This is a genomic window from Paraburkholderia caledonica (genome assembly GCF_000383275.1).
GTDB classification, from domain to species: Bacteria; Pseudomonadota; Gammaproteobacteria; order Burkholderiales; family Burkholderiaceae; genus Paraburkholderia; species Paraburkholderia caledonica.
In genome coordinates this window covers 1210575-1315464 of the sequence record NZ_KB911034.1, presented here as the reverse complement: position 1 = coordinate 1315464, position 104890 = coordinate 1210575, and the positions used below count along the sequence as shown (strand labels likewise).

Annotated in this window: 91 protein-coding genes (1 of these 91 running past the window's edge); 51 read left to right on the top strand and 40 right to left on the bottom strand. The window is 63.4% G+C overall.

Annotated elements, in window-relative coordinates; genetic code table 11:
- From ilvA to H281_RS0106065, 3 genes are all read left to right on the top strand, one after another.
- Positions 1 to 846: threonine ammonia-lyase, biosynthetic (ilvA, locus tag H281_RS0106075; RefSeq protein WP_020066189.1), on the top strand; the 846-nt coding region annotated here is incomplete at its 5' end.
- Between the two features lie 252 nt (positions 847 to 1098).
- Entirely contained in the window at positions 1099 to 2277 is a 1179-nt protein-coding gene (locus tag H281_RS0106070) for a 4-hydroxybenzoate 3-monooxygenase (protein ID WP_020066188.1), read from the top strand.
- A 156-nt stretch (positions 2278 to 2433) separates the two neighbouring features.
- Positions 2434 to 2685, top strand: coding sequence for a hypothetical protein (locus tag H281_RS0106065; protein ID WP_020066187.1), 252 nt, complete (start codon positions 2434 to 2436; stop codon positions 2683 to 2685).
- 120 nt (positions 2686 to 2805) lie between these two features.
- Here H281_RS0106065 and H281_RS0106060 read toward each other — a convergent pair whose 3' ends face one another.
- The 3 genes from H281_RS0106060 to H281_RS37475 form a co-directional block, all read right to left on the bottom strand.
- Positions 2806 to 3075, bottom strand: coding sequence for a hypothetical protein (locus H281_RS0106060; RefSeq protein WP_027804338.1), 270 nt, complete (start codon positions 3073 to 3075; stop codon positions 2806 to 2808).
- Between the two features lie 83 nt (positions 3076 to 3158).
- Positions 3159 to 3527, bottom strand: coding sequence for a hypothetical protein (locus H281_RS0106055; protein WP_020066185.1), 369 nt, complete (start codon positions 3525 to 3527; stop codon positions 3159 to 3161).
- A 54-nt stretch (positions 3528 to 3581) separates the two neighbouring features.
- On the bottom strand, positions 3582 to 3704 hold the full coding sequence (locus H281_RS37475; RefSeq protein WP_020066184.1) for a hypothetical protein: 123 nt from the start codon (positions 3702 to 3704) through the stop codon (positions 3582 to 3584).
- Between the two features lie 476 nt (positions 3705 to 4180).
- Between H281_RS37475 and H281_RS0106040 the strand changes: the two genes are divergently transcribed.
- A complete protein-coding gene (locus H281_RS0106040; protein ID WP_020066182.1) occupies positions 4181 to 4735 on the top strand; it encodes a cytochrome b in 555 nt (184 codons plus the stop codon).
- Between the two features lie 266 nt (positions 4736 to 5001).
- Here the strand turns inward: H281_RS0106040 and kdgR are convergent, their stop codons facing one another.
- The 3 genes from kdgR to kduI all read right to left on the bottom strand — a co-directional run bounded on the left by kdgR (position 5002) and on the right by kduI (position 7662).
- Positions 5002 to 5877 (bottom strand): DNA-binding transcriptional regulator KdgR, encoded by an 876-nt coding sequence (kdgR, locus tag H281_RS0106030; protein ID WP_020066180.1) that lies wholly within the window; start codon positions 5875 to 5877, stop codon positions 5002 to 5004.
- 84 nt (positions 5878 to 5961) lie between these two features.
- Positions 5962 to 6762 (bottom strand): 2-dehydro-3-deoxy-D-gluconate 5-dehydrogenase KduD, encoded by an 801-nt coding sequence (gene kduD, locus H281_RS0106025; protein WP_020066179.1) that lies wholly within the window; start codon positions 6760 to 6762, stop codon positions 5962 to 5964.
- Positions 6763 to 6825: 63 nt separating this feature from the next.
- Positions 6826 to 7662 carry a 5-dehydro-4-deoxy-D-glucuronate isomerase gene (gene kduI / locus H281_RS0106020; RefSeq protein ID WP_027804336.1) on the bottom strand — a complete coding sequence of 279 codons (837 nt, stop codon included), beginning with the start codon at positions 7660 to 7662 and terminating at the stop codon, positions 6826 to 6828.
- Between the two features lie 311 nt (positions 7663 to 7973).
- Here kduI and kdgT point away from each other — a divergent pair, with 311 nt between their 5' ends.
- Positions 7974 to 8990 (top strand): 2-keto-3-deoxygluconate transporter, encoded by a 1017-nt coding sequence (gene kdgT, locus H281_RS0106015; protein WP_020066177.1) that lies wholly within the window; start codon positions 7974 to 7976, stop codon positions 8988 to 8990.
- 41 nt (positions 8991 to 9031) lie between these two features.
- On the opposite strand, the gene H281_RS0106010 is transcribed toward kdgT, so the two are convergent.
- Both H281_RS0106010 and H281_RS0106005 read right to left on the bottom strand, forming a co-directional pair.
- On the bottom strand, positions 9032 to 9610 hold the full coding sequence (locus H281_RS0106010) for a GNAT family N-acetyltransferase (RefSeq protein WP_020066176.1): 579 nt from the start codon (positions 9608 to 9610) through the stop codon (positions 9032 to 9034).
- A 108-nt stretch (positions 9611 to 9718) separates the two neighbouring features.
- The gene (locus tag H281_RS0106005) at positions 9719 to 11164 is read right to left on the bottom strand and encodes an NAD-dependent succinate-semialdehyde dehydrogenase (protein ID WP_020066175.1); all 1446 of its coding nucleotides are present in this window, start codon (positions 11162 to 11164) and stop codon (positions 9719 to 9721) included.
- A 325-nt stretch (positions 11165 to 11489) separates the two neighbouring features.
- On the opposite strand from H281_RS0106005, the gene H281_RS0106000 reads away from it, so the two are divergent.
- The 5 genes from H281_RS0106000 to H281_RS0105980 all read left to right on the top strand — a co-directional run bounded on the left by H281_RS0106000 (position 11490) and on the right by H281_RS0105980 (position 16211).
- Positions 11490 to 11693: a cold-shock protein gene (locus tag H281_RS0106000; protein ID WP_006052818.1), complete on the top strand. Its 204-nt coding sequence runs from the start codon at positions 11490 to 11492 to the stop codon at positions 11691 to 11693.
- Positions 11694 to 11804: 111 nt separating this feature from the next.
- The gene (locus H281_RS0105995; protein ID WP_020066174.1) at positions 11805 to 12185 is read left to right on the top strand and encodes a hypothetical protein; all 381 of its coding nucleotides are present in this window, start codon (positions 11805 to 11807) and stop codon (positions 12183 to 12185) included.
- Between the two features lie 227 nt (positions 12186 to 12412).
- Positions 12413 to 13834, top strand: coding sequence for a hopanoid biosynthesis associated radical SAM protein HpnJ (gene hpnJ / locus H281_RS0105990; RefSeq protein WP_020066173.1), 1422 nt, complete (start codon positions 12413 to 12415; stop codon positions 13832 to 13834).
- Entirely contained in the window at positions 13831 to 14997 is a 1167-nt protein-coding gene (hpnI, locus tag H281_RS0105985) for a bacteriohopanetetrol glucosamine biosynthesis glycosyltransferase HpnI (RefSeq protein ID WP_020066172.1), read from the top strand. The genes hpnJ and hpnI (H281_RS0105985) overlap by 4 nt, the downstream gene beginning before the upstream one ends.
- Positions 14998 to 15113: 116 nt before the next feature.
- Positions 15114 to 16211: a lysylphosphatidylglycerol synthase domain-containing protein gene (locus H281_RS0105980; protein ID WP_020066171.1), complete on the top strand. Its 1098-nt coding sequence runs from the start codon at positions 15114 to 15116 to the stop codon at positions 16209 to 16211.
- Here the strand turns inward: H281_RS0105980 and H281_RS0105975 are convergent.
- Together H281_RS0105975 and H281_RS0105970 are read right to left on the bottom strand one after the other, a co-directional pair.
- Positions 16208 to 17716, bottom strand: a complete 1509-nt coding sequence (locus tag H281_RS0105975) for an ATP-binding protein (RefSeq protein ID WP_020066170.1) — start codon at positions 17714 to 17716, stop codon at positions 16208 to 16210. The genes H281_RS0105980 and H281_RS0105975 overlap by 4 nt on opposite strands.
- Complete coding sequence (locus tag H281_RS0105970) at positions 17717 to 18376, bottom strand: response regulator (RefSeq protein ID WP_020066169.1); 660 nt, start codon at positions 18374 to 18376, stop codon at positions 17717 to 17719. It abuts the gene before it with no gap.
- Positions 18377 to 18785: 409 nt separating this feature from the next.
- Here H281_RS0105970 and H281_RS0105960 point away from each other — a divergent pair, with 409 nt between their 5' ends.
- Genes H281_RS0105960 through hpnK form a run of 3 tightly spaced genes read left to right on the top strand, consistent with a single transcriptional unit; the run spans position 18786 to position 21408 of the window.
- On the top strand, positions 18786 to 19136 hold the full coding sequence (locus H281_RS0105960; RefSeq protein WP_027804334.1) for a hypothetical protein: 351 nt from the start codon (positions 18786 to 18788) through the stop codon (positions 19134 to 19136).
- A 12-nt stretch (positions 19137 to 19148) separates the two neighbouring features.
- Complete coding sequence (hpnI, locus tag H281_RS0105955) at positions 19149 to 20522, top strand: bacteriohopanetetrol glucosamine biosynthesis glycosyltransferase HpnI (protein ID WP_020066166.1); 1374 nt, start codon at positions 19149 to 19151, stop codon at positions 20520 to 20522.
- Positions 20512 to 21408, top strand: a complete 897-nt coding sequence (gene hpnK, locus H281_RS0105950) for a hopanoid biosynthesis-associated protein HpnK (RefSeq protein ID WP_020066165.1) — start codon at positions 20512 to 20514, stop codon at positions 21406 to 21408. The genes hpnI (H281_RS0105955) and hpnK overlap by 11 nt, the downstream gene beginning before the upstream one ends.
- 23 nt (positions 21409 to 21431) lie before the next feature.
- On the opposite strand, the gene H281_RS0105945 is transcribed toward hpnK, so the two are convergent.
- Entirely contained in the window at positions 21432 to 22355 is a 924-nt protein-coding gene (locus tag H281_RS0105945) for a LysR family transcriptional regulator (RefSeq protein WP_020066164.1), read from the bottom strand.
- A 325-nt stretch (positions 22356 to 22680) separates the two neighbouring features.
- Between H281_RS0105945 and H281_RS0105940 the strand changes: the two genes are divergently transcribed.
- From H281_RS0105940 to H281_RS0105900, 9 genes are all read left to right on the top strand, one after another.
- The gene (locus tag H281_RS0105940) at positions 22681 to 24165 is read left to right on the top strand and encodes a UbiD family decarboxylase (RefSeq protein ID WP_020066163.1); all 1485 of its coding nucleotides are present in this window, start codon (positions 22681 to 22683) and stop codon (positions 24163 to 24165) included.
- Positions 24158 to 24814, top strand: coding sequence for a UbiX family flavin prenyltransferase (locus tag H281_RS0105935; RefSeq protein WP_020066162.1), 657 nt, complete (start codon positions 24158 to 24160; stop codon positions 24812 to 24814). The genes H281_RS0105940 and H281_RS0105935 overlap by 8 nt, the downstream gene beginning before the upstream one ends.
- Positions 24811 to 27873, top strand: coding sequence for a xanthine dehydrogenase family protein molybdopterin-binding subunit (locus H281_RS0105930; RefSeq protein WP_020066161.1), 3063 nt, complete (start codon positions 24811 to 24813; stop codon positions 27871 to 27873). The genes H281_RS0105935 and H281_RS0105930 overlap by 4 nt, the downstream gene beginning before the upstream one ends.
- Positions 27870 to 28691, top strand: coding sequence for an FAD binding domain-containing protein (locus tag H281_RS0105925; RefSeq protein WP_020066160.1), 822 nt, complete (start codon positions 27870 to 27872; stop codon positions 28689 to 28691). The genes H281_RS0105930 and H281_RS0105925 overlap by 4 nt, the downstream gene beginning before the upstream one ends.
- A gap of 20 nt (positions 28692 to 28711) precedes the next feature.
- Complete coding sequence (locus H281_RS0105920) at positions 28712 to 29257, top strand: (2Fe-2S)-binding protein (RefSeq protein WP_020066159.1); 546 nt, start codon at positions 28712 to 28714, stop codon at positions 29255 to 29257.
- Complete coding sequence (locus tag H281_RS0105915; RefSeq protein ID WP_020066158.1) at positions 29250 to 30866, top strand: AMP-binding protein; 1617 nt, start codon at positions 29250 to 29252, stop codon at positions 30864 to 30866. Before H281_RS0105920 ends, H281_RS0105915 begins: the two co-directional genes overlap by 8 nt.
- 5 nt (positions 30867 to 30871) lie before the next feature.
- On the top strand, positions 30872 to 31678 hold the full coding sequence (locus tag H281_RS0105910; RefSeq protein WP_020066157.1) for an enoyl-CoA hydratase/isomerase family protein: 807 nt from the start codon (positions 30872 to 30874) through the stop codon (positions 31676 to 31678).
- A gap of 47 nt (positions 31679 to 31725) precedes the next feature.
- Positions 31726 to 33474, top strand: a complete 1749-nt coding sequence (locus H281_RS35395; RefSeq protein WP_020066156.1) for a GMC family oxidoreductase — start codon at positions 31726 to 31728, stop codon at positions 33472 to 33474.
- Between the two features lie 79 nt (positions 33475 to 33553).
- Positions 33554 to 34939, top strand: a complete 1386-nt coding sequence (locus H281_RS0105900; RefSeq protein ID WP_020066155.1) for an MFS transporter — start codon at positions 33554 to 33556, stop codon at positions 34937 to 34939.
- A 48-nt stretch (positions 34940 to 34987) separates the two neighbouring features.
- Here the strand turns inward: H281_RS0105900 and H281_RS0105895 are convergent, their stop codons facing one another.
- On the bottom strand, positions 34988 to 35899 hold the full coding sequence (locus tag H281_RS0105895) for a LysR family transcriptional regulator (protein ID WP_027804331.1): 912 nt from the start codon (positions 35897 to 35899) through the stop codon (positions 34988 to 34990).
- A 159-nt stretch (positions 35900 to 36058) separates the two neighbouring features.
- On the opposite strand from H281_RS0105895, the gene H281_RS0105890 reads away from it, so the two are divergent.
- Positions 36059 to 36940 (top strand): ProQ/FinO family protein, encoded by an 882-nt coding sequence (locus H281_RS0105890; protein ID WP_027804330.1) that lies wholly within the window; start codon positions 36059 to 36061, stop codon positions 36938 to 36940.
- Positions 36941 to 36996: 56 nt separating this feature from the next.
- On the opposite strand, the gene H281_RS0105885 is transcribed toward H281_RS0105890, so the two are convergent.
- A complete protein-coding gene (locus tag H281_RS0105885; protein WP_020066152.1) occupies positions 36997 to 38337 on the bottom strand; it encodes a TAXI family TRAP transporter solute-binding subunit in 1341 nt (446 codons plus the stop codon).
- A gap of 530 nt (positions 38338 to 38867) precedes the next feature.
- Between H281_RS0105885 and H281_RS0105875 the strand changes: the two genes are divergently transcribed.
- Positions 38868 to 39614, top strand: coding sequence for a glucose 1-dehydrogenase (locus H281_RS0105875; protein ID WP_027804329.1), 747 nt, complete (start codon positions 38868 to 38870; stop codon positions 39612 to 39614).
- 174 nt (positions 39615 to 39788) lie between these two features.
- Here the strand turns inward: H281_RS0105875 and H281_RS0105870 are convergent, their stop codons facing one another.
- Positions 39789 to 40667 carry a LysR substrate-binding domain-containing protein gene (locus H281_RS0105870; protein WP_020066150.1) on the bottom strand — a complete coding sequence of 293 codons (879 nt, stop codon included), beginning with the start codon at positions 40665 to 40667 and terminating at the stop codon, positions 39789 to 39791.
- A gap of 133 nt (positions 40668 to 40800) precedes the next feature.
- Here H281_RS0105870 and H281_RS0105865 point away from each other — a divergent pair, with 133 nt between their 5' ends.
- On the top strand, positions 40801 to 42051 hold the full coding sequence (locus tag H281_RS0105865) for a 2-aminoethylphosphonate--pyruvate transaminase (protein ID WP_020066149.1): 1251 nt from the start codon (positions 40801 to 40803) through the stop codon (positions 42049 to 42051).
- A gap of 74 nt (positions 42052 to 42125) precedes the next feature.
- Positions 42126 to 42929: a phosphonoacetaldehyde hydrolase gene (gene phnX, locus H281_RS0105860; protein WP_020066148.1), complete on the top strand. Its 804-nt coding sequence runs from the start codon at positions 42126 to 42128 to the stop codon at positions 42927 to 42929.
- Between the two features lie 6 nt (positions 42930 to 42935).
- On the opposite strand, the gene H281_RS0105855 is transcribed toward phnX, so the two are convergent.
- From H281_RS0105855 to H281_RS0105835, 4 genes are all read right to left on the bottom strand, one after another.
- Positions 42936 to 45905: an Hsp70 family protein gene (locus tag H281_RS0105855; RefSeq protein ID WP_020066147.1), complete on the bottom strand. Its 2970-nt coding sequence runs from the start codon at positions 45903 to 45905 to the stop codon at positions 42936 to 42938.
- Positions 45902 to 47761 carry an Hsp70 family protein gene (locus H281_RS0105850; RefSeq protein WP_020066146.1) on the bottom strand — a complete coding sequence of 620 codons (1860 nt, stop codon included), beginning with the start codon at positions 47759 to 47761 and terminating at the stop codon, positions 45902 to 45904. The genes H281_RS0105855 and H281_RS0105850 overlap by 4 nt, the downstream gene beginning before the upstream one ends.
- A complete protein-coding gene (locus H281_RS0105845; RefSeq protein ID WP_020066145.1) occupies positions 47758 to 48321 on the bottom strand; it encodes a DUF2760 domain-containing protein in 564 nt (187 codons plus the stop codon). Before H281_RS0105845 ends, H281_RS0105850 begins: the two co-directional genes overlap by 4 nt.
- 407 nt (positions 48322 to 48728) lie before the next feature.
- Positions 48729 to 49628, bottom strand: coding sequence for a LysR substrate-binding domain-containing protein (locus H281_RS0105835; protein ID WP_020066143.1), 900 nt, complete (start codon positions 49626 to 49628; stop codon positions 48729 to 48731).
- A 136-nt stretch (positions 49629 to 49764) separates the two neighbouring features.
- On the opposite strand from H281_RS0105835, the gene H281_RS0105830 reads away from it, so the two are divergent.
- On the top strand, positions 49765 to 50424 hold the full coding sequence (locus tag H281_RS0105830) for an NADPH-dependent F420 reductase (protein WP_020066142.1): 660 nt from the start codon (positions 49765 to 49767) through the stop codon (positions 50422 to 50424).
- A 120-nt stretch (positions 50425 to 50544) separates the two neighbouring features.
- On the opposite strand, the gene H281_RS0105825 is transcribed toward H281_RS0105830, so the two are convergent.
- From H281_RS0105825 to H281_RS0105815, 3 genes are all read right to left on the bottom strand, one after another.
- Entirely contained in the window at positions 50545 to 51720 is a 1176-nt protein-coding gene (locus tag H281_RS0105825) for a substrate-binding domain-containing protein (RefSeq protein WP_020066141.1), read from the bottom strand.
- A gap of 119 nt (positions 51721 to 51839) precedes the next feature.
- The gene (locus tag H281_RS0105820; protein WP_020066140.1) at positions 51840 to 52841 is read right to left on the bottom strand and encodes an ABC transporter permease; all 1002 of its coding nucleotides are present in this window, start codon (positions 52839 to 52841) and stop codon (positions 51840 to 51842) included.
- Entirely contained in the window at positions 52838 to 54469 is a 1632-nt protein-coding gene (locus H281_RS0105815; RefSeq protein WP_020066139.1) for a sugar ABC transporter ATP-binding protein, read from the bottom strand. Before H281_RS0105815 ends, H281_RS0105820 begins: the two co-directional genes overlap by 4 nt.
- Positions 54470 to 54718: 249 nt before the next feature.
- On the opposite strand from H281_RS0105815, the gene deoC reads away from it, so the two are divergent.
- The 7 genes from deoC (at position 54719) to H281_RS0105775 (ending at position 64165) form a co-directional block, all read left to right on the top strand.
- Positions 54719 to 55732, top strand: a complete 1014-nt coding sequence (deoC, locus tag H281_RS0105810; RefSeq protein ID WP_020066138.1) for a deoxyribose-phosphate aldolase — start codon at positions 54719 to 54721, stop codon at positions 55730 to 55732.
- Positions 55733 to 55744: 12 nt separating this feature from the next.
- Positions 55745 to 58132 carry an aldehyde dehydrogenase family protein gene (locus H281_RS0105805; RefSeq protein WP_020066137.1) on the top strand — a complete coding sequence of 796 codons (2388 nt, stop codon included), beginning with the start codon at positions 55745 to 55747 and terminating at the stop codon, positions 58130 to 58132.
- A 138-nt stretch (positions 58133 to 58270) separates the two neighbouring features.
- Positions 58271 to 59233, top strand: coding sequence for a ribokinase (gene rbsK / locus H281_RS0105795; protein ID WP_020066135.1), 963 nt, complete (start codon positions 58271 to 58273; stop codon positions 59231 to 59233).
- 34 nt (positions 59234 to 59267) lie between these two features.
- Positions 59268 to 60341, top strand: a complete 1074-nt coding sequence (locus H281_RS0105790; protein ID WP_020066134.1) for an ABC transporter permease — start codon at positions 59268 to 59270, stop codon at positions 60339 to 60341.
- 101 nt (positions 60342 to 60442) lie between these two features.
- Entirely contained in the window at positions 60443 to 61447 is a 1005-nt protein-coding gene (locus H281_RS0105785) for an autoinducer 2 ABC transporter substrate-binding protein (RefSeq protein ID WP_020066133.1), read from the top strand.
- Between the two features lie 60 nt (positions 61448 to 61507).
- Entirely contained in the window at positions 61508 to 63055 is a 1548-nt protein-coding gene (locus H281_RS0105780; RefSeq protein WP_020066132.1) for a sugar ABC transporter ATP-binding protein, read from the top strand.
- Positions 63056 to 63130: 75 nt separating this feature from the next.
- Positions 63131 to 64165: an ABC transporter permease gene (locus tag H281_RS0105775; protein WP_087754723.1), complete on the top strand. Its 1035-nt coding sequence runs from the start codon at positions 63131 to 63133 to the stop codon at positions 64163 to 64165.
- A gap of 109 nt (positions 64166 to 64274) precedes the next feature.
- Here H281_RS0105775 and H281_RS0105770 read toward each other — a convergent pair whose 3' ends face one another.
- Positions 64275 to 65000, bottom strand: coding sequence for a DeoR/GlpR family DNA-binding transcription regulator (locus H281_RS0105770; protein WP_020066130.1), 726 nt, complete (start codon positions 64998 to 65000; stop codon positions 64275 to 64277).
- 285 nt (positions 65001 to 65285) lie between these two features.
- Between H281_RS0105770 and H281_RS0105765 the strand changes: the two genes are divergently transcribed.
- The 4 genes from H281_RS0105765 to H281_RS0105750 all read left to right on the top strand — a co-directional run bounded on the left by H281_RS0105765 (position 65286) and on the right by H281_RS0105750 (position 69005).
- Positions 65286 to 65585, top strand: coding sequence for a DUF2934 domain-containing protein (locus H281_RS0105765; protein ID WP_020066129.1), 300 nt, complete (start codon positions 65286 to 65288; stop codon positions 65583 to 65585).
- Positions 65586 to 65619: 34 nt separating this feature from the next.
- Positions 65620 to 65886 carry a hypothetical protein gene (locus H281_RS0105760; protein WP_020066128.1) on the top strand — a complete coding sequence of 89 codons (267 nt, stop codon included), beginning with the start codon at positions 65620 to 65622 and terminating at the stop codon, positions 65884 to 65886.
- A gap of 161 nt (positions 65887 to 66047) precedes the next feature.
- Positions 66048 to 67103, top strand: a complete 1056-nt coding sequence (locus H281_RS0105755) for a glycosyltransferase family 4 protein (RefSeq protein ID WP_020066127.1) — start codon at positions 66048 to 66050, stop codon at positions 67101 to 67103.
- 54 nt (positions 67104 to 67157) lie between these two features.
- Positions 67158 to 69005, top strand: a complete 1848-nt coding sequence (locus H281_RS0105750; protein WP_020066126.1) for an HAD hydrolase family protein — start codon at positions 67158 to 67160, stop codon at positions 69003 to 69005.
- A 49-nt stretch (positions 69006 to 69054) separates the two neighbouring features.
- Here the strand turns inward: H281_RS0105750 and H281_RS0105745 are convergent, their stop codons facing one another.
- From H281_RS0105745 to H281_RS0105725, 4 genes are all read right to left on the bottom strand, one after another.
- Complete coding sequence (locus tag H281_RS0105745) at positions 69055 to 71976, bottom strand: ATP-binding protein (RefSeq protein WP_020066125.1); 2922 nt, start codon at positions 71974 to 71976, stop codon at positions 69055 to 69057.
- A gap of 176 nt (positions 71977 to 72152) precedes the next feature.
- Positions 72153 to 73067: a helix-turn-helix transcriptional regulator gene (locus H281_RS0105740; protein WP_020066124.1), complete on the bottom strand. Its 915-nt coding sequence runs from the start codon at positions 73065 to 73067 to the stop codon at positions 72153 to 72155.
- Positions 73068 to 73508: 441 nt separating this feature from the next.
- The gene (locus tag H281_RS0105735; RefSeq protein WP_020066123.1) at positions 73509 to 74330 is read right to left on the bottom strand and encodes an alpha/beta fold hydrolase; all 822 of its coding nucleotides are present in this window, start codon (positions 74328 to 74330) and stop codon (positions 73509 to 73511) included.
- Between the two features lie 352 nt (positions 74331 to 74682).
- A complete protein-coding gene (locus H281_RS0105725; RefSeq protein WP_020066121.1) occupies positions 74683 to 75201 on the bottom strand; it encodes a Dps family protein in 519 nt (172 codons plus the stop codon).
- A 363-nt stretch (positions 75202 to 75564) separates the two neighbouring features.
- Here H281_RS0105725 and H281_RS0105720 point away from each other — a divergent pair, with 363 nt between their 5' ends.
- From H281_RS0105720 to H281_RS0105675, 10 genes are all read left to right on the top strand, one after another.
- The gene (locus H281_RS0105720) at positions 75565 to 77436 is read left to right on the top strand and encodes an amidohydrolase (protein ID WP_020066120.1); all 1872 of its coding nucleotides are present in this window, start codon (positions 75565 to 75567) and stop codon (positions 77434 to 77436) included.
- A gap of 62 nt (positions 77437 to 77498) precedes the next feature.
- Positions 77499 to 78968: a mechanosensitive ion channel family protein gene (locus H281_RS0105715; protein ID WP_020066119.1), complete on the top strand. Its 1470-nt coding sequence runs from the start codon at positions 77499 to 77501 to the stop codon at positions 78966 to 78968.
- 201 nt (positions 78969 to 79169) lie between these two features.
- Entirely contained in the window at positions 79170 to 79811 is a 642-nt protein-coding gene (locus H281_RS0105710) for a hypothetical protein (protein ID WP_020066118.1), read from the top strand.
- Positions 79812 to 79834: 23 nt separating this feature from the next.
- Entirely contained in the window at positions 79835 to 80140 is a 306-nt protein-coding gene (locus H281_RS34355; RefSeq protein ID WP_020066117.1) for a DUF1427 family protein, read from the top strand.
- A gap of 114 nt (positions 80141 to 80254) precedes the next feature.
- Positions 80255 to 81205 carry a VOC family protein gene (locus tag H281_RS0105700; RefSeq protein WP_020066116.1) on the top strand — a complete coding sequence of 317 codons (951 nt, stop codon included), beginning with the start codon at positions 80255 to 80257 and terminating at the stop codon, positions 81203 to 81205.
- Positions 81206 to 81431: 226 nt separating this feature from the next.
- Positions 81432 to 82817: an alginate export family protein gene (locus H281_RS0105695; RefSeq protein WP_020066115.1), complete on the top strand. Its 1386-nt coding sequence runs from the start codon at positions 81432 to 81434 to the stop codon at positions 82815 to 82817.
- A 65-nt stretch (positions 82818 to 82882) separates the two neighbouring features.
- The gene (locus tag H281_RS0105690) at positions 82883 to 84610 is read left to right on the top strand and encodes an FAD-dependent oxidoreductase (RefSeq protein ID WP_020066114.1); all 1728 of its coding nucleotides are present in this window, start codon (positions 82883 to 82885) and stop codon (positions 84608 to 84610) included.
- 11 nt (positions 84611 to 84621) lie between these two features.
- A complete protein-coding gene (locus H281_RS0105685; protein WP_020066113.1) occupies positions 84622 to 85611 on the top strand; it encodes an MBL fold metallo-hydrolase in 990 nt (329 codons plus the stop codon).
- Positions 85612 to 85683: 72 nt separating this feature from the next.
- Positions 85684 to 86199, top strand: a complete 516-nt coding sequence (locus tag H281_RS0105680; protein WP_020066112.1) for a DUF3331 domain-containing protein — start codon at positions 85684 to 85686, stop codon at positions 86197 to 86199.
- A gap of 113 nt (positions 86200 to 86312) precedes the next feature.
- On the top strand, positions 86313 to 89327 hold the full coding sequence (locus H281_RS0105675) for a winged helix-turn-helix domain-containing protein (protein WP_020066111.1): 3015 nt from the start codon (positions 86313 to 86315) through the stop codon (positions 89325 to 89327).
- Between the two features lie 47 nt (positions 89328 to 89374).
- Here the strand turns inward: H281_RS0105675 and H281_RS0105670 are convergent, their stop codons facing one another.
- Together H281_RS0105670 and H281_RS0105665 are read right to left on the bottom strand one after the other, a co-directional pair.
- Entirely contained in the window at positions 89375 to 90316 is a 942-nt protein-coding gene (locus H281_RS0105670) for a LysR family transcriptional regulator (RefSeq protein WP_027804325.1), read from the bottom strand.
- Between the two features lie 111 nt (positions 90317 to 90427).
- The gene (locus tag H281_RS0105665) at positions 90428 to 91339 is read right to left on the bottom strand and encodes an MBL fold metallo-hydrolase (RefSeq protein WP_020066109.1); all 912 of its coding nucleotides are present in this window, start codon (positions 91337 to 91339) and stop codon (positions 90428 to 90430) included.
- Positions 91340 to 91540: 201 nt separating this feature from the next.
- Between H281_RS0105665 and H281_RS0105660 the strand changes: the two genes are divergently transcribed.
- On the top strand, positions 91541 to 92332 hold the full coding sequence (locus H281_RS0105660) for a phytanoyl-CoA dioxygenase family protein (protein ID WP_020066108.1): 792 nt from the start codon (positions 91541 to 91543) through the stop codon (positions 92330 to 92332).
- Between the two features lie 57 nt (positions 92333 to 92389).
- On the opposite strand, the gene H281_RS0105655 is transcribed toward H281_RS0105660, so the two are convergent.
- Both H281_RS0105655 and H281_RS0105650 read right to left on the bottom strand, forming a co-directional pair.
- Positions 92390 to 93289 carry a LysR family transcriptional regulator gene (locus H281_RS0105655; RefSeq protein ID WP_020066107.1) on the bottom strand — a complete coding sequence of 300 codons (900 nt, stop codon included), beginning with the start codon at positions 93287 to 93289 and terminating at the stop codon, positions 92390 to 92392.
- 88 nt (positions 93290 to 93377) lie between these two features.
- Positions 93378 to 94331 carry a 2-hydroxyacid dehydrogenase gene (locus H281_RS0105650; protein WP_027804324.1) on the bottom strand — a complete coding sequence of 318 codons (954 nt, stop codon included), beginning with the start codon at positions 94329 to 94331 and terminating at the stop codon, positions 93378 to 93380.
- Positions 94332 to 94714: 383 nt separating this feature from the next.
- Between H281_RS0105650 and H281_RS0105645 the strand changes: the two genes are divergently transcribed.
- On the top strand, positions 94715 to 96112 hold the full coding sequence (locus H281_RS0105645; RefSeq protein WP_020066105.1) for an MFS transporter: 1398 nt from the start codon (positions 94715 to 94717) through the stop codon (positions 96110 to 96112).
- Between the two features lie 75 nt (positions 96113 to 96187).
- Here the strand turns inward: H281_RS0105645 and H281_RS0105640 are convergent, their stop codons facing one another.
- Complete coding sequence (locus H281_RS0105640; protein WP_020066104.1) at positions 96188 to 96481, bottom strand: TFIIB-type zinc ribbon-containing protein; 294 nt, start codon at positions 96479 to 96481, stop codon at positions 96188 to 96190.
- 86 nt (positions 96482 to 96567) lie between these two features.
- A complete protein-coding gene (locus tag H281_RS0105635) occupies positions 96568 to 97320 on the bottom strand; it encodes a TerC family protein (protein WP_027804323.1) in 753 nt (250 codons plus the stop codon).
- A gap of 132 nt (positions 97321 to 97452) precedes the next feature.
- Here H281_RS0105635 and H281_RS0105630 point away from each other — a divergent pair, with 132 nt between their 5' ends.
- A complete protein-coding gene (locus H281_RS0105630) occupies positions 97453 to 98334 on the top strand; it encodes a LysR family transcriptional regulator (protein ID WP_020066102.1) in 882 nt (293 codons plus the stop codon).
- Here the strand turns inward: H281_RS0105630 and H281_RS0105625 are convergent.
- The 8 genes from H281_RS0105625 to benC all read right to left on the bottom strand — a co-directional run.
- The gene (locus H281_RS0105625) at positions 98307 to 98768 is read right to left on the bottom strand and encodes a tellurite resistance TerB family protein (RefSeq protein WP_020066101.1); all 462 of its coding nucleotides are present in this window, start codon (positions 98766 to 98768) and stop codon (positions 98307 to 98309) included. The two genes, H281_RS0105630 and H281_RS0105625, sit on opposite strands and share 28 nt — an antisense overlap.
- A gap of 169 nt (positions 98769 to 98937) precedes the next feature.
- Complete coding sequence (locus H281_RS0105620) at positions 98938 to 100374, bottom strand: aspartate aminotransferase family protein (RefSeq protein ID WP_020066100.1); 1437 nt, start codon at positions 100372 to 100374, stop codon at positions 98938 to 98940.
- A 64-nt stretch (positions 100375 to 100438) separates the two neighbouring features.
- On the bottom strand, positions 100439 to 101773 hold the full coding sequence (locus tag H281_RS0105615; RefSeq protein ID WP_020066099.1) for a glutamine synthetase family protein: 1335 nt from the start codon (positions 101771 to 101773) through the stop codon (positions 100439 to 100441).
- A 60-nt stretch (positions 101774 to 101833) separates the two neighbouring features.
- Entirely contained in the window at positions 101834 to 102604 is a 771-nt protein-coding gene (locus H281_RS0105610; RefSeq protein WP_020066098.1) for a gamma-glutamyl-gamma-aminobutyrate hydrolase family protein, read from the bottom strand.
- Positions 102605 to 102925: 321 nt separating this feature from the next.
- Positions 102926 to 103147: a hypothetical protein gene (locus H281_RS37215; RefSeq protein ID WP_370687565.1), complete on the bottom strand. Its 222-nt coding sequence runs from the start codon at positions 103145 to 103147 to the stop codon at positions 102926 to 102928.
- A 507-nt stretch (positions 103148 to 103654) separates the two neighbouring features.
- Positions 103655 to 104053, bottom strand: coding sequence for a RidA family protein (locus tag H281_RS0105600; protein WP_020066097.1), 399 nt, complete (start codon positions 104051 to 104053; stop codon positions 103655 to 103657).
- A gap of 26 nt (positions 104054 to 104079) precedes the next feature.
- On the bottom strand, positions 104080 to 104856 hold the full coding sequence (benD, locus tag H281_RS0105595) for a benzoate diol dehydrogenase BenD (protein WP_020066096.1): 777 nt from the start codon (positions 104854 to 104856) through the stop codon (positions 104080 to 104082).
- On the bottom strand, positions 104853 to 104890 hold the 3' end of the coding sequence (gene benC / locus H281_RS0105590; RefSeq protein ID WP_020066095.1) for a benzoate 1,2-dioxygenase electron transfer component BenC. It continues 985 nt past the right edge of the window; the window shows 38 of its 1023 coding nt (coding positions 986-1023); the start codon falls outside the window, past its right edge — the gene reads right to left on this strand; its stop codon occupies positions 104853 to 104855. The genes benD and benC overlap by 4 nt, the downstream gene beginning before the upstream one ends.

Here is a 104890-nt window from a genome sequence, read left to right as displayed (position 1 = left end):
AACGAGGTCGGCCTGTTCTCCGACGGCACCGCGGTGAAGCTCGTCGGCGAAGAAACCTTCCGCCTGTGCAGCGAATATCTGGACGACGTGCTGCTCGTGAACACCGACGCGCTGTGCGCCGCGATCAAGGACGTCTTTCAGGACACCCGCAGCGTGCTCGAACCGGCGGGCTCGCTCGCTGTGGCGGGCGCCAAACAGTATGCGGAGCGCGAAGGGGTCGAGAACCAGACGCTGATCGCGATTACGTCGGGCGCGAACATGAACTTCGACCGCATGCGTTTCGTGGCCGAGCGCGCGGAAGTGGGCGAGGCGCGCGAGGCGGTGTTCGCGGTGACGATTCCCGAAGAGCGCGGCAGCTTCAGGCGCTTTTGCGAACTGGTGGGCACGCGCAGCGTCACCGAATTCAATTACCGGATCGCGCAGGCCGAGTCCGCGCACATTTTCGTGGGCGTGCAGATCCGGAACCGCAGCGAATCGGCGCAGATTGCGGGCGCCTTCGAGGCGCACAACTTTGCCACCGTCGATCTGACGTTCGATGAACTCTCGAAGCAGCATATCCGTTACATGGTCGGCGGCCGCTCGCCGCTCGCACACGACGAACGCCTGTTTCGCTTCGAGTTTCCCGAACGACCGGGCGCGCTGATGAAGTTTCTTTCGTCGATGGCGCCTGACTGGAACATCAGCCTTTTCCACTACCGTAATCAGGGCGCGGACTACAGCTCGATTCTCGTCGGCATTCAGGTGCCGCAGACGGACAACGCCGAGTTCGAGCGCTTCCTCGCGACACTGGGATATCCGCATTGGGAAGAGACGCACAATTCGGTGTATCGGCTGTTTCTTGCCTGAACGCTGCGACTGACAGCGCTCGGGGTTTACCTTGAGTGCCCGTTCAGTGCGGGCTCGGACCGCATGGCGAATGGCCGCGCCGCGAGCGGCGTCAGTAGGGCGTCGCGCGGTATTTGCGCAATTCAGCAATGCTTGAACTACAGATGCCTTATCGCGAAAATGGATAGAGGGTATCTCGCATATCGCGTTGCGCGATAGCAGGGCCGATCGTCAAACTGGGCGCAAATCAAACTTGTACTCAGGAGACACATCATGCGTACCCAGGTTGGCATCATCGGCGCCGGGCCCGCGGGCCTGCTTCTTTCACATCTTCTTCATTTGCGCGGTATCGAATCGGTCGTGCTCGAGACGCGCACGCGTGAGCAAATCGAATCGACGATCCGTGCCGGCGTGCTCGAGCAGGGCACGATGGATCTTCTCAGCCAAGCCGGCGTCGGCGAGCGCATGAAGGCGGAAGGCGCGCTGCACCATGGCTTCGAACTGGCGTTCGAAGGCAAGCGTCGGCGGATCGATCTCACCGCACTGACCGGTCATTCGATCACCGTCTACGCTCAGCACGAGGTGATCAAGGATCTCGTCGCGGCGCGCGTCGCCGCGGGCGGGGCGTTGCGCTTCGGCGTAACGGACACGTCGCTGCACGGCATCGATACCGACAAGCCGTCGATCCGCTATCGTCACGAAGGCGAAGCGTTCGAGTTGCCATGCGACTTCGTGATCGGTTGCGATGGCTCGCAAGGCGTGTCGCGCGCGGCAATTCCGCAGGCATTGCGACGCGACTTCGAACGCGTGTACCCGTTTGGATGGTTCGGTATCCTGTGTGAAGGACCGCCGTCGTCGGACGAACTCATTTACGCGCGCCACGACCGCGGCTTCGCCTTGATCAGCACGCGCTCGGCCAACGTTCAGCGTATGTATTTCCAGTGCGACCCGAAGGACTCCGTCGACAACTGGTCGGACGATCGCATCTGGGCGGAACTGCACGCCCGGGTGGACTCGCACGACGGCCAGCACGTGGTGGACGGCAAGATCTTCCAGAAGAACATTGTCGGCATGCGCAGCTTCGTGTCGGCAACGATGCAGCATGGCCGGCTCTTTCTCGCGGGCGATGCCGCGCATATCGTGCCGCCAACCGGCGCGAAAGGGATGAACCTTGCCGTCGCCGATGTGCGTCTGCTCGCGAAAGCGTTGAACGCGTTCTATGTCGAGAACCGCACCGACCTGCTCGACGGCTATAGCGAAACAGCGCTCAAGCGCATCTGGCGCGCGGAGCATTTCTCGTACTGGATGACGAGCATGATGCACCGTATCGAAGGCGCGTCGGCGTTCGAGCGCCAGCTTCAGGTGGCGGAACTCGAATACGTGACGACTTCTCGCTCGGCGGCTACCGTCATGGCAGAGAATTACGTCGGCGTGGCCGTGCCGCAGGACTGAACTCGACTCGACCGCTTCCGATTGTCGGCGCAACCGCAACACTGAATTCAGGATTAACGGATTTATCCTGTGTCGCCGCGCGCCTACACTGCCTTCATCGCTGCAGGCAAATCCCGTTTGCAGCATACGCAGAAGACATGACCGGAGGTGGTCAAAATGAAATCACTCATTCAGGCTGTTGCAATTGCTGCGGTGCTTGGCGCACCGATCGCTTCGTTCGCGCAGCCGTCTGCGCAAGCTGCGACGCAGGACAAGCAGGCTGTGCAAACCGAGGCTGCAGGTCAGCAGGGCTTCGCGCGAGCTGATAACAGCGGCTATGGTTCGGGCAGCCACGGCACTTGGCAAGCGGGCCGCGGCGGTGACGTTACGTTCAGTTCGTACTCGCCGCCGGTGTACAACGCGCGGTAAGCGGCTGAAAAGCGGTTGCGGAAAAAGTTTTGAAACAAGGCCCGCAACGCAAGTGGTAGAAACATGACCGGTGAGACGCCGGTCGGGAAGCGCGCAACGCATCGAGTGTTGCGCGCTTTTTTACTTCTGCGACGCATTTCCTTGCGGTGTGCGCAACAAGGTCATCTCGTTGCGTAGCAACGCGAGCAGGTCGTCGTCGGTGGGACGTGTGCCCCAATGCCGCGCGCCCGCCACCGACGCAATCGCGGTCCACGAGTGCGGTGGGAACCATTCGCGAACGAGTGTGCCGTCCTGGCGCAAACACAATTGGCCGGTCTGCTCGCTGTATTCCGCGCAGACGAGCATGCCGTCTAGCTGCGCGGTGACTCGCCGTAGATCAGTGCGTAGCAAACTGTCGCTCCTGCAAAGTGCTGACGCGCAAAACGATGCCGCGCGGCGCGATGTTTATCGACAATAACGCCGCGCAGCAAGCGTCAATCATCGCCGCCGTGGCCGTGCCACTCACCATGGCCGTGGCCGTGTCCACGCCAGTCGCCGTGCGGACCGCGCGCGTCACGCCATTCACGTTCGCGATGACGTTCTTCCCACTCGCGTCGCTCCCAGTAACGGTGGCCGTCGTAGTAACGCTCGCCATACCAGCCCGGGCTCACGACCACGACCGGTGGCGCCGGCGCATAGACGGGCGGCGGAGGCGGCGCATAGACAGGCTCGGGCGCATACGCGACACCGGGCACGCCGATGTTCACGCCGACGTCGACGTGAGCAAGCGCGGCGGTAGACGCGCCGATACCAAGACCCGCGACGATTGCAATGGACAGCAAACGGTTTTGTGTTCGATTCATGTGGGGGTTCCCGCGTTTTTATGATTGAGCGTGGACGGTCCGCGTATGCCGCGATCAGTAACGATCGTGGTAACGATAATGGTCGTGATAACCGCCGCCGTCCGGGACCACGATGCAACCGCTCAGTGCAGTGCCGAGCGTTACCGCCAGAATGGCCAGCGCGAAAATTCGTTTCATGAGAGTTGCTCCTTTTCCTGTTGATCCGAACTCTACTGAGAGGCGGAATTACCGTTGTGTTCGTGTGTAACAGGACGTGTCGATAGCATTGCGCGAAAGCAATGCACGGCACGTGGGCAGGCGAGGGTGAGCAAGGGCGTTGAAATGAACTGCGATGTGGTGCGCGCGACAGGCAAGCCGTTGAGCGTGTTGCGAAAACGCCGGGTGATTGCGGATTCAACCAGTTGCGGCGCGTTGAAACTTCGCTGCCGCCGACACCGGCAAGCGGCCATCATGACGTGGAACCGCGCGTATGCCTCGCAGATACATTCGGTTGCAGACTGGCGCTTCGTGTCGAACCTTGGCGCCGTTCATGCCTGAGCGGAAATGGCGCGCGGCGCGACATCAGCTTTTCTTAAGATTCGCGCCGTAGCATACTGGCTCCCATGCGGCCGCGAAACGCGGCTCCCCACGACGCTTTCGAAACGGCCCCTCTCATGCGCATGCAATCTGTCGATACCCGTTCGCACCTTTATGCGACCGGCTATGATGGCGTCGCCAAGTTCCTTCACTGGCTCGTGGTCGTGCTGATTACGGCGCAATTCATAATCGGCTGGACCATGCCTGACATTCACAAGGGCACCCGGCCCGAAGGGCTAATCGCGTGGCACTTGGGAGTGGGCGCGACCCTGGTCGCGGCCGTGATTCTGAGAATCGTCTGGCGACTCACGCATCGGCCTGGGCCCGCACCTGTGTCGCCATTGCTTCGCACCGTTTCGCATGTCACGCATGGTTTGCTGTACCTTGCGCTCGTCATCGTGCCCGTGCTGGGATGGGCAAATGCATCGTCGCGCGGCTGGTCGGTAAAGCTCGCCGGTCTGCTGCCTTATCCGTCGATTTCGCCTGTGGGCTCGAGCGTCGGTCATGAAATGGGCGACATACACGGTTATCTTGCGTGGGCGTTGCTGGCCCTGATCGGTTTGCATGTCGCCGGCGCGCTTTATCATCGCTTCGTTCTCAAGGATCTGGTTTTGCAGCGAATGCTGCCTTGAGCGAATCGTGCGCCTGAGTATCGGCGCAGGCTTAGCGCTATTGATGTGTCACGCTGTGCCGACATGCCGATCATTTTGCGCAACGCGACCGCGACCGCGCGTGGCGATTGCCGCCTCGTGCGTGATAAGCATGTGAGCAACAGGTTTCCGCCGAACAGCCATCAGCAGACTTACCGCAGCATGCAAGGTCCAGCCCGCGTCGTTGCGCAGCGTGCTCGATTTCATCTGCGAGTGCAGCCGCGCGCTGCACTCGCATCCGTATCCGCTTAGCCGGGCTGCACGGCCGCGTGCTCGGGCGCGGCCTCCTCGCGATAGCCGAGTCGCGCCGAAATTGCCTCGCCGGATTGCTTCAACAGCGCGACGTAGTGCGACTTGGTATCGGCGCCGCAGCGCATCGTCGGAAACGAAACCGACAGTCCCGCGATCACGCGGCCGAAACGGTCGAAGACAGGCACCGCGAGACACTGCAAGCCTTCCTCCTGTTCTTCGTTGTCCTCGCCGTAACCTTGCTCGCGAACGCGCGGCAGAATGCTCAGCACGGCCTCGGCTGACGACAGCGTCTTTTGCGTCGACTTACGGAATTCGACGTGAGAAAGCACCTCACGCGCGTCGGCGGGGTCCATCCATGCGAGCAGCACTTTGCCGATTGCCGTGCTATGCAACGGATTGCGCCGGCCGATGCGCGACTGCATGCGCAGTCCGTAGTCGGCGTCGATCTTGTGGATGTAGATGATCGCGTCCTCGTCGAATGCGCCCAGGTGCACCGCCTCGCGAGTCACCGCGCCGATGCGGCGCATTTCCACATCGGCTTCGCGCACCAGATCCACGCTTTCGAGCGCCTTCGCGCCCAGTTCGAACAACCGGATGGTCAGGCGATAGCGCTCGGTCTCGACTTCCTGCGTGACGTAGCCGAGTGCCTTCAGCGTCTGAACCACGCGGTGCACGGTGGTCTTCGACATGCCGAGACGTTGCGACAACTCGCTGATGCCAATCTGTCCGCTGTCGCCGATCGCAGCGAGAAGAGCGAACACGCGGCCAATGGATGAAGCCGATTCGCCTTTGTCGTTGCCGCACTCGACGCTTTCTACGTCGTGCGCGAGGGCTGCGGGGTCGCCCTTGCGCTGTTTGCCGGTTGCTGCCATTTCCGTGATTCCCTGATCGAACTCTTTTCTGTACCGCGTGTGAACAACGCCCGGAGCATACCGTCTCGCGCGCTTTTTGCGGAGTCAGCGCGCGAGCCATCCGCCGTCTACTGCCAGTGTATGCCCGTGCACGTAGTCCGACGCGGACGATGCGAGGAATACCACCGGACCGGCGAGATCGTCCGGCGCGCCCCAGCGTCCGGCCGGGATGCGGCTCAGGATTTCATCGTTGCGCTGCGCGTCTTCGCGCAACGCTGCCGTGTTCGCCGTCGCCATATAGCCCGGCGCGATTGCGTTCACGTTGATGCGCTTTGCGGCCCATTCGTTTGCGAGAAGACGCGTAAGACCGAGCACGCCGCTTTTCGACGCCGTGTAGGACGCGACGCGTATGCCGCCCTGGAACGACAGCATCGACGCGATGTTGATGATCTTGCCGCCGCTTTGTTGTTTGACGAACTGCCGGGCGGCGGCCTGGGCGAGAAAGAAGAGGCTTTTCAGGTTGAGGTCCATGACCGCGTCCCAATCGTCCTCGGTGAAATCGAGCGCGTCCTGGCGGCGAATTATGCCCGCGTTGTTGACGAGCACGTCGATGCGTCCGAACGCTTCGACGGCAGCGCGTACGATGTCCTCGACCGGCGCGGTGGACGACAGATCGGCTCGCACGTCCGCGAATCTTCGGCCGGTCACTTCGACACGCGCCGGCGTGTCGCCCGCATCGGCCCGCGATACGCCGACGATATCGCAGCCTGCCTGGGCAAGCGCGAGCGCCATGCCGGCGCCAAGGCCGGTGTTGCTGCCGGTGACGATGGCCACCTTGCCGCCGAGGTCGAACGGATTTGCCGCAGAGCGGTTGATTGCCGGGATAGTCACAATGTCAGAGCCCATGTCGTGTGTTGCATATGCGAAGGTTTTGGTCGCGGGTGTGGCCGATACACGCGAAGCACATGCTCAACTCAGATCGCGCACGGCGATGTGGTCCATGTCGCTGAATACCTGATTCTCGCCGACCATGCCCCAGATGAACGTGTAAGCCTGCGTGCCGACGCCCGAGTGAATCGACCAGCTCGGCGAGATCACAGCCTGTTCGTTATGCACGACGATGTGCCGCGTCTCATTCGGTTCGCCCATCATGTGGAAGACGGCGGCGTCGTCGGCGACATTGAAATAGAAATACACCTCCATGCGCCGCTCGTGCGTATGGCAGGGCATCGTGTTCCACAAACTGCCGGGTTCGAGCTTGGTCATGCCCATCGAAAGCTGGCAGGTGGGCAGCACCTCCGGCACGATGAACTTATAGATCGTGCGGCGGTTGCTCGTGGCTGCGTCCCCGAGCGTTTGCGGCGACGCCTCGCCAAGCGAGATCGTGCGGGTCGGGTGCGATTCGTGGGCGGGCGCGCAGTTCAGGTAGAACCTGGCCGGCAGCGACGCGTCGCTGCTGCCGAATGCAACCGACTGCGCGCCGCGCCCGACGTAGATCGCTTCCTCATTGCGCACGGTGTAGCGCGTGCCGTCCACATCGACCCAGCCATCGCCGCCAATGTTGATCGCGCCGAGCTCGCGCCGCTCCAGCAGATAGTTGACGCCGATCGACTTGCCGAGCGAACCGGGCACTTCGACCGCTCGCGCGACTGGCCATGCGCCGCCCACGATGATCCGGTCGATGTGGCTATAGGTGAGCCGCAGCGCGTCGCGCTCGAACACCTGGTCCACGAGGAACTCCTTGCGCAATCCGGCGGTATCCAGCGTCCTGGCGTATTCGCTGTTTATGGCCTGCCTCACTTGCATGCTCGCTTCCACGATCTGTCTCCGACGATTGGCTCGACCTCGCGCATTGCTGCGCGGGCGACGTGTGTGGCATCGACTGTAGCGCGTTATTCGCGGTTTCGGAACAGTGGTCCACAAATTTTCAGCGCCTCGCTACTGGTCTGCTGGGATGACTGTCACAAAGCGGGGTAAACGATTACCTTAGAAAGCAAAATAATCGGAACGACGTTCCTTTTGCGATGCTATATTGCGCCGAAAGGGAGCAGTCGGCGCAAGACCGGTTCTTATCCTGATTCACCCGAAAACTGGACGCGAAGTCCACGGAGGAGACAATGAAGCTCAAGAAAGCCATCGACCGTATTCCTGGCGGGCTGATGCTGGTACCGCTGCTGCTTGGCGCCTGCGTTCATACATTCGCGCCGGGCGCGGGCAAATATTTCGGGTCGTTCACCAACGGATTGATCGCCGGCACCGTGCCGATTCTCGCGGTGTGGTTCTTCTGCATGGGTGCGACGATCGACTTGCGGGCCACCGGCACCGTGCTGCGCAAGTCGGGCACGCTGCTCGTCACGAAGATGGTGGTCGCGTGGATCGCGACGCTCGTGGCGTCCCATTTCATTCCTATCGACGGAATCAAAGGAGGGCTCTTTGCCGGGCTCTCCGTGCTGGCCATCACCACGTCGATGGATATGACCAACGGCGGTCTCTACGCGGCCGTGATGCAGCAATACGGTACGAAAGAGGAAGCGGGCGCGTTCGTGCTGATGTCGGTCGAGTCGGGGCCGCTCGTGAGCATGATCATTCTGGGCGCGACGGGTGTCGCTTTCTTCGAGCCGCGGCTTTTCGTCGGCGCTGTGCTGCCGTTTCTGATTGGCTTTGCGCTCGGCAATATCGACAGCGATCTGCGCGAGTTCTTCGGCCGCTGCGTGCATCCGCTGATTCCGTTTTTCGGCTTTGCGCTCGGCAACGGCATCGACCTCAACGTGATTGCGAAGAGCGGCATGGCAGGCGTGTTGCTGGGTCTCGCGGTGATCGTCGTGACGGGCATTCCGCTGATTCTCGCGGACCGCTGGATCGCGGGCGGCAATGGCGCCGCGGGACTCGCGGCGTCGTCGACGGCGGGCGCGGCGGTAGCGAATCCGGCGATCATCGGCGAGATGATTCCGAGCTTCAAGCCACTCGTGCCGGCCGCGACCGCAATGGTTGCGACCGCGTGCCTCGTCACCGCGATTCTGGTGCCGATGCTGACCGCGCTATGGGTGCGCAGGCATCACGCGCGCGACACGCTGCGCGAAGAGTTGCTGGCGCCGGCGGCGCCGCCGCTGAAGGAGAGCGATATGCATGTGTGAGGCTTGTTGCCGGGGATAAGGTAAAGCATGGGGGCCGAGTTTCAACGCGGCCCCAGCTTCGTTTCCAGCATGGCCTTCACCTGCGCCCATTCGTCGTCGATGATGCTAAAGCGCACCGAATTGCGCTTACGGCCGTCCGGCATGATGCGTTCGTGGCGGACCACGCCTTCCTGCTTCGCGCCGATACGCAGAATCGCTGCTCGCGATTTGTCGTTGAGCTCGTCAGTGGTGAATTGCACGCGCACGCATTGCATCGCTTCGAATGCGTGCCGCAGCAGCAGATATTTCGCCTCCGTATTGGCCGCGGAGCGTTGGGCGGATGCACATAGCCACGTGTGGCCAATTTCCAGCTTGCGATTCGCGCGGTCGATTTTCCAGAACCGCGTGCTGCCGATCACCGTGCCGGTTTCGCGGCGCACGATCACGAACGGCATCACCGTTCCCGCATCGCGTCCCGCCAACGCGGTGTCGATATAGCCGCCGATCGTGTCGGGGCCGGGTACGACAGTCAGCTTGAGATTCCACAATTGGCCATCTGCCGCTGCATCGAGCAGCGCTTGTGCATGGTCGCGTTCAAGCGGCCTCAGTTCCACCGTCTTTCCGATCAGCGTGAGTTGCATATGCTCACAAAACGCCTTTGCGAGTGGCAATAAAAAAGTCCGCAAGCGTAACCTCGCGGACCCTGTACGTCTAGCAACGATCGGGCGCAGCTTGCCCGACCAGATGCCTTAGGACGACATCACCGTCACGGACTTCGTGACCAGATACGCTTCCATTGCTTCCGGGCCACCTTCGGAGCCGTAGCCCGAATCCTTGACGCCGCCAAACGGCATTTCCGGCGTGGGCGTGGCGGGCTGGTTGATCCACAGCATGCCGACTTCGAGTTGCTGCGACAGCAGATGCACGTTGCTGAACGACTTCGTGAACGCGTAACCGGCGAGGCCGAACGGCAGACGGTTGGCTTCCGCGATCGCTTCTTCGAGTTTGTCGAAACCGCGGATGGCCGCGATCGGGCCAAACGGCTCGTTGTTGAACACGTCGGCTTCGAGCGACACGTTGGTCAGCACCGTCGGCGCGAAGAAATTGCCCTCCGAGCCGACGCGCTCGCCACCCGTCTCGATCTTCGCACCGGTCTTGCGCGCGTCGTCGAGAACCTTGCTCATGGCCGTCAGACGGCGCGCATTGGCGAGCGGGCCGAGCGTCGTGCCTTCCGCAAGACCGTCGCCGAGCTTCAGGCCTTCGGCGTGCTTGACGAGCGCCGCGGCGAACTCTTCGCGAATGCTGTTGTGCACGAGAAAGCGCGTGGGCGAAATGCAGACCTGGCCCGCATTGCGGAACTTCGCGCCGCCCGCTGCCTTGACGGCAAGCGCCACATCGGCGTCTTCAGCGACGATCACCGGCGCGTGACCGCCCAGTTCCATCGTGGCGCGCTTCATGTGCGCGCCGGCCAGCGAGGCCAGTTGCTTGCCGACCGGCGTGGAGCCGGTGAACGTGACTTTGCGGATGACCGGATGCGGAATCAGGTAGCTCGATATTTCGGCGGGATCGCCGAACACGAGACCCACCGTGCCCGCCGGCACGCCTGCTTCGACGAAAGCCTGCAGCAGGCCCGCCGGCGACGCAGGAGTTTCCTCCGGCGCCTTCACGAGGAACGAACAGCCGCTCGCGAGTGCCGCGCTCAGCTTGCGCACGATCTGGTTGACCGGGAAGTTCCACGGCGTAAAGGCGGCGACCGGACCGATCGGCTCCTTCAATACGAGTTGCTGCGCGGCGAGATTGCGCGAGGGCACGACGCGGCCATAAAGGCGGCGGCCTTCGTCGGCGAACCACTCGATGATGTCCGCCGCGGCCAGCACTTCGATCTTCGCTTCGGCGAACGGCTTGCCCTGTTCCTGCGTCATGAGACGGCCAATGTCCGACGCGCGCTCGCGCACGAGCGCGGCTGCCTTACGCATCACCGCGGCGCGCTCATGAGCCGGCACCTTGCGCCATGCTTCGAAGCCGCGTTGCGCCGCTTCCAGCGCGCGATCGAGGTCGGCGATGCCTGCGTGCGCCACCTTGCCGATCACCTGGCCGGTGGCGGGGTTCACGACGTCGATCGTCTTGCCGCTGGCGGCATCGCACCATTCGCCGTTGATCAGAAGTCGGGTATCGGTATAGCTCGAAATTGCCATGCTGGTTCCTGTAAATGAGAAAACGACAGGCTGCGCGGCGTTCGGAGAATGAGCCGAACCCGCGCTGCCGAGAATGGACTGCCGATAACGAACATCTTAGCTGATTGTTTCCAAACGCACCGGCGGAGGGCGCATTCGAACGGGCGAGGCACGCCTCTTGCTCAGCATGTTTCGGGGACCATGGAACTTCGCTGCCTGACAAGGGGGGAAGGTTCGTGGAGCAAGCGCAGCCGCTGCGACACCGCGCAAACAGGCGTACAGTCGAGCGGCAGTCCCCGCCCGAGAATTGCCAGTTTAGTCAACCAGATGCACATGAGGAATCGACATGCCTACCGGTACAGTGAAGTGGTTCAACGACGCGAAGGGCTTCGGCTTCATCACACCCGACGACGGAGGTGAAGACCTGTTTGCCCATTTCTCCGAGATTCGCTCGGAGGGCTTCAAGTCGTTGCAGGAAAACCAGAAGGTCAGCTTCGAGGTGAAGCAGGGGCCCAAGGGCAAGCAGGCAGCGGATATCAAGCCCATCTAGAGTCAAGCCCAGCACGCGAGACGATAGCGAAGCGGCGGCGGCCGGCTTGCGCTCCCGGCGCATGGCCGGCACGTCGATCGGCGCCGCGTGCCGCGCGCAGGCGAGGTTCGTGTGGACAGACAATCCGCTTATCAGGAAATCGACGCCAACGGCGGCGAAGCGTATGCGAAGTTCTTCGCTGCGCAAAATCCGGAGGCACCGCTCACACCGTTCTGTCATCGCTATCTGTTTGAAAAGGAACAGGCGCGGGCCAATGATGAGCGCGGCTTCGCCCTGAAGTCGCTTGCGCAAATGGAGTCCTCGTCCCATGTGGCGCAGGTGGCGGCCAGCGCGTCGCGCGACGCCGCCAATGCCGCTCATACCTCCGCAACGGCCGCGCGGCGCTCCGCATTCTGGACGATGATCGCGGCCATTGCGTCGGCCCTCGGCGTCGCCGTGAACGCCGCGCTCAATCTTGGCTGGCTCGATTGGGCACGACACCTTGCGCGTTAATCCGGCTTTCGTTTCCGGTAGATCGCAGGTCATTAGTAAGCATGCCGAAACCTCCTGTTCATGCGAGCGCGACAACGTCCGCTCGCGTCATTCTGCTTAAGGTTTCCTTCAGCTTTGCTCCGTAGCATCTGCGCGAATACATGTCTCTGCTCGCCCGCGGCGAGCGCCCCTCCGACAGTTGTTCGACAGAAAACAGAAAGCGCCTGTTCAAGGTTGCTGGAGCATCCATGAAAACTCTGTTCTTGCAGGCGCCGTCATATGACGGCTTCGATGGTGGCGCCGGTTCGCGTTATCAGGCAAAGCGTGAAGTCCGCTCGTTCTGGTATCCGACGTGGCTTGCGCAACCGGCGGCACTGGTTCCCGGCAGCCGCGTGCTCGACGCACCCGCCGATGGGCTGTCGGTGGACGCCACGCTTCACATTGCGCAGCAATACGATCTGGTGATCATTCACACCAGCACGCCGTCTTTCCCGACCGACGCGCTTTTCGCAGAAGACCTGAAAAAGCGTAAGCCGTCGCTGCTGGTCGGCATGGTGGGCGCAAAGGTCGCCGTTGATCCGCACAACTCGCTCACGGCGAGCGAGGCGATCGACTTCGTCTGCCGCGAGGAATTCGACTTCACCTGCGCGGAGATCGCTGCGGGCAAGCCATTCGCGGAGATTCTCGGCCTGAGCTATCGCGCGCGGGACGGCTCGATCGAGCACAATGCAGCGCGCCCGATCCTCGAGAACATGGACGAGTTGCCGTTCGTCGCACCCGTCTACAAACGCGATCTGACGATCGACAATTACTTCATCGGCTATCTGAAGCACCCGTATGTGTCGATCTACACGGGACGCGGCTGCCGCTCGAAGTGCACGTTCTGCCTGTGGCCGCAGACAGTGGGCGGGCATCGCTATCGCACGCGCTCGGTCGAGAACGTCCTGGAAGAAGTGAAGTGGATTCGCGACAACATGCCCGAAGTAAAAGAGATCATGTTCGACGACGACACGTTCACCGACTTCAAGCCGCGCGTCGAGGAGATTGCCCGTGGTCTCGGCAAGCTCGGCGTGACATGGTCGTGTAACGCGAAAGCGAACGTGCCGTACGCCACGCTCAAGATCATGAAGGAAAACGGCCTTCGGCTGCTGCTCGTCGGCTACGAATCCGGCGACGATCAGATTCTGCTCAACATCAAGAAGGGTTTGCGTACCGACATCGCGCGGCGCTTCAGCGACGACTGCCGCAAGCTCGGCATCAAGATTCACGGCACGTTCATTCTGGGTTTGCCCGGCGAGACCCAGGAGACCATTCAGAAGACGATCGAATACGCGAAGCAGATCAATCCGCACACCATCCAGGTGTCGCTTGCCGCGCCGTATCCAGGTACTCGCCTTTATGAGCAGGCGGTTGAAAACGGCTGGCTCGAACAGAACAAGGTGATCAACCTCGTCAGTAAAGAAGGTGTTCAGCTCGCCGCTATCGGCTATCCGCATCTGTCGCGCGAAGAGATCTATCACCAGCTCGAAAACTTCTACAAGCGCTTCTATTTCCGTCCGTCGAAAATCTGGGAAATCGTGCGCGAAATGCTGACCAGTTGGGACATGATGAAACGGCGCTTGCGCGAAGGCGTCGAGTTCTTCCGATTCCTGCGCGCTCACGAGGCGTGAACGCCGCGCATTGGATCGCGGCCGCGATTGCTTATGCATGCGCCGCGTGCGCGGTTTCCGGCGTCGGCTACACGCTCGTGGCGAGCGTGCTGATCGGGCGGTTTTTTGCGCGTGCGGTTGCCGAACCTGGCAGCTTCCCGGATATAACGGTCGTGAAGCCGCTGCACGGCAGCGAAGGTGCGCTGCTGCGCAATCTGTCGAGTTTCTGCGAGCAGAACTACGCTGGCGCCGTGCAGTTCGTTTTCGGCGTGCACGACCCGGCGGACCCGGCATTGCAGGCCGTCCACGAATTGCAACGCCTGTATCCACAGGCCGACATCACGGTCATTTCCGACAGCGGCCTGTACGGCCCGAATCGCAAGATCAGCAACATCGTCAATATGCTGCCGCACGCGCGGCACGACGTGCTTGTGTTTGCCGATAGCGATGTCGGCGTCGGGCCCGACTATCTGCGTCACATCGTCGGTGAACTGGAGAAACCCGGCGTTGGACTGGTGACGTGCGCGTATCGCGGCGAGCCCGAGCCCGGCTTCTGGCCGCGCCTGTCGGCCGCCGCGACCCACTATCAGTTTTTGCCGGGAGTCGTCACCGGCATCGCGCTCGGTCTTGCACGACCCTGCTTTGGACAGACGATTGCGATGCGGCGCGCCACGCTCGACAAGATCGGCGGCATGCTGCCGTTCGCACGTCATCTGGCGGAAGACCACGCGATAGGCGAAGCGGTACGCGCAATCGGCGAAAAAGTGGCGATTCCGCCGTTCACCATCTCGCACGCTTGCGTGGAGGCAAGCGCGGCGCAACTCGTCTCGCACGAGTTGCGCTGGAGCCGGACGATCCGCAGCGTCGATCCGCTCGGCCATCTCGGCTCCGCGTTGATGCATCCGCTCGCGTTCGCAGTGCTCGCGGTGGTGTTCTCGGCTGGCGCTTCATGGAGTTGGGGGATCGTGGCGCTCGCGCTGTTTGCGCGCTTCGCATTGAAGCTTTGCGCCGATCGCGCATTGCAGCAGGCGCATGGCGGGCTGTGGCTGCTGCCGATATGGGATATCGTGTTGTTTGCGATTTTCGTGGCGAGCTTCGGCTCTTCGCGCGTGATCTGGCGGGGCTTCAGCTTCGAGGTGGATGGTGACGGCCTGTTGTCGCCCGCGCGGGACGAGTCGCGCTGAATCACAATGAGCCGCGAACAGACGGCGGAAGTAGAGGAGGTTAGGGCAGCAATGACGCGCAGGTCTTCCGAATCGAACGATGAGCGGCGAGTCCTTTGCACGCGCGAGGTCTTCGCATGAAGAAGCATTTAGGCCGCGTCGCCGCGCTCGCGGGCCTCATCGCGTCGCTGTGGCTCGTCTGGCAGGACAACCCGGGTGCGGTGCTCGGCGCATTGCGCGCGGCCGGCGCGGGGCTCGTGCTCGCGGCGCTCGCGCACGTGCTGCCGATGCTCGCCAATGCCTGCGACTGGCGCTCGCTGATTCGTGGCGCAAACCGGCCGCACATTGCGAACATGCTGCACCTCGTGTGGGTGCGCGAATCCGTCAATAGCATGTTGCCGGTCGCGCGCATCGGCGGAGAAGTGGTGTCTTTTCGCATGCTCAGGCGTTGGGGCGTGCGGCCGTCGACGGCGGTGGGGAGCATCATCGTCGACATGCAGCTGACGGTGATCAGCCAGTTGCTCTTTACGATGGTCGGCATCGGCTTTCTTTTCGCACATGCCCATTCCGACACGCTGCGGTTCGCCGGGCAACTCGCGTGGGGTGTGGTCGTGCTGACGCCGCTGCTCGTGTTGTTCGCCCTCGTGCAGCACGCCAGTCCGTTCGAGCGCATGACGCGCGCGCTCAATCACATGACGAGCGGCAAGCTCGCCGCGCTCGTGGGGCAGTCGGCGCAGATCGATCGGGCAATCAAGCTGATCTGGCGACGCCGCGGCGTAGTGCTGCGTTATCTGTTTTTCTGGCAGCCGCTGCAGTGCTTTTTGACGTCGCTCGAAATCTGGCTCGCGTTGTATTTTCTCGGCGCGCGAGTGACGCTTGTCGAAGCCGTGGTAATCGAGTCGTTGATCCAGGCAATCAGCAGCGCAGCGTTCTTCGTGCCGGGCGGTCTCGGCGTGCAGGAGGGCGGATTCGTCCTGATCGGCGGCGCACTCGGTCTCGATCCGTCGACCTGTCTGGCGCTTGCGGGCGCACGCCGGATTCGCGATCTGCTGATCTTCGTGCCGGGGTTGATCGCCTGGCAGTTTGCCGAGACGTCAAAACGCGATCGCGCGCACACTTCGACGCTGCGGGCGAACCGGGCAGAGCATCGTCGTGAGCGCGGCGGCGCCGTTCACAGCACGCGGCAGGCACCCCTCGCCGAAGGCAGCGTCGCTGGGGAAACGAACCGCCGCTAGCCGACTGGCTTCAAAGATCTGACCGAGGCCGCCGTATAAGCGGGGAACGATACGTCGACGGCAAGCCCGCGGCCGTCGAGCCCAGTGCCGAATCGCACGGTGGCACCGAAGTGTTGCGCGATGCGCGCGACAATCGACAGGCCTAGGCCGCTGCCGGTCGCCTGGTTGCCGGTTGCGCGGAAGAAGCGGTCCGTGAGACGCGCCAGATCTGCTGGCGCAACGCCTGGTCCGTCGTCGCGCACGCTCACCAGAATGCGTTCGGATAGCGGCTCTTTCGCTGGTCCTTTCGCTGGTTCTTGCAGCGGCTCCTTCAGGGGCTCTTTTAGTGGCGCCGGAACGTGCTGTTTCTCACGCCGCACCGCGATCTCGATCGTGCCGCCGTCGCTCCCGTATTTGATCGCGTTATCCAGCAGATTGTCGAAGAGAATGCCGATCAGCACGGGCTCCGCATTGATCTCCGCGCGCATGTCGCAGTTCAGCGTCACGCGAATGTTTTTCTGCTGCGCATTGCCCGCGTTCGCCAGCAATGCGCTCTTCGCGACGGCGCCAGGCGCGAGCGGTGCCGTTGCCATTTTCTCCTGCATGTCCAGGCGCGCGAGCAATAGCAATTGTTCGGCGAGCCGCGCGCTTCGATCCACGCCTTGCACGACGCGCTCCATGGCGAGCCGCTGACGTGCGGGGTCCGGTTCGGCCAGCGCGACTTGTGCCTGAACCTTGATCGCGGCGAGCGGCGTTTTGAGTTCATGCGCGGCGTCGGCAGTGAACGCGCGTTCCCGTTCGAGCGAATGCAACAGGCGCGAGAGCAGCAGATTGATCGCGTCGACGAGCGGCCGCACCTCGATTGGCACATGGCCGATATCGACAGGCTCGAGGCGATTGATGTCCCGCGAACGGATCGCATCGGAGAGCATACGCAGCGGCGCGAGACTCCAGCCGATGCTCCACCACACGAGCAGTGCCAGCACCGGCAACGCGATCAAGGCAGGGCGCGCAATGCGGCTTGCGACGCCGCTCACCAGATCGCTGCGGGTGTTGGCCTGTTCGAATACGCGCACCGTGTGCCCGAGCGGCGTGTCCCGCAGCGTGAACGAGTGGTATGTCTGGCCACCGAGCACGACGTCCTGCACGCCGGTGACAGGCGGTACCGGCAAATCCCACGCGTTGAGCGCGCGCAAGGGCGGGCTGCCGGCAATCACGTCGCCATTGCGCGCGCGCACCTGGAACAGTGCGTCGCGCGGCAGCGAATCGTCGTCGTCGGTGTCGTTCGCACTTGTTTCTCCGCCTCGTTCTTCCTCGCGCACGTCGATGTGCGCATTGGCGAGCGTGGCCAGATTCGACTGGTCGAGCAACGCGAGCATCTGTGCGACTTCCGCGAGCCGGGCTTCCTCCCACTCCGCGACTTCGCGCGTGGCCTGGCGATAGCTGGACGCGAGAGCGATCGCCCACACGAGCCCAATGCTGGCGAGCACGAGCAGCATGAGCCGCCGGCGAATGGATGCGCTCATCTACTGTTTCTCCACCACGTAGCCAATATTGCGCACGGTTCGTATGAGGTTTGCGCCGAGCTTCTTGCGCAGATTCGACACGTGTACCTCGATCGCGTTGCTTTCAATCTCCTCCTGCCATCCATACAGGCTTTCTTCGAGACGCGAGCGCGATTGCGGAATGCCCTGATTCGTCAGCAACTGGATGAGGATCGCCCATTCTCGCGACGTAAGCGACACGCGTTTGCCTGCCACCTCCACAGTTTGCGACGCCGGGTTCACCGTGAGCTCCCGATAGCGGATCAGCTCGACACTGCGGCCCTGCGCGCGTCGCAGCAGCGCGCGGCAACGCGCGATGAGTTCGGTGAGGTCGAAGGGCTTGCCGAGATAATCGTCCGCGCCTGCTTCGAGACCGCCCACGCGGTCCACCACCGTACCGCGCGCGGTCAGCACAAGTACCGGCACGTCATTGCCGGCGTCACGCAGCCGTCTGAGCAGGTCCATGCCAGACACGCGCGGCAGGCCGAGATCGAGCACGACGAGCGCATAGCTCGTCGTGTCGAGCGCGAGACTGGCCTTGTGGCCGTCTCGCGCCCAGTCGACAGTGAAACCTGCTTGACGCAAACCTGCTTCGATCCCGCAGCCGATCAGATCGTCGTCTTCAACGAGAAGTACACGCATAGGGCAGAAATTCCGTAGATGTTTTTATGGTGGGACGGTACGCATCGAATGAACCCGGCGAATGAACCCAGCGGCTGCAGCTTCCAGCGTCAGCCATGCGGTCCGCTAGCAGCGTTATACCGCGTTTTGCTTAAGGTTTCCTTCAGCTTGAATCGATACCATCGCTCATCAACGGCTTACTGTTGTATTGGCAACATGAATTCGCCAAATGAACATGTGACATGAGCACGCTGCATTGCCCTCTGTTGTCGGAATACCGAAACGAAATCGTAAGTACATCGACGGAATTCACGGCAGATGCCTCGCCATGGTGACCGTTATTCTTCTTGCTGACGATTGCGTCGAAGAGTGGGCGCTGCTGGCTTGCGAGAAGCCGCACGATGCGTTCATCAGGCCACGAAACGAAGCCATGAAGCCAGCCACCGTCGATATGCTGCGAGCCCATCTCATGGTGGCCTCGCTCACGGCTCTCGCAGCCGACGTGCTCGCCTGTGTGACGGTAGCGGCGCTGCCGGGCGCGCAACATCTGTTTGTCTCCGCGGCTTTCCGGTTCGCCGCGCTCGCCATGGTCGCGGGCGGCGTGATCGTGGCCCGCCAGGTTGCCCAAGCCGCATTCCACCTTGCCGTTGCAGATCGCTACGCGAACGTTGCGGGCCTCTACGCGAGGCCAGTCGCCGTCGCCCCGGATTGTCCGCGGCTTTGGCTCGTCATCCTGCATCTTCGCCTTACTGGGACACCGTTCGTCTTGCGCGGACACTGACGGAATCCGCCAATGGTTGCGCACGCATTCACTGCAGGCGAATGGATTCTGTTCGCCGTCTGCATCGCGGCGTCGCTGTATACGCTGGTTGCGGCGGTCGCAATGCCATTCTCTACCGTTCGTAGCCGCGCCGCGTTGGACCACGGCGATCTTTCGCCGGCCGCTCCCGCAGTCGATCCCAGAAGCCTCGTGCACGGTGCGAAGTTCGGCGCGCACGCCTCGTGCCGAACCGATCCGTTGCCGCATGCGGGCGTGAGTGTGCTCAAGCCGCTGTGCGGCGCCGAGCCGCGTCTCTATGAGAACCTGCGGACGTTTTGCGAGCAGCGTTACACGAATTTCCAGCTTGTTCTTGGCGTGTGTTCTCCCGATGATCCCGCGATTGCCGTCGCGCGTCGTTTGCAGGCTGCGTATCCGTTGCTCGACATCGAGCTTGCGATCGACACGCGCGTGCATGGCAGCAACCTGAAAGTCAGCAACCTGATGAACATGGTCGAGCGCGCGCGTCACGACGTGATCGTGATTGCCGATAGCGACATCGCCGTGCGGGCCGATTATCTGGAGAGCGTGGCAGCGCCGCTTGCTGACCCACGCATTGGCGTTCTCACCTGTCTGTATGCCGCACAAGGTGTAGGCGGTTTCTGGCCGCGCGTGGGCGCGCTATTCGTCAACGAATGGTTTGCGCCCTCGGTACGCGTTGCGCACATGGCTGGTTCGCGGCGCTTCGGATTCGGCGCCACGCTTGCGTTGCGGCGCGCCACGCTCGAACGGATCGGCGGTTTCGAGGCCCTTAAGAACTGTCTTGCCGACGACTACTGGCTAGCCGAGCACGTGCGCGCGCTGGGCTTGCAAACGGTGCTCTCGCGCGTGATGGTGGCCACCGACGTGACCGAACCCACCTTTGCAGAACTGTGGCAACGCGAGACGCGCTGGTTACGTACGATACGTTCGGTGAATCCGCTCGGTTTCGCTTTTCTGTTCATCACTTTTCCGACTCCCTGGCTCGTCGCCGGCGCGTGTCTGAGCGCTGGGTTCGGGATCGGCGCGAACGGTGGCGCGCCTGGCTGGAGCGCGCTCGTCGGCGCGGCCGCCACCATGGCGGGAGTGGCCGCGCGTTTGCTGCTGCATCTGCGTGCCGCGCGCCATGAGGTCGCATTGCGGTGCCCATTTCCCGGTGCAACGGCGGACTCGCTCGGGCATGCGTTCTGGCGCGATCTTCCGCTTCTGCCGTTGCGCGATACGTTGCTGCTGTTTCAATGGCTCGCTGCCGCCTTCGGTTCACATGTCACGTGGCGTGGCACGCGCGTTCGGGTCGGAAGCTCCCGTTCGACCGCGCGCACGAGGCCATTGCGCTCGATGGACGTGATGGAGGCATCCGATGGCCGCTGAGGTGGATGTACCACAGCCGCAAGCATTAAAGCCGCATGCTTCCGGACCGCAAGTATTCGAGCCGTGCGCCGAAAGGCCTCACGCGCTGATCGTCACCGCCGACGACTTCGGCCTGCATTCTCGTGTGAATCTGGCCGTCGAACAGGCGCATCGACACGGCGTGCTCACCGCCGCCAGCCTCATGATCGGTGCGTCCGCCGCAAACGATGCAGTCGAGCGCGCGCACGCAATGCCGGACTTGCGCGTGGGCCTTCATCTCGTCCTCGCCGACGGCGACGCTGTATTGCCGCGCACCTGCATTGGGGCATTGCTCGATAAGCATGGTCGTTTCGGCGACAACATGGTTCGCGACGGCGTGCGGTTCTTCTTTCTGCCGCATGTACGGGAGCAGTTGGCGCGCGAAATTCGCGCGCAGTTCCAAGCGTTTGCCAGGACCGGACTCGCGCTCGATCACGTGAACACGCACAAGCATTTTCATTTGCATCCGACCGTGCTTGGCTTGATCCTCGAAATTGGCCGGGAATTCGGCATGAAGGCGATGCGTTTGCCGTTCGAGCCGAATGCGCCGCTGTGGCTCAGGCCGTGGATCGCGCTGGTCAAAGCTCGGCTCGACCGTGCAGGCATCTTTCACAACGACTATGTCGTCGGCATCGCCGGCAGCGGCCGCATGGACGAGGCCGCGTGGCTCACGGCGCTCGCTTCGTTAAGCGGCGGGGTCGCAGAAATATACTGTCATCCCGCCATTGCGGGCGAGCGCGCATTGACCGACGGCATGCGCGATTACCGCCATGCCGACGAACTGCAGGCACTGCTTTCACCGGACGTCGCTCGCGCCATTCGGGCCCTCGGCGCAAGGCTTGGCGGCTTCGCCGATGTGTCCGAATAATTGAAGGTTCGCGCCTCGCGTGGTTATTCGATCGAGGCCTCCATCTCCGACGCGCTCGACACCTTGCGCAACTCATCGGCAATTACCGACACGAGCGCATCCGCCGCCGCGTTCAAGGGCCGCCGCGGATGCGTTACGCACACAATGTGCCGCACGATGCGCGGTGCGAGAATCGGATACGCGCGCAGGCTGCCCTGACTCACCGCGCGCTGCACCGCGATGCGCGGCAGGATAGTCGCAAAGCGCGTACTCTCCACGAGCTTCACGATCGTGCTCAATACGTCGATTTCGAAGCGCGGTGCGAGCAGCACGTCCTCGTGCTGGGCGGCCGTATCTAGCACGCCGCGCAGGCCGTGGCGCTTTGTCGGCAGCACGAGTTCCAGTTCGGGAAGCTGTGCGAGTTCGATCGCGTGAGGCAGCTCGGGGCCGTTCGCGGCGCTCGTCACGAGCACCATCTCCTCATCGAGCAGCGGCTGTGCGTCGAGCGAGAGACGCGCGCGCGGTTTGTTGATGAGCGCCGCGTCGAGCTGACCGCCCGCCACCCAGTCGATGAACGTCGCGCTGTAGCCGTCTGCCACCGTCACTTCGACATGCGGATAGCGCGCGTGAAAGCGCGACAACGCATCGGCGAGCACGCTTTCGGTCACCGACGCAATCAGCCCGATCGACACATGCCCGGTCACCACTTCGTCGCGCTGTACGAGTTGCTGACGTGCATGCGCGAGGTCGCGCATGATCGGCAGAAAGAGGCGATACATCAGCCGCCCGGCCGCGGTCGGCGCCATGCCATGCGCGTTGCGCTCGAACAGTTGCTGATGCAGTTCGTCTTCGAGTTTGCCGATTTGCATGCTGAGCGCGGGCTGCACGATATTCAGCCGTTTAGCGGCGCGGGTGACGGAGCCGTCCTCGAACAGCGCGATGAAATATTGGATTTGCCGGAGGTCCATGTTGATATGAGTAAAACATCAGCAAACGTAATGAGCGGGGCGCGGCTTATCAGAACACGCGCAGCGGACCGGACGGCACGCCATCAACAAGGGTGAACAGACTCGTGCATATGCCCTTGCATACGGATGGTTGATTGATAACCCGCCTACAAACTGCTGTCATTGGTGCTAACACCCATATCATCGGGAATGATTCGAAGCATCAATATTCCATATTAGAAGTTATACGCGGATCTCGTTACGCTTTCATCATCAACTGGCGCTCCGTTCCGGCATGAAGCGGAATTCAAGCGGGGCATGAAGCCAGTCATCGATGGAGACGCAGATGAATACACGTGATGCCGCCCCGCACGAAACCTCAGACCCGAGCTGGGCCCGCAAAGGCGGAGCCCTTGCTTTGCGCGACTGGCTCGCGCATCTCGCGTGCAGCGGACGCCTCGCGACGATCGACCAGGCCGTCGCGCTGGAACACGAACTGGCGGCGATTGCCAAGCGCCTGGACGGCACGCAGGCGGCATTTTTCACGCGACCAGGCGGTCATCGCGTGCCGGTGGTGAGCGGCTTCATGTCCCGGCGCGCATGGATCGCGGAAGCGCTCGGGGTGGACGAAAGCCAATTGCTCGCGCGCTTTAGCGATGCTGCGGAGCATCCGCTCGCATCGCGACTCGTGCCGCGCGACGAAGCGCCGTGCCAACAGGTCGTACATACGAAGAATATCGATCTTCACGCGCTATTGCCGATTCCTACACATAGCGAACACGACAACGGCCCGTACATTACCGCCGGCCTCGTGATTGCGCGCAATCCCCGTACCGGCGTGCAGAACGTGTCGATCAACCGGATTCAGGTGCACGCTGCGGACCGCATGGCGATTCTGCTGTTGCCGCGTCATCTTCACGCATTCCAGAAAGCGGCAGAAGCGGCCGGCGACGCGCTCGACGTGGCCGTTGCGATAGGCGTCGATCCGCTCACGATGCTTGCGTCGCAAGCTATTTCTCCAATCGACTCCGACGAACTGGAGATCGCAGGCGCGTTGCATGGCGCACCGCTGCCGGTCGCAAAATGCGTGAGCAACGGAGTACATGTACCGGCTTTCGCTGAAATCGTGATCGAGGGCCGCATCTTGCCAAACGTGCGCGAGATGGAAGGGCCGTTCGGCGAGTTCCCGAAGTACTACAGCGCACAGGAAGCGCGCGAAGTGATCGAGGTCACCGCCGTTACACATCGCAACGACCCCATCTTTCATACGATCGTGCCCGCCGAGATGGAGCATTTGCTGCTCGGCGCAATTCCCCGCGAGGCGACGCTGCTCGCGCATCTGCAACGCAGCCATCCGAACGTGAAGGACGTGCACCTGTCGGTGGGCGGAGTGTGCCGTTATCACCTGTGGGTGCAGTTCGAGAAGAAGCGTGAGGGCGAGGCGAAGAACGTGATTCTGTGCGCATTCGGCGCGCATTACGACATCAAGCAGGTGGTCGTGGTCGATACGGACGTGGACGTGCACGATCCCGCCGAAATCGAATGGGCAATCGCCACGCGCTTCCAGGCTGATCGAGACCTCGTCGTGATCGAAGGCGCGCAAGGCTCGCCACTCGATCCGTCGACTACCGTCGGCCAGCCCGAGGACGCACCGGCGTATCTGCAGGGCATCAGCGCGAAGATGGGGCTCGACGCGACGCGTCCGGTTGCCTATGCGTCGCACGTGTTCACGCGCGTGCGGATTCCCGGTGAGGACACAGTGGATCTGAACGCACTCGTCGCGGCGGATAACGCCGCGTTCGACGCTTATCTCGGTGACGGTCATGTCTGACGCGACGCTCGACACTAACCGGCACGACCTGCGCGCGGCTCGGACGCAGCGCATCGTCGTCGGCATTTCAGGCGCTAGCGGCGCGCTGATCGGCGCGCGCCTGCTCGCTGCATTGCGCCGTCTCGGCACACACGAAACGCATCTGATCGTGTCGGCATCGGGCGCGGTCACGGCTGCGCAAGAACTCGGCATGACCCGTGGCGACCTCGATAGTCTGGCCGACGTGGTCTACAACGTGCGCGATATCGGCGCGGCGGTGGCGAGCGGATCGTTCATCACGGCCGGCATGGTGATCGCACCGTGCTCGATGAAAACGCTCGCCGCCGTGGCGAACGGTTTCGCCGACAACCTGCTGACGCGCGCCGCCGACGTGATGCTCAAGGAGCGTCGCCGCCTCGTCATGGTCGCACGCGAAACGCCGTTGAATCTCGCGCATCTCCGCAATATGACTCACGCGACCGAGATGGGGGCGATCGTGATGCCGCCGGTGCCCGCGTTCTACGCGCATCCAAAAACAATCGAAGACGTGGTCGATCACACAGTCGGGCGCATTCTCGATCTGTTCGGTATCGAGCACGGCGAGATCGCCCAACGCTGGAGCGGCCTCGCCGACGAATTCGCGCAACGGCAAGCGGGAGGCGAGCAATGAACCAGCGCGATCTGGTAAGTACTGCCGATGCGGCCACACAGGACCGCGAGGCCGACGCCGCGCAAGGCGTACAGCGTCACGTAGGGCGTCCGATGCAGCGTCTCGAAGATCCCGCGATTCTCACGGGCCGGGGCCGCTATGGCGACGACATCGGCGTGCGTCCCGGCACGCTGCACGCGGCGGTCTTGCGCTCGCCGCACGCGCATGCGGAACTGCTTGCAATCGATACGCAAGCGGCGGCACAACTGCAAGGCGTGCGCGCGATTCTCACGCGTGACGATCTGCGCGCATGGTCACGCCCGTTCGTGGTCGGCGTCAAATCGCCGATGGAGCAGTGGGCGCTCGCGATGGACCGCGTGCGGTATGTCGGCGAACCGGTGGCGGTCGTGCTGGCCGAAACGCGCGCTCTCGCTGAAGACGCACTCGATCTCATCAAGGTCGAATACGCGACGCTGGAACCTGTTACGTCGATCGAGGAAGCTGTCGGAGACTCTGCGGTGCTGCACGAGAAGGTGGGCAGCAACGTGATCAGCGACCGGCATTTCCGCTACGGCGAGCCGGAGGCGGCGTTCGAAAAGGCACCGCATCGCGTGAAACTGGTCGCGCATTATCCGCGCAATACGTGTGCGCCGATCGAATGCGGCGTGGTGATTGCCGAGTATCTTGCTGGCGACGAAGGCTATGACGTCACGTCGAATTTCATGGGGCCGTTCTCGCTGCACGCGGTCATGGCGATGGCCTTGAACGTGCCGGCGAATCGTCTGCGTCACAAGGCGCCGCGCGATTCGGGCGGAAGCTTCGGCGTGAAGCAGGCGGTGTTTCCGTATGTGGTGCTGATGTGCCTCGCGTCGCGCAAGGCCGGCGCGCCGGTCAAATGGGTCGAGGATCGGCTCGAGCATCTGAGTGCGGCGACGTCCGCCACGGCGCGCCTTTCCACCCTCGAAGCGGCGGTCGAAAACGACGGGCGCATCACCGCGCTGTCCTACGATCAACTCGAAGACTGCGGCGCATATGTGCGTGCGCCGGAGCCCGCCACCTTCTATCGCATGCATGGGTGTCTCACGGGCGCCTACGCGATCGACAATCTGCTCGTGCGCAACCGCGTCGTGCTGACCAGCAAGACGCCCACCGGACTCGTGCGAGGGTTTGGCGGACCGCAGGTGTATTTCGCGCTCGAACGGCTCATGCAACGGATCGCCGTCGAACTCGGGCTCGATGTGCTCGACGTGTATCGCCGCAACTTCGTGCGCGCCGATGCGTTCCCGTATCGCGCTGCGGCAGGCGCGCTGCTCGATTCCGGCAACTATCAGGAAGCGTTGCGCCGCGCGCTCGACGAAGGCGGCTACGACGAACTGCGTGCCCGCCGCGAGGCCGCACGTAGCGAAGGGCGCTTGTACGGCATCGGCTTCGCGGCGATCGTCGAGCCGTCGATCTCGAACATGGGCTACATCACGACCGTAATGCCCGCCGAAGCGCGTCGCAAGGCCGGTCCGAAAAGCGGCGCGATTGCCAGCGCGACGGTCAGCGTGGATCTGCTCGGCGGCGTGGTCGTGACAATCGCATCGACGCCTGCGGGCCAGGGCCACATGACGGTATGCGCGCAGGTGGTGGCCGATGTGCTCGGCATTGCGCCGCACGAAGTGGCCGTCAACGTCGAATTCGATACGCACAAGGACGCGTGGTCGGTCGCCGCGGGCAATTATTCGAGCCGCTTTGCGGGCGCGGTCGCGGGCACTGTGCATCTCGCGGCCATGCGCGTGCGCGACAAGATCGCGCGCATCGTGTCGAAGCAACTGAACTGTGCGCCGCAAGACGTCCGCTTCGAGGGCGGCCGCATCTTCGCGCAAGGCGCGGAGGATCGCGCACAACCGTTCGGCCGGGTCGCCGCGAATGCGCCGCATTGGGCGCCCGCGTTGCTGCCCGAGGGCGAGGAGCCCGGCTTGCGCGAGACGGTGTTCTGGAATCCGCCGAACATGGCGGCGCCCGATGAGAACGATCGCGTCAATACGTCGGCAGCCTACGGTTTTGCGTTCGACATGTGCGGGGTCGAAGTGGATCGCGCAACGGGCCGCGTGCGCATCGACCGTTATGTGACCGCGCACGACGCCGGCACGTTGCTCAATCCCGCGCTCGCCGACGGCCAGATTCGCGGCGCATTCGCGCAAGGGCTCGGCGCGGCGCTGATGGAAGAGTTCCGTTATGGCGCGGACGGCAGCTTCCAGTCGGGCACGCTTGCCGACTATCTGATGCCGACCGCGTGCGAAGTGCCCGATCCGGTGATCGTGCATCTGGAAACACCGTCGCCGTTCACGCCGCTCGGAGCGAAGGGACTCGGCGAGGGCAACAACATGAGCACGCCGCCATGCATCGCGAATGCGGTGGCCGATGCGCTCGGCGTCGACGACATCCGTTTGCCGCTTACGCCTTCGAAAGTCATGGCGCTGATCGGCATCGACGACCCCGAGCCCTCGCGCCCTGAGTTGCGCGAAGCGCCCGCGCCGAAGAACCCGGCGATGTCCGGCAGCGGCAAGGCGCTGACCGCGCAAGGCAGTGTGGATCTGCCCGCAACGCCCGAAGCCGTATTTGCCGTGCTGCTCGATCCGAAAGCGCTCGCGAAGGTGATTCCCGGCTGCCACGCACTCGAAACCGAAGGTCCGAATCAGTATCGCGCGGACGTGACAGTGGGCGTCGGCATGATCAAGGCGCGGTTCGAAGCAAAGATCGGTTTGTCGGAGATCGACGCACCGCACCGTTTGCGACTCGCGGGCGCTGGCATTTCGTCGCTTGGCAGCGCACGCGGCAGCGGTCTTGTCGAACTGACGCCTATCGCGACCGGCACGCGTCTTTCGTACGACTACGAGGCGCAGGTCTCGGGCAAGGTCGCGGCGGTCGGCGCGCGCATGCTGGAAGGCGCGGCGAAAGTCGTGTTGCGTCAACTGTTCGAATCGCTGGGACGCCAGGCCGCGGGCAAGCCGCTCGACGCGTCTGCCCACAGTTCTGGTGAGGGCGGCGGTTCGTGGCTGTCGCGCTTGTTGGCCCGCTTCAGGAGACAACGATGAAACCCGCGCCGTTCGATTACCTGCGCGCAATGAACGCGCAACATGCGCTCGACGCACTGGCGCAACACGGCGAAGACGCGCGCGTGCTCGCGGGCGGCCAATCGCTGATGGCCGTGCTGAACATGCGGCTCGCGCAACCGCGCATGCTGATCGACATTTCGCGCACCGGCGAACTGGACTCGGTACGCGTCGACCGCAAGGCGGGTTCTTTGACGGTGGGCGCGGCGGCGACGCAAGGCAGCGTCGAATGGCGCGCGTCGCTACGCGATGAAGTGCCGTTGCTCGCAATGGCCTTTCCGCACATCTCGCACTTTCAGATTCGCAATCGCGGCACCGTGTGCGGCTCGATCGCGCATGCGGACCCGAGCGCCGAACTGCCGCTCGTGCTGAGCGCGCTCGGCGGCGACGTGATGCTGCGCTCGAAAAAGAAGCCACGCGTGCTTTCGGCGGACGCGTTTTTTCAGGGCATGTTGATGACTGCGCGCGAGCCCGACGAACTCGTCGAAGCGGTGCGGTTTCCGCTAAAGCGCGAAGGCGAGCGTTATGGCTTCGCGGAATTCTCCGCACGTCATGGCGATTTCGCGATTGTCGCGTGCGCCGCAGTGGTCACCGACGATGCTATCCGTCTCGCCGTGGGCGGCGTGGCGGACCGGCCGGTGGTCGAACAATGGCCGCGTCTGTCCGGCGACGATTTGCGCGGGGCGTTGAACGATTTGAGCTGGAAGCTGGGCGCGCAGGACAACGCGCATATCAGTGCGAGCTATCGCCGGCATCTGGTCCGGCAACTCGGATGGCGCGTGATAGAGGAGGCAAAGTGAGCAACACATCCAATGGAAAAATGGCAGACGGCCTGCCGCAAGTCGTGCGGCGAGACGAACGGCAGTGCGTGACGCTGACGTTCAACGGCCGGGAACGGAGCGCGTATTGCGAGCCGCGCGATCTGCTGTCCGACTTCATTCGTCACGAACTGGGGGCGACTGGCACGCACGTAGGCTGCGAGCACGGCGTCTGCGGTGCGTGCACCGTTCACGTAGGCGGCGTTGCGGCGCGGTCCTGTCTGATGCTGGCCGTGCAGGCGCAAGGGCAGCGTATCGACACTGTCGAAGGCCTTGCGCCAGACATGGTGCTCGGCGATCTGCAGGAAGCGTTTCAACGCCATCACGCATTGCAATGCGGGTTTTGCACGGCAGGCATCCTGATGTCGTGCGCCGACTATCTGCAACGCGTGCCCGATCCGAGCGAAGCGCAGGTGCGTGACATGCTGTCCGGCCACTTGTGCCGCTGTACCGGCTATACGCCGATCGTCGCGGCCGTGCTCGACGTGGCCGCGCGCCGCCGGCATCGCAACGTGACGGGCGACGCGCTGGAGGCGAGCCATGCTTGATCTGGGGCGTACATTTTTGCAAAGCGTCGAGCGCAGTCCGAACGCGTTGGCACTCGTGGACGGCGAGCTTGCGCTCACGTATGCGCAGTGGCACGACATCATCGTCGATGTGGCCGACGGTCTGCGTGGGCTTGGCCTCGCGCACGGCGACCGCTTGCTTGTAGTGCTGCAAAACCGCTGGGAAATGGCGACGCTGCACTGGGCGTGTCAGTTTGCGGGCATTGTGATCGTGCCGTTGAACTGGCGGGCAAAACCGGAAGAGCTGGATTACTGCGTGAGCGACGCGGGCGCGAAGGCAATCGTCTACGAGCCAGTGTCGGCCGAGGCGGTGATGCAAAGTCCTGCAGCGCAACAGGTGCCGCGTATCGGACTCGACGTTGCGCCCGGGCGCAGCGCGGGCTTCGACAGCCTGCTCACAAAGGTTGCCGGCCGCGCGAACTCCGACGCGGATGCACATGCCGTCGCGGACGATTATTCGCTGATCCTCTATACGTCGGGTACGACGGGCAAGGCGAAGGGGGTGCCGCGGCGTCACCGGCAGGAACGCGCGGCAGCGCTCGCGCACGTGGCTCAAAACCTCTACCGTCATGGCGAGTGCACGCTCGGCGTGATGCCGCTTTATCACACGATGGGCGTTCGCTCGCTTCTCGCCATGGCACTCGTGGACGGCACGTTCGTTTGCGCGCGTCGCTGGAATGCGGGTTTCGCGCTCGAGGCTATCGCGCGTCACAAGGTCACGTGCCTCTATCTCGTGCCGACGCTGTATCACGATCTGCTTGGCGACCCTGCGATCGCGTCGACGGATACGTCCACGGTGACGAAGCTCGGCTTCGCCGGCGCGCCGATGAACGATGGCTTGCTCAAACGGCTCTCGGCGGCGTTCGAACCGCAACTGTTCGTCAATCACTACGGCTCGTCCGAAGTCTACACATTCAGTATCGACCAGGACGCGACGAAGAAACCGGGCAGCGCGGGGCGCGCGGGCATCAACACACGTCTGCGGGTCGTGAAGCTCGACGCCGGCACGCCCGACGATTTCGCGGACGTCGGCGAAGAAGGCCAGATCATCGTCGACCTGCTGGGCGACGAAGCGTTCGAAGGCTACTGGAACCGGCCGGACGCGAACGCGAAATCGTTGCGCGACGGCTGGTACTTCACGGGCGACACAGGCTATATCGACTGCGACGGCGATCTGTATGTGTCCGGCCGCGTCGACGACATGATCATCAGCGGCGGCGAGAACATTTCCCCGGTCGATATCGAGTCGGTGCTCTCGCTGCATCCGGCCGTGGACGACGTCGCGGTGGCCGGCGTGAAGGACGAACGGTGGGGCCAGCGCGTGGTGGCCTTCATCAAACGGCGTGAATACGTCGACGCCGAAACGCTCGATGCGTATTGCCGCACGTCGGACCTCGTCAACTTCAAGCGCCCGCGCGAATACGTGTTCGTGGACGACATACCGAAGTCGCCGGTCGGCAAGATCTTGCGCCGCAAGCTGTCCGCGGGTGAATACCTGACAGACGAGAGCAACGGCGAGAGCAATGGCCAGGGCGATGGCCAGCGCGGCAACGAAACGATTCAGAAGCAAACCGAAATCAACAAGGAGTGATTCTCATGACCGAGCTTACCCACAGCGGCCAGAGCCTGCTGCAAGACCTCGACGGCTTTTCGATCGAGATCGACGCCGAACGCGAGCGCGCCGACATCGTTCTGCACCGGCCGCCGTTCAACGTGATTTCGATGCATGCGCGGGATCAGTTGCGCGCAGCCTTCGAGGCCCTCGACGAAGACGAGCGCGTTCGCGTGATCGTGGTGCGCGCGAAGGGCGAGCATTTTTCGAGCGGCGGCGATATCAAGGGCTTCCTGGAAGCATCCCCGGAACACGTGTCGAAGCTTGCCTGGAATATCGCGGCGCCGGCGCGCTGCTCGAAGCCGGTGATTGCCGCCAATCGCGGCTTCTGCTTCGGCGTGGGCTTCGAATTGTCGCTCGCCTGCGACTTCCGGATTGCGACCGACACCACTTTCTATGCGCTGCCTGAACAGAAGCTCGGACAGATTCCCGGCTCCGGCGGATCGGCGCGCTTGCAGCAAATGGTCGGCATAGGCCGCACCAAGGACATCGTGATGCGTTCGCGGCGCATTCCGGGCAAGCAGGCATACGAGTGGGGCATCGCGGTCGAGTGCGTGGCCGACGCGCAACTCGAAGCGGCCACCGATGCGCTCGTTGACGAACTGCGTGCGTTCTCGCCGCTCGCGCAGCGAACCGCGAAGAAGCTGCTCAACGATACCGAGGACGCGCCGCTGTCGATCGCAATCGAACTCGAAGGACATTGTTATAGCCGCTTGCGCACGTCCGACGATTTCCGCGAAGGCGTCGAGGCGTTCCATGGCAAGCGCAAGCCGGTGTTTCGCGGCAGTTGAACAACCCGCGGTGCCGTAGCACATAAAACGATTCAGGAGACACGCAGATGGAATACTTCGATTACGTGATTGTCGGTGGCGGATCAGCGGGGTGCGTGCTCGCGCAGCGCCTCTCCGCGGTCCCGTCGCTGCGCGTCGCGCTGATCGAAGCCGGTGCGGACACGCCGCCGGGCCGCGTGCCCCCGGAGATTCTCGACAGTTATCCACTGCCGGTGTTTTGCGGCGACACGTACATCTGGCCTGAATTGACGGCGCGCGCCACGCGCGATTCGGCGCCGCGAGTCTATGAACAGGGCCGCGTGATGGGCGGCGGCTCCAGCATCAATGTGCAGTCGGCCAATCGCGGATTGCCGCGTGACTACGACGCGTGGGCGGCGAACGGCGCGAGCGGCTGGGGCTGGGAAGACGTATTGCCGTATTTTCGCAAGCTCGAACGCGACGTCGATTTCCCCGACGGCGAGTTGCACGGCAAAGAAGGACCCGTGCCGATCAGGCGCATCATGCCGGCCGATTGGCCGCCCTTTTGCAACGCGTTCGCCACCGGCTTGCGCAAGAACGGTGTCGCGCCACTGCACGACCAGAATGCCGAATTCGGCGACGGCTTTTTTCCCGCCGCATTCTCGAATCTCGACGACCGCCGTGTGTCCACGGCAATCGCGTATCTAGACGAGTCCACGCGCAAGCGCACGAATCTGCATATCCATGCCGATCTGCGAGTGGAGCGCATCGTGATGGAAGGGCGCGTGGCGCGCGGTGTGGTCGCGCTCGCACGCAACGGCGAGCGCGTTCGTTTCAACGCGAACGAAGTCGTGTTGTGCGCGGGTGCGCTGCAGTCGCCCGCGATGCTGATGCACGCAGGCATCGGCCCCAAAGAGGAGCTGAATGCACTCGGCATCGACTGTGTCATCGATCTGCCGGGCGTGGGACGTAATCTGCAGGATCATCCGTCGCTCACGTTCTGCCATTTTCTCGCGCCGCAATTGCGCATGCCGTTGACGCGGCGACGCGCGAGCATGATGGCCGCACGCCTGAGTTCGGGCATCGCGGGCGGCGAAGCGTCGGACCTGTATCTGTCGAGCGCGACCCGCGCCGCCTGGCATGAACTCGGCAACCGGCTAGGCCTATTTTTTCTCTGGTGCAACCGACCCCACTCGCGTGGCCGCGTGCAACTCGTTAGCGCCGATCCCGCAGCGCCGCCGCGCGTCGATCTGAATCTGCTCGACGACCCGCGCGATATCGCGCGGCTTGCCTGTGGCGTGCGGACGCTCGCGAAAATCGTCGCGGCCTCGGGGCTCGGAGAGAACTCCCGCGACTTCTTTCCCGCTGCGTTTTCCGCACGGGTAAAAGCGCTGAGCCGCGTCGGCGCGGGCAATGCGCTGCTGACGTCGCTGCTCGGCCGTCTGCTCGACGGCCCCGCGCCGCTGCGGCGCATGTTGATCGAACGCTTCTTCACGCGTGGTCAGCGGCTCGGGGATCTGCTCGCCGATCAGGCCGCGCTCGAGGATTTCATTCGCGCGAACGCGTTCGGCGTCTGGCATGCGAGCGGCACCTGCCGCATGGGCGACGCCAGCGATCCGGCGGCCGTCACCGATACGGCGGGCAGCGTGCGCGGTGCACAGGGCTTGCGCGTCGTGGACGCGTCGTTGATGCCGCGACTGCCGTCCGCGAATACCAACATCCCGACCATCATGATGGCTGAGAAGATCGCCGACGCAATACTCGCGCGGCGCCTTCCCGGGCATGCGGGCATTGCGTGCCGCGCCGATCATCGCCACGCATTCCTCAAGGTTTCTTAACACCACCCAAGCACGCGAAAGAACGTGCGCCAAATCGCGGACGATCGAGAGACGTCCGCAGACAGTCAAGGAGATGACGATGTCCTTAGCAGCGCAAAATAGCGCCGCCTTGCCCGCGATAGATCAGCGGCAAGTGATGGGTGCAGTATTCGCCTCGTGCCTGGGTTGGGCACTGGATCTGTTCGACCTGTTCGTGTTGCTGTTCGTCGCGCCAGTGGTCGGGCGGCTGTTCTTTCCATCCGATCACGCGATGCTGTCGCTCGCGGCGGTTTACGCGTCGTTTGCAGTAACGTTGCTGATGCGCCCGCTCGGTTCGGCCTGGTTCGGCTCGTATGCGGACCGCCATGGACGCAAGGGCGCGATGATCATCGCCGTGGTCGGCGTAGGCCTTTCCACTGCGGCATTCGGCGCACTGCCGACCGTCGCGCAGGTCGGTCTCGCGGCGCCGATCATCTTTCTCGTGCTGCGTCTCGTGCAGGGCGTGTTCGTGGGCGGCGTGGTGGCGTCGACTCATACGATCGGCACCGAATCCGTCGCGCCGAAATATCGCGGCGCGGTGTCGGGACTGATCGGCGGCGGCGGGGCGGGGCTCGGCGCGTTGCTCGCGTCGCTCACGTATCTCGCGATGTCCACGCTGTTCCCCGGCCAACTCTTCGATGTCTGGGGCTGGCGCTGCATGTTCTTTACCGGCATCGTCAGTTCGGTGCTCGGGTTGTTCGTGTTCAGCAGCCTCGAAGAATCGCCGCTGTGGAAAAAGCTCGCGGCCGAAAAAGCCGCCAAGGCCGCGGCTGCCTCCACGTCGGCGGTGAAGGCGCCAGTCGAAGTGGTGCGCTCGCCGGTGCGCACGCTGTTTTCGCGCGACTACCGCTCGATCCTCCTGGTCAATCTGCTGCTGACGGTAGGCGGCGGCAGCGGTTATTACCTCACGTCGGGTTATCTGCCGACTTTCCTGAAAGTGGTGACCCACGCGCCGAACGGCGCCGCCGCGGCGATCCTGATGCTGTGCAGCGTAGCGGTGGTGATTGCATCGGTTGCCGCTGGACACCTGAGCACGTTTATCGGCCGCAAGACAGCGTTCGTGTGGCTCGGGCTGATTCGTCTCTTCGCGTTGCCCGCGCTGTTCCTGCTGTTGCCGGGCGCATCCAGCATCACGATGGTCGGCGTCTATGCGGTGATTCTCAGCGCGCTCGGCAGCGCCGGTTACGCGCCGATTCTGATCTTCCTGAACGAGCGCTTTCCCACCGCGATTCGCGCGACCGGAACGGGATTGTCGTGGAATATCGGCTTCGCTATCGGCGGGATGATGCCGACGGCGGTCTCGCTCGTCGCAAAAGATGCAAGCCAGTTGCCATTGACGCTCGCGATCTTTGTCGGCGCGATCAGCGTGATCTTTCTGATCGGCGCGTTCATCGTGCCGGAAACGCTCGGCAAGCTCGATCAGGGTGCGGTTCGCGAACCGGTATGAAGCACCGGCAGCACGTTAGCGTTTCGTTTGCTGCGAAGACCACGGCGCTCAGGCGAGCGCCGTGCCGGTCGTCACCCGGCGGATCTCTTCGGTGATGATGTCGATGAGCGCCAGCGCGGCCGGGCCGAGCGGGCGCTTCGGATGACTCACGAGGATAATGTGCCGCACGATGGGCGGCGAAGTGATTGCACGCACGCACAGCACCCCTTGATCGACTTTGCGCTGCACGACGACGCGCGGCAGGATCGTCGCCACGCTGCTTTGTTCGACGAACTGCACGATCGTGTTCAGCAGGTCGATCTCGAACTTCGGCTTGATTACCACATTGGCTGCGAGGAGCGCGGCGTCGAGCACGCCGCGCAAGCCGTTGCGCCGTGTGGGCAGCACCAGTTCCACGTCGGCGAGCGCGGCAAGCTCGAGTGTCGGCGGCAGTTGCGGACCGAGCGCGGCGCTCGTCACGAGCACCATCTCTTCGTCGAGTAGCGGCACGACGTCCAGTGTCAGGCGTCCACGCGGCTTGTTGATGACGGCTGCGTCGAGCCGACCCGCTTCGACCGCGTCGATCAGTTGCGCGCTGAAGCCGTCCGCGACCGATACCTCGACCTGCGGGAACATCGCGTTGAATCTTGCGAGGGATTCCGGCAGCACGCTTTCCGCCTCCGACGACACCATGCCGAGCGCGACGCGGCCAGTAACGATCGCATCGCGCCGGCTCAACTGCTCACGCGCGCGCTCGATGTCGCGCATGATCGGCGTGTAGAGGCGATACATCTGGCGCGCGGCGTCGGTCGGCGTCATGCCGTGCGGCCCGCGTTCGAACAGCTTCTGATGCAGCTCGGCTTCCAGTTTCGAAATCTGCATGCTGAGCGCCGGCTGCACGATATTGAGCCGCTTGGCTGCCCGCGTGACCGAGCCGTCCTCGAAAAGTGCGATGAAGTACTGGATTTGCCTGAGGTCCATGAAGCGCGAGTGCCAGCCGGAAAAATATGCCTGAAATGTCGAGTGTAATCGCAAGCCGGTGCAAAGCTCGCGGCGGCGGCCCGGACAGCGTTGCAACGCCGTCACGAAGGTCTTACCGAGCGCTGCTACAATCTCGTCTTTCTCGATTGGTTGTGCGCTATGGGTTTCGAACAACTTGCTGAACTGAAGAAGCAACTGGCCGCGGCACGCGCCCAGTCTGCGCCTGCCGCAAAGGCCGAGGCCCGGTCCGGCGCAAAGGCCGAGGGCAGGTCCGACGCACGGCGCGATGCCAGGAATGACGGCAAGCCTGGTGCGAAGCCCGCCAAGCCTTCCAATGCGGCGCACTCCGCGAACTCCGGCGCAGCGCCGGGCGCGAAGGCGGACCGGCGGCCTGGCGGCAAGCCGTCGCATCAGCGCCGTGGCGGTGGTGCTGGCGCCGGCGCGGCAAGGCCCGCAGCGGCGCCCGCGGCAGACGCCAAACCGGTCGATCCGGTGGTGAAGTCCATCGGGCGTCTGCAAAAGCGTTTCCCCAATGCGTTCCCGAAGAACCCGGCGCCGAAGCTGCCGCTGAAGGTCGGCATCTTCGAAGACCTCGTGGTGCACGCGAAGGACCTGTCGCTGAGCGAAGCTGAACTGCGCGACGCGATCAAGACCTGGTGCCGTGGCAGCCGCTACTGGAAGTCGCTGGTCGAAGGCGCGGCCCGCGTGGATCTAACGGGCGCGGAGGCCGGCAAGGTCACGGCGCAGGAAGCAGCGGGCGCGCAACGTTTGCAGGCCCATCGCGCTGCGAAGAGCGCGAAGGCGGCGGCTGCGTCGGCCGATTCGCAGAAAGAAACGCCTGCCGCAGGTTCCGTCGATGCTGCCGCGCCGGTTCAAGAAGCCGCTCAGGACGCTCCGAAAGACGCTTCACTCGAAGCTTCACAGCCAGGCGACCAGAAGGATGCGCAAGCCGGTTCTGCGGATGCGTCGCCTGACGACAAAGTTGCTGCGCAATCCGCCAACGTGTCGGAGACCACTCCGGCCGACCTGAAGCCTGAATGATGTAGAAGCGGCCACCTGAAACCGCACGGTGGCCGCTTATCACCGTGGCCACTCACTCAGTGCGCCGCAGCCGCAAGTCTCGCGCGCACGAATCCGACGTGTTCGCGCAGTACATAGAATGCGTCCGCATACGCTAACGGCATGCGCAGCCGATTCAGCGATTCCTCGATCTGATCTAGCTCCGCGAAGAGCCGCTTGCGCTCGTCGTCGGTTGTCTGCGCGAGCGCGCCGCGCTCGATCGCAATCAGCGAACCGTAATAGCGGTAGATGCGCGAGCGCACTCGCCACGCATACAGCGCCGGGATCAGCCGCATCGCGGGAAAGAGCAATACGGCTACCGGCAACAGCAACACGAGCGTGCGGTCGCCGATGCTTGCGAGCCAGAACGGCAGCGTCCGGTACAGAAAGCTCTTGCCCGTGCGGTAGTAGCGTTGCGCGTCTTCGCTGATCTGATACTCATGCGCGATCGGGCTTGGGAATTGGCCCGCACGCTGTAACAGGCCCGGCATGCCGTGCACTTCCTGCGCCGCTTCGATCAGCAGATCGGAGATTGCCGGATGCAGATCGGTACGCGCCACCAGTTCGACCGTCGGGCTGATCAGATGCACCGTCTCAGGCGGGATTTTGTGCCGCAGATCGAGCACGCCTGGCGGCAGATCGATCTGATCCAGATACGGAAAGAGTCGCGTATAGGCGCTGGCTTCGTCGAAATTCAGCACCGAAATGCCCGGCACGCGAAGCAGGCGCAGCATCAGCCCGCGCGTGGCGGAATCGCCGCTCAGGATCGCCGCGTCCACTTCGCCCTTGACGAGTTGCGTGGCCGCTTGCAGACCGTCGCTCGGCATGAGCGTTGTGTCACCGCCGGGTTCAATGCCGTTTGCATCGAGCAGCTTGAGCGCGAGCAGCCGCGTGCCGCTGCCTTCGCGGCCCACCGCGATGCGTTTGCCTTCGAGTTGGGACAGCTGCGTCACGCCCGTGCCGCGATAAAACACGACCACGGGGACATAGAAGACACTTCCAAGCGACATCAGCGACGACGTATCGAGCCCGTCCGCCACGCCGCCCTGGACGAGCGCGAGGTCGACGTGCTGCTTCGGGTCGAGCAGGCGCTTCAGGTTCTGCACGGAGCCGTCGGACTCGAGCACCTTCAGCGTCACGCCGTTTTGCGCGAGGATCTTTTTATATTGATCGGCGGCGATGACAAACGAACTGTCGTGCGGTCCGGCGCTCAGCGTGATCGTCTTCGGCGGAGCGGGGTCGACGATCCACACGATCAGCGAAACCATGAGCAGGATCACCGCCGCCACGACGATATAAGGCAGCGTGTGGTCGCGCCACTCGGCGTGCGGAGCATCGCGAGGGAACTGCGGAGGACGATGCGGACGCTGCGCTTTCATAGGCGTTTCGTGCGATTGCCGGGATAGGGCATTGTCCACCGCAGCAGGCAGAGTTGTCGTCGGCAGTTTGCTCTATTGACGACGCGGTGCGACAGTTGCCGAATTTCCGCAAAAGTCCTTTAATCGGTCAGGTAGCCAATCGTTCCTCAAGCAGTGACTACGCTAGCAAGGAGACGATCGTGTTGTCTGCGGCATTGGATACTTTGGGTGCGTTAGCGGTGCTGTTGAGCATCGCCATGCATATCGTGCTCGGGCGCAAACGCTGAAGCCGCGCCGTCAGGCCGGCAAACCATCCCCTTACAGTCCGCTTGCCGTTCGTTCGGCGTTTGCTCGGCGATGGCTCGGCGATGGCTCGGCGATTGTTCGGCTGTCCCGACGTATCTTTTCGCCGCGAGCCGCTTTATCCGCATGGTCGCCTTGCTTACATTGTGACCAGTGCCAGCGCCGCAGCAGTTCTGCTGAAACAGCGTGAATGCCGCGAATCGTCGCGGCAGCACTCAGGCGCTACTCCAACTCAAGGACATACGATCATGAGCAAGCTCGCAGGCAAGGTTGCAGTTGTAACGGGTGCATCGAAAGGTATTGGCGCGGCGATCGCAAAGAGTCTGGCCGCGCACGGCGCGTCGGTGGTGGTGAACTACGCGTCGAGCAAGGCCGGCGCCGACGACGTGGTCGCCGCCATCACCGCCGCTGGCGGCAAAGCGGTAGCGGTGGCAGGCGACGTGTCGAAAGCCGCGGATGCGAAAGGCATTGTCGACGCAGCGGTGGAGAAGTATGGCCGCCTCGATATTCTCGTCAACAACTCCGGCGTGTACGGGTTTTCGACGATCGAAGAGATCACCGAAGAGCATTTCCATAAGCACTTCAATGTGAACGTATTGGGTCTGCTGCTGGTCACGCAGGCAGCGGTCAAGCATCTGGGCGAAGGCGGCAGCATCGTCAACGTGAGTTCGGTTGTGAGCCGCATCACGCCGCCGGGAAGCGCTGTTTATACGGCGACGAAGGGCGCGGTGGACGGCATCACGGGCGTGCTTGCGAAAGAACTCGGGCCGCGCAAGATTCGCGTGAACTCGGTGAATCCGGGCATGGTTGCGACCGAAGGCACGCATAGCGCGGGCTTCATCGGTTCTGACCTGGAAACGTGGGCGGTGAGCACGACGCCGCTCGGCCGCATCGGTCAGCCGGACGACATAGCCGAGGTCGTCGCGTTCCTCGCCTCCGACGAAGCACGCTGGCTCACCGGCGAAAGCCTGATCGCAAGCGGCGGATCACGTTAAGAGAAACAGCGCGCGCTTTGACCGGGCGCGCGCCGTTGATTCGGACACCGATTCGAATGCGTCGTATAGATTGAATAGAAGCAGCACGAAGGAAAGCGGCGCAGAAGGTCGCTGAAAACGCCGCTAACAAAGCGCCGCTAACAAAGCGCCGCTCACAAACGCCGCTTGCCGCTGTCACACAGTCATTGCTTCGATGCCCGGCAACTGCACAGCAAACAACGCATCGAGCAGATTCGACCCCGGTCGCTCCGCGAGCCGCGTGAGCGATTCGATCATCCGCACCTGACAATCGTCGAGCGGGATCATCCGGATACGCCGCGACTGGTTGAATTCCGCCCGCGCAATCACACCGACGCCCATGCCCTGGGCCACCGCTTCTTCGAGCGCCTCGCGGCCGTCCACGTACATGACCGGCTCCACTTGCAGCGATTCGCGCACCAGTTCGATCTCCAGCAGTTGCTGCGTGACCGATTGCGGCTCGCGAAAGATCATCGGCTGCTGCACGAGTTCGCGATAGCTCAGCTTGCGTTTCTTCGCGACCGGATAGCGCACCGGCACCATGGCTACCAGCGGATCGCGCCGCAACACGCGCGATTCGAGCCGGCTGTGCACCTGCGGCGCGGCGGTGATGGCCGCGTCCACCGCGCTCGACAGCACCCGCTGCATGCAGTCCGCCGCGTTGGCGATGGACAGCGTCACCACAATGCCCGGATGCAGCTTGCGAAACGCGCTGATTAGCGCGACCGCGAGGTCCGGTGCGTCTGCCGCAAGCGACAGCGAACCTGACTCCAGCCCGCCCGCCGATTCGAGCAATTGCCGCGCGTCGCGCTCGCAGCTGAGCATATGCCGCGTCACGCTGAAGAGGCGCAGCCCGAGTTCGGTGGTTTCGACACCGCGCGGTCCGCGCTCGAACAGTTTCACGCCGTAATCCTGCTCCAGTCTGCGCACGTGATCCGACACCGCCGGTTGCGAAAGCGACAGCGCCTGCGCCGCCCGTGAAAATCCGCCGTGTTCCGCCACCGCATGAAACGCCCGCAATTGCGCGTATTGCACGTAAGCCTCCGTGGCATTGGAATGGGCTAGGTATAAGTATTTACGATATGGGCATCGATTATATCGATTTTACCGATGTATGGCGTTTCGGTACTGTAGGCGCTATCCAAACCAGCAAGACTGGAGTTCCGGCATGGAAAGCGCGACTGGCAGTTCCCCGGCGAAAGCGCAAACAGGCGCCACAGGCGCGCCGTCACGGGGCAACCCCGCGATGGACCAACCGTCACAGGGCGAACCGTATCTGTTGACGCCAGGCCCGTTGACTACCGCTTTGTCGACGAAGCAGGCAATGCTGCGCGACTGGGGCTCGTGGGACGGCGATTTCCGCGCGATGACCGCTCATCTGCGCGGCCGGCTGCTGGACATCGCCGGCGACGAAGCCGGCGAATACGATTGCGTACCGTTGCAAGGCAGCGGCAGTTATTGCGTCGAAGCCATGCTGGGCAGCCTGGTTCCGCGCGACGGCCACGCGCTCGTGCTGGCCAACGGCGCATACGGCAAGCGCATTGCGACCACGCTGCGCTACCTCGGCCGCGCGCACACGGTGCTCGACAAGGGCGATTATTTGCCGCCGCGCGCCGCGGAAGTCGAACGCATGCTCGACGCGGACGCGAGCATTACGCATGTCGTCGCTGTGCACTGCGAAACGAGCTCGGGCATTCTCAATCCAATCGAGGAAATCGCCGCGGTCACGGCGGCCAAAGGGCGCAAGCTGCTGATCGACTCGATGAGCGCATTCGGCGCCGTGCCGCTCGACGTGCGCAATATTGCGTGCGAGGCGTTTGTGTCGTCGGCGAACAAGTGTATCGAGGGCGTGCCGGGCTTCGGTTTCGTGATCGCGCGCAAGAGCGCGCTAGAGGATGCGCGCGGACGCAGTCATTCGCTCGCGCTCGACGTGCACGATCAGTGGGACGTGATGAACCGCACCGGCCAGTGGCGCTTCACACCGCCGACTCATACGGTGGCCGCGTTTATCGAGGCGCTGCGTCTACACGAACTCGAAGGCGGGCAGCCGGCGCGTCTCGCGCGCTATGCGAACAATCGCGACGTGCTGGTCGCGGGCATGCACGAACTCGGCTTCGAGCCGCTTCTGAACGCGCGCTGGCGCTCGCCGATCATCGTGACGTTTTTCTCGCCGGCGCATCCGTCGTTCAGCTTCGAGCGGTTCTATGAATTGATGAAGCAGCAGGGTTTCATCATCTATCCGGGCAAGCTGACGGTGGTGGAGAGCTTTCGCATCGGCTGTATCGGGCAGGTGGACGAGCATGTGATGCGCCGCGTTGTAAGAGCGTGCGCAAACTCGCTGCGAACGATGGGCGCCAATCACGCCGCGCCGCCCGCGGCTGCGCTCGAAGAGCGCAAGGTGCTCGCCGAAGCCGCCTGAACAACCTGCAGCGACCTGACCATAACCTGGCCGCAACGTAGTCCCACCAACGCGGCAATACGAAACGGAAGTCAATGAAACACGTTAAAGCAGTGATCTTCGACTGGGCCGGCACGGTGGTCGACTATGGTTCGCTTGCGCCGATGGGCGCGTTCGTCGAAACGTTCGAGCAGTTCGGCGTATCGATCACGATCGACGAAGCGCGCGGACCGATGGGCATGGCCAAGCGGCCGCACATCGCGGCGCTGATGGCGCTGCCACGCGTCTCGCGGGCATGGGCGGACAAGTATGGGCATGCGCCTCGCGAAGAGGATATCGACGCGGTCTACAACGTGTTCGTGCCGAAAAACATTGCGGTGGCCGCGAGTTATAGCTCGGTGATTCCGGGCGTTGCCGAAGTGGCGAGCGCACTGCGCCGCGACGACATCCGCATCGGCACGACGACCGGCTACACGCGCGAGATCATGGCGGAGATCGTGCCGGGCGCGGCGGCGCAGGGCTTTTCGCCGGACAGCATCGTCTGCACGGGCGACACGCCGGAAGGGCGGCCGTCACCCTACATGATCTACAAGACGCTGCCGGAACTCGGCGTGTGGCGCGCGAAAGAGGCGATCAAGGTCGACGATACCGAGGTCGGCATCGAGGAAGGAATCAACGGCGGCACGTGGGCCGTTGGCGTGGCTGTGAGCGGCAACGCGTTCGGGATGGCCGAAGACGATGTGAAGGCGCTCGCGCCCGCTGACTTTGCGCGGCGCCGGGACGCGGCGGTCGAAAGATTGCGGGCTGCGGGCGCGCATTACGTGATCGACAGCGTCGCGGATCTGATGCCGGTCGTTCACGATATCGACGCGCGGCTCGCGCGAGGCGAGCGGCCCTGAGCGCCGTTAGTCCGAGATCAGTTTCAGTCCCGCCGGCAACGACTCGCCGAACACGCGGCCTTCGTCGGCGTTATCCAGTTCGACGTTTTCACTGACCATTGTGATCCATGCTCGCGGCGCGCTCGCCGCTTCGAGTCTGCGCAGCACGGCGTGGCGCATCTCATCGGGCAGATCGCGCGAACGGTCGCCCGTCATGCGCGCGATCTGGACCGCGGCGAAGGCGGCCGGGTCCACCTTCTTCCAGTCGAGCGCGAGAATCGCATCGAGCCACTGACTTGCGACGTCGGCCGGCACGACGCTGTGCGCGCTGCCATAGAACGGCCGGCGCGCGCCGATGCGCCCGACCGCCCACCAGCCTTGATGATTCTCCGAAGGCTTCTGCAAACGCGCGAGCACCGATTCGCCGAGTTCGATCTTGCGCGCGACGGGAATGCGTTCGAGCGACGCGCCCAGGCGAAGCATATCGGCGGTGCCTGTTTTCGACACGTCGAACGGCAGCTTGTGACGCGATTGCGCGGCCGTTTGCAGATAGTGCATCGCATCGAGCACGCGCAGTTGCGCGCCTTCGTCAAGGCCGCCCGCGGCGCGGCGCCAGAGCGTCCACCATTCGGACCACACCTGGCTTTCCTGGACGTACTGAATACCGTCGTCGAATAACGACCACAGTTGCTCGACGCGCCATTCGTCGAGTGGATAGCCAAAGCCCGGGCGTACGCAGTAGCCCGCCAGATTGAGCCACAGCCGCTCGTGATCCGCCGAGCGGCGGCGCCTGCGCGCGCGTTCCCAGAGGGCGCCGAACAGTTCACGCAGCAGCGCGCTGTTCCAGCTTTCCCGCGGGCCCAGCAACTGTTCGAGTTGCGAGCGCAAGCGCTTCACTTCCTTTTTGTCGACGTTTTGCGAGCGCGAGCCGAAGCAGCGGTCGATCTGCTCGATAGCTTCGTCAAGCCGTGGATGCCGTGCCTGCGCGGGATCGTCGGAGAGATTCACCTGCGCGTCTTCGCGGCGCAGCTGGAATTCGAGCAGCCAGCGCTCGGCGGGATTGTCGCGGTCGATGCAGTGAACTTCGAGCGTGCCGACCTCGGTGAGTGACGTGGCGATCCGCACGGCAGTCTCGCGCGCGCTGCCGGCGCCGCGCGGCTGCACGATGGTCGCGATGGGCGGCAAGCGGACGAAGTCGGCGCCTGAGAGATCGGCCAGCTCGCCGGGCGCATAGACAGTGTCCGCACTCGACGACACGAGGTGAAAGCGCACCGGATGCCCGAGGCGCAGCGCGAACGTTCGCTCGGCGATCAGGATTTCGTGGCCTTCTTCGGTGCCGCGCGGCAGCAGACAGATACCGCGTTGCGCAGGCTGCGAATCCGGCTTGTCGCCGGCGGGTTCGTCGAGTACGAGGAAGTAGCTGCGCGGCGAGCCGCCGCCGATTTTCGGCGCGCCGCCCGCCCGCGCAAGGCTATAGGCGACCGCGCCGCGCGCGACGGCGACGTCGGGATTGTCGTTATGCAGCACGTTAAGCGGCTCGCCGCGCCACGTGCCCAGCGTGGTCGCGAGGCGCTGCGTCAATGCGTGCGCACGAAAAACGCCGCCGTTCAGCAGCAGGGTGTCGGGCACTGGGAGTGGCGGCGGCCCGCCAGCAATGGATGCGGGTTCGGCGTCCGAGACACCCTGTGGGTCGGCAGCGGGGCCGGCGCCTGCATCGCTCTTAACCCACCCCAACGCCTTGCGCGATTGAGCCTCGAAGCGGCTCAGAAAAGCGGCGATATGGCGCGTGACGGCCGCATCGGTCGCATAGGGCAAACCGAACTCGACGATCGCGCCGCGTGGCCGACCCGGCCGCTCGTGCGACCCAACCATCGGAAAGAATCCGTCGACGATCACGCGCTCCACTTCATCGCGCGTGATCTGAGCCGTGCGCGCGCCGCCGACGAGCTTCGAGCCCGCGCCGAGCAGCGTGATCGACGCCGTGTCGGGCGCTTGCGGTCCCAGTAGTAGCTCTTTAGCACCGCGGCAACGCTCGACGAGTTGCGAGAGACTCGCCGCCGACAAACGTGTGCGCTCGCCGCCGCCCGCGAGGCGCGCTTCGACCAGATGCGCGAGCGCGAGGTCCATGTTGTCGCCGCCGAGCATCAGATGGTTGCCGACGCCAATCCGCGTGAGTTGCGGTTCGCCGTCCGCCATGCCGACTTCGATCAGCGTGAGATCGGTGGTGCCGCCGCCCACGTCGCAGATCAACACGAGCCGCGTATGCGCGAGTTCTGCCCCGAGCCGTTCACGATGATGGAACAGCCAGTCGTAAAACGCCGCTTGCGGTTCTTCGAGCAGGCGCAGCGAGGGCAGGCCGGCCATGCGCGCCGCCTCCACGGTCAGCGCGCGGGCGCCTTCGTCGAACGAGGCCGGAACCGTGAGCACCACGTCCTGGCGTTCGAGCGGCGCGTCGGGAAAGCGTTGATTCCACGCCGCGCGCACGTGCGCCAGATAGCTCGCGCTGGCTTCGACCGGCGAGACCTTGTGAACGTCGTCGGCGGCGCCCCAAGGCAGGATTGGCGCAACGCGGTCGACCGATGCATGCGACAGCCAGCTTTTCGCGCTCGTGACGAGCCGCCCCGGAACCTGAGCGCCGAGCAGCCGCGCGAGCCGGCCGATTACAACGGGCTGCGCGTCGTCGGCGCCATCGCTCGACAGCCTGGCGGTGTCGTTCGCGCGTTGAGCTGCAGTTCGACCCGCGCGGCCATCCGCATCTCGCGACGAAACCGATTCCCCGTCGCTCCACGGCAATTGCAGATCGCCCGCGCTCAACTCGCCTTGCGCGGGGTGATACCGGACCGACGGCAGCAGCGGACGGGCGGCGACTTCGCCGGGACTCACAAGCTGCTCGATCTCGAACACGCGAATCTCGTCGGATCCGGCTTCTGCATAAGCCAGCACCGTGTTGCTCGTGCCGAGATCGATGCCGACGCTGTACCGCTTCATCTCACTCATGCATTCGCGTTGCCGCGCACGTCGAACTCGACCTTCCAGCGCTCGTCGGTGCCGCGCGGCACGGCTTCGAGTTCGAGCGTGCCGGCTTCCGTCACGCGCGCGTGCAGCTTGACCGGCACCACTTCACCGGCTGTGCGGCCCGCGGCGGGCAGCGTGGCCTGGATCTCCTCGAGTTCCTGCAACTCGTCGGGACCCCAGACGTCGAGCAGCGTTCCAACCTGATCCTGACGACGCACCGACGACCCGAAGAACCGGAAGTGCACCGGCTCGCCGACGACGAGCCCGAACTCCTGCGCGGGCAGTTCGGCGTCGGTCCCTTCCTCCATGCCGAAGGGGGCGACGCACAGCGCCTGGATCGGCGGCTCCAGTCCTGGCACGGCGGGCATCGCAGACTCGATTGCAATGTAGTAGGCCCGCGCCGTGCCGCCGCGAATCCGCACGCCCTGACCGCGTCGCACGTAGCCGTAGTAGGCTGCGCCCCGCGCGACGGCCAGATCGAGATCGGCGCCTTCGAGGAGTCGCGCCGACGCAGCGCCCTCAGCCGCGAGCCAGCCGTTGAGCGTGCCCATGATGCGTTCGACGAGCAGCGCCGACTTGAACACGCCGCCGTTGAACAGCACCGCCGTGGGATGCAGGAAGCTCGCGCTTTGCTCGGCGTCGTGCGATGCCGTCTCGCCCAGACCCTGGAGTTCCGCGAGCGCGCCGACCTGACGGGCGAGGAACGCGGCCAGGTGCCGCGTGATGCCCGCGTCCTGCGCATACGGCAAACCGAGTTGCGTGAGACCGGCACGGGCGCGGCTCACCGGCCGTGCGCCGCTGTCCACCTGCGGGAAAAAGCCGTCGAGAATGGTCTGCGTCAACTCTGCGCGCGTGAGCTCGGTGCGGATCGATCCGCCGATCAGCTTCGAGCCGCGGCTCGGCACGACGAGCGGTACGGTGTCCGTGGCCGGATCGCTCAGCAGCGTTTCCTTGGCCGAGCGGCATGCATAGGTGAGGGCGCGCAACTGCCACGCGTCGGCCTGAGTGCCCTGAGCTGCGAGTTTGCGGGCGACCACGTGCGCAAGCGCGAGGTCCATGTTGTCGCCGCCCAGCAGAATGTGTTCGCCGACCGCCACGCGATGCAGTTCGAGATTGCCGTCGCGCTCGATGACGGCGATCAGCGACAAGTCGGTGGTGCCGCCGCCCACATCGACCACCAGAATGATGTCGCCGACCTTAACCTGCTTGCGCCACTGGCCGCCGCTTTTCTGAATCCAGCTATACAGCGCGGCCTGCGGTTCCTCGAGCAGCGTCATGCGGCCGTAGCCGGCGGCCTCGGCGGCTTCGGCGGTCAATTCGCGCGCGGCCGGGTCGAACGATGCGGGAATCGTGACCGTGATGTCCTGCTCGCGAAACGGCGCGTCGGGGTGCAGATGGTCCCAGGCTTCGCGCAAATGCGTCAGATACCGCACCGAGCTCTCGAGCGGCGACACGCGTGCGACTTCGGGCGGCGCATCGTTGGGCAGAATCGCCGCGCGGCGATCGACGCCCGGGTGGCACAGCCAGCTTTTCGCGCTCGACACGAGCCGGATCGGCGTGGCCGCGCCGCGGCTGCGCGCGAATTCGCCGACGGCGAACTCGCGCTCGCCGGTCCACGGCAGGTGCAGGTCGCCGGGAGCCAGCTCATCCGGGTGCGGCAGATACAGGAACGAGGGCAACAGATCGAGGTCGGCAATCGCGCCGGGCCCGGTCAGCTGGGCAATGGGCAGCACCGTCAGCGCGGTCTTCTCGCCGTCGCTTGCGCTCGTGTCCACATACGAGAGTGCGCAGTGCGTCGTGCCCAGGTCGATGCCGATGGAGTAGCGCGCGCCGCTCATAGCTCCACCTCGGCGGGCGCAATCACCTTAGCGTTGTGGCTTTCCGCGAGCTTCGGCAGACGCACTTCGTCGACGCGCCAGCCGCGATGGCTGATGTTGCCGCTAAACGGCGCCTTGCCGACGACGTTGCCGGTCAGGCGAATCGCGCTTGCGTCGAAACCTTCCTGAAGCGTGACGCGGCTGCCTTCGGCTTCGTCGCGCACCGGGCGGATCGTAAAGTGCTCGCGCAGCGTCGCGCGGCAACCTTCATGGACGAGCCGTGCGGCGGCGCCGATATCGGCGTCGCTGAAACGCTTGATGTCTTCTTCGACGAAGTCGATGAAACGGGCGTCGCGTTGCAGCAGGCCGAGCAGTTGCAGCGCAGCGTCGGGGTTGGCTTCCTTCAGCGACGGCGCCGGCTGCGGAGTGGGCGCGCTCGCCTGCGGCCGTGTCTGGGCAGCCGTGTCGCCGTCACGCACGCGCAGCACGCCGGCGGCGAATTCGCCGTCGCCGAGAATACGGAAAAACGCGCTGACGGCCAGTGAAATCCTGCCGAGGAAGGACGGGTTCGAATCGGTCATAAATGCTCCTGAGATGCTCTGTTAAAGGACGAGCTGTCCCGAGTGCGCCACACGCGACGAGCCGGCATGGCCGCCGTCGCGCGATGTCTGGAAGGCGCGCCGCGTGGCGGCGGCCGGTGCGCAATGGCTTCCGGTGTCGCCGCGCTTTGCGCGCGCAAAACCCGTATTTTGCCTTGTGCCGCGCCCAACGCGGGCAAAGCCGGGGATTCTCGCGGGCAATGCAGCGAGATTGGCGGCTTTCCGGGGCGCGTTGGGGTGCCGCATGGCGCCTGCATTGAAGGCCCGTTTAGCGGGTATTTGCAAGGCTACGTGCAGACTTGAGTTCCCGGGATTCGATATGAGGCGGGGTGAGAGGCCACCGTTAGAGCCCATTGCGCCCCGGTGGGTTCTTCGCACGCTTCGGGTTCTCAAGCGGCAGAAGGCCCAAACTCCGCAACCACCTGGTCGATGAACGTGCGCAGCTTGGGCGTCACGCGGCTCGCCGGAAACACCACGTGCATGGGCCGCGGGTGCGCTTCATAGCCGTTCAGAAGGCGCACCAGACGGCCCGCCGCAAGGTCGTCCCGCACGGCAACTTCGGGCGCGAGCATGATCCCCGCGCCGTTGAGCGCGGCCGCGACCAGCGCTTTCACGTCGTTGGCCTCGAAGCGGCCTGCAACCGGCACGACGTGCTCACGCCCGGCATCGTCGATAAAACGCCATTCAGTGGCGGCCGGCATGCTCGTGAAGGCGAACGCGAGGCACTCGTGCGCGGCGAGCGCCTCGGGCGTCGCGGGCTCACCACGCTTCGCGAGATAAGCCGGCGACGCACACGCGACCAGCCGGTACGGCATCAACGGCCGCGCGATCAGCGTCGAATCGGACAGCGTGCCGAGCCGGATCGCGGCCTCATACGCCTCGTCGATCAGATCGACGAAGCGGTCGGTCAGCGTCAACTCGACCCGCACGTCGGGATGCGCTTCCAGGTAACGGGTGATCATCGGGGCGAGGCAGCAGGCGCCGAACGTGACAGGCGCGGTGATCCGCAGACGCCCGCGCGGCGAGGCCGACAATTCCTGCGCGACCGACTCCGCCGCTTGCGCATCCGCGAGCAGCGCCTTACAGCGTTCGTAAAAAATCTGGCCAATCTCGGTGAGACTCTGACGGCGCGTCGTGCGATTCAGCAGTCGCGAGCCGACGCGCTCTTCGAGCATGCCGACATGCTTGCCGGCCATCTGCGACGAGATGCCGAACGCGAGCGCGGCTGCCGCGAACGAGCCGCTCTCGGCGGTTTTGACGAACACAGCCATGCTGGTGAGCCGATCCATGCACACTCCCCACTGTTGCTTTCGACACTCGTCATTATTTGCGCATTTATCACGCTTGAGTTTTGAATCATAGTGCCTGTCACCGATGAGCGGGTGTTCACCGGAGCGATTCTCAGACATGCATGGAGTGTGGAACATGAAGATAGGCATTCTCGGCGCGGGCTTTCTCGGCCGCGCGCTGGCGACCGTCGCACAGCGTCACGGCCACGAAGTGATGATCGCCAACTCGCGCGATCCGAACACCTTGATCAGCACGGCCGCGGCGCTCGGCTGCGCGACGGGCACCGCACAGGAGGCGGCGAAGTTCGGCGACCTCGTCGTGGTGTCCGTGCCGTTCGGCCAGATCGGTCATCTGCCGGTTGCGGCACTCGACGGCAAGATCGTGATCGACACCTGCAATCACTATCCGGACCGCGACGGTCCGATCGAAGCACTGCAAAACGGTGTGACGACGACGAGCCAGATGCTGGCCGCCGCGCTGCCCGGCGCGAGAGTCGTGAAGGCGTTCAATGCGATTCTCGCGAAAGATCTCGAAACGGCCGGCACGGCGCCCGGCGCGCCGAACCGCCGCGCGTTGCCGCTAGCCGCCGACGATCAGCAAGCGCGGCACGTGGTGAGCGCGCTGGTCGATCAGTTCGGCTTCGATCCCGTCGATGCAGGCCCGCTCGCGGACAGCTGGCGCTTCGAGCGCGCCAAACCGGTGTACTGCATCGCGCACGACCGGGCGGGCATGGTCGCGGGCCTCGCGGCGGCCCGGCGAGATGTGGAGTTGCCGCATGGGTCGTGGCGGCATTGATGTTCCGTGGAATGGATCAGCCAGGCTATGCCTGCAGCGGTGCAGGCACGACCCGATCCGCATGCTGCGTCACCTGATCGCCCAACCTTGCGGACGATCACGTGACGCGCTGACCGCAGTTCATCCGCAAGCCGGCTTGGCCTTCTTGCACGCGTCCGCGAGTTGCGGCGGCGGGTCTTTCTTGAAGACCGTCTTGTAGGCTTCGAGCACCGTCGATTGAACCACCGGCAAAGACTGCACGCCGATCCATGCGGGCGGCGTCTGCCCGATCAGCGCTTTCATCATCGCCATGGCTTCGGCCACGCCCTGATCGTACGGACGCTGCGAGCCGGTCGCCTTCAGCGGTCCGCCCTTGGCGATCTCGATCGCCGACTGAAGACCCAGATCGACGGTGGTGACGGGAATGTTCACGCCTTGCGCGCGCATCGAAGTCAGTGTGTCGAGCGCCGGTTGATCCCACACGGCGAAGAGCCCCTTGACGTCCGGATTACCCGTCAGGAAGTCGCCCGCAATCTGGCCGACCTTCGACGGGTCCGTGAAGTCGACCTGCTTGATCTTGATGTCCGGGCGGTTCTTCTTCATCCACTCGTTGACTGCCTTCGTGCGCTCCTTCGTGCTGAAGTAGTCGACGCCGAAATTGACGAGCCCGATCGTTGCGCCCTGCGGCACGCACGAGGCGAGCACTTTGGCCGCGATCTGGCCGTTGCCTTCGCTGTCGGCGGAAATCATCGACGCGTATTGTTCAGGATGCTTGAGCCCGGTCGGCACGTTGTCCATGAACACGAGCTTGATGCCGGCTGCGGAGACCTTCTTGTACGTCGCAGCGGTCGCGGTGCCGTCGACCGGAATCGAGATGATGCCGTCGGGATGACGCTGAATCGTGTTCTCGATATCCGCAATCTGCTTGTCGACCTGATACTCGGCCGACGCAGTGCCGATCACGTCGACGTCGTACTTCTTCAGCGTGTCGGTAATGCCTTGCACCTGCAGTTGCGACCAGTCGAGGTTCATCGTCTGCATCGAAATGCCGACCTTGAATTTGCCCGCTTTCACTTTGGCCGCCTCGGCGGCGGTGAGCTGGACGGCGTCGACCGAAGCGGCTTTCTCGCCGTTCGGTCCCTGGCCGACAATCGACTTCGGTCCGATCGATCCCGCTTGCAGACTGCTCACGCATTGCGCGCCGGCGCTGGCGCAAGCCAGTGCGGCGGCCAATGCGGCGCTCACAGTCACGACGGCCGCCACTGACGAACTCACGCCACGTGCCGCCCGGCTTGTCGAGCCATGACAATGTTTCATGTTCTCCTCCGTTGGTCTTTACGTCTGTATTGAGTCGGGGTTAAGTCTCCTGCCGGTCGGGCAACCTCACGCGCGGTTCGCGCCGGGGTCCGCGTTTCACGAGTGATCGGCGTGCCTCGTCACTTCTTCGTAAATGCGACTGCTGCAACGATGATGATTCCCTTGATGACAAGCTGTAGCGACGAACTCACGCCCAGCAGCACGAGTCCGTTGTTCAGCGTGCCGATGATGAGACTGCCGAGCAGCGTGCCGAGCACGAAACCGCGTCCGCCGAACAGGCTGCATCCGCCGAGCGTGACGGAGGCGATCACATCGAGCTCGAGTCCTTGCACGACGTCGGGCCGCGCCGCATGCGAGCGCGCGGACAGCACGAGTGCCGCGAGTCCGGCCAGCACCCCGGTGAGAATGAACGCGAGGGTGGTCACGCGGCGGATGTCGATACCCGAGTAGCGCGCGGCCGTCGGGTTGCCGCCTGCCGCATAGACCTGGCGGCCAAACACGCTGTAATGCAGCAGCAGAATGCCTGCGATGACCGCGAGTACCGTCCAGATGATGGGCACCGGCACGCCCGCGATATCGCCTTCGCCGAAGATCGCGATGAACGAGTCGTTGGTGATGATGACCGGCTTCGTGGTCGTGACGAGCAGTGCAAGTCCGCGTGCGGCGCTCAACGAACCCAGCGTCACGAGAAAGGACGGAATGTTCAGGCGCGTGGTCACCAGTCCGTTGATCACGCCGACGAGCGCGCCCGTGCCGATACCGGCCACTGCACCGATCAACCAGTGATCGCCGATGTACGCCATCGCGAGCGCGGCGGACATGCCGGATAACGCGAGCGACGACCCGACCGACAAGTCGATCTGCCGCGCGATGATCACGAACGTCATGCCGATGGCGATGATCGACACCAGCGCGGTCTGCCGGCCGATGTTCAGGAAGTTGTCGATCGAGAGAAACCACGGCGACGCGAAACTGAACACCACCAGCAGCACGGCGAACGCGATATAGAGCGCGTACGGCCGGTCGCCTTGCAGCAGCAGTTGCGCGATGCGTCGCGCGCGGCTGCGCGGCGCCGAAGCGGCCTGCCGTTCAGCCGTCAACGGCGAAGCGGAGTCGTTCATGTTGCGTGAGCCCCGTGGGGAGTCCCTTCGCGAGACTCGGTGGATGAGCGGGAAAGTTGCAGCAGGTGATGCAGCGCCTCGGCGTTCGCGAGCGACGCGCGCGCGACGGTCTTGACGATGCGGCCGTCTGCGACGATCGAAATGCGGTCGCACAAGCGCAGTAGTTCATCCAGATCCGAGGACACGACGAGTACGCCGGTGCCGTCGCGCGCCGCCTGATGAATCACGTCGTAGATTTCCTCTCTCGCGCCGACGTCGACACCGACCGTCGGTTCGTCCAGCAGAAGGAGCCTCGGCCGCGGATGGTTCCATTTGGCGAAGACCACTTTCTGCTGATTGCCGCCCGACAGGAGTCTGACCGGCGTCGAAGCGCCTGGCGCCTTGACGGAGAACGCCTGCATCGCGGTCTTTGCCTGCGATACCGCAGCCTGGCTGCGCAACCAACCCCAGCGCGAAAACTGCGGCAAACGCGGCAACGTGAGATTGCGTTCGATCGAATGATCGAGGACCAGCCCTTCAAGATGGCGGTCCTCGGGCACGAGGGCGACGCCGAGCCTGATCGCCTCGGCGGGCTTCAGTTGGGAACACGCTTTACCGTCGATCGCGATGGTGCCGCTCCCGATCGCGCGAAGCCCGAAGATCGTTTCCAGAATCTCGGTGCGCCCGCTGCCGATTAGCCCCGCGAGGCCGTGTATCTCGCCTTGTTCGACGTTCAGATCGACGTCTTGCAGACGGTCGTTACAGACGCAGGACATGTTCAGCGCCGGTGTAGTCGAAGCACTGGCCGCCGCTGAAGCTGGCACAGACGTTGCCGTGCCGGCCGGCGCACCGGTGCCTTCAACGGCGTTTGCCTTTGCCTGCAAAGCGGCATGCTTCGGCCCGACGATTGCCGCGACGAGTCGTTTCATGTCGGTTTCCGCGACCGGGAACATGCCGGCATTTGCGCCGTCGCGAAACACCGTGACACGCTGCGCGATACGGAACACTTCATTCAGCCGATGTGTGACATAGATCACGCCCACACCGCGCGCCGTGACCGTGCGAATCGCGTCAAAGAGAATCTGTTCCTCACCGCCGCTCAGCGCCGAAGTGGGTTCATCAAGAATCAGCACGCGCACGTCGCCCATCAGGGCTTTGCAGATTTCGGTCATCTGCCGGTACGCAAAGGGCAGGGCGCCGACGGGTGTGCGCGGATCGAGCGGAATGCCGTGTGACGTGAGAAACGCGCTAACCGTCGCCATCAACTGGCGATTTTTGACGAAGCCGAGGCGGGTGCGAGGTTCGCGCCCGAGCATGAGATTTGCGCCGACCGACAGCGATTCGACGAGGCTCAGGTCCTGATAGACGACTGCGACTCCAGCCTCACGCGACTGCGCGGGCGAGTCGAACACGACCTGCTCCCCGGCAATTTCAATGACGCCTTCGTCGTACGCATGGACGCCGCTGAGTATCTTGATCAGCGTGGATTTGCCCGCTCCGTTTTCGCCCAGCAGCGCGTGGACTTCTCCGGGCAGGACTTCGAGATCGACGCGGCGCAGTGCCTGTACGCCGCCAAACCGCTTGGTGACGCCGGCCACGCGGATCAATGGCGTGCGGGGCGATGAAGCGAGCGCGACCGGTTCACTCATCTGGCTTGTCTCCTTCGTCGGCGCAACGAAATTCTATTTGTGTCTGCCGCGATGCGCCCTAGGTGTGTTGTGATCTTCGCATCATGGATTTGGTGCGTCAATAACATTTGCGGCGTCACACCCCGTCAGATCGTTAAAATGTGATGATCGACGCGTAACGCTTGTGATAATCCTGTCATGCGAGGTAGCATAGACACGAGTCATTCGCCGGCGCCTCGTTGTGCCGTGCACCAAAATTCCGGACGCCTCATGCCTGATCCTTCTTTCTCGCCGTCGTCTTCGGTCGTCGCATTGCGCGGCGGGCCGCTCGTTCATCCGGTACGCAACCCGGGCATGCCGTTCGACGCGTCATGGCTCGACGGTCTGCGCATCAACCAGTCGGCGGTCGAGCGCCGCACGGCGACGCTCGCCACGCGCCGCACCGTCAAGAAAGACGCGCAGGCCGCCTGGCTGCTCAAAGCCGTCACCTGCATCGATCTCACGACACTCAGCGGCGACGACACCGAAGGCCGCGTGCGGCGCCTATGTGCGAAAGCGCGTCAGCCCGTTCGCGCCGACCTTCTCGAAGCGCTCGGCATGACGCCGCAGCGCGTCACGACGGGCGCTGTGTGCGTCTATCACCGCTTTGTCGCCGCGGCCGTGGATGCGCTCAAGGGCAGCGGCATTCCGGTCGCGGCGGTGTCGACCGGCTTTCCGGCCGGACTGATTCCGCATCCGCTGAAGCTGAAGGAGATCGAGGCCTCGGTTGCGGACGGCGCGGCGGAGATCGACATCGTCGTCACGCGTGAATATGTTCTCACCGGCAACTGGCAGGCGCTTTACGACGAAGTTCGCGAATTCCGCGCGGCCTGCGGTCCCGCGCATCTGAAAGCCATTCTCGCGACCGGCGACATTCGCACGCTGTCGAACATCGCGCGCGCGTCGATGGTCTGCATGATGGCCGGCGCCGACTTCATCAAGACATCCACTGGCAAGGAAGGCGTGAATGCGACGCTCGACGTGTCGCTCGTCATGGTGCGCATGATCCGCGAATATCACGAGCGCACCGGCGTGCCGATCGGCTTCAAGCCGGCAGGCGGCGTGTCGAGCGCGAAGTCGGTGCTGTCCTATCAGATTCTGATGAAGGAAGAACTCGGCCGCGCCTGGCTCGAACCGGAGCTCTTTCGCATCGGCGCATCGAGCCTGCTTGCCGACATTGAGCGGCAACTCGAACATCACGTGAGCGGCCGTTATTCCGCTTTCAACCGTCACCCCGTAGCCTGAAGCAGACCCACCATGAGCGTAGCGGAGTATTTTTCTTCGATGGATTACGGTCCCGCACCCGAGGACGATCAGCCCGCGCGCCAATGGCTCGCGCAACATGAAGCGCGTTTCGGGCATTTCATCGGCGGCGCGTGGCATGCGCCGGCGAGCGGCGCGCAGTTCGTCTCTCATGCGCCCGCAAGCGGCGAGCGACTCGCCGATATTGCGCAAGGCGACGCGGCCGATATCGACGCCGCGTTAGCCGCAGCGCGCGCGGCGCAGCCGGGCTGGCTAGCGCTCGGCGGCAAGGGGCGCGCGCGGCATCTGTATGCGCTCGCTCGCATGGTGCAGCGGCATAGCCGGCTCTTTGCGGTGCTCGAAGCGCTCGATAACGGCAAGCCGATACGCGAGACGCGCGACCTCGACGTGCCGCTCGTCGCGCGTCACTTCCTGCATCACGCGGGTTGGGCGCAGTTGCAGGACAGCGAGTTCGCGGATCATGCGCCGCTTGGCGTGATCGGCCAGATCGTGCCGTGGAATTTTCCGCTGCTGATGCTCGCATGGAAGATCGCACCCGCTATCGCAACGGGCAATTGCGTCGTGTTAAAGCCGGCCGAATACACGCCGCTGACCGCGCTCCTGTTCGCCGAACTCGCGCATCAGGCCGGCCTGCCGGCAGGCGTGCTGAACGTCGTCACTGGCGACGGCTCGACGGGCGCAGCGTTGGTCGAGCATCCGCAAGTCGACAAGATTGCGTTCACCGGTTCGACCGAGGTTGGCAAGCTGATCCGCTCGGTCACGGCGGGCTCGGGCAAATCGCTGACGCTCGAACTCGGCGGCAAATCGCCATTCATCGTATTCGACGACGCCGACCTCGACGGTGCGGTCGAAGGCGTGGTCGACGCCATCTGGTTCAACCAGGGGCAAGTCTGCTGCGCGGGCTCGCGGCTGCTGGTACAGGAAGGCATCGAGGCACGCTTCATCGCAAAGCTCAAGCGCCGCATGGAGACACTGCGTGTGGGTCCGTCGCTCGACAAGAGCATCGACATGGGCGCGATCGTCGATCCGGTGCAACTGGAGCGGATTCACTCGCTCGTCGAAACCGGGCGGCGCGAAGGCTGCGCGATCTGGCAGGCAGCGGATACCCCGTTGCCCGCCAACGGCTGCTTTTATCCGCCAACGCTCGTCACTAACGTTGCGCCCGCATCCACTCTTGCACAGGAAGAGATCTTCGGTCCCGTGCTCGTCACGATGAGCTTTCGCACGCCCGACGAAGCCATCGCGCTCGCCAACAATTCACGCTATGGACTCGCCGCCAGCGTGTGGAGCGAAACGATCGGCCGCGCGCTCGACGTCGCGCCGCGGCTCGCGGCGGGCGTCGTCTGGGTCAACGCGACGAACCTGTTCGACGCGGCCGTCGGTTTTGGCGGGTATCGCGAATCGGGCTATGGCCGCGAGGGCGGACGTGAGGGCATTCACGAATATCTGAAACCGCGTGCGTGGCTCAATCTTCCGAAGCGCCAGCCGGTTAGCGCGGCGACGAATGCGAGCGACGATCGTCAGGTTTCGAACCTTGCGTTGGTCGACCGCACGGCCAAGCTCTTTATTGGCGGCAAGCAGGTGCGTCCGGACAGCGGCTATTCGTTGCCGGTTCATGCGCCCGATGGAACGCGGGTCGGCGAAGTGGGCGAGGGCAACCGCAAGGACATCCGCAACGCGGTGCAAGCGGCGCGCGCGGCGCAGAAGTGGTCGCAGGCGAGCACGCATAACCGCGCTCAGGTGCTGTTCTATCTTGCGGAGAATCTGGCGGTGCGTGCGGACGAATTCGCGCATCAACTGACGGTGCGAAACGGCGCGACGGATGCCGCGGCGCATGCGGAGGTGGAAGCCTCGGTCACGCGTCTCTTCACCTACGCGGCGTGGGCCGACAAGTTCGATGGCGCAGTGCATACGCCGCCGCTGCGAGGTGTTGCGCTGGCCATGCACGAGCCGCTCGGCGTGATCGGCATCGCATGTCCGGACGAGGCGCCGTTGCTTGCTTTCGTTTCGCTCGCGGCGCCGGCGCTGGCAATGGGCAATCGTGTGGTGGTGCTGCCGGGCGAGGCGTGTCCGCTCGCGGTGACGGACTTTTATCAGGTCGTCGAGACGTCCGACGTGCCCGGCGGCGTAGTGAACATCGTCACGGGCAAACGGGAAGCGCTGCTGCCGGCGCTCGCCCGGCACGACGACGTGGACGCGGTATGGTGCTTCGGCAGCGCGGCGGATGCGACGCTGATCGAGCGTGAGTCGGTCGGCAACCTGAAGCGCACCTTCACCGACTACGGCCGCCAGTTCGACTGGTTCGACCGTGCAAGCGAGGGCCTGCCGTTTCTGCGTCAGGCCGTGCAGGTGAAGAACATCTGGATACCGTACGGAGACTGACCGCGCAGCCAATGCACGCCAACCAGAAAATGGAGGAGACAACGTGCTGAACACTCATTACCTGCTGTTGAAGAACGAGATGGTGCGGCACACGCCGCATCGCGCTGCGATGAACACCTCGCGAGGAGGGCTGCGTTCATGAGCTCGCAGCCACAACAGAGCGGACGTGTCGTCATTCTCGGCATCTACGTGACCGATCTGACGTTTCGCGCGGCGCGCATGCCGCTCGTCGGCGAGACCATTGCCGGCTCCGCATTTGCGATGGGGCCAGGCGGCAAGGGCTCGAACCAGGCCGTCGCCGCGGCACGCGCGGGCGCCGAGGTCGTGTTCTGCACGCGCATCGGCAACGACGCATTCGGCTCCATTGCACAAGCAACGTGGGCGCGCGAAGGCATTACGGCGCGCGCCTCGGTGGTCGAAGGCGTCTCGACGGGCGCCGCGCATATTTTCGTCGACGACACCACCGGCATGAACGCCATTATCGTTGCTGCGGGCGCGGCGGGGACGCTGAGCGCGGCCGACGTCGATGCCATCGAAGCCGATATAGCGGGCTCGCGCGTCTTCGTCACGCAACTCGAACAGCCGCTGGCGGCCGCGCGGCGCGGACTGGAAGTGGCACGCAAGCATGGTGTCACGACCGTCTTCAACCCTGCGCCTGCATTGCCGCTCGACGACGACATCTTCCCGTTGTGCGACTACATCACGCCGAACGAAACCGAAGCCGCCGCGCTGACGGGCGTGCCGATCGCGAACGTCGACGATGCCCGGCGTGCAGCCGACGTATTGCTCGCGAAAGGCGTCGGCACCGTGATCGTGACGCTCGGCGAGGGCGGCGCGTTGCTGCATGATGCGACCCAATCGATATGGTTGCCTGCGTTCCGGTGCGGTGCGGTGGTCGAAACCGCCGGCGCGGGCGACGGCTTCACAGGCGGCTTTGCGGCCGCTCTCGCGCGCGGCGAGGATGCGATTTCCGCCATGCGTTTCGGCTGCGCGCTCGCGGGCATATCCGTCACGCGCGCGGGCACGGCGCCTTCAATGCCGACGCTCGCCGAAGTGAACCGTGTACTGAGCGAGTCGGCTCAGCCAGCGCAGGCTTCGTAATCATTCGTGCAGTGTCAGGGAGATCGTCAGCGCCATGAAGTCTTCGTTTGCTGCGGGAAAACTGTTCGCCGACCGGCAACTGAATTTTCTGCTGATCGTCAACGTGCTCGTCGTGCTGGTCGCGACGTGGCTCTCGCGCGGCCAGTTCGTCGACATCGACAATCTTCAGTCGATGGGCGGCCAACTGCCGGAACTCGGCTTGCTCGCGCTCGGCATCATGCTCTCGATGGTGTCGGGCAACGGCGGCATCGACCTGTCCGGTGTCGGGCTCGCGAACCTGTCGGGCATGGTCGCTGCGATGCTCGTGCCGCGCCTCGTCAACGGTGACGATTCGCCGGTGCTGTACACGTCGCTCTTCTGCGCGATCGTGCTCATGATGGGGCTGCTCGGCGGCCTGCTCAACGGCGTGGTGATCGCGCGCCTCAGACTCACACCGATTCTTTGCACGCTCGGCACGCAATTGCTATTTACCGGCTTTGCGGTTGTGATCAGCAACGGCGCGTCGGTGCATGTCGATTATGTCGAGCCCTTGTCGGATATCGGCAACGGCACCGTGTTGCAGGTGCCGATTGCGTTCTGCATCTTTCTTGCCGCAGTGATCGTTCTCGGGTGGCTGCTCAAGCGCAGTCCATTCGGCTTGCGACTCTATCTGATGGGCACGAATCCGAAGGCCGCGTTCTACGCGGGCATTCCGCGCGCGCGCATGCTGATCACCACTTACGCGATGTGCGGCGTGCTGGCTTCGCTCGCCGGCCTGATCAGCGCGACGCACACATCCAGCGCGAAGTGGGACTACGGCAACTCGTATCTGCTGATCGCCATCCTGATTGCGGTGATGGGCGGCGTGAATCCGGCAGGCGGCCATGGTCGCATTATCTGCGTGTTCTTCGCGGCGACGGTGCTGCAGTTTTTGTCGAGCCTCTTCAATCTGCTGGGCGTGTCGCAGTTTTTCGGCGACTGCGCGTGGGGCTTTTTGCTGCTGCTGTCGCTGGCGTTCGCGGGCGGTGAACGCGTGCGGGCGATCTTCGGTCTGGGCGGTGGAGGAGGCTCCACACAGCCCGCGAAGCCCCCGGCTTCCGGCAGTGCGGGCGCGACGCAGAGGCGGTAGCGCATAGCGGGTTTTCGGTAAAGGCGGACAGGTTGCCCTGCCTGTTCGCGACGGCTGACACGGCCAGCACGGGCGACATCGAACGATAAAGGAGACTTTGCATGAAATTGACTCGACTGGGCGCCGCGCTCGCAGCAGCCGCTCTTACGGTGGGCGTGATCGCCGCGGCGCAGGCCGCGACCAACGAGACGATTGTCACGGTCGTCAAGGTGACGGGTATCAACTGGTTCAACCGGATGGACGAAGGCGTCAAGGAGTTCGCGAAGGACAACCCCGGCGTGACCGCGTATCAGACGGGCCCAGGCCGGGCGGACGCGGCACAGCAACTGAAGATCATCGAAGACCTGATCGCGAAAAAAGTGAACGCGATCGCCGTTGTCCCCTACGATCCGCCGACGCTCGAACCGGCGCTGAAGAAGGCGATGGATCGCGGCATCAAGGTGGTCACGCATGAAGCGGACAACGCGAAGAACACGATGGTCGACATCGAAGCCTTCGACAACACCGCTTATGGCGCCGGTCTGAACGAACGCCTTGCTTCGTGCATGCACAACGAGGGCAAGTGGGCCGTGCTGGTCGGCTCGCTCGGTAGCCGCTCGCAGGTCCAATGGGCCGACGGCGGCATCGGCAACGCGAAGGCCAAATACGCGAAGATGAATCTGGTCGAGCCGAAACTCGAAACCAACAACGACGGCGAGCGCGCCTATGAAGTCGCAAAAGAAGTACTGCGCAAGCATCCGGACCTGAAGGGCTTCCAGGGGTCGTCGTCGCTGGACGTGATCGGCATTGGCCGTGCGGTCGAAGAAGCGGGCATGCAGGGCAAGATCTGCGTCTACGGTACGGGTCTGCCGACCGAGGCCGGCAAGTTCCTCGAAAGCGGCGCGATCAACGGCATTGCGTTCTGGGATCCCAAGCTCGCCGGCATTGCGATGAACAAGGTCGCGAAGATGCTGGTGGACGGCAAGACCGTGGAGAACGGCGCGGATCTCGGCATTCCTGGCTACACGAAGGTGACGGTCGCGAAGGGCCCGGGCAAGGGCATCATCGTGCGCGGCCAGGGCTGGGTGAATGTCGACAAGTCGAACTACAAGCAGTATCCGTTCTGATTCCGTTGTTCACTTCGGGGCGCGTCCGGTGGGCGCGCCCCGGCACCGCGACCGATCATCATGAATCAACAAGAAGTATCTTCCGCGCCGTTGTCGCAACCTTTCCTGGAAGTGGTCGGCGTGCATAAGCGCTTTACCGGCGTACATGCATTGCGTGGCGTGAGTCTCTCTTTCCAGCGCGGGCAGATCTATCACCTGCTCGGCGAAAACGGCTGCGGCAAGAGCACGCTGATCAAGATCATTTCCGGCGCGCAACCGCCGGACGAGGGCCAACTCGTTATCGAAGGCGTGCCGCACGCGCGGCTGTCCGCGCTCGAAGCGCTCGCCGCCGGCATCGAAACCGTATATCAGGATCTCTCGCTGCTGCCCAACATGAGCGTTGCCGAAAACGTCGCGCTCACGTCGGAGCTTGCGACACACGAAGGACGGCTCGCGCGTACCTTCGATCGCCGCGTACTCGCCGCCACCGCCGCACGCGCGCTCGAAGCCGTGGGCCTGCCCGGCAACAGCGAGTTTCAATCGACGCTGATCGAGCAATTGCCGCTTGCGACGCGCCAGCTAGTCGCCATTGCCCGCGCGATTGCGAGCGAGGCGAAGTTCGTCATCATGGACGAGCCCACTACGTCGCTCACGCAAAAAGAAGTCGACAATCTGATCGCAGTGCTCGCGAACCTCCGCGCGCAAGGCGTGACGGTGCTGTTCGTGAGTCACAAGCTCGACGAGTGCTACGCGATCGGCGGCGAAGTGATCGTGCTGCGCGACGGACAAAAAATGGCACAAGGGCCCATTGCCGAGTTCACCAAGGCGCAGATCAGCGAACTGATGACGGGCCGCCATCTGTCGAATGAACGTTACCGCGAGAGCGCGCATGCGCAGGACATCGTGCTCGACGTGCGCGGCTTCACGCGCGCGGGGCAGTTCAGCGACGTCTCTTTCAAGCTGCACGGCGGCGAGATTCTCGGCGTGACCGGGCTGCTCGATTCCGGGCGCAACGAGCTTGCGCGCGCGCTGGCGGGCGTCGCACCGGCGCAATCGGGCGACGTGCTGCTCGACGGGCAGCAAATCGCGCTGCGCACGCCTTCCGACGCGAAGCGCCATCGCATCGGCTATGTGCCCGAAGACCGCTTGAACGAGGGCCTTTTTCTCGACAAGCCGATTCGCGACAACGTGATCACCGCGATGATTTCGAGCCTGCGCGACCGCTTCGGCCAGATCGACCGCACGCGCGCTCAAGCACTCGCCGAACAGACCGTGAAGGAGTTGCAGATCGCAACGCCTGGCGTCGACAAACCGGTGCAGTCACTATCGGGCGGCAACCAGCAACGCGTGCTGATCGGCCGCTGGCTCGCCATCGACCCGCGCGTGCTGATTCTGCATGGACCGACGGTGGGCGTGGACGTGGGCTCCAAGGACATCATTTACCGGATCATGCAGCGGCTGTCGCAACGCGGTATAGGCATCATTCTGATCAGCGACGACTTGCCCGAACTTCTCCAGAACTGCGACCGCATTCTGATGATGAAGAAGGGCCACGTGTCCGCCGAATATCGTGCCGACGAACTAAGCGAAGCCGATCTGTATCACGCGCTGCTTTCCGAAGCGGCATAGAGGACGTCAACCGCCATGAACTCGCGCATCCCGTCGCGCACCGATCCGCGCACCGACCCGCCCAGCGCATCGCCAATGAAGCAGACCATGACCACTCCCACCGTCGTCGAAATCGCGCCGAGCGTCGAAGCGCCAGGGTTGCGCACGCGGCTCGCGCGCAACCCCGAGTGGTTTACCGTTGCGCTGATCGTGGTGACGTGCCTGATCGTCGGCGCAATCAATCCACGATTTTTCCAGTTCGCAACGCTGTTCGACCTGCTGCATTCGGCGACCACGATGTCGCTGTTCGCGCTCGGCACGCTCGTCGTGCTCGCATCGGGCGGCATCGACGTGTCGTTCACCGCGATCGCCGCACTGACCATGTACGGCATCACGAAAGCCGTGTTCGCCTGGTGGCCGGACGCGCCGTTCGCACTGATCCTCGTCACCGGGGCGCTCGGCGGCGTCGTGCTCGGCATGGTGAACGGGCTGCTCGTGCATCGGCTGAAGGCGCCTTCGCTGATCGTCACGATCGGCACGCAATATCTGTATCGCGGGCTTTTGCTGACGTTCATCGGCACGACGTTCTTCATGAACATTCCGCACAGCATGGATCGATTCGGACGAATTCCGCTGTTTTTCTATCACACCGCGGACGGCTTGCGCGCGGTACTGCCCGTGTCGGTCCTGGCGCTGGTCGCGGCGGCGGTTGTCACATGGTGGCTGCTGAATCGCACGATGATGGGCCGCGCCGTCTATGCGATGGGCGGCTCGCTCGCGATCGCCGAGCGGCTCGGCTACAACCTGCGCGCGATCCATCTGTTCGTGTTCGGTTATACAGGCATGCTCGCGGGCATCGCGGGCATTCTGCACGTGTCGAACAACCGCCTCGCGAATCCGTTCGATCTGGTGGGCTCCGAACTCGACGTGATCGCCGCAGTCATTCTCGGCGGCGCCCGCATTACGGGCGGCACGGGTACGGTGGTGGGAACGCTGCTAGGTGTGGTGCTGGTCACGCTCATCAAGAGCGTGCTGATTCTCGTCGGCGTACCGAGCACCTGGCAAAAGGTGATTATCGGCGCGTTTATTCTGCTTGCCGGGACGCTCTTCGCGTTGCAACGCAAGCGCTGAGCGTCTTTGGCTGGACACGCGCTGCGCTTTTCATGTATCGAAGCGCAGCGCTGTAAGTGAGAACGCAAGTGAAAACGCAGCGGACGCATAACGAGACGTAACGTGTGCGCTATCTGCGCTTGCGGTGCTCCTGGCCGCGCTCGGTGATGATCGAATCGAAGTCGTCCACCTGCGAGAACCGCACGGCCTTGACGACGCCGAACTTGCTCATGTCCACCACAAGGTGCCGTTCGACGGCGCTCGCCATTGCGGCCTGCTTCAACGCGACTTCGTGAAAATTCCAGCACGTGACTCCGCGCGCGGGGTCCACGCCGCCTGCTGAAATAAACGCCTTGTTGATGCCCATGCGGCGCAGCATCTCCAGGCTTTCCTCGCCTGCAAACGAATCCGACGAAGGCACGTACACGCCGCCTAGCAGGATCATCCGCACATTCGGTTTGCGCCGCAAAATCTCCGCCACGTTCAACGAATAGCAGACCACTGTGACATGCCGCTCGGGCGGAATGAGCCGCGCGAGCGTGGTGAGCGTCGTGCCGCAGTCGATAAAAAGCGTTTCGTTGTTGCCGATAAGCCCCGCGGCGATCGACGACGCCTCCGCCTTGGCCTGCGCGAAGTGGTCCTTTTCCTGTTCGAGCGAATAGCCGGCGTTGTTCGGCACGTCGGTCGCGCTGACGATGTAGCCGCCGAGATACGTGAAGCGATCCGAGTTGGCCGCGATGTCGCGGCGCACCGTCATTTCGGACACGCCCAGCAAAGCCGCGGCGTCCCGCAGACGCATCACGTTTTGCCTCGTCAAGGCATCGGCGAGAGCGCGAAGGCGATCGGGTTTCGGCATGGGAATCCTGGCGCGTGGGCAGTGTGAGCGGCGTTATATTTGAATCAGAACTGCTGAAAGAATTATAACAACTGGCCGGTGCTACGGCGAGCGCGCAAGCGCGCGAGTCGGTGTGAATCCTGGCGAGTGTTTGCGAGCATCTGCGACTCGCGGCGTCGAACCTCACCGTTTAACTCATGGGAACGTGCTTTGCTGCGTCACGGGCGCGGCCGCCGCGTGGCGCGCGTGGGTGGACTCACACCCCCCGACTCACAACCCCGACTCACAACCCGCATGGAGATAGCAATGTCAGGCTTACCGGTCGAACCGACAGTAGAGGATCGAATTCGCAAGCGCGCGTATGAGTTGTGGGAGAGCGACGGCTCGCCCGAAGGGCGGCCCGACGATTACTGGCTGCGCGCGCAGGCACAGATCGAAGCGGAAGGCGACGCGGGCGACGCCGAGCCGCCGGTTGCGGCGGAACAGTCGGGCAAGGGCCGACGCGCGGCGGAAGCAATCGACGACGAGAGCGCGGAAACATTGGACACCGCGCAGCCCAGCACCTCCGCGAAGACGCGCGGCAACGGCAGCGCGAAGCGCGGCTAGCGCGGCACAACCACTACACGCGGGAGAAGACATCATGGACTTCGAATATGGAGGCTGCATCGTTCACGTCACGGCAGGCGTCGACGACGGCGCGATTGTCGCGCAGGCGAGGATCGAAGTGACGGAAGGCGCCGTGAGTTCGAGCGACGATACGCACGATATGGAGTTTCATCGCGATTTCGTCGACGAGCATGAGGCGATCGAGTTCGCGCGCGAACGGGCGACGGACTGGATCGACGAGCATGTCGAGCGAGTGGAGCCCGCGTCGCCCGCCGACGGCTACAGCGGCCCGATCGCCTAGCCGCGCCTCACCCGCCACAACGTTTAAATTTCATCGCCGACCGGTACATTTTTCCAACGACGACAATCTTCCAACGACGACAATCGCGGCGGCTCACACGCGACATTGCCGGGCATGCGCGATGCGGCGCGCTACGCATCGTTCGTCGAGCGGAGCAACGCATGCGCATCGCCCAGGTGTCACCGTTGTACGAGCGGGTGCCGCCCGTCGCTTATGGCGGCGTCGAGAGGGTGGTGGCATGGCTGGTGGACGGCCTTGTCTCCCTTGGCCACGACGTCACGCTGTTTGCAACCGGCGATTCCCGCACCCGGGCACGACTCGTCTCGGGCAGCGATTGTGCGATTCGCCTGATTGAAGATACGGCCGACGCGCAGGCGTTTCACTTCGCGATGCTCGAGGAAGTGGTACGGCGCGCGGATGACTTCGACCTCGTCCATTTTCACACCGACTACACGAGCTTTCCGTTTGCACGGCGATTGGGATGCGCGTCGCTGACCACCTTGCACTGGCGACTCGACGTACCCGGCTTGAGCGCGCTGTACCACCAGTTTGCCGACATGCCGGTGGTGTCGATTTCCGAGGCGCAGCGCGCGCCGCTTCCGTGGCTCGACTGGCGCGCGACCGTCCATCATGGCTTGCCCGCCGATCTGCTGCGCTTTCATGAAGAGCCAGGCGATTACGTGGCGTTTCTCGGTCGCATCTCGCCCGCCAAGCGGCCCGACCGCGCAATAGAAATCGCGCGGCGCGCGGGCCTGCCGTTACGCATCGCCGCCAAAATTGCCCACGATGACCGCGAGTATTTCGAGCAGGAAATTGCGAGCCTCTTCGAGTTGCCGCACGTCGAGTACTGCGGGGAAGTGGACGACGCGCGCAAAAACGACTTTCTCGGGCAGGCACGCGCGTTACTGTTCCCCATCGACTGGCCCGAGCCATTCGGCCTTGTGATGATCGAAGCGCTCGCCTGCGGCACGCCCGTGATCGCGTTCAACAACGGCGCCGCGCCGGAAATAGTCGAACACGGCGTGACCGGTTTCCTCGTCGATTCCGTCGACGAAGCAGTGGCCGCGCTCGCGGAGATCGACACGATCGAGCGCGCTGCATGCCGGGCGGCATTCGAGCGCCGCTTCACCGTCGAGCGGATGGTCGATCAGTACTCGCGCATTTACGAAGCGATGCTGCGCGGCACTCGCGACGCGCAATCCGGGCAGAACGACTGAAGCAAGCCGAAACGAAACAGCGAAACAGCGAAACAGGACTACGGAGCGTCTTTCATGCGATTTCTTGCCATTGCGACCGACTACGACAACACCCTCGCATCCGACGGACGCGTCGCCGACGCAACGTGGGACGCGCTCGACCGCCTGCGCGCCTCGGGCCGCCAGGCGATCCTCGTGAGCGGCAGGGAGATGGACGACCTGCTCGCCGTCTGCCCACGGCTCGACATGTTCTCGCGGGTGGTCGCGGAAAACGGCGGTGTGTTGTACACGCCGTCGACGGGTACACGGCGGCTCCTCGCGCCGCCACCGCCGCCCGTTTTCGTCGATGAACTGAGGCGTCGCGGCCTGCATCATTTCAGCGTCAGCGAAACGCTCATCGCGACGATGAAGCCCGCCGAGCAGATCGCGCTCGCCGCGATTCGGGACCTCGGACTCGGCTTGCAGATCATCTTCAACGGCGAGGCGGTCATGATCGTCTCGCCGGGCATATCGAAAGCAAGCGGTTTGCAGGAGGCGCTAAGCGAACTGGCGTTGTCGGCGTTCAATGTGGCGGGAGTAGGCGACGCCGAGAACGATCATGCGCTGCTCGACGCGTGCGGTTTTTCGGTGGCGGTTGCCAATGCTCTGCCGGCCCTGAAGGAGCGCGCCGACATGATCACGAGCCAGGCGGCGGGCGCGGGTGTCGCCGAACTGGTCGACGCGCTGGTAAAGGACGACTTGCGCGAACGGGCGAGCATGACGCCGCGCAGTCGCGTCCTTGTTGGACACGCGCGCGACGGCGGCGAGCCGGCCGACCAGTATTGCGCGGCGCATGGCACGGTAGCGCTGCTCGCCGGTGAATCGGGGTGCGGCAAGTCGACGGCCTGCGCCGGCCTGCTTGAACGGTTGGCGGGCATGCACCAGCAGTTGTGCATCATCGATCCGGAAGGCGACTACCAGAACGACGAAGACACGATCGTGGTCGGCGATGCGCACACCGCCCCGCTGATCGAGGAAGTCGTGCAGTTGCTGCTGCGTCCTCCGCGCGCTGCGGTGGCCGTCAATCTGCTGCGCGTGCCGCTGCCCGAGCGGCCCGCGTTCTGCGCGTCGTTACTGCTCGAAGTGCAACAGTTGCGCGTGCGAACCGGGCGGCCGCATTGGCTCGTGTTCGACGAGGCGCATCATCTGTTTCCCGCTGGATGGGCAGGGGCCAGCCAGACAATTCCGCAGACGCTTGCGACCGCGCTTGCGATCACGGTGTCTCCGCAGCAACTCGACGGCGCGTTCCTGCGCCAGGTGAATCTGATGCTCGCAATGGGTCCGAGCGCGGGCAAGGCCGTGCAGGACCTCGCAAAGGCGACGGATCGCACTGTGCCGAACGTCGACGACATGCTGGGCCAAACGCAGCTGCAACCTGGCGAGGCGCTGCTATGGCGCCTTACCGAGCCTGCGCCCGAAGGTGTGATCCGGCTGGAACCGGGCACGAAGCACCGGCTCAGGCATCGGCGAAAATACGCGGAAGGGCTGTTGATTCCCGAGCGCAGTTTCTATTTCCGCGGGCCCGAACGTGCATTGAATCTGCGCGCGCACAACCTGGTGCTGTTCGTGGAGATCGCGGAGGGCGTCGACGCCGCCACGTGGCAGTATCACCGCGAGCAGGGCGACTATTCGCGATGGTTCGAAAAGGAAATCGGCGACCCGGATCTCGCAGCGCAGGCGCGGCAGATCGAGCAGGACACTTCGCTCGATGCAGCCGGGAGCCTCGCACGAATCAAGGCTGCAGTGCAGGAACGCTATACGCAGCCAGAGAATCCGTCGATGCCCGCCGTGCTGACCACGAAGCGCGATGCTGCGGCGGCCGACGCATCCGCGCCCGACGATTTGAAGCCCGAAACCTCGGCTCAAAAGGATGGCGCGGCGTAATGGCAGATGTTACGGATACCGTAATAAACCGGCATCTGCCACGCATCGGCTAGTCCACGCGTGCAAGGCTCCCGCCCGTCTTGCGCGCGCCCCGCCTGGGCGAATCGGTCGGCGCGGAATTCACCGTGACTACTGGCGCAGCATTCTTGTGTTTCGTGCCGCGCATCGTTGCGAGCGTATCGAACAGTCGCTGCACGTCGGTTGCGTTCGACGGCGCATCGAAATACAGCGCCATGCGTTCGAGCATCTGCAGTGCTTCGGCAGCGCGACCGTCTTCCTGCCGCAAGCCGGCCAGTGCCAGCGACGCGCGCAGTTCCCACATTCTCGCGCCCTGTGAACGCGCCATGTCGATTGCCTTGACGAAGCAGGATTCGGCGTCGGCGAGCTTGCGCTGCGCGTGCGCGGCGACTCCGAGCACGTGCCACAGTTCGGGCGCGAACACCATCTCGCCGTTGGTCTCGCAAAACTGCAGCGTATCGGTGAGCCGGCGCGACGCTTCGTCGATCCGTCCGGCGGCCACGAGCGCCTCGGCATAGGCGCTGATGAAGAGCGTGATGAGGCGCCGGAAACCACGCTCGATCAGCGCGTTGAGCGAGGTTTCCAGCAGCGCGATGCCGCGCTGCTGGTCGCCGCCGAGAATGTCGCGATACGCGCACAGACAGTTGCAGTAGTCGCGCCAGACATCGAGGCCATGCAGCGCCGCCTGCGAGCGCATGATCTCCAGATACACCGCGCCGCGCTTGAGGTCGCCGCACATCAGCGCGAGCGGCGCAGCCGAGGCGCCGAGCGTGTGCGTGAGCAACGGCTCCATGATGTCGGGACGCACGAGGCCGACGAGCGTATCGACGAGCTTCATCGCCTCGCCACAATGTCCTTCGAGCCACGCAATGCGCGCGAGCGTGCCGTTGCAGTAAACAAGCGGATGGACGGCAATCGTGTTGTCGCGCTGTCCGCTGTATTCGAGTTCTGCAAAGCGGTCGCGCGTGCGCAGCAGTTCGGCTTTCGCCTCGGCGTGTCGGCCGAGGCAATGCAGCGAAATCGCGACAATCTGATCGGCCAGCGTTTCCTGCCACGGGTTCGCGCGAGCGTGTGCGAGCTGCCGCAAGCGCTTCGCGAACTGCATCGACTCGTCGATGTTGCCGCTCGAAATCATGGTGGTCCACAAGCCCCAGAGCGAGCGCGCCTGAAATGCTGCGTCACCGTGTTCGGTCGCGAGCTTGAGGACATTGCGCCACAACTGCTCAGACGTCGACACCGAGCCGCGCACGTGCGGCAGCGCGGAAGCCAATGCCGCGCGTACGCGCATCTCGCCGAGCGCATCGACGCTGCCGGCGGGCAGCGTGTCCAATGCATCGACCGCGCGGCTTGCGCGCTCACAGCATTCCGCGATCATTCCATTGTCGAGCAGCGCACCCGTGAGATTCGATGCGAGTTCGATACCCAGGTGCACATCGCCGTCGGCGGAAAACGCCCAGTCGTCTGCGTTGCGTGCGTCGTCGAACGTGTGCCTGAGGGCCGCGGCGCTATCCGCGTTGCCACCCACCGTTTGCGCCGTGTGTGCCATGAAACATTGCGAGAGATAGCGCGCGTGGCGCAAGGCCATGTCCTGCCGCTCGCCTTCGGCCTGCAGCTTTTCGAGCGCATACGCACGCGTCGATTCCAGCAGACGGTAGCGCGCCACGGGGCCGTCGAACTCAACATTCACGAGCGACTTGGCAAGCAGTTCGCTGATCGCGCTGATCGCATCGGCCACCGTCAGCGACGCGTCGCATGCGACCGCGCACATCGCTTCAAAGCTGAAGACGCCGCCGAATACCGCGGTTCGTCTGAAAAGCGCTTGCGAATCCGAATCGAGCAGCGCGAAGCTCCAGTCGAACGTCGCGCGCAAGGTCTGGTGGCGCGGCAACGCCGTACGATAGCCGCCCGCGAGTATCGCCATGCGGTCGTCGAGCCGTTGATGCACACCGACCACGCCGAGCGTCACCACGCGCGCCGCCGCCAGTTCCAGCGCAAGCGGAATGCCGTCCAGACGCCGGCATATTTCGCCGACGAGCCGCAGTTCCGCGCTATCCGCGGCGACTTCGCGCTGCAGCGAGTTGGCGCGCAGCAAAAACAGGCTGACAGCGGATTGCTCCAGAATCTGCGCGTCAAGGCAGCCAGGCTGCGGGACGTCGAGCGGCTCGACCCGCAGAATCGCTTCGGCCATGATGCGCAACGGCTCGCGGCTCGTTACGAGCACTCGCAAATTCGCGTTGGCAGCGACCAATGCCTCGACCATTTCAGCGACGTGCTCGACCACGTGTTCGGCGTTATCGAGCACGAGCAGACGGCGCTGGTCTGCCAGCACCAAGGCGATTTGCGCGAGGCCCGGTGTCCCGTGTTCGACCGGCAACCCGCAGCCTTGCGCGGTGGCGGCCAGCACTTCGTCGCGCGTGCCGAGCGTGGCCAGTTCAACGAACCACACGGGCTCCGCGAAATCTGCGGCGGCATGACGGGCTGCTTCAATAGCGAGGCTCGTCTTGCCGATGCCCCCGGCGCCGGCTAGCGTCAGCACGCGCGTGTGTTCGAGCATCGAGCGGATTTGAGCGATGGCCGCGTCGCGCCCCACGAGTGGCATGCGCGGAGGCGGAAGAGGGCGCCCAGCAGGCAAAGGCATTGGCGGCGTTGTGGCGCTGGCGGCTCGATGCCGTTGCACGAGTTGATAGCCGCGGCCAGGCACGGTCAGAATCAGATCGCGATCCGCGCCGAGAATCTTGCGCAGTGCAGACAAATGCACCTGAATATTATTTTCTTCGACGATGGTGTCCGGCCATACGGCGTCCATCAACTCGTCTTTCGTGACGAGGCGTCCACCGGCCTTGACGACCATTGCGAGAATCTCGAAGGCGCGCGAGCCGAGCGGCACACGTTCGCCGTCACGCCATAAGGTGCGCAGTTCCAGATCGATTTGAAAGCGGCCTAGTTCAATCATGTCGTTTTCAACTTCCGGGACAACGTGCTTGGTGAGAAGAACCTGCAGTACGACAAGACAGAAGTTACCGTATCAAATCGTGCGAGTCTTGTCGGTTAGTGCGATGCTTTGTACGAAAGTCCATTTGCATGGGCTGCGCACCGTGAAAAACGGGTGGTGTCGAAATCGCTGACCGTCTATCGGCAAGCCTCACGACGCCAATGTCCTGGCGGCATGCCGACGAGCTGCGAAAACGTGCGCGTGAAATGGCTTTGATCGGAAAAGCCGCAAGCCATGCCGATCTCCGAAAGCGAATGGTTCGAGTGCTTGAGAAGCTCACGAGCCTGGTCGATACGCCGCTCCAGTAGCCATTGATGCGGCGTGCGCTGCGTGGTCTCGCGAAATGCTTGAATGAAGTAACTGCGCGACAGATTGCACGCACTGGCGATCTCTTCAATGGACACATTGCCCTGAGATCTGGCGAGCAGCATCTCTTTTGCGCGGGCTTCCTGCAACGCGGACAGGCCCCGGTTGTTGCGGTTCGACCGACGCGAGGCCTCGCCGTAGCGATCAAGCAGATGCGTGCCGATGGTCACGCCGAGTTGTTCGATGAAAAGCGGACTTGCCTCGCTTTGCGCATTGAGCGTGAGCGCGAGCACCTGCGCGAGATGCCCGAGCACCGGATCTTTGCGGCCCGCAACCGTTGCGATGCGCGCAAGGCCGCTGCCGCCGCGCTCGTGGCAGGCGTCACTAACAAAATTGCGCGACAGTTCGATCAGCACGAAGTCGAAGCCGCCAAGCAGTTCGGCGCGGTAGTCGTCGGCGAAATCGCGGACGTAGACGCAGTCGCGCTCGAACTCGTGCGTGACCCAGCGATGTTGCGAATAGATGCGCCGGCGGTGTCCTGTTTGCAGCGATACGCCGATCAGAAAACCGCGGCCCGAGCCGTCCATTGTGACGGGACTCGTGTCGCTGCCCAACGTGCATTTGCGGTAAAACTTGAATTCGCCGGTGTCGAGTTCGAGGTCCTGGCGCAGCTGACTCGACAGACACCCGAGGGAGTCTTTAGGACGTGCGGCCGTGGCGGCGGATGCATGAATATCGTTGAACATGTTCGTCACCTCGGGTCGTCGCAGCGCCTCAACTGCCGTTAGTCGTTACTCAAAAATTATCATTTGTAAGTTATTTGTCATTATGCCGGGTTTTCCCGAGGTTGGGAAACGTCGATAAAATAATGTCCGCTCAAATAATAAGCATCAAACATCATAAGAATTACGTGAGCCGCGACCCCCGGAGCTTTGCTGCTTATCACAAATCGCCGACGCTCAAAAAGCAACGCGATTTATTTTTCGATCGACATATTGCCGTAACGGATTTTCGCTCGGTGGATTCGCGTCGCGGCATTCATGTATTCGTGACGCTTCGATTAATCGGCCTCGCAGTTCGGAGTCGATCGCATCGGCGCTTCGCGCGGCGGCAATCTGCGTCAAAAGAATGCAGACGCGAAGGGAAAAGCAGGGGGGCGCCGCTGGAACGCGGCGCGCCCGCCAGGTTTAGCTCTGCAGGAATTCGAGCAGGTCGGCGTTGACCTTGTCCGCTTGCGTCGTGCACATGCCGTGCGGTGCGCCGGCATAGACCTTCAGCGTCGCATTCTTCACGAGCTTGGCCGACAGACGGGCCGAGTCGTCGATCGGCACGATCTGGTCGTCGTCGCCGTGAAGGATCAGCGTGGGCACGTCGATCTTCTTCAGGTCCGCGGTGTAGTCGACCTCGGAGAATTGCTTGATGCACTCATACTGGCCTTTGATCGAGCCGAGCATGCCTTCGCGCCAGAATTCGTCGATCGTGCCTTGCGAAATTTTCGCGTTCGGACGATTGAAGCCGTAGAACGGCACCGCCAGGTCCTTGTAGAACTGCGAGCGGTTCGCCGCCACGTTCGCGCGAATGCCGTCGAACACGGACATCGGCAAGCCGTTCGGATTCGCTTCCGTCTTGACCATGATCGGCGGCACGGCGCGGATCAGCACGGCCTTGGCAACGCGCGACGTGCCGTGGCGGCCAATGTAGTGAGCGACCTCGCCACCGCCCGTCGAATGGCCGACGAGCGTGGCTTCCTTCAGGTCGAGCGCCTCGATCACGGCGGCCAGATCGTCCGCGTAGGTGTCCATGTCGTTGCCGTGCGACGGCTGGTCCGAGCGGCCATGGCCACGGCGGTCATGAGCGATCACACGGTAGCCTTTCTGCACGAGGAACAGCATCTGTGCGTCCCATGCGTCCGCATCGAGCGGCCAGCCGTGCGAAAAGACGACCGGCTTACCCGAACCCCAGTCCTTGAAGAAAATGCGCGTGCCGTCCTTGGTCGTGACCGTGTTCATGGTGTGTCGCTCTCCGTGCTTTGAGTGAGAAGAATTGCCCGCATGGCTGCTGCCGCCGGCCGTTGCCGCTAGCGCGACGCCCGGCGCTGCGATAGCGGCTACGGCCGCACCTGCGCCTGCTGCGAGCAACTGGCGGCGGTTCGCCGATGGAATTGCGGATGAGTTGGCCAAATTTTTTCTCCGTGCGTGTGACGTTGTGATGTGCGTGCCGGCGAAATGCGACGCGGCATCGCAGAGTTGCGAATCCTACGGGCGCGAATATTTCCCGTACTTTCAGATTGCTTAATTGTTGTTAAGGCGGATGACTGAACCTGTGCCGCCGGTGGCGTGTGCGAGCGAGGCCAGTGCGCTATCAGTCGTGGCGTCCCGACTCGAACAGGAACCACACGCGCTGCTCGGCTTCGTCGATCCAGTTTTCGAGCAGGCTCGCAGTCGCGACATCGCCGTATTCATCGCACAACGAATGCGTTTCGCGCATATAGCCGGCGAGCGCTAGGTTGTCCTCGCGCAGTTCCGCGAGCATGTCGCCGGGCGTGACGAAGTCGGCGTCGTTATCGGCGATACGTTGCAGCTTCGTGATGTGGCCGGCCGAGCGCAGCGTTTTGCCGCCGATCTTGCGGGCGCGCTCCGCGATCGGATCGGTCGTCGCGTAGATCTGGTTCGCCTGGTCGTCGAGCAGCAGGTGATAGTCGCGGAAGTACGGCCCGGACATATGCCAGTGAAAGTTCTTTGTCTTCAGATACAGCGCGAATACATCGGCGAGCAGGGTGGTCAATGCGGCGGCGATGTCACGAGTCGCGTCTTCGGTGAGGCGAGTCGGCGTCCTGAGCGATGCCGCGCGATGCGCCGCTGCCTGCTTTAGGTCTTTCATGGCGAGTCCTTGATCGAGGGTGGTGAGTGGCGCTGCGAGCGTGCCCGTTCATATGGCCATTGAGCGCACAGCCAGTGTAGGAAGAGCACGTGCATAAAGTCCTGCAAAAATAATGAAAACTTCTGAGGCGCGTGCGCCACTCGCGGCGATTGTTTTCGCGGACGCGACACGAACCGTTTTGAGAACCGGCAACAGGAACCAGCTCACCAACCAGCATTAAGAACTTGCATTAAGAACTATTAAGGGCTTCGACAAGGACCTGGCAAAGCGCCGTCGATAGACTGCCTCCCAGTTCGACTCGCCATCCAGGCGAGCGCGGCACGTCTCATCAGCCTGCCTGTCCTTTCTCTCACGGAGCCCGCCATGTCCAAAGACCTGTCACCCGGATTCACCCCGGCCGAGGTCGTCTTCTTCAACGGCAAGATCGCGACGCAGGACGAGAAGCGCTCGTTCGCCGATTCGCTCGCCGTCGCGAATGGCCGCGTTATCGCCGCTGGCTCGCGCGATGCCGTGATGCGTCACGTGAACGACGCCACCCGCCATGTCGACCTGAAAGGCCGCACGGTCATTCCTGGTCTGAACGACTCGCACCTGCACATCATTCGCGGCGGTCTGAACTTCAACATGGAGTTGCGCTGGGACGGCGTGCCGTCGCTCGCGGACGCGCTCGACATGCTCCGCAAGCAGGTGGCCCGCACGCCCGCGCCGCAGTGGGTTCGCGTGGTGGGCGGATGGAACGAATTCCAGTTCGCCGAGCGGCGCGGCCCGACGCTCGAAGAGATCAACGCGATCGCGCCGGATACGCCGGTCTTCATCCTGCATCTGTACGACAGCGCGCTTCTGAATGCGGCGGCGCTGCGTGCGGTCGGCTACACGAAAGACACGCCCAATCCGCCGGGCGGCGAGATCCAGCGCGACAAGCGCGGCAATCCGACCGGCATGCTGATCGCGCGGCCCAACGCCGGCCTGCTCTACGCGACGCTCGCCAAAGGTCCGAAGCTCGCGCTGGAAGACCAGCGCAATTCGACGCGTCACTTCATGCGCGAGTTGAACCGGCTCGGCGTGACGAGCGCAATCGACGCGGGCGGCGGCTATCAGGCTTATCCGGACGACTACGCGGTCATCATGGAAATGGCGAAGCACAATGAGTTGACCGTGCGAATCGCCTATAACCTTTTCACGCAGAACGCGAAGAAGGAAATTGAAGACTTCGCGAAGTGGGTGAAGATGACGAAGCCCGGCGAAGGCGACGACTTCCTGCGCGTGAACGGCGCGGGCGAGATGCTGGTCTTTTCCGCCGCGGACTTCGAAGACTTCCTGGAACCGCGGCCCGATCTGCCCGACACGCTCGAAGCCGAACTCGAGGCGGTGGTCCGGTTGCTCGTCGCGAACCGCTGGCCGTTCCGTCTGCATGCCACTTACAACGAGTCGATCGAGCGCTTTCTCAACGTGTTCGAGCGCGTGAACGCGGACATTCCGTTCGACGGCCTGCGCTGGTTCTTCGACCATTGCGAGACCATCACGCAGAAGAACATCGAGCGGGTGCGCGCGCTCGGCGGCGGCATCGCGATCCAGCACCGGATGGCGTATCAGGGCGAGTACTTCATCCAGCAATACGGCGAAGAGGCAGTCAAGCACACGCCGCCGATCCGCCAGATGCTCGACGCGGGTCTGCCGGTTGGCGCGGGCACGGACGCCACGCGCGTCGCCAGTTTCAATCCGTTCGTGTCGCTGTACTGGATGGTGTCGGGCAAGACGGTTGGCGGCACGGCAATGTATTCGAGCGCGAACAAGCTCGATCGCATGGAAGCGCTGCGCCGCTATACGGTCGGCAGCGCCTGGTTCTCGAATGAAGACGACCGCAAGGGTGCGCTCATGCCGGGCCACTTCGCCGACTTCGCCGTGTTGAGCGACGACTACTTCAGCGTCGAGGAAACCAGCATCAAATACCTCGAATCGGTAATGACGGTGGTGGGCGGCAAGGTGGTCTACGCGGCCGACGAGTTCGCGCCGCTCGCGCCGCCCGATCTGCCGGTGAGTCCGTCGTGGTCGCCGGTGGCGGAGTTCGGCGGCTACAGCCGCTATAAGCCGACCGCCGTCGCCTGCGTGGACGGCTGCGTGAATCTGTGCGGCGTGCATGCGCATGCGCATGGCTGGGCATGGCGCAAGAACGTGCCCGTCAGCGATTCGAATGGCTTCTGGGGTGCGCTCGGCTGCAGCTGCTTCGCGTTCTGACGCGCTGCGCGCTGCTCTACTTGCCTGATCTTCATCGTGCCTTGCCGTAAGCGGGAATCACTATGCCGACTCTGACCGATGGCGTGCTCTATGGGCTCGGCATTCTGGTTCTCGACTTCCTCGCTTGGCGCTTCATGGGCCGCCGCAACGCGAACGCGCGGCTCGCGTTGCGCGTGATCATGTTCGGCCTGTCGAGCTATGTGCTCTTCACGCACGGCATGAATCCGCTGCGCGAGGCGCCGTGGGGCGCGGAGCCCGTGCGCCATCTGCTCGCGCAGATTCTCGAAGTGATCTGGTGGCTGCAGGGAGCGCGGCTCGTGACCGTCGTGCTCGATCGAATGGTGCTGCCTGAGACCTGGCACAAGGAGCGTCTGTTTCAGGACGTGCTCGGTGCTCTCGTGTTTCTGGCCGCCGCGGTCGGCGCGATCGCGTTCGTGTTGCAGCTGCCGGTGCGCGGGCTGCTCGCAACCTCGGGAGCGGTTGCGGTGGTGCTGGGTCTCGCGATCCAGAGCACGCTGAACGACGTGTTTTCCGGCGTGGTGCTCAACGCGACGCAGCCGTTCCGCATAGGCGACTGGATCACCATCGGCGAAGTGGAAGGCAAGGTGGTGGAAAGCAACTGGCGCGCGACGAGCTTGTTGAACGGGCAGGGCAACATCGTCGTGATCCCGAACAGCGTGGCGGCACGCACGAACATCGTCAATGCGAACCAGCCGATGGATACGCATGGCGTGAGCGTGCTGCTGCCCGTGAAACCGTCGATTCGTCCGGCGACCGTCCTGCAGGCGCTGATGCACGCCGCCGCCAGTTCGCCCGAGGTGCTCGCCGAGCCGAAGCCGCTCGTGAGCGTGAAGCGCGCCACCAACGACGCGATCGAGTACGAGATCGTCTGCTACGTCGACGCATGGAACAAGAAGATCGGCGTGCGCAACGACCTGTATGACCTCGCGCACCGGCATCTGCTGTCGCGCGGCGTGGTGTTGCGGCCATTGTCGGTAGCGGAGCCCACGGGTGAGCCCACGGACGAAAAGCAGCGGCTGTTGCACAACGTCCTGATCTTCCAGACGCTCGACGACGCGGAGATCGCCGAGCTCGCCGGCCAACTGACGCTGCACGAGTTCGATGTCGACGACACGATCTATACCGCCGCCGACGAAGGCGGGCATGAGCTGCACATTCTCGCGCGCGGGGTTGCGAAGGCCGTCGTGCAGAAAGACGGCGGCGAGGTCGAATTGCGCAGGCTCGCGCCGGGCGACTCGGTGGGCCAGTCGGGAATACTCGCCGGCGTGAGAACCGGGGTAGTCGTGCGCGCGGTCACACGCGCCACGGTGTTCCGGCTCGACAAAAGCGCGCTTACTCCGATCCTCGCGCGGCGCCCCGAAGTCGCGCGGGAAATGTGCCGGTTGCTCTCGGTCCATCACGAAAGCGAAAAGATGCTGCTTGCGACATCGGCCACCGCTGATGAGGGCAGCGGCGGCCTGCTGCAGTGGATCCGCGACGGCGTGCGGCGCTTTCACGAGCTTGCACTGTGAGGCGGCGGCCATTCGAATTCAGCTTTCGCTTAAGGCTTTTTAAGGTCGCGCCAAGGCTTTTATCGACGGCAATCGGTACGCTGAATGGGATCGCAAGGCGGCCCGTTCCGAGCCGCCATGCGCTGCATCGTGCGCAAACGAGGTCCCTCTGGCGACGAGGCCCGCGCAGATCGCCGGCGATCGGCATATGGAGGAGGTGACATGAAGAAAACCATTGCGGGCATCGACATGCCCGACAGTGCGATGGCCCGTGGGGCAACCGAACGGATTCGCGCGACCGAGTCTGCGTTGATGTTCCATCACGCGCAGCGGGCGTTTCTGTTCGGTGCGCTGACTGGCTATCGCGAGAACATGGTTTTCGACATGGAACTGCTTTATGTGGGCGCGATGTTTCATAACGTTGGCCTGAACAGCGCGCATCGGCGTTCGTCGTGCCGCTACGAAGTGGATAGCGCGAACGCCGCGCGCGATTTCATGCGCGAGCATCGGGCGGCGGCAAACGCGATCGACGAAGTATGGATGGCGATTGCATTGCACACGACGCCGGGCATTCCCGAGCATCTCGCGCCGCTCGTCGCGTTGCTCGCCGCGGGCGTGCAGATGGACGTGCGCGGTGCGCGCTACGACGAATACGCCGTCGACGAGCGTGACGAAATCGTGCAGGCGTGTCCGCGCGAAGTGGGTTTCAAGAAGCGGATTCTCGAGGAATACGCGCGCGGCATGGAACATCGTCCGCAAACGACGTTCGGCACGGTCAACGCCGACGTGCTCGACCGATGGGATCCGAATTACCGGCGTCTGAATTTTTGCGGGCTGGTGCTTGGTTCGGAATGGCCGAACTGACCCGGCCTCGATAGGAGATTGGCATGGGCTACATCATTTCACTGGGAGTCGGCTTCGGCGTCGGACTTCTCTACTGGCTGCTCAAGGTGCAGTCGCCGGCGCCGCCGCTGATCGCGCTCGCCGGCCTGCTCGGCATGGTGCTCGGCGAACACGCGATACCTGTGGTGAAGGCACAGCTCTTTCCACAGAGCGCGGCGGTGGAGGCGGCGTCGCCTTCGTCGACATTGCCGGTTGCCGCGCCGATGCCTGACAGTTCCGCGCAAAAAAGCCGGGCGCGCCCGGCGCCACGAAACAGGGCGGTTGATTGCAGATCGAGGCGCAGGTCCTGATCTGAAGCCATGACTCAAAGCCTTGGCCCAACCGCTGGCCCGCTCCCTGGTGCAACCCGTATCCGCCGGATCCGGATTGCACTCGAATTCTTCCAACATCATCAGGTAGATCACATGATCCATTTGCTTCAGCGTTTCCGTCCTCTCGCGGCAGTTTCCGCCGCGTTGCTGATCGGCCTCGCGCCGCTCACCTCCGCTCACGCCGATGCCGGCCCGCCCGAAGTCGCAACCGCCAACACCGCGCTCGCCGCGCGCCAGCCGGATGTGTCGGTCGGTCCGCAATACGACACGACGCACGTGTACGTGGCGTCTGCGGATCTGGACGCGTTCGTCAACAGCTTTATCGCGACGTTCGGCGGCAAGGCGTCGCCGCGCGCGGTGTTCACCGTCACGCCGACGCCCAGCAAGACCGCGTCGCAATATGTGCAGACGCCGGTCGGCATGCTGTCGGTGTTCGGCTTCGAAACGCCGGTTCCGTATCCGTTCGGCAATGAGCGCACGGGTTATCTGGTTACGAACATCGATCAGGCGGTGAAGGCCGCACGCGCGGCGGGCGCGGATGTGCTCGTGGACAGCTTCGACGACCCCATCGGCAAGGACGCGATCATCCAGTGGCCGGGCGGTCTGACGATGCAGCTCTACTGGCACACGAAAGCGCCGAACTATGCGCCGCTGCAGAGCGTGCCGGATAACCGCGTGTATGTTTCGCGCTACGAGGCGAACAACTTCGTGCGCCGCTGGCTGCACTTTTCGCACGGCAAGATCGTCTCGGACAACCCGCGCGCCGACGCCGGCGTGATCGGCCGCCCGGGCGAAACGATCCGTGAGATTCGCATCGCCTCGGGCTTTGGCCGCATGGTGGTGTTCGTCACCGACGGCAAGCTGCCGTTCCCGTTCGGCCGCGAGACGACCGGCTATGGTGTCGACGATCTTGCACAGACGCTGCAGCGCGCGCAGGCGGCTGGCGCGAAGGTGGTTTATGCGCCGTATAACAGCGCAACGGGCAAGACGGCAGTGCTCGAATTCCCGGGCGGATATATCGCCGAAGTGCACGATGGCCGATAAAGCGCGCGCAATCAGAGCGCTGCTGACAGTGGGGCCGCGTCGGCCGCGTTCGTCAGAGCGAGCCGCGCGAGCGCGGCTTGGGCGGGGCGCTGCGCTGGGTGCTTGGCTGCTCGGCAAGCGGCCCGCAGCGAGCCTCAAGGCCAGCCTGAGCGCACGGCTTAGGGTGGGGCTTACCGTGGGGCTTACAGCGGGGCTCACAGCGGGGCTAACGGCGGCACTGCCGGCAATGGCAGCCGACACCGCGCTCGGCAGCGCCGACGACACTGCGGCCGTGAGCGCTCCGGCGGCAAGCACCTCGTGCGCGCGCCCGACGGTGATGTTCAACCGCTGGCAGGAAAACTGGTCGGCGCTCGCAAATCCTTGCGTACCCAAGCGCCCGTTCGACTCGCTCAAGTACATTCCGCTGTTCGGCAATCCCGACGCGTACGTGTCGCTCGGCGTCGTGCTGCGCGAGCGGCTCGAAATGAACGACGCGCCGCTCTTCGGTCTCGGCGCGGGGCACGACGATACGTATCTGCTGCAACGCCTCGAAGTGCATGCGGACGTGCACCTCGGTCCTCACGTGCAGATCTTCACCCAGTTCGAGGACGCCCGTCCGTACGGCAAGGACAATGTCACCCCGGTCGACAAGAATCCGCTCGACTTGCGCCAGGCGTTTGTCGCTATCGTCGAGCCGCTCGGCCCCGGCGTCGTGAAGTTCCGGCTCGGCCGCCAGGAGATGGCGTTCGACTTGCAGCGCTTCATCTCCGTGCGCGACGGCCCGAATGTGCGCCAGGCCTTCGACGCGATCTGGGCCGACTACGAGACGGGTCTCTGGCGTTGGATCGCGTATGCGACGCAGCCGGTGCAATACCGCGACAACAGCGATTTCGACGACGTGTCGAACCGGCATCTGACGTTCAGCGGTGTGCGCGTCGAGCGCAAAGCGGTCGGCCCCGGCGACGTATCCGCGTATTACTCGCGCTACAACCGCAGCAATGCGCGTTTTCTCGACGCGACCGGCGACGAGCACCGCGATGTATTCGATGCACGCTATTCCGGCACGCTGAACCACGTCGACTGGGACATCGAGACGATGTATCAGTCGGGGCATGTCGGCGCGAAAACGATCGGCGCGTGGGCGGTCGGCTCGCTCGCGGGCTATACGTTCGCCTCGACGCCGTGGACGCCGCGCGTCGGTATTCAGGTGGATGCGGCTTCCGGTGACACCCATCCTGGCGATGGCCGCGTCGGCACCTTCAATCCGCTCTTTCCGAACGGCTACTACTTCGCGCTTGCGGGTTACACCGGCTATACGAACCTGATTCACGTGAAGCCGTCGCTGATCGTCAAGCCGACGAGCAAGCTCTCGCTGCTCGCAGGCGTTGGCCTGCAATGGCGTGAGACCACCGCCGACGCTGTCTATCAGCAAGGCTCGGCGGTCGTGCCGGGCACGGCGGGACACGGCTCGCGCTGGACCGGTTTCTATACCCAGTTGCGCGCCGACTGGGCAGTCACCGCGAATCTCGCGGCGGCGCTCGAAGCCGTGCATTTCCAGGTGGGACCGTCGCTGCGCGAACTCGGCGCGCGCAACGCCGACTACATCGGCGCGGAACTGAAGTTCGGATGGTAGCGCGTAGGTAAGTAGCGGCTGATATCGGATCGATTGAGGCCGTCACGAAAACAAAGGTCATCGTTATGAGCACTTCCGGTTTATCGCCCGACGTGGCGCAACCGTCCGAGCTGGAGTTCCCGTATTCGTCGCTCGAATACCGGCAACATCAGATGTTCCCGCGTCTGTCGCCTGCGGAAATTCAAAGCCTGCGCCGCTTCGCGCGGCCGATGAACTTCAAGGCAGGCGAACTGATCTTCGAGACCGGGCAGGTCGCGCTGGGGCTTTTCGTGTTGCTGCATGGCCGCGTGCGGATCTTTTCGCGCGACAGCTTCGGCCGCTCGACGCTCGTGACCGAGCACGACGACGGCCATTTCATGGCGGAGATGGCGCAGCTTTCCGGCAAGCCCGCGCTGATCGACGGCCTCGCGCTGACCGATGTCGAGACGCTCGTGATCGAGCCCGAGCGTCTGCGAGCGCTGATCGTCGCCGATGCGCAACTCGGCGAGCACATCATGCGCGCGTTGATTCTGCGCCGGCTCGGACTGATCGAGCAGGGGCTCGGGCCGATTATCGTCGGTAATGGCGACGACGCACGCCTCGTGGGATTGCAAGGCTTCCTGCGGCGCAATGCGTATCCGGCGACGGTGATCGATGCGCGTTCCGATCCCGAAGCCGTGACCCTGCTCGGCGGCATGACGACCGGGCCCGGCGACTTTCCGCTCGTGTTCTGCCCGAACGGGCATGTGCTGCGCGCGCCGGACGAGGCGCAACTCGCGTCGTGCCTCGGACTCGTGCCGACCTTCGAGCAGTCGCACAGGTACGACGTCGCGATCGTCGGCGCGGGTCCGGCCGGACTGGCGGCGTCGGTCTATGCGGCTACCGAGGGGCTCTCGGTGGCCGTGTTCGATCAGCGCGCGCCAGGCGGCCAGGCCGGCGCGAGTTCGCGCATTGAAAACTATCTGGGCTTTCCGACCGGCATCTCCGGGCAGGCGCTCGCCGCGCGCGCGTTCCAGCAGGCGCTGAAGTTCGGCGCGCACCTCGCGATTCCAGGCAAGGTCACCGAAGTAACGCGGCAAGACGGGATGTTCGTGCTGACGCTCGTCGACGGCCAGCGCATCAGCGCGCGCACGGTCGTAGTGGCGAGCGGCGCCGCATACCGCAAGCCGACAGTGCCGGGCTTCGAACGTTTCGAGGGGCGCGGCACGTATTACTGGGCGTCGACCATCGAAGCGAAGCTCGTCAAAGGCCAGGACATCGTGCTGATGGGAGGCGGCAACTCGGCGGGCCAGGCCGTGGTGTTTCTCGCGAACTTCGCGCGCAGCATCCGCATGCTGATTCGCGGCCAGGACCTCAACGCGAGCATGTCGAAGTATCTGATCGACCGCATCGGCTCGCTGCCAAATGTGTCGTTGTGCACCGGCTGCACGCTGCGCGCGCTCGAAGGCGATGAAGCAGGGCTCACGCATCTACGCGTGCGCCACGAAGCGAGCGGCGAAGAGGAAGTCCTGGCTTCGCGGCATCTTTTTCTCTTTATCGGCGCGGAGCCAAAAACGGATTGGCTCGCCGCAAGCGGCGTCGAGCTCGACAATCGCGGCTTTCTCCTGACCGGCATGGCGAGAAGCGGGCAGGGCGCGTCGGCGGCCAGTGCGCACTATCCGCTTGAAACCAGCGTGCCGGGCATGTTCGCGGTCGGCGACGTGCGCTCGGATTCCGCGAAACGTGTCGCCGCCGCGGTCGGCGACGGCGCGGCCGTCGTCGCCCAGATTCATGCGTACCTCAGCCAGTCCACGAAGCTCGCGGCCAACCCCTGACGGAGCAGACGATGAAGTCGATTCAACGTAGCGCAACCCTGCATGCGGCGGCCTGCTGCGTGCTGTTATTGAGCGTCGTCACGAGCCTGTGGAGCGGCGTGGCGTTTGGCGCCGCGCCTCAGGTCAGGACTCAGGGCCCGGGCTTTTACCGGATCATGCTCGGCGGCTTCGAAGTGACCGCGCTGCTTGACGGCACGCATCCGTTTCCGATCGACACCGTGATCGAAGATGTTCCGAAGGCGGAGATCGCGCGCGACCTGGATCGCGATTTCCTGCAGGCGCCGGTGCAAGGCTCGATCAACGCGTTCCTGATCAACACGGGCTCGAAGCTGATTCTCGTCGACTCCGGCGCGGGCGTGCTGTATGGCGATTGTTGCGGCAAGCTGCTCGCCAATCTGCGGGCGGCCGGCTATCGGCCCGAACAGATCGACGAGGTGCTGCTGACGCATCTGCATAAGGACCATGTGGGCGGCATCGCGACGAGCGGCGCGATGGCCTTTCCGCATGCCGTCGTGCGCGTGAGTCAGACCGAAGCCGACTACTGGTTGAACCCGGCCAACAAGTCCAAAGCGCCGGCCTTTCTCAGCACTTTCTTCGACGCTGCCAGTGCGAGCGTCGCCCCGTATATCGCGGCGGGCCGCTTCAAACCTTTTCAAGGCGATGTCGAGCTCGACCCAGGCATTTGCGCCGTCGCGCTCGATGGACACACGCCCGGCCACACCGGCTATCTGGTGCAAAGCGGCGCGAATCGCCTGCTCGTGTGGGGCGACATCGTGCATGTGGCGGCGATCCAGTTGCAGAACCCGACGGCATCGGTCGAATACGACACCGATGCCGCCGCGGCCCAACGTTCGCGACGCAGCGCGCTCGAACTCGCTGCGAGGGAGCGCTATCTGATCGGCGCCGCGCATATCGCCTTTCCGGGCCTCGGGCACATCAGGCAGAACGGTAACACGTACGACTGGGTGCCGGTCAATTACGAAGCGGCGCCGGCTCAGTGAGGCAGCGTGGCCGGGCGACGCTGCCGGCCACTTCTGTTATGAGCGCTGCGCCAACTTTCGAGGAGAATCACGATGCACATCGAATCCCCGGCCAGGCAATGCAAGACTGCAGCGAGGCACGAAGCGGACGTGCATCATGACGCTTGCCGCTTGGCGCACGACGATCACGCGGCCACGCACGACGAGAGCCTTGCGCCGGTATGGAGTCACGTGATCAAGCGGCTCCTTGCCGGTTATCGCGGCGAAGCGGAAGGCGAAGCCTATCTTGCACCGCCGCTGACGCGCGAGGCCGCCAATGAACCGTCGCGGCACCGGCAGGTCGAGGTGATCGAGCGTCTGTCCGAAACGTCGATCGCCGTCCTCTGGCAGGACGCCACGCTATGCCGTTACGCGGACCAGGTATGGATCAGTTGCCGTGCGAGACTAAAGGGACGCTGCGCGGTGAGCGGGGCGACGATCCGCCGTAATGATCTCATCTACAAACCGAGGGTTCGCAGCGCAGTCCCGGTCAACGCGGCCGCGATGATTCTGGCGTCGGTCGTCGACCTGCAGCACCCGCTGGTTCAATACAAAAATTTTGAACGATAGCTTCAGTTTTTTCCGCGCATGCGAAGTTGCGGTTGGTCTAGACTTCGGGGACTCATCGCCGGGCCGCTGTTGCCCGGCAGCTTCTCCACCGGTTGCGTCCTGGATACCGCCTCATGATTCGCATCGGACCTCTTCAAGTGGACCTTGCCAGTCGGGAACTGCTTCTCGACGGACAACCCGTGCGCATCGGCAGCCGCGCATTCGACATGCTGGCCGTGCTGATCGCCGCGAAGGGCGAACTCGTGTCGAAGAACGACATGTTGAAAGAGGTGTGGCCCGACACCATCGTTGAAGAGAACAATCTTCAGGTTCATATGTCCGCGCTGCGCAAGGTGCTCGGCGAAAGCCGCGGACTCATCCAGACTGTATCGGGCAGGGGCTACAGGCTCGTCGCAAGGCAGTCGCCGCTGCCGCCCGCCAACGGCGTCAATCAATCCGATTCCCGAGTAGCCGATGACCGGCAGGTTCGTTCCGCCGGTCAGGTGCCCCACAATCTACCCGCGAGTTTTTCGCCGCTGATCGGCCGCGACGGGGCGCTGCGCGACGTCGCGCGCACGCTCGCGTCGGCGCGGCATGTCACGCTTCTCGGCGCGGGCGGCATCGGCAAGACACGCCTCGCGGTCGAAGTCGCGCGATCTCTGCTCGACCAATATCCGGACGGCGTCTATCTGGTCTCGCTGGCGTCCACGTCGGACGCAAACAGCGTACTCGCGATGTTCGCTGCGAGCGTGGGCGTGAGCAAGGCGAGCGGTCCGCTCACGCTTACGCGGGTCAGCCGCGAATGGGGCGAACGGCGCGTGCTGTGCGTGCTCGACAACTGCGAGCACGTGCTCGGCCCCGCTGCGGAACTCGCCGATGCGCTGCTCAATGCGGGCCCTGGCGTGCGTGTTCTCGCAACGAGCCGTGAGCCGCTGCGCGTCACCGAAGAGCATTTATATTGGGTCGCCTCGCTCGACGTTCCTTCGCACGACGATCAAGGTGAGCACGTGCTTCAGTGCAGCGCCGTGCAGCTATTCATGTCGCGCGCCCGAGCAATGGACGCGCGTTTGTCGTCCGACGAGCGAAGCATCCAGCTGACCGGCACGGTGTGCCGCCGGCTTGACGGCATACCGCTCGCAATCGAACTGGCCGCGGCCCGCGCGGCGATCCTCGGCATAGAAACGCTCGCGGATCATCTCGACGATCGCTTCAATATGCTCACGGGCGGCAATCGTACGGCGCTGCCCCGGCATCAGACGTTGAAGGCCACGCTCGACTGGAGCCACGGGCTGCTCGACGACGCGGAGCGCGCAACGCTGCGCAGGCTCGGCATTTTCGTCAACAGCTTTTCGATGGACGCGGCCATCAGCGTCGTGACGGACATCGGCTTGCGCGAGCAGGAGGTGATTGCGGCGCTGTCGGGCCTCGTCGAAAAATCGCTGGTCGTTGCCAAGGTGGAGCGCGGCCGCGCGAGCTATCGGCTACTCGAAACCACTCGCGCGTACGCACTGCAAAAGCTCGACGACAACGGCGAGCGGCGCGCCGTCACGCTCAATCACGCGCGCTATTTTACGGGCTTGCTGGAGCGCTACATGTCGGCCGAAGCACGCTCCGAGGAGGCCGACGCCGACCGTTGGCATTCGCGTATGCGTGAATGGCTCGACGATCTGCGCGCGGCGCTCGGCTGGGCGCTTTCGTCGAAGGGCGACGATGCGCTCGCAGAGAAACTCGCGGTCAAAGTGGTCGCGCTGCTGTACGAACTGTCACTCGTCGACGAATGCTGCGCGTGGGCGCGGCGCGCGCTCGATAGCGTTGCGCGAACGCATGGCGGCTCGGGCTCGACGCGGCATTTGCGAGTTCGCATGCAACTGCTCGCCGCGCTCGGTGCGGCGCTCGTCTATGTGAACGGACCGAACCGCGAAACGCTCGCGATCTGGGCCGAGGTGCTCGCGCTGGCCATCGCGCTCGGTGACCACGCATTCGAAGCGCGCGCGTTGTGGGGTATGTGGAACGCGAGCCAGTCTTCAGGCGCGGCGCGAAATGCGCTTGCGTTCGCGCATCGTTTCGCGTCTCTCGCGGCGCAGACGGGCGACGCAAGCAACGACATCCTTGCTTCGCGCCTTCTCGGCATCGCGTCGCACTACGCGGGCGACCAGCAACAGGCGCGCGCGTCACTCGAACGGTTTCTTCAGCACACCGACACGCTGCAGCACGGCTTGCCACTCGGGCAGTCGATCGATCAGGGCGTGGTGGGACGCGCCACGCTTGCGCGTCTGCTGTGGTTTCAGGGCTCGCGTGACGAGGCGCTCGATCTGGCCGAAGCCTGTGTCGCGAGCGCGTGTGCGCAGGACCAGGCCATCGTCACCTGCTACGTGCTGGTCGAAGCGGAGATCCCGCTTGCGCTGCTGTCGGGCAAACGCGAGCGCGCGGCTGACGCAATTGCATTGCTGCGCGATGTGTCGGCTCGTACGGGTCTCGGTGTATCGCAGGCATGCGCCCGCGCTTTCGACGAGTATCTGCGCTCGCTCGACGACGTGAGCCCCGAGCGGCTGAATGCGTTTCGCGCCGCCTTGGACGAACTCGACTCACTCGAGTACGGTGCTCAACGCGCGATGCTCGTCGCGCGGTACGGTCTTGCATTGGGGCGCGCCGGGCGACGCGACGAGGCAATCGCAGCGGTGACGCGAGCCTTGGCGCAGTGCGACGAAAGCGGCGATCACTGGTATGTGGTCGAACTGCGGCGCGCGTACGGCGAACTGCTGTTGCTCGGCGCTGCGGGCTCGCCGCCAGGTGGCGATGTCGTCACGGATGCCGAGGCGTGCCTGACCGCCGCGATGGAGGAATCGCTCGCACAAGGTTGCCGCTCGTTGCAATTGCGTGCCGCGACGAGTCTCGGCCAGTTGTGGTGGGCGCAAGGGCGCGCTGCCGACGCGGTGCGTCTCGTCGAATCCGCGTGCGCGAGGCTAAGCCAGGGGCGCGATCTCGAGGACTTCGCGGCCGCGCAACAACTGCTCGATGCCGCGAGAGTTGCGTCCCGGGTCGTGTTGCCGCGCGTGGACAGGCAGGGCGAGGTGGACCTGCGTCTGAGCCCGCATTTGAACTCGCGTCTGCCGAAGCGTACGCGGCAGAAAGTCAGCGAAGGCCGCTAGCTGCGCCGAGCGGTTGGATCGCCCTGCGGGGCATGGCGTTCGCCCTGTCACGCGTTCACTTGCGTCTGCTGCGTCTGCTGCATCTGCTGTTGCACCGCTTTGTCGATCAGATCCGGCTGATCCAGCCGATCGACCCACCAGCGCAGTGCCTTACCCGTCTCGTCGTCGCGCCACGCCAGATAAAAGTGCGTGACATCACGCATGCCGAGCACTTCTTTCTGGACGAGTTCACCGCGCCTGAGCGCGTCGATGGCGAGGCACTCGGGAATCGTGCCCGCAGCGAGCCCGCGCAATTGCGCAGCGAGCTTCGTTTCGAGCGTGGGCACGGTCAGCACTTCCTGATTAACTGCAAGCGCAATGGTGCGCGGTGCGAGATCGCGCGACGTATCGCCGATCGCAACCGCTCGATGCCGTGCGACAACATCGAGCGTAAGCGGCCCGGGCAACGACGCAAGCGGGTGCTGCGGCGCCACCACGAACACGTGCCGCAGCGAGCCGATAGGCTTCGCGATGAGATTCGGGATTGCCGGCGGATCGCCCGCGGCGCCGACAATCAGATCGGCACGGCGTGTGAGCAGCGCATCCCAGGAACCGCCCAGTACTTCTTTGGACAGATGCAGGCGCGTGTCGAGCTTCAGCCCGTAAAACTCGTCGACGTGATCCCACAGCAGCGCGAACGGAATGATTTCGTCGACGGCCACGTACACGTCGGACTCCCAGCCCTGCTCGATGCGCTTTGCCTTGGATTCCAGGTCTTCCGCCGCCGCCAGAAGACGGCGGCCTTCCTCGACGACCACGCGTCCCGCATGCGTGAGGGTGGCGCGCCGGCCGCTGCGGTCGAACAGCTTGACGCCAAGATCCAGTTCGAGCTTCTGCACGAGATAGGTTAGCGACGAAGGAACCTTATGCAAGGTTTCGGCAGCGCTTGCAAACGTGCCGGTTCGATCGACGGCGTCGAGTACCTGGAGAACTTCAAAGGAAAGGTTCATGGCGAAGAGTGAAATCCATCTGGGCCGGACGGCTGAAGCGCCCAGCATACTGGATTTCATCGCGCTCGCGGGTGTCTCGCGGTTGTGCTTATCGTCCCGCTTCTCGTACCGTCACACAGTGCGGCCGTTTGACGACAGCGAGGCTTGCATGGCGTCGGACCCGTGTCCCGGCCTCTGCGCAGGCACATTTGCAGCGCGCTTTGCGAGCCGTTCGAATTCGGTCACGTCGTGACTGCAGAATACGGTCACAGCGGACTCGCGCAGCGCGAGTTCGCGTAAGCGGCGCTGATTGTCGAAACGCGCCGTGCGGTCCTTCTCCAGCATCCACTGATACATGCGAAGCCCCGGCGTGCAATGCGGCGTGGCATGCATCTCCCCGTGATAAAAGTAGGCGTCGGCGGCGTTGAAAAGCCATTGCTCGCCCGTCGTGTTTACGGCGATTCCCGCATGCCCGAACGTATGTCCGCGCAACGGAACGACGAGCAGTTCAGGCGGCAGTCCGTCGAGTTGCTGCACTCGCGAGAAGCCGTTCCACGCTTCGCCTGCACTCGCCTGATACACGCGCCAGTTCACCGAAGTAGACCATTGTTGTGGACGAAAACGTTGGCGGTCCATCCACGTCTTTTGCTCGAACGCGTAATCGCGCTCCACTTGCAACATATGCACGGTCGCATAAGGAAAATCGTCGAGCCCGCCGGCGTGATCGAAGTCCAGATGACTCAGCACGATATGCGTGACGTCGCGTGGACTGAAGCCGAGACGCTGAATCTGGCGGATCGCAGTCATCTCCTCGCGGAAATCGGGACTCACGAGCCCGAGAAAGAAACGGCTGATGCGCGAGCGCGGATCGGCGACGTCGCGCAGCCCAAAGCCGGTATCGACCAGCACGAGTCCCGCGGTGGTCTCGACAAGCAGGCAATGGCAGGTGAGCAGCCCGCGCTCGGCGAGCGACCGGGTGCGCCCGTCCATCAGGCGGCCGCCCAACGGACAGGTGGAAATGCAGTTGAGATGGTGCACGATCATCGCTTTTCTGCCGGAGCCGGAAGGTTCCGTAGTCTGGCGCAAGCGATATACCCGGCCGCGCCAGTTACGCCGCTAGCTGGACATGAGCAGCGCGGCGCCGCAAAAACGGTACGCAAACGCGTGCGACCTTTTCAACGCTCAAGACAGCGCGTCGACGACGCGGTACATTTGAAGTCCGTACAAAAAATCACGGAGACAAATGTGGGACGCTATTCAGAGGGCCAGCTTGACGAGTTTGCCGCGGCGTTCGAACGCGACGGAATGGTCGTATTGAGAAACCATTTTCCGGCGGAAAAGCTTCGCGCATGGGCCGAGGCTTTCAAGCCGTTGCTCGACGAGCGGCTTGCATCCAAAGCGACGGCCGTACGCGGTGAAAACCGGCACTACATCACGCTGCCGTTTACCGGCGTGTTTGCCGACGAAACCATCTTTTGCGATGCGGACGTGCTCGCGATAGTCGAGCGCGTGGCGGGCGACGATCCTGTCATGTGCCAACTCGCCACCGACACGCCGCTCAACGGCTCCACCTATCAGGACGTGCACCGCGACACGCCGGCGTTGTTCGACGGCGAGCCCGAAACGCCTTCGTTCCAGCTGGCAGTGAACTTCCCGTTATGCGATGTCACGCTGGAAAACGGTCCGTTCGAAACCACGCTCGGCACGCATCGTATGCGCTCGGACGAAGCGTTGCAGGCATGGCGTGAAGGGCGTGTGCCATTGCAGGCGATTCCAATGAAGCTGGGCGATGTAATGATCCGCGACGTGCGTGCGCTGCATCGCGGCACACCGAACAAAACCGACGTACCGCGTCCTATGGTGGTGATCGGCTACAGCAGAAGCTGGTACTTTCGGCCCGAAGTGCATATCGACGTACCTGCGGCTGTCTACGACCAGTTGAGCGCGCGGGGCAAACGGTTGTTGCGATACATGCCGCGGGTCGAAGAACTGGATACCGCACCGGGTGCCGAGAACTATCGGAAGTTTGCTTATTGACGGGTGTTTTTGCGTTTCGTGTGATGCGTTGGGAGGCGCGGTTGCCGGACCGGAAAATCAGCCCCGCGCCTTCCGCGCAAAGTACTCCGCAGCCATTAACCGGAAAGCAATGACGGCCGGATTGTCCTGATCCGCTCGCCAGGCCATGCTCATCTCCGCCTGGATCGAATGCTGCGCAATGAACCGGAATTCCACATTGTCGTAATGGAACCGCTGCGCCGACGCGGGCAAAATCGCAACGCCTAGCCCCGCGCGCACGAGCGACAGAATGGTGGGCGTCTGATCGATGTACTGCGCAATGTTCAGATTCACGCCTTCGGTCGCGAGCATCCCCATGATGCGGTCGTGAAAGTACTTCCCTTGCGTGGGCGAATGCATGATGAAGGGCTGCTCGTCGAGTTGCCTCAATGCGATCTGCTCGAATTGACACAACATGTGCCGCTTCGGCAGCGCGACGATCAACGGTTCTTCGTCGACGAGAAGGAACTCGAGCTTCTGCCTGGATGGCAAAGGCCGGAGAAAGCCGAGATCGATCGTGTTCGCGGCAAAGGCTTCGATCTGCGCAGCCGAGACCAGTTCGAGCAAGACCACGTCGATCTCGGGCAACACTTCGGCTGCCGCCACCAGCAACTCGGGAATCAGTTCATAGCCTGCCGCGCCGGTGAAGCCAAGACGCACGCGCCCGGTTTTGCCCTTGCTCGCGCGCCGTACCGTGCTTTCCGCCTGCTCGGCGAGATTGAGCAGACGCGTGGCGTCCGCGAGAAAGACGCGGCCTTCCGTCGTCAGCTTGACCGTGCGGCCAATGCGTTCGAAGAGCATGACGCCCAGGTTGTCTTCGAGTAACTGGATCTGTCTGCTGAGCGGCGGCTGCGTCATGTTCAGCAGCGCAGCCGCACGCCTGAAGTTCAGTTCTGTTGCCGCCGCAACGAAGCAACGCACTTGTCCGAGATCGAGCATTCTTGTATCGACATGGATAGGGAAGTCGACGGTCATTATAGGTGCGCACGCTCTCGCTCGATCCACGCATGGCAGAACAGCCGCTGCTTCAGGTCGTGAGGCTGCCCTCGGGACGTTGCCCGGCGAGCGCCTGCGCAAGGCTTGCAAGCACCATTTCACCCATCGCCGTGCGAGATTCGATCGTGGCGCTTGCGCGATGCGCCTGCAGCACGACACGTTCCATTTCGAAGAGCGCGGACGGCACATTCGGTTCGTCCACGAACACGTCGAGACCCGCGCCCGCGATCACGCCGCCACGCAACGCGTCGACCAGATCGCTTTCGACCACCAGCTTGCCGCGCGCCACGTTGATCAGGTAACCGTGCTTGCCCAACGCGTCGAGTACCGCGGCATTCACGATGCCTTGCGCCTTGTCGGCGGCGGCCGCCAGCACCAGAAAATCGCAGCCGCGCGCGAGCGACAGCAGGTCGGCAACGAACGGATACGCGACATCGTCCATGCGTCGTAAATCGGTGTACGTGATAGGGCAATTGAACGCAGTAGCGCGTTGTGCAATTGCGCGACCGACTTTACCCATCCCGACGATGCCCACTCGCTTTCCGCTCAGACGGTGCGACAACGGCAATGCACCCGGATGCGGATTCTTCTGCCAGTTGCCCGATTTGACGAACTCGTTGCCCGCGCAGATTTCGCGGCACACCGCGAGCATCAAACCGATGGCGAGGTCGGCGACATCTTCGGTCAAGGCGCCGAACGTTGCCGTGACCGGAATGCCGCGCGAACGCGCGAATTCGAGGTCCACGGCATCGGTGCCCACGCCGTTCACTGCAATCACCTCCAACGCGGGCAACCGTTGAATCATGTCGTTTGCGATGCCCGTATGTCCGCCGGTGATCACGCCTCTAATCGACTGCCCGTGCTCGCGGATATACGCGTCCTTATCGTTCTGTTCGAAGAGGCGATGCACGGTGTAGAGCGAGGCGAGCGTGTCGTTGATCGCGGGAATCAGAATAGGGTTCAGTTGCAGAATGTTCGGTTTCATTCCGTGCGCTCCTTTGTTGTAGTTGGCGGTCGTCGCGACGCCGTATCCGGCGCACGCATCCAGTCGCAATGTCGGCGGATGATGGGCTTTTTCATTCGCCGCGTCCAATCCCAAAACGCTATCAGTTGATCCACGGATCGACACGCGAAGGGCGAGCGTTATCGATTCAATTCCGGCATCAATCAATAGCGAGAAAAGATTGGACGGCGTATGGCACGGCGGCCAGAATCAAAACCGTCAGAAGGAGCGTTCCTTCACCCACTTCCCAGCAGGGAAGGGAAATAAGTTTCAAGCACATTGGAGACAAACGTGAAAACGTGCCGCCGTATCGCGCCCATTGCTTTTACGCCCCTTTTCCCGCGCAACATCGCGAGGGGACCGGTATGAACAATGCGGAGGGTGTCGTCGCGGGCGCGAAAGCGCAGCCGGTCGCAGAGAAGCGTACCGGCCACCGTTGGATCGTGATGGGGCTGATCTTTTGCATCTGGGCCATTGCCTGCGCCGATCGCGCCAATTTCGGCATTGCATTGCCGTACCTGAAGAAGGAATACGGCATTACGAACACGCAGGCCGGACTGATCGTGAGTCTCTTTTCTTTTGCGTACGGATTCGTGCAGATACCGGTCGGGCTGCTTTATAAACGGCTCAGCGAAAAGACCACCGGCTTTCTGTTTTCGATCTTCATGATCCTCACGTCGGTGTTTACCGGCCTCATGGGCACTACGTCGTCGGTATTCCTGTTGCAGGCATACCGCGTGGGTCTGGGTCTATCGGAAGGCCCGCTGGGCATCGGCTGCACGAATGTGATCAACCGCTGGTTTCCCGCAAAAGAGAAGGGCACGGCGACGGGACTCTGGATTGCGGCGTCGAAGCTCGGTCCGCTGATCGTGCCGTCGGTTTGCATCGTCGTGATCCAGTTGTGGGGATGGCGAGAAATCTTCTATGTATTCGCTGTGCCGGGCATTCTGCTCGCCATAGTCTGGATGTTCACGGTGACCAACTCGCCGAGCGAGAACCGCTTCTGTTCCGAGGCCGAACAACGCTATATCGCCGACGATACGCCGCGCCAGGCCCACGGCGCGCACGCATCGCGGCGCAACGAAGTCGCGCATATTCCGTATCTGGATGCGTTCAATCGTACAAGGCGTGTTGCTCAACTCGAGACGATCCGGCAGGTGTTCGGTTCATGGAATATCCTGGGCGTCGCGATCGGCTACGGTTGCATGATCGGGATCAGCAACATCTTCATGTCGTGGATGCCGACGTATCTCGTGACCGTCAAGGGTTTTGCTTCTGTCAAGATGGGCTTCCTCGCATCGGCGCCATTCATTGGTGCGGTGGCCGGCAACATGCTGGGCGGCGTGATCTCCGACCGTTTGCTGGGCGGCCGCCGCAAGCCGATGATGATGCTCGGCGCGCTCGGCACGATGCTGATGATGCTTCTGCTAATCGACGCGCCCGACAGCGTCGCGTATCTCGGCGTCGCGCTGATACTGGCGGGCCTAATGCTCGGCATCGGCTTTGCAGGCTATTCCGCGTATCCGATGGGACTCGCGACGAAGTCCACATATCCGGCCGCCTTCGGTATCGTGAACTGCGTGGGCCAGATTGGCGGCGCATGCGCGCCGCTTGTCGTCGGCATTCTGCTCGACAAGTACAGCTGGACGAGCGTGTTTCTCTACATGGTCGGCACCGCGCTGTTATGCCTGCTGCTGCTCTTCAGCGTGATCGAACCGATTGCCGCGGGGCGTGGGGACGGCGCCGAGGGGAAGGCGAAATAGGAGCGCGGGTAGTGGCCGCACGCCGCCTACGCGGCCACTACGTCGGAGTCATGCTCGAAAGAACGTGGTGAACGCTTAGTCGAAATCGAACACGTCGAAAATCGAACGCTTCTTCTTTTGCGTTCGATAACCCGAGCGATGATCTTCGTACCGGCGGTCACTGTCGTAAGCGCGGTCATGATCCCGGTGATCATGGCGGCTTGCGCTCGCCGCACTGCGCAGGCCGGTCTCCGCGGTGTCTTGCGCGATCAGCTTGTCGAGCTCGCCGCGATCCAGCCACACGCCGCGGCAGTTGGGGCAATAGTCGACCTCGATCGAGCGACGCTCGGTCATGAGCAGATCAGTTGTCTTGCAAGCAGGGCATTTCATGGTGTCGCTCCTTATAGTACAAGTACAAAGACGCCGGGAGCCCGATCGGACGCGCCGCCTGATCGGGCAGGAAGACGCCGATCCGGTTATTCAACGGTACCGATTGCGCGCCTGGTTTTCGCGCGGCGCACCAGCATGTTCACCGCCTCGACGAACGCGGAGAACGCCATCGCCACATAGATGTAGGCCTTCGGCACATGCGTTCCAAAGCCCTCCGCAATCAGCGTCATGCCGATTACGAGCAGGAAGCTCAATGCGAGCGTCACAATGGTCGGATTGCGCTCGATAAACTGCGACAGCGGACGAGCAGCGAACAGCATCGCCATAACGGCGCTAATGACCGCGAGAAACATGATCGGCAAATGCTCGGTCATGCCGACAGCCGTGATGATGCTGTCTACCGAAAACACGATATCGAGCACCAGAATCTGGCCGATTGCGCCAGCGACGGTCAACTGGACAGTGCTGCCCGCGCTGCTGCGTTCCTCTTCCGCGTGAACCACGTGGTGATGCATTTCACGCGTTGCCTTCCACACGAGGAAGAGACCACCGCCGAGCAGAATAAGATCGCGCCACGAGAACGCGTGGCCGAGCAGGGTAATGGCGGGCGCGGTCAACTGCGCGATCCAGGCAACCGTACCGAGTAGCCCGAGTCGCAGCCCTAGCGCGAGCATGATGCCAAGGCGCTGCGTGCGTGCGCGCTGCGCCTCGGGCAGCTTGTTGCTGAGGATCGAAATGAAGATGAGGTTGTCGATGCCGAGCACGATCTCCATCACGACCAGCGTGAGGAGCGCAACCCACGCGGCAGGGTCGGCAGCGAGTGTGAGCAGGGTGTCCATGGTGTACGTCTGCTTATAAATGGATGACGGTGGAATAACGATCATGATCGCCGCACTCGGTGATCGGATAAACCAGTGTTAATCTGAGCGATAGATCGGTTTTTCCGAAGTTCATCGTCGCGGACCACCTACATGCTCAACTACCGTCACTTGTACTATTTCTGGATCGTCGTCAAAGAGGGCGGCTTTGCGCGCGCGGCAGAGCGGCTCGATATGGCCGTTCAGACCATCAGCGCGCAGGTGCGTGAACTGGAGAAGTCCATCGGGCGTCAGTTGCTCAAGCCCGCCGGTCGAGGCGTCGCGATGACAGAAGCCGGCGAGAGCGCTTTTAGTCGCGCCGAGCAGATCTTTCAGCTCGGTGAGGCGTTGCTCGATGACATGCGCGAGGCGGGCGGCGAGGGCGTCGCCCGGTTGGCGGTCGGTCTGTCCGACGGTATTTCGAAGCTGGCGGCGCACGCGCTGCTCGCGCCGGTGCTCGGCACGCCGTCGCTCCGGCTCTTGTGTCATGAAGGGGAGCACGCGCAGTTGTTATCCGAACTCGCACTGCACCGGCTCGATCTCGTGCTCGCATGTCAACCGGCGCCGCATAATTCCGATCTGCGGGTGGTGAGCCAGCGGCTCGCCGGTTCGCCGGTGGACTGGTACGGTCCGGCTGATATCGCGCGCAAATCGGCGCGCGCTGGGTTTCCGCAGTGCCTGGCCGACTTGCCAGTGCTCCTGCCGACGCGCCACGGCGCATTGCGTGGGCGGCTGGACCGCTGGTTCGATTCGCAGGGTATCCGGCCGCGCGTCGTCGGCGAATTCGAGGACAGCGCGCTGATGGCGGTGTTCGCCGCGCGCGGCCTGGGCGTATTTCCGCTCGCTGAACTAGGTGCGGAAGATTTGTCGCTGCTGCGCGGCCTGCGCTGGCTCGGCCGCGCGGACGGAGTGATCGATGAGATCCACGCCATCCGCTCGCGCCGCGGCCAGCATCATGCGCTGGCTTCTCAGGTGGTGGCCACTGCGCGTCCATGAGCGCGCGACGCGGACCACTTAAGCCCCGCGCGGCCCGCGGCCGGTTTCAGGTCGTGTCCCCATGCGTTGAAGACCGCAGCGAGCAACGCAATTTCGCCGTCGGCGAGATAGTCGTCCGCAACGGTTACCGCAACACATAGCCGAATGATCTTACGGCGCAAGACGGGATCGTCGATTTCGTCGATGAGTGTCGTCAGCATGGCCGCGTCCAGGCGGCCCATCGGAGGCGCGGACGACATCTGCGCAATCGAGCGGTCCTCGCAGAGCGTCTGCACGATGTGAGCAAACTGGGCCGGTGCGAGACCGAGTTCGCCCGCGATGTCGAGCTTTTCCAGCACGCGTTCTTCCGAACTGCATACGTGGCCGTCCGAAGTGAGGGCCAGCGCGACGATACGTGCTGCTGCCTGGGGGCTGTTACGCGGATAGGTTCGCATGGTCGGGTCCTTTGAAGGCGATGTCGTGTTGAAGTGAACCCAGTCTGCGGCAATACCCGACTCGGATGAACCTGTTAATAACGAAGTTATAGTTCGGAAAAACCGATGCTTCAGCTCGCTGTAAATCGCGGCGCGGGTTGCCTCCACCTGCATGCAGGCAAGACCTGCGTCATGAAATGCCCAGTTGCGTTGCCGTGGCGTCGATCGCGTTCTTCGCCTTCGAAACAAGGTCGTCGATCTCCTGTTTGCTGATGACGAGAGGCGGCGACAGCAGCATACGGTCGCCGCTCGCGCGCATAATCAGATTGCCGTTGAAGCAGAAGTCCCGGCAAACGCCGCCCACATCACCGCCATTAGCAAAGCGTTTGCGTGATGCGGGTTCTTCCGCAAGCTGCAATCCCGCCACCAGTCCGGCACCGGCAATCTCACCGACAATCGGATGGCGCGCGAAGGTGTCGCGCAGTTTCTTCTGGAAGTAGGGTCCCGTATCGGTCTTGACGCGCTCGACAATCTTTTCGTCGCGCAGCAGTTTGAGATTTGCTACCGCAACGGCGGCGGCCACCGGATGGCCCGAGTATGTCAGCCCATGATTGAACTCGCCGTTTTCGATAATCGCTTTGGCAATGCGGTCGTTCAGGCCGACGGCGCCCATCGGTACATAACCGCTCGTCAGCCCTTTCGCCATTGTGATCAGATCGGGCTGGAAACCGAAATGTTGATGAGCGAACCATTCGCCGGTACGGCCAAAACCACCAATCACTTCGTCCGCGACTAGCAGGACGTCGTACTTGCGGCAGATGCGCTCAATTTCCGGCCAGTATGTCGACGCGGGAAAGATGACGCCGCCCGCCCCCTGGAAAGGCTCGCCGATAAACGCAGCCACGTTGTGCGCGCCAATTTCCAGGATCTTCATTTCGAGTTGTTGCGCCCGGGCAAGCGCGAACTCTTCCGGTGTCTGACTGCTATTTGCTTCGGCGAAAAAATAAGGTTGATCGATATGCACGATGTTCTCGACTTTCGACGGCATCTGCTCGTGCATGTAGCCCATGCCGCCAAGCGTACCGCCTGCGATCGTCGAGCCGTGGTAGCCGTTCCTGCGCGAAATCACGACCTTTTTCGAGTGCTTGCCCTGCGTCGTCCAATATCGATGAACGATACGCAGCACCGTATCGTTGGCTTCCGACCCACTATTGCAGTAGAAGAAGTGATTGAACGGCTCCGGCGCGAGTTCCGCGAGCAACGCCGACAACTCGATTACCGGCGGGTGAGTGGTTTTGAAGAACGTGTTGTAGTACGGCAGTTCTTCCATTTGCCTGTACGCCGCATTGGCAAGTTCCTTGCGGCCATAACCGACATTAACGCACCACAGGCCCGCCATGCCGTCGATAATCTTGTTACCCTCCGAATCCCACAAGTACACGCCGTGGGCTCTCACGATCACGCGGCTGCCGCTGCGGTTGAGCTCGCCCATGTCGGAGAACGGATGAATGTGGTGCGCGGCATCCAGCGCACGGTACTCCGCGGTGGTGCGTTGCTGCGCGGTGCGTGCGCCTGCGGCAGGTTCGGCAGGTTGCATGTAGGCGATTTCTTCTGTTCTGTAGCTCATACTGCCTCCGGTTTTTCTCACGTCTGCGTTTGCGTTCGGGCTTGGGTTCGGGCTCGCGTTTGATTCAAACGTGCAATAGCAGATGCCGGCGTTCCCATGAACTGATCACGCGAAAGAACGCTTCGTATTCGGTCTCTTTTAGCGCAAGGTACGCTTGCACGAACTTGTCGCCGAGTACCTCTGCAATGGGCTCGCAGGCGCCCATTAATGTCAGGCCCTCTTCGAGGTTGCGCGGTAGCTGGTAGGGCAACTCATATCCGTCGCTCAGCAGCGGTTCGGTAGCATCGAGCTTTTGTGTCATGCCGAGATAACCGGCCGCAAGCGTTGCCGCTATCGCGAGGTACGGGTTGCAGTCCACGCCGGGAATCCGGTTTTCAATGCGGCGCGCAGCCGGCCCAGAATGCGGAATGCGAAAGCCCACCGTACGATTGTCGTAGCCCCATGCGACGTTTATCGGCGCGGCCATGAAGCGCGAGAGACGCCGATATGAATTGATGTATGGGGCAAAGATCGGCATCAACGCGGGCGTGTATTTTTGCAAGCCCGCTATGTAGCTGGTGAAAAGCGACGTGGGCTTACCGTCGGCGCCGGTAAAAAGATTGTGGCCGGTTCTCCCGTCGACGAGGCTTTGATGCATGTGCATGGCCGATCCAGGCTCGCCTTCCATCGGCTTGGCCATGAAAGTGGCGTACATCTTGTGACGCAACGCCGCTTCGCGCACCGTGCGCTTGAAGAGGAACACACTGTCCGCGAGTTTGAGCGGGTCGCCATGCATGAAGTTGATCTCCATCTGCGCGGCGCCCACCTCATGAATCAGCGTGTCGACTTCCAGTTCCTGAACGTCGCAATACTCGTAGATGTCTTCGAAAAGCGGGTCGAATTCGTTGACCGCTTCTATCGAGTAGGCCTGACGTCCGGTCTCGGCGCGCCCGGTGCGGCCAATGGGCGGCTGCAGCGGCAGGTCGGGGTCCTTGTTCATATCGACCAGATAGAACTCGAGCTCGGGTGCAATGACCGGCTTCCAGCCCTTCGCCTTGTACAGTTCGAGCACACGGCGCAGCACGCGGCGGGGCGAGATGGCGACAGGCGTGCCGTCGAAATGAACGCAATCGTGAATCACCTGAGCGGTCGGATCGACGGCCCACGGAATCATTCGTATCGTGCTGGAGTCGGGCACGCATACCATGTCGGGGTCGGTGACGCCCGTGAGCGTGCCGCCGTCCGGATAGTCTCCGGTGACGGTCTGGATCATCACGGCCTGCGGCAAGCGCATGGACTCGCCCGACTCGAACTTGCTGCGCGGAATGATCTTGCCGCGAGCAATGCCCGCCATATCCGGGATGATCGCTTCAATTTCAGTGACGTGATTTTTCTTTAGAAATTCGTCGATGTCATGCATGATTTTCTCTCTGTGTGTTGCGCTATCGCGCAAGCCTGCCTGGCGTCGGCAAGCTGAGTTTCATAGCCAGTTCTCGCGTTTGGCACGCATGCGTTCGCGGCACGCATTGCCGAACGCACGAAAGATCGCAGTGGAGAGGAGGTCGCTCGCATGCTTCCACTCCGGGTGCCACTGAACGCCCAGCGCGAAAGCGCGTGCACCGCTCACGCTCACCGCTTCGATCAGTCCGTCCGGCGCAGTGGCTTCGACCACGAGACCCATGCCCAGCTGCTCGATACCCTGGTCATGCAACGAGTTCACGCGCACTTCGTTTGCACCGTGCGCGAGACGCTGCAACAAGCCACCATGCGTCAGCAAGACCGTGTGAGACGGCGCGTATTGCAGGTCGAGGCGATCCTCCTTGTTCTCGCGATGGTCGCTAAAGCCCGCGACCGCATGAACGCTTTGATGCAACGTCCCGCCGAACACCACGTTCATTTCCTGCAAGCCACGGCATACGGCGAGCACGGGCACGCCCGCCGCAATCGCGGCGCGCATCAGCGGCAACGTCGTCGCATCGCGGGCTGCATCGTGCAGCGTGTCAGGCGCACAAGGCTTGCCGCCGTAACGGTGCGGCTCGAGATTCGAATAACTGCCGGTGAAAAACAGACCGTCGACACTGGCCAGTACATCTTCCGTGGACTGACGCTCGCCCAGCGCAGGCAGCAGCAATGCGAGCGCCTGCGACCCGTCGACAATTGCCGCGATATATTTCTCACCAACGACGTGCGAAGGATGATGTCCTGTCGTCGTTCTATCGGCGGTAATGCCAATCAACGGTTTATTTCGCATAACGAATTGACGTGTGTATTCAACCGCGTGACGCAGCAGATGCGAAACGCAGCGTGCGCACCGTGAATGTCGGCGCGGCACCAGTCCTCAGCCGGACGCTATGCGTCAAGCCGCCGGAGTAGGGCAGTCGGTCGTCGTCAACGAAACGCGCCACGCGTGACGATCAGGTTTGCCGTTCGATAGGGGCCGGTGCGGTGCATATCCGGGCCGACACGTGCAAAACACATGGACGGCATTGAGCACCGCATATGCGCAAACGCGCGGTTTGAGCAAACGCGCCCGCGCAGACGAACGAATCCAACGGCGAAAAAGAGGGAGGCGCTAGGGCAACAGCGAGGCGACTTCGTCCGTACGCACGGCAATGAAGGCGCGGGCGGAGATAGAGTTGTGACGTCGAACTGAACGACGCGAAAGGATTGTGAAGACGGAGACGAAGCGGCGGAACGCAAGGCTGCCGCTGCTGCCGTCGGCGATGGCGCCGTCAGCGCGAGGACAACTCGCCTGGCTGCGGTTCCATTTCACCAAAGGGCCACGGACTCTCACGATTACACTCGACTGGCAACGTTGAAAGTATTGAACGGCCTGCTCATCCGCACGGGGCGTTTAAAGAAACAGGACGTTGGGATGATCGCCTTGAACCACCGTGAAGCGATTTCGCTGCATCGCAAAACACAAGCGAGTGTCTTGCGACGCGCGAACGGCGACCGCCTATAAGTCAGGATATACGAGCCAATAACGCCGTCAAACCATTTCTGAAAAAACGCGCTCGGTGCTTTCCCGAGGCGGTCCGCAAATTCGTCACTGAAAAGAAGGACTGTTGCGTATTGGGTATTTCGCATCATTCACGCTTTGCTGCCGCGAAGTGGAATTGGAAAAGCGTGGGAGCGGTGGTGTCGACATCAAATGCAGATGTTTTGCTCGAACACAGTCCCCAATCCTGCCTCGTCGTCCGCTCGACCAGCCAGTATTGCGGCAGCATGGCACGTTGCTCGCCGGCCACTCTCGCCAGAACCTGCCCCTCGGTCTCCTCTGAAGTTGGTCGCTCCACGGCTAATCGGGCAGGACGGCGACGGCCTTGATTTCGACGATATAGCCGGCCGTGCCCCCGAGCATGTGCGCGCCGACGGCCGTCCATGCGGGCATTGGATGCGTCGTGAGATAGCGGTCGCGTATCTCCAGGAATAAAGGTAAGTCGCGCATATCGGTGTGAAACGTGGTGAGATCCACCACGTCGCTCAGCGAAGCGCCTGCAGCCTCGAGTACTTTCTTCAGGTTCTCGAACGCTTGAACTGTCTGCGCTTCGCGACCTTCGACGAGTTGCATCTTCTCATCGCGACCCACCTGGCCGGACACGTATATGGTGTTCCCGACCTTGACCGCGGGGGCGTAGCGGATTCTTTCGTACACCGCCTCCATTCCGGCGGGCACAACGGCTTTGCGTTCCTTCATTACTGCGTCTCCAGACTGATTTGGCGCTAGCCGTTGTCGCCGCCGGCAACCGGCAACACGGCGCCCGTGATGTAGCCAGCTTCGTCGGATGCAAGAAAGAGAATCGGCGCGACCTGTTCTTCAAGCGTTCCATAGCGCTTGAAGAAGGTGGACTCGGCCACCTGCTTCACGGCTTCGCTCATCCAGGTCCTCTCCGCTTCGTTATCTCCGGCTTCGTTGCGAGGCACGCGCCGCGGAGGCGCCTCTGTTCCACCAGGTGCGGCAGCGACCACGCGGATGTTGCATTCGCCGTATTCCATCGCGAGCGACTGGGTGAGGGCATTGACGCCGCCCTTGGCAGCCGAGTACGGCACGCGGCGAATGCCTCGCGTTGCATTCGATGAGACGTTGACGATCGTTCCATGGCCTTGCGAAAGCATCTGAGGCAAAACAGCGTGGCACGCGTAGAGGGTCGGCATCAGGGAACGGCGGATTTCAGCATCAATCTGGGCCGGTTCGAACTCCGCGAAAGGCCGCATGCGAATAGCGCCGCCGACGCCATTCACAAGGATGTCGATCCGGCCAAACTTTTGCGCGGCAAAAGCCATTGCCGAAGCCGCACCTTCATACGTCTCGAGGTCGGCGACGAAGCCGGCTGTCTCGGCGCCGATCGCCTCGGCGGCGACATCGTGGACAAACTCAGCGCGGTCCACCAACAGTACTTGCGCACCCTCCGATGCTGCACGCAGAGCAACGCCGCGCCCGATTCCCTGCGCCGCTCCCGTGACCACCATTACCTTGCCTTCGAACCGTTGCGCGTTCATGCGTCCACCAGGGCGGCGTTAGGGGTAAATTTTT

Bases quoted from the DNA above. Each gene is read 5' to 3' on its own strand.
- H281_RS0105865 (WP_020066149.1), top strand. From the start codon at position 40,801: ATGGAAAGCGCGACTGGCAGTTCCCCGGCGAAAGCGCAAACAGGCGCC.
- H281_RS0106040 (WP_020066182.1), top strand. From the start codon at position 4,181: ATGCGCATGCAATCTGTCGATACCCGTTCGCACCTTTATGCGACCGGC.
- H281_RS0105695 (WP_020066115.1), top strand. From the start codon at position 81,432: ATGGCAGCCGACACCGCGCTCGGCAGCGCCGACGACACTGCGGCCGTG.
- H281_RS0105970 (WP_020066169.1), bottom strand. From the start codon at position 18,376: ATGCGTGTACTTCTCGTTGAAGACGACGATCTGATCGGCTGCGGGATC.
- H281_RS0105815 (WP_020066139.1), bottom strand. From the start codon at position 54,469: ATGAGTGAACCGGTCGCGCTCGCTTCATCGCCCCGCACGCCATTGATC.
- H281_RS0105755 (WP_020066127.1), top strand. From the start codon at position 66,048: ATGCGCATCGCCCAGGTGTCACCGTTGTACGAGCGGGTGCCGCCCGTC.
- H281_RS37475 (WP_020066184.1), bottom strand. From the start codon at position 3,704: ATGAAACGAATTTTCGCGCTGGCCATTCTGGCGGTAACGCTCGGCACT.
- H281_RS0105625 (WP_020066101.1), bottom strand. From the start codon at position 98,768: ATGCGAACCTATCCGCGTAACAGCCCCCAGGCAGCAGCACGTATCGTC.
- H281_RS0106055 (WP_020066185.1), bottom strand. From the start codon at position 3,527: ATGAATCGAACACAAAACCGTTTGCTGTCCATTGCAATCGTCGCGGGT.
- H281_RS0105640 (WP_020066104.1), bottom strand. From the start codon at position 96,481: ATGAAATGCCCTGCTTGCAAGACAACTGATCTGCTCATGACCGAGCGT.
- hpnJ (WP_020066173.1), top strand. From the start codon at position 12,413: ATGAAAACTCTGTTCTTGCAGGCGCCGTCATATGACGGCTTCGATGGT.
- H281_RS0105655 (WP_020066107.1), bottom strand. From the start codon at position 93,289: ATGCTCGATCTCGGACAAGTGCGTTGCTTCGTTGCGGCGGCAACAGAA.
- H281_RS0105900 (WP_020066155.1), top strand. From the start codon at position 33,554: ATGTCCTTAGCAGCGCAAAATAGCGCCGCCTTGCCCGCGATAGATCAG.
- H281_RS0106000 (WP_006052818.1), top strand. From the start codon at position 11,490: ATGCCTACCGGTACAGTGAAGTGGTTCAACGACGCGAAGGGCTTCGGC.
- H281_RS0105820 (WP_020066140.1), bottom strand. From the start codon at position 52,841: ATGAACGACTCCGCTTCGCCGTTGACGGCTGAACGGCAGGCCGCTTCG.
- H281_RS0105715 (WP_020066119.1), top strand. From the start codon at position 77,499: ATGCCGACTCTGACCGATGGCGTGCTCTATGGGCTCGGCATTCTGGTT.
- H281_RS0105895 (WP_027804331.1), bottom strand. From the start codon at position 35,899: ATGGACCTCAGGCAAATCCAGTACTTCATCGCACTTTTCGAGGACGGC.
- H281_RS0105750 (WP_020066126.1), top strand. From the start codon at position 67,158: ATGCGATTTCTTGCCATTGCGACCGACTACGACAACACCCTCGCATCC.
- H281_RS0105825 (WP_020066141.1), bottom strand. From the start codon at position 51,720: ATGAAACATTGTCATGGCTCGACAAGCCGGGCGGCACGTGGCGTGAGT.
- H281_RS0105735 (WP_020066123.1), bottom strand. From the start codon at position 74,330: ATGAACACGGTCACGACCAAGGACGGCACGCGCATTTTCTTCAAGGAC.
- H281_RS0105665 (WP_020066109.1), bottom strand. From the start codon at position 91,339: ATGATCGTGCACCATCTCAACTGCATTTCCACCTGTCCGTTGGGCGGC.
- H281_RS35395 (WP_020066156.1), top strand. From the start codon at position 31,726: ATGGAATACTTCGATTACGTGATTGTCGGTGGCGGATCAGCGGGGTGC.
- H281_RS0105790 (WP_020066134.1), top strand. From the start codon at position 59,268: ATGAAGTCTTCGTTTGCTGCGGGAAAACTGTTCGCCGACCGGCAACTG.
- kduI (WP_027804336.1), bottom strand. From the start codon at position 7,662: ATGCAAGTGAGGCAGGCCATAAACAGCGAATACGCCAGGACGCTGGAT.
- H281_RS0105725 (WP_020066121.1), bottom strand. From the start codon at position 75,201: ATGAAAGACCTAAAGCAGGCAGCGGCGCATCGCGCGGCATCGCTCAGG.
- H281_RS0105690 (WP_020066114.1), top strand. From the start codon at position 82,883: ATGAGCACTTCCGGTTTATCGCCCGACGTGGCGCAACCGTCCGAGCTG.
- H281_RS0105675 (WP_020066111.1), top strand. From the start codon at position 86,313: ATGATTCGCATCGGACCTCTTCAAGTGGACCTTGCCAGTCGGGAACTG.
- H281_RS0105890 (WP_027804330.1), top strand. From the start codon at position 36,059: ATGGGTTTCGAACAACTTGCTGAACTGAAGAAGCAACTGGCCGCGGCA.
- H281_RS0105745 (WP_020066125.1), bottom strand. From the start codon at position 71,976: ATGATTGAACTAGGCCGCTTTCAAATCGATCTGGAACTGCGCACCTTA.
- H281_RS0105615 (WP_020066099.1), bottom strand. From the start codon at position 101,773: ATGCATGACATCGACGAATTTCTAAAGAAAAATCACGTCACTGAAATT.
- H281_RS0105855 (WP_020066147.1), bottom strand. From the start codon at position 45,905: ATGAGTGAGATGAAGCGGTACAGCGTCGGCATCGATCTCGGCACGAGC.
- H281_RS0105620 (WP_020066100.1), bottom strand. From the start codon at position 100,374: ATGAGCTACAGAACAGAAGAAATCGCCTACATGCAACCTGCCGAACCT.
- H281_RS0105720 (WP_020066120.1), top strand. From the start codon at position 75,565: ATGTCCAAAGACCTGTCACCCGGATTCACCCCGGCCGAGGTCGTCTTC.
- H281_RS0105765 (WP_020066129.1), top strand. From the start codon at position 65,286: ATGTCAGGCTTACCGGTCGAACCGACAGTAGAGGATCGAATTCGCAAG.
- H281_RS0105780 (WP_020066132.1), top strand. From the start codon at position 61,508: ATGAATCAACAAGAAGTATCTTCCGCGCCGTTGTCGCAACCTTTCCTG.
- H281_RS0105835 (WP_020066143.1), bottom strand. From the start codon at position 49,628: ATGGATCGGCTCACCAGCATGGCTGTGTTCGTCAAAACCGCCGAGAGC.
- H281_RS0105685 (WP_020066113.1), top strand. From the start codon at position 84,622: ATGAAGTCGATTCAACGTAGCGCAACCCTGCATGCGGCGGCCTGCTGC.
- H281_RS0106010 (WP_020066176.1), bottom strand. From the start codon at position 9,610: ATGCAACTCACGCTGATCGGAAAGACGGTGGAACTGAGGCCGCTTGAA.
- H281_RS0105700 (WP_020066116.1), top strand. From the start codon at position 80,255: ATGATCCATTTGCTTCAGCGTTTCCGTCCTCTCGCGGCAGTTTCCGCC.
- H281_RS0105805 (WP_020066137.1), top strand. From the start codon at position 55,745: ATGAGCGTAGCGGAGTATTTTTCTTCGATGGATTACGGTCCCGCACCC.
- hpnK (WP_020066165.1), top strand. From the start codon at position 20,512: ATGGCCGCTGAGGTGGATGTACCACAGCCGCAAGCATTAAAGCCGCAT.
- H281_RS0106005 (WP_020066175.1), bottom strand. From the start codon at position 11,164: ATGGCAATTTCGAGCTATACCGATACCCGACTTCTGATCAACGGCGAA.
- H281_RS0105945 (WP_020066164.1), bottom strand. From the start codon at position 22,355: ATGGACCTCCGGCAAATCCAATATTTCATCGCGCTGTTCGAGGACGGC.
- H281_RS0105940 (WP_020066163.1), top strand. From the start codon at position 22,681: ATGAATACACGTGATGCCGCCCCGCACGAAACCTCAGACCCGAGCTGG.
- H281_RS0105650 (WP_027804324.1), bottom strand. From the start codon at position 94,331: ATGAAACCGAACATTCTGCAACTGAACCCTATTCTGATTCCCGCGATC.
- H281_RS0105670 (WP_027804325.1), bottom strand. From the start codon at position 90,316: ATGAACCTTTCCTTTGAAGTTCTCCAGGTACTCGACGCCGTCGATCGA.
- H281_RS0105610 (WP_020066098.1), bottom strand. From the start codon at position 102,604: ATGCGAAATAAACCGTTGATTGGCATTACCGCCGATAGAACGACGACA.
- H281_RS0105920 (WP_020066159.1), top strand. From the start codon at position 28,712: ATGGCAGACGGCCTGCCGCAAGTCGTGCGGCGAGACGAACGGCAGTGC.
- kdgR (WP_020066180.1), bottom strand. From the start codon at position 5,877: ATGGCAGCAACCGGCAAACAGCGCAAGGGCGACCCCGCAGCCCTCGCG.
- H281_RS0105885 (WP_020066152.1), bottom strand. From the start codon at position 38,337: ATGAAAGCGCAGCGTCCGCATCGTCCTCCGCAGTTCCCTCGCGATGCT.
- H281_RS0105740 (WP_020066124.1), bottom strand. From the start codon at position 73,067: ATGTTCAACGATATTCATGCATCCGCCGCCACGGCCGCACGTCCTAAA.
- H281_RS0105635 (WP_027804323.1), bottom strand. From the start codon at position 97,320: ATGGACACCCTGCTCACACTCGCTGCCGACCCTGCCGCGTGGGTTGCG.
- H281_RS0106070 (WP_020066188.1), top strand. From the start codon at position 1,099: ATGCGTACCCAGGTTGGCATCATCGGCGCCGGGCCCGCGGGCCTGCTT.
- H281_RS0105910 (WP_020066157.1), top strand. From the start codon at position 30,872: ATGACCGAGCTTACCCACAGCGGCCAGAGCCTGCTGCAAGACCTCGAC.
- H281_RS0105845 (WP_020066145.1), bottom strand. From the start codon at position 48,321: ATGACCGATTCGAACCCGTCCTTCCTCGGCAGGATTTCACTGGCCGTC.
- H281_RS0106065 (WP_020066187.1), top strand. From the start codon at position 2,434: ATGAAATCACTCATTCAGGCTGTTGCAATTGCTGCGGTGCTTGGCGCA.
- H281_RS0105875 (WP_027804329.1), top strand. From the start codon at position 38,868: ATGAGCAAGCTCGCAGGCAAGGTTGCAGTTGTAACGGGTGCATCGAAA.
- H281_RS0105930 (WP_020066161.1), top strand. From the start codon at position 24,811: ATGAACCAGCGCGATCTGGTAAGTACTGCCGATGCGGCCACACAGGAC.
- H281_RS0105770 (WP_020066130.1), bottom strand. From the start codon at position 65,000: ATGCCGAAACCCGATCGCCTTCGCGCTCTCGCCGATGCCTTGACGAGG.
- deoC (WP_020066138.1), top strand. From the start codon at position 54,719: ATGCCTGATCCTTCTTTCTCGCCGTCGTCTTCGGTCGTCGCATTGCGC.
- H281_RS0105935 (WP_020066162.1), top strand. From the start codon at position 24,158: ATGTCTGACGCGACGCTCGACACTAACCGGCACGACCTGCGCGCGGCT.
- H281_RS0105785 (WP_020066133.1), top strand. From the start codon at position 60,443: ATGAAATTGACTCGACTGGGCGCCGCGCTCGCAGCAGCCGCTCTTACG.
- phnX (WP_020066148.1), top strand. From the start codon at position 42,126: ATGAAACACGTTAAAGCAGTGATCTTCGACTGGGCCGGCACGGTGGTC.
- kduD (WP_020066179.1), bottom strand. From the start codon at position 6,762: ATGGGCTCTGACATTGTGACTATCCCGGCAATCAACCGCTCTGCGGCA.
- H281_RS0105645 (WP_020066105.1), top strand. From the start codon at position 94,715: ATGAACAATGCGGAGGGTGTCGTCGCGGGCGCGAAAGCGCAGCCGGTC.
- H281_RS0105630 (WP_020066102.1), top strand. From the start codon at position 97,453: ATGCTCAACTACCGTCACTTGTACTATTTCTGGATCGTCGTCAAAGAG.
- rbsK (WP_020066135.1), top strand. From the start codon at position 58,271: ATGAGCTCGCAGCCACAACAGAGCGGACGTGTCGTCATTCTCGGCATC.
- H281_RS0105760 (WP_020066128.1), top strand. From the start codon at position 65,620: ATGGACTTCGAATATGGAGGCTGCATCGTTCACGTCACGGCAGGCGTC.
- H281_RS0105915 (WP_020066158.1), top strand. From the start codon at position 29,250: ATGCTTGATCTGGGGCGTACATTTTTGCAAAGCGTCGAGCGCAGTCCG.
- H281_RS0105830 (WP_020066142.1), top strand. From the start codon at position 49,765: ATGAAGATAGGCATTCTCGGCGCGGGCTTTCTCGGCCGCGCGCTGGCG.
- H281_RS0105975 (WP_020066170.1), bottom strand. From the start codon at position 17,716: ATGAGCGCATCCATTCGCCGGCGGCTCATGCTGCTCGTGCTCGCCAGC.
- benD (WP_020066096.1), bottom strand. From the start codon at position 104,856: ATGAACGCGCAACGGTTCGAAGGCAAGGTAATGGTGGTCACGGGAGCG.
- H281_RS0105775 (WP_087754723.1), top strand. From the start codon at position 63,131: ATGAAGCAGACCATGACCACTCCCACCGTCGTCGAAATCGCGCCGAGC.
- H281_RS0105960 (WP_027804334.1), top strand. From the start codon at position 18,786: ATGAAGCCAGCCACCGTCGATATGCTGCGAGCCCATCTCATGGTGGCC.
- hpnI (WP_020066166.1), top strand. From the start codon at position 19,149: ATGGTTGCGCACGCATTCACTGCAGGCGAATGGATTCTGTTCGCCGTC.
- H281_RS0105710 (WP_020066118.1), top strand. From the start codon at position 79,170: ATGAAGAAAACCATTGCGGGCATCGACATGCCCGACAGTGCGATGGCC.
- H281_RS34355 (WP_020066117.1), top strand. From the start codon at position 79,835: ATGGGCTACATCATTTCACTGGGAGTCGGCTTCGGCGTCGGACTTCTC.
- H281_RS0105925 (WP_020066160.1), top strand. From the start codon at position 27,870: ATGAAACCCGCGCCGTTCGATTACCTGCGCGCAATGAACGCGCAACAT.
- kdgT (WP_020066177.1), top strand. From the start codon at position 7,974: ATGAAGCTCAAGAAAGCCATCGACCGTATTCCTGGCGGGCTGATGCTG.
- H281_RS0105980 (WP_020066171.1), top strand. From the start codon at position 15,114: ATGAAGAAGCATTTAGGCCGCGTCGCCGCGCTCGCGGGCCTCATCGCG.
- H281_RS0105850 (WP_020066146.1), bottom strand. From the start codon at position 47,761: ATGAGCGGCGCGCGCTACTCCATCGGCATCGACCTGGGCACGACGCAC.
- H281_RS0105680 (WP_020066112.1), top strand. From the start codon at position 85,684: ATGCACATCGAATCCCCGGCCAGGCAATGCAAGACTGCAGCGAGGCAC.
- H281_RS0105600 (WP_020066097.1), bottom strand. From the start codon at position 104,053: ATGAAGGAACGCAAAGCCGTTGTGCCCGCCGGAATGGAGGCGGTGTAC.